The sequence below is a fragment of the Pseudomonas pharyngis genome, assembly GCF_021602345.1.
GTDB classification, from domain to species: Bacteria; Pseudomonadota; Gammaproteobacteria; order Pseudomonadales; family Pseudomonadaceae; genus Aquipseudomonas; species Aquipseudomonas pharyngis.
In genome coordinates this window covers 221841-337183 of the sequence record NZ_BQID01000005.1, presented here as the reverse complement: position 1 = coordinate 337183, position 115343 = coordinate 221841, and the positions used below count along the sequence as shown (strand labels likewise).

Genomic DNA, 115343 nt, shown 5'->3' with positions numbered 1-115343 from the left:
AGCGCCGGCGGTCAACCAGCGGGCACGCTGAAAGTCAGCATGGGCACGGTGTTCGGCCGCTTGTACATCGTGCCGTTGCTGGGGGAGTTCCTGAAAAGGTTTCCGGCGATCAACCCGGACTGGCACTTCGATAACCGCCAGGTCGATCTGATCGGCCAAGGATTCGACGCAGCGATTGGCGGTGGTTTCGAGCTGCCCCAAGGCGTGGTCGCCCGCAGGCTGACGCCGGCGCATCGGGTGTTGGTGGCCTCGAAGGATTATCTGGATCGATACGCGCCGATCAGCGAGCCGGACGAGCTCAAGCTGCACGACGGCATCCTGATCCGCTCACCGCAAACCGGTCGCGTGCGCTCCTGGCAGTTGACTCACCGCACGCAACAACACAGCCCACTGACGCTCAAGGCACGAATGACGATGAGTGATTCCGAAGCCGCCTGCGCCACGGCGGCGCAGGGGTTGGGGATTGCGCTGGTGAGCATGCCGTTTGCCGTCGGCTACCTTGAAGCGGGGACTTTGCAGCGGGTCCTGCCGGACTGGTACGTCGACGACGGCAACATCTCCATCTATTACGCCGAACACAAATTGCTGCCGGGCAAGACCCGAGCGTTCGTCGATTTTGTCATCAAGCAGTTTTCAACCCTGGGCCTCGCCGAACGTTTCAACGCGCAAAACGTGCTGGCCAGCCGATGATGGTTTTTGGCCGTGGCGTCGCATACGTGCGCACCTTGGAGGTCGACAAACCCAGCCGCACCAGCGATTCAGCGATGGTCACGGCTGCCGTGACGCCATCCACCACCGGCACCCCGGTGCGCTGGCGGATCTTCTCGTCGAGCCCGGCCATGCCGCCGCAACCCAGGCAGATCACTTCGGCTTTATCCTGAGTCACCGCCAGTTCCGCCTGATGGACGATCGCTTCCAGCGCCCGTTGCGGCTCGTGTTCCAGCTCCAGCACCGCGAGGCCACTGGCGCGCACCGAGGCGCAGCGATCCCACAGGCCAGACAGTTTCAGCCGATCCTCAATCAGCGGCACGGTGCGATCCAGCGTGGTCACCACCGAGTAGGCGTGGCCGAGGTACATCGCGGTGCTGGCCGCCGCGTCGGTGATGTCTACCACCGGCACGTTGAGCAACTCCTGCAAACCTTCGCGACCGTGCTCGCCGTAGCCAGCCTGGATCACCGCGTCGAACGGCTGGTCGTAGGACATCACCCGGTCCATCACGGCGATGGCCGCCAGATAACTTTCGAAATTGCCCTCGACTGAATCGGCGCCGAAGTATGGCGTCAGGCCGACAATCTCGGTGCCGGGGGAAGCGACAGCCTGCGCCGAACGAGCGATGGCCTGAGTGATGGATTCGGTGGTGTTCACGTTGACCACGAGAATGCGCATGGGAGGTCCTTATTGCGGTTGGTTCTGCGGCCCCGCGAAGGGCCGCCAAAAGATTCAGTGGCTGACGTTGTCGACGGCGATGGCTTCACCGTCGACGTCGGCGTAGTGCGGCTGGCGTTTGGCGATGATCAGGTAGAGCATTCCGGCAATCCCGGCACCGATCAGCCAAGAGAAGGGCGAGACGCTGTGGAAGCCCGGCACCAATGCCAGAACGATGGCGATCAACGCCGCCGGAATAAACGCCGCAACGGCCCGCAGATTGACCCCGCGGCTGTAGTAATACGCGCCGTTCGGGTGTTCGCTGTACAGCTGCGGCACGTGGATCCGGCCTTTGCGGATCAACCAGTAGTCGACCATGATCACGCCGTACAGCGGGCCGAGCAGGGCGCCGAGGCCGGACAGGAAGTACACGATCACCAGCGGGCTGTTGTAGAGGTTCCACGGCAGGATCAGCACAGCAATCGTTGCGCTGATCAGCCCGGCGCGGCGGAAGGTCAGGTATTTCGGCGCCAGGTTGCTGAGCACGAAGGCCGGGGCGACGAAATTGGCCATGATGTTCACCGCCACGGTGACGATCAGGAATGCCAGGCAGCCGAGCACCAGAAAGAACGTGTTGGGAATCGACGCGATGATTTCGGTCGGGCTTTCGATGATCCGCCCGTTGATCTGAAATTGCGCACCGCACAGCAGGACGGTGATCCCGGCGAACACCAGAATATTGACCGGCAGGCCCCAGAAATTTCCGACCTTGATGGTTTTGCGGCACGGTGAAGAGCGAGCGAAATCGCAGAAGTTGAGGATCAACGTGCCGTAGATCGCCAGCCACAAGGCGCCGCCGGCAAAGATGTTGCGCCACATCTCGGCGCCGGTCAGGGGGTCGCGGATCGACCAGGCAATGGTCGCGTTGGCCTGGGTGTACATCCACGCGGCGAGGCAGGCGACGGTCAGCAGAATCACCGGCCCGGCGAAGGCTTCGTAGCGGCGCACCATTTCCATGCCGTAGGCGAGGATCGCCAGTTGCACGAACCAGATCGCCACGAAACACACCCAGCCCAGGCTCGACAGGCCGAGGATCGAGTTGTGATCGTAGTCGGCGAAACCGGGATGGATCGCCGTGAGCAGCACGCGAAACACCACCGACGCCAGGTACGTCTGAATTCCGAACCAGGCGATGGCGATCACCGCCCGGATCAATGCAGGAATCTGTGCCCCGTGAATGCCGAAACTGATCCGGCTGATCACTGGAAACGGCACCCCGGTTTTCTGCCCCATATAGCCGGACAGGTTCATGAAGAAATACACCAGCGCCGCGCCGATCCCCAGCGACAGCAGAATCTGCCAGCCGCCCAGGCCCAGGGCGTACAGACCGATGGCAAACGAGTAATTGGCGATGTTGTGCACATCGTTGGTCCACAGGGCAAAGATGCTGTATTTGCCCCAACGCCGTCCTTCGACCTTGGTCGGTGCGAGGTCACTGTTGTGCAGACGCGGGCTCAATTGCAGCGGTTCGGCGATGCCATCACCGGGCACGCTGTGGTCGAGGGTTGAAGAGGCGGGCAGATTCAGCGCGATGTTGTTATTGGAGAGACTCGTACGCATTCCGGCAGGCTCCTGATGTCCGGGTCGCGATGACTGTGCATGAGCGCTCGGGCTCGGCAGATCTTCGTCGCGGCGGTGAAAACATCACTGGTTTCGGGGCATCTGCAGCCTGTACGGGATAGGGCGCTTCAGGCTTGCGGATCGAAAGTGTGGGTTCATGTTCTGCATTTTTGTATACAAAACATGTATGCACTCAAGCGAGATCTGTGCCAGCCAGCGATCTATGAAAACGGCCGTTGATTTCGAAAAGTTATTGAGGTGCGCTAAGTTGCTGAAATACAGGCGATATAAATTGACCGTTTGAACAGGTATTTATTTTTCAGGAGGGATTTTGGCGGGCGCCGGGAGAAAGTGTTTCTGGAGCTTGATGTAACTTTTCAGGGCGCAGAAACGAAAAGTGCACACATAAATGGCACCGATGGTGACAATCGTGTGTACACATTTTTCAAAACGGGTAGAAAACACTGTCGGAGCTGATTAGCTCCCACAGTGCATCAGGGACCTTATGCCTTGCTGATGATATTCCCGGCATGCAACCCGCATTCTTTCTGGGTCGCTTCTTCCCACCACCAACGGCCTTCGCGCTCGTGCTGGTTCGGCAGGACAGGGCGGGTGCACGGTTCGCAACCGATGCTGATGAAACCGCGTTCATGCAGGCTGTTGTACGGCAGCTCCAGCATGCGGATGTAGCCCCAGATTTCCTCGCTGGTCATCTGCGCCAGCGGGTTGAACTTGTACAGGGTGCGCTCCGGGGTGGAGAACGCTGTATCGATTTCCATCACCGCCACAGCGCTGCGGGTGCCAGGGCTTTGATCGCGGCGCTGGCCGGTGGCCCAGGCCTTCACGTCGGAGAGTTTGCGGCGCAGCGGCTCGATCTTGCGGATCCCGCAGCATTCGCCGTGACCGTCCTTGTAGAAGCTGAACAGGCCTTTTTCCTTCACGAACGGTTCGAGTTTCGTGTAGTCCGGCGAGACCAGTTCGATGTCGATCTTGTAGTGCTCGCGAACCTGATCGATGAAACGGTAGGTTTCCGGATGCAGGCGGCCGGTGTCGAGACTGAACACCTTGACGTTCTTGTTCAGCTTCCAGGCCATGTCCACCAGCACCACATCCTCGGCGCCGCTGAAAGATATCCACAGGTCATCGCCGAACTCGGCGAACGCGAGTTTGAGGATGTCCTGCGCGGATTTGTTGGCATAGGTCGTGGCGAGTTCCACGACGTCGAACGTTGGGCTCATCAGGGCGGCTTCCTACAGGTCGGTGGCGCTGGGCGCTCTATATGGCGGCGATGGTAACAAAAAGCAACGCGCGCCGGGGCGGCCTCTGCGTTGCGCGCTCCAGGTCGAGCCGCTAGAGTTCGGGCTCGCTCGGCTCAATAAACATTACAAATGGAGTGTCCTGTGGAAATTGCCTGTCTTGATCTTGAAGGGGTGCTGGTACCGGAAATCTGGATCGCCTTCGCCGAAAAAACCGGAATCGAATCGCTCAAGGCCACCACCCGGGACATTCCCGACTACGACGTGCTGATGAAGCAGCGCCTGCGTATCCTCGACGAGCATGGCCTGAAACTTTCGGACATTCAGGAAGTGATCGCCACGCTCAAGCCGCTGGACGGCGCGGTGGAGTTCGTTGACTGGCTGCGCGAGCGTTTCCAGGTGGTGATTCTGTCGGACACCTTCTACGAGTTTTCCCAGCCGCTGATGCGTCAGCTGGGCTTTCCGACCTTGCTCTGCCACCGACTGATTACCGATGACAGCGGTCGGGTGACGAGCTACCAGTTGCGTCAGAAAGATCCGAAACGTCAGTCGGTCCTGGCCTTCAAGAGCCTGTATTACCGGGTGATTGCGGCGGGGGATTCCTACAACGACACCAGCATGCTCGGCGAAGCGGATGCGGGAATTCTGTTCCACGCGCCGGACAACGTGATTCGCGAGTTTCCGCAGTTTCCGGCGGTGCATACGTTTGCCGAGTTGAAGCAGGAATTCCTCAAAGCCTCGAACCGCGACTTATCCCTTTAGCCACCTGATGATCGTTCCCACGCGGACGGTTCGACGTGGGAACGATCAACGGTTAAAGGTTTTGCAGGGTTTCGAGCAGGACTCTGACCTTGGTGATCGATTCCTGATACTCCGCCTGCCAGTCCGAATCGGCGACGATCCCGCCACCGCCCCAGCAGCACACCTGTCCATCCTTCACCAGCAGACTGCGGATCGCGATAGAGCTGTCCATTTCGCCGCGCACGTCCAGGTACAGCAACGAACCGCAATACAAGCCGCGTCGGGTCGGCTCCAGTTCGTCGATGATCTGCATCGCACGAATCTTCGGTGCGCCGGTGATCGAGCCGCCGGGGAAACTGCCGGCAATCAGGTCCAGGGCGTCGCGATCCGCCGCCAGTTCACCGGTTACGCTGCTGACCAGATGATGCACGTTCGGATAGCTTTCCAGGCTGAACAACTCCGGCACCCGCACCGAGCCGATGCGGCAGGTGCGGCCCAGGTCGTTGCGCAGCAGGTCGACAATCATCAGGTTTTCCGCACGATCCTTGGGGCTGGCCAGCAGTTCGGCGGCGTTCGCCGCGTCCTCGGTCGGGTTCGCGCCACGGGGACGGGTGCCCTTGATCGGGCGGGTTTCCACCTGACGCTGGCTGACTTTGACGAAACGCTCGGGCGACAGGCTCAGCACTGCATTGCCGTCGGGCAGGCTCAGGAACCCGGAAAACGGCGTCGGGCAGGCCTCGCGCAATTTGCAGTAGGCCAGCCATGGATCGCCCTGGCACGGCGCGCGGAAACGCTGGGCGAAATTGACCTGATAGCAGTCGCCGGCCTGGATGTAATGCTGGATGCGTTCGAACGCCTGACGGTATTCATCTGCCGAGAGATCGGCTGCCATCGGGCTGTTCAGCTTGAACGGCGTCAGTTCCGTGCCCACCGGTTGGCTGAATACATCGATCAACCGTTGTTTCTCGCTGGCGCTGACCGAGGGGTGAAACACCAGTTGGCTGGTGGCCGATTGGTGATCGCTGATCAGTGCCCAGTCGTACAGACCAAAACGCGCATCGGGCAATTGCAGGTCATCCCGGGCCTGGCTCGGCAGGTTTTCCAGATGTCGGCCGAAGTCGTAGCTCAGGTAACCGATCAGGCCACCGGCGAAAGGCAATTCGTACCCATCGGGCAATTGCGCGTCGCCCAACCGGGTCAGATTTTCCCGCAGGCGTTGCAGGAAATCGTCGCCGTGTTCGTCCGGCAACACCGCCAGTTGTGCCAACGGCCAGGCACTGAGCAGGTCATAACGGCCACGGTCAGCACTCGGGCGGCCGCTGTCGAGCAGCACGGCGCCGGGCGCATGGCGGATGGCCGCGAAATAGTCGGCGGGGTTGGCGCGGTAGGGCAGCGGGTGTACGGAACAGGTCAACATGGGCGGGGCAGATCGGCCATCGAGGCGGGGTGGGGATTGTAGTCCTCTCCGATGCCAGATCAAAGTCAAAAGCCTACCCCCTCACCCCAGCCCTCTCCCCCAAGGGGGCGAGGGGGAAAGGGAGCAGATCTCTATGCTTTTCAAAACTTAAGTTCGACTCGGTAATTCAGGTCGATGTAACTCGAATAATCCACACGGTCGGCTCCCTCTCCCTCCGGGCGGTCCGACGTTTCGGGAGGGCTGGGGTGAGGGTGCTTTTTGCTTCTGAGCTTCAGCCCTCGACCGCCGGAATATGCCCAAATAACTCCTGAGCAAACGCCACCCGCTCTTCAACCGTTTCAGTCACACCACGCGCCTTGAGCTCTTCCAGATGCGCTTCCACCGCATGGGTACGCAACGTCAGCCCGCAATCATTGGCAATCTGGATATTCAGCCCCGGCCGCGCATTCAGCTCCAGAATCAGCGGGCCTTTCTCCTGGTCCAGCACCATGTCCACGCCGATGTACCCCAGGCCACACAGCTCATAGCAACCGGCGGCGAGCTTCATAAAACCGTCCCAATAGGGCAGTTGCACGCCATCCACCGAGTTGGTGGTGTCCGGGTGTTTGGTGATGATGTTGTTCAGCCAGGTGCCGCGCAAAGTCAGGCCGGTGGCCAGGTCGACACCGACGCCGATGGCGCCCTGGTGCAGGTTGGCCTTGCCGCCGGACTGGCGGGTCGGCAAACGCAGCATCGCCATCACCGGGTAACCCATCAGCACGATGATGCGGATGTCCGGCACGCCTTCGTAGCTGATGCTCTTGAAGATCTGGTCCGGGGTCACCCGATATTCGATCAGCGCCCGGTCGCGGTGCCCGCCCAGCGAATACAGGCCGGTGAGGATGCTGGAGATATGATGCTCCAGCTCTTCGTGGGCAAGGATCTTGCCCGACACCGTGCGATAACGGCCCTCGAAACGGTCGGCGATGACGATGATGCCGTCACCGCCGGCGCCCTGGGCCGGCTTGATCACGAAGTCGTTGCGCCCGCCGATGATCTCGCCGAGCTTGTCGATTTCCTTCTCTGTGGAAATCACGCCATACAGTTCCGGCACGTGAATGCCGGCCTCGATCGCGCGTTCCTTGGTGATGATCTTGTCATCGACGATCGGGTACAGGCTGCGCTTGTTGTACTTGAGCACGTAGTCCGCGTTACGCCGATTGATGCCCATGATGCCCCGGGCTTCCAGGGCCTTCCAGGTCTTCCAGAAACCGAACATCAGGCGTCAGCCTTCTTCAGGAAAGCCTTGAAACGCACCAGTTCAGTCAGGCGATAACCGCGATAGCGACCCATGGCCAGCATGAAGCCCACCAGAATCAGCAGAATCGCCGGGAAGGTGAACACGAAGTACACCAGCTCCGGAACGGTCATGATCAGGTGCGCCAGGGACGCCGCGAACAGCGTGCCGATCGCCACTTTCATGGCATGGCTGGCGCCGCGTTCTTCCCAAGTGATCGACAGGCGTTCGATGGTCATGGTCAGAATCACCATCGGGAACAGCGCCACCGACAGACCGCGCTCCAGACCGAGTTTGTGACTGAACAGGCTGATCGCCGCGATCAGCACCACCACGAACGTCAGCACCACCGACAGGCGCGGCAGCATTTGCAGCTTCAAGTGTTCCAGATACGAGCGCAGTGATAACCCGAGCGCGGTGATCACGGTAAACAGCAGGATGCCGAAACCCAGTTGCGTCTCGCGGAAGGCCAGGGCGATCAGCACCGGCGTGAATGTACCGAGGGTCTGCAGGCCGATCAGGTTGCGCAGGATCAGGATCACCAGCACGCCGATCGGAATCATCACCATGATCATGAAGGTCTGCTGGGTTTGCAGCGGCAGGCCGTACAGCGAGTATTCGAGGAAGTTGGCGTCGGTGTTTTCGTCGGTCAGCTTGGCCAGACGAATCGCGTTCATCTCGCTGTTGTTCAGGCTGAAGGTCACGTTGGCTTTCTTGCCGCCGTCGACGGTGATCAGGTTTTCATCACCGCTCCACCACAGCAGGCGGTCGGTCGGCAGACCTTGCTCGCCGGTTTCCGGGTTGAAGTACAGCCAGTCGGTGCCGTTGAAGCTGCGCAGCCACAGTTCCGGGGTTTGCGGCTGATCGGCGACAAGGCGGATGGTGTGGACTTTCTCCACCGGCACGTGGGCGATGGACAGCAGCAGCTCGACGATCTTGGCTTTGTGCGGCGTCGACGGATCGCCGGCCAGCAGCAGTTTCACGTTGTCGTCGTTGACGTTGTTGACGCGTTTGATCGCCTCGCCAATGAAGGTCTCGACGTCGGCCGAGTGCTGGCGGATCGGCGCGAGCAGTGCTTCGGCGGCGATCTTTTCCGGGCCTTCGATGGCCATGCTGTCGCGGAACGTCGGGCCTTTGACCTTGGTTTTCTCGGCGGTGTAACGCTTGGTCAGCACCAGACGGTAATAAAGCGTCTGGTTGCCCTTGGCCCGGCGCGCCGACCAGGTGACCTTGCGGTTGCCGTCGACGCGGTTGACCGCCACCCCGTAGTTGTTGGAGATAAAGCTTTCATTGAGGCTGACGTAATCGCGGCTCAGGGGCGGCACGAACATCTGGATCTTCACCGGATCCTTGGTGCTGGCGACGAACTCGACCTTGGCGTCGATGTTCCACAAGTCGTCGGTGGCGTCTTCGGTCACCGGAATGCCGAGCACGAAAATCTGATAGGCCGTAACCGAAACGCCCAGCAACACCAGGATGGTGATCAGGACTTTCAGGTGGAAGGTTAGAGAACGCATGGAAATTACTCGGCGGTATGAGCGGCGATGGCGCAGGCGGGTTTGCCGGCAGCGTATTTAAGACTGGGATCGACCAGCGCATCGAAGCGTTTCAGCGCCTCGGAGCCGATCAAAAGCGGGTATTGGAACGCACTACGGTCGGTCAGGTTCACTTCGATGCTGCGCATTGCCGAACCCATGCAGATGTCCAGCTCGATCACCGGGCGGGCGGTGTACTTCTTGCCTTCTTCCGGGTCGTAGTCGCCGGCGCGGCGCTTGATCTTGCTGACCCGGGCCAGCGGCCGTTCGATCGGGTGGGAATGCGCGGCGTCGATGGCCAGGTAGAAACGTACCCAGGACTCGCCGTTGCGTTTGAAGCGTTTGATGTCGCGGGCGCTCAAGGAGGCGGTTTTCGCCCCGGTGTCGAGTTTCGCCGCCACTTCCAGGTTGATCCCGTCGAGGGCAGCGTATTCGTTGAGGCCGTACACGGTCTTTTCCCCCGCCGCGGCGAGGCCGGGCAGGCAAAACAGTGCAAAGAATGTGGGGAAGGGCTTGAGTCTCATAAATCCTGGCGAGCAGCGTTCCGTTCTCGGTTCAGGGCCATGGCATCAGGAAATCCTGTCTGCCCATGCGCCTTCGTGTGCCTATCAGCTTTTTATGACAAGCCGTGCAAATGACTCGCAAATGCGGGCGGCATTCTAGCACGGTGGTTTTATGGCGCCAGCGCCGGGGCCGGTCTATAACCCTTGGGGCTGACACGCAGGCTTATTAGACGATTGTCGACAATCTCTATTTATCCTTTGACTGATGCGGGTTGATTCGCTAGTTTTTGCCGCATTGGATTTGAAGGTGTCGACAATATGCTGGATCAACTCGATCCCCCGGTGATCAGCGGCGACGATTCCGAGACGCTCTCGGAAAACGTCTTCCGGCGCATCCAGGCGGCCATCGTCAAAGGCGAGATCGCCCCGGGCAGCAAGATCTCCGAGCCGGAACTGGCGCGCACCTACGGCATCAGCCGCGGGCCGCTGCGCGAGGCGATCCATCGTCTGGAAGGCCAGCGCCTGCTGGTGCGCGTACCGCACGTCGGTGCGCGGGTGGTGTCGCTGAGCCACGCCGAATTGCTCGAACTCTACGAAATCCGTGAATCCCTCGAAGGTATGGCCTGCCGTCTGGCGGCCGAACGCATGAGCGTCGAAGAAATCGACGAACTGCGCCGGGTGCTGGAAACCCACGAACGCGATGCAGCGTTCCAGGCCGGCGTCGGCTACTACCAGCAGGAAGGCGATTTCGACTTTCACTACCGGATCATCCAGGGCAGCGGCAACCGCACCCTTACGCAAATGCTCTGCGGCGAGCTCTATCAACTGGTGCGCATGTACCGCATCCAGTTTTCCACCACGCCCAATCGCCCGCGCCAGGCCTTTGCCGAACACCACCGGATTCTCGATGCCATCGCCGACCGTGACGGCGAGCTCGCGGAATTGTTGATGCGCCGTCACATCGGCGCCTCGAAACGCAACATTGCCCGTCACTACCAGGACGGCGCCGACAATAAGACAGCCACTGAACGAGGTGAGTCATGAGTTCCAACAAGAGCACTCCAGGCCAGCGTTTCCGCGATGCGGTCGCCAGCGAACATCCGCTGCAAGTGGTCGGGGCGATCAATGCCAACCACGCGCTGCTGGCCAAGCGCGCCGGTTTCAAGGCGATCTACCTGTCGGGTGGCGGGGTGGCTGCCGGCTCCCTCGGCGTGCCGGACCTGGGCATCACCGGCCTGGATGACGTGCTGACCGACGTGCGCCGCATCACCGACGTCTGCGACCTGCCGCTGCTGGTGGACGTGGACACCGGTTTCGGGGCCTCGGCGTTCAACGTGGCGCGCACCGTCAAGTCGATGATCAAGTTCGGCGCGGCGGCGATTCACATCGAAGACCAGGTCGGCGCCAAGCGCTGCGGCCATCGTCCGAACAAAGAGATCGTGACCCAGCAGGAAATGGTCGACCGCATCAAGGCTGCCGTCGATGCCCGCACCGACGACAGCTTCGTGATCATGGCGCGCACCGACGCGCTGGCTGTTGAAGGCCTGGAATCGGCACTGGATCGCGCCGCCGCGTGCATCGAGGCCGGCGCCGACATGATTTTCCCGGAAGCCATCACGGAACTGGAGATGTACAAACTGTTCGCCAGCCGCGTGAAGGCGCCGATCCTGGCCAACATCACCGAATTCGGCTCGACGCCGCTGTACACCACCGAGCAACTGGCCGGCGCCGACGTGTCGCTGGTGCTGTACCCGCTGTCGGCGTTCCGCGCGATGAACAAGGCTGCGGAAAACGTCTACACCGCGATCCGCCGCGACGGTACTCAGCAGAATGTCATCGACACCATGCAGACTCGCATGGAGCTTTACGATCGCATCGATTACCACACCTTCGAGCAGAAGCTCGACGCGTTGTTTGCGGCGAAGAAGTAAGCCGCAACCGTACTCCCTAATAAATTCAAGATTGGAGACAACAATGGCCGAAGCAAAAGTACTCAGTGGCGCCGGGCTCCGGGGCCAGGTCGCCGGGCAAACCGCACTGTCCACCGTGGGCCAGGCCGGTGCCGGGCTGACCTATCGCGGCTACGACGTGCGCGAACTGGCAGCCGACGCACAATTTGAAGAAGTGGCGTACCTGCTGCTCTACGGAGAACTGCCGACCAAGGCGCAACTCGCCGACTACCAGAGCAAACTCAGCAAGCTGCGCGACCTGCCACAAGCGCTGAAAGAAGTGCTGGAACGCATCCCCACCGACGCCCACCCGATGGACGTGATGCGCACCGGCTGCTCGTTCCTGGGCAATATCGAGCCGGAAAAAGACTTCTCCGAGCAACGCGACAAGACCGACCGTCTGCTGGCCGCCTTTCCGGCGATCATGTGCTACTGGTATCGCTTCAGCCACGACGGCAAACGCATCAATTGCGTGACGGACGAGCAGTCCATCGGCGGCCACTTCCTGCACCTGCTGCACGACAAGAAGCCGAGCGAACTGCACGTCAAGGTGATGAACGTGTCGCTGATCCTCTACGCCGAGCACGAATTCAACGCCTCGACCTTCACCGCTCGGGTGTGCGCTTCGACCCTGTCCGATCTGTATTCCTGCGTCACGGCGGCCATCGGTTCCTTGCGCGGCCCGCTGCACGGTGGCGCCAACGAAGCGGCGATGGAAATGATCGAGCGCTTCTCGTCACCGGAAGAGGCGATCAAGGGCACCCTCGGCATGCTCGAGCGCAAGGACAAGATCATGGGCTTCGGCCACGCGATCTATAAGGACAGCGATCCGCGCAACGAGGTGATCAAGGGCTGGTCGAAAAAACTCGCCGACGAAGTGGGCGACAAGGTGTTGTTCGCGGTTTCCGAAGCCATCGACAAGACCATGTGGGAGCAGAAAAAACTGTTCCCCAACGCCGACTTCTACCATGCCTCGGCGTACCACTTCATGGGCATCCCGACCAAGCTGTTCACCCCGATCTTCGTCTGCTCGCGCCTGACCGGCTGGGCGGCGCACGTATTCGAACAGCGCGCCAACAACCGCATCATCCGTCCAAGCGCCGAGTACACCGGCGTCGAACAGCGCAAGTTCGTGCCAATCGAACAGCGCTGACCGGGGAGGGCGCCGGCACAGGCGCCCCCTCTTTGAAACTACCGTGACCGAGTCCTGACCGATGAACACAGAATTTCGCAAGAACCTGCCCGGCACGCCGCTGGACTTTTTCGACGTCCGTGCGGCTGTCGATGGGATCCAGCCCGGCAGCTACGACACCCTGCCGTACACCTCTCGCGTGCTGGCGGAAAACCTCGTGCGTCGCTGCGACCCGGCCACGCTCACCGATTCCCTGAAACAACTGATCGAGCGCAAACGCGACCTCGACTTCCCGTGGTTCCCGGCCCGCGTGGTGTGCCACGACATTCTTGGCCAGACCGCACTGGTGGATCTGGCCGGCCTGCGCGACGCGATTGCCCAGCAGGGCGGCGACCCCGCGCAGGTCAACCCGGTGGTGCCGACGCAACTGATCGTCGACCACTCGCTGGCGGTGGAAGCGGGCGGTTTTGACAAGCAGGCCTTCGAGAAGAACCGCGCCATCGAAGACCGGCGCAACGAAGACCGCTTCCACTTCATCAACTGGACCAAGAAGGCCTTCAAGAACGTCGACGTGATCCCGCCGGGCAACGGCATCATGCACCAGATCAACCTGGAGAAAATGTCGCCGGTGATCCAGGTGCGCGACGGCGTGGCGTTCCCGGATACCTGCGTCGGCACCGACAGCCACACCCCGCACGTCGATGCGCTGGGCGTGATCGCCATCGGCGTCGGTGGTCTCGAAGCTGAAAGCGTGATGCTCGGCCGCGCGTCGTGGATGCGCCTGCCGGAAAGCGTCGGCGTGGAACTGACCGGCAAGCTGCAACCGGGCATCACCGCCACCGACATGGTGCTGGCGCTGACCGAATACCTGCGCAAACAGAAAGTGGTCGGCGCGTGGCTGGAGTTCTTCGGCGAAGGTGCTTCGGCGCTGACCCTCGGCGACCGCGCGACCATCTCCAACATGGCCCCGGAATACGGCGCCACGGCGGCGATGTTCTACATCGACCAGCAGACCATCGATTACCTGAAACTCACCGGTCGCGAAGACCAGCAAGTGCAGCTGGTCGAGCAATACGCCAAGCAGATCGGCCTGTGGGCCGACAGCCTGAAAGGCGCGCAATACGAGCGCGGCCTGACCTTCGATCTGTCCTCGGTGGTGCGCAACATGGCCGGCCCGAGCAACCCGCACGCCCGCGTGGCGGTGTCGGATCTGGCAGCCAAAGGCATCGCTGGCCAGTGGGAAGACGTGCCGGGGCAAATGCCTGACGGCGCGGTGATCATCGCCGCCATCACCAGTTGCACCAACACCAGCAACCCGCGCAACGTGATCGCCGCCGGCCTGCTGGCGCGCAACGCCAACAAGCTCGGGCTGACCCGCAAGCCGTGGGTCAAGTCGTCGCTGGCGCCGGGCTCGAAAACCGTGGCGCTGTACCTCGATGAAGCAGGGCTGACCACGGAGCTGGAGCAGCTCGGTTTCGGTGTCGTCGCGTTTGCCTGCACCACCTGCAACGGCATGTCCGGCGCGCTGGATCCGGTGATCCAGCAAGAGATCATCGACCGCGATCTGTACGCCACCGCTGTGCTGTCCGGTAACCGTAACTTCGACGGGCGGATTCACCCGTACGCCAAGCAGGCGTTCCTCGCTTCGCCGCCGCTGGTGGTGGCCTACGCGATTGCCGGCACCATCCGCTTTGATATCGAGAAAGATGTGCTGGGCGTGGTCGACGGCAAGGAAATCCGCCTGAAAGACATCTGGCCGAGCGACGAAGAAATCGACGCGGTGGTGAAATCCTCGGTCAAGCCCGAGCAGTTTCGTCAGGTCTACATCCCGATGTTCGCCATCCATGAAGACACCGGCCCCAAAGTTGCGCCGCTGTACGACTGGCGTGAGATGAGCACCTACATCCGCCGTCCGCCGTACTGGGAAGGCGCGCTGGCCGGGGCGCGCCCGCTGAAGGGCATGCGCCCGCTGGCGGTGCTGCCGGACAACATCACCACCGATCACCTGTCGCCGTCGAACGCGATCATGCTCGACAGCGCCGCCGGCGAATACCTGGCGAAAATGGGCCTGCCGGAAGAGGACTTCAACTCTTACGCGACCCACCGTGGCGACCACCTGACCGCGCAGCGCGCGACGTTTGCCAACCCGAAATTGTTCAACGAAATGGTCGTGGAAAACGGCAAGGTCAAGCAGGGCTCGCTGGCCCGCGTCGAGCCGGAGGGCCAAGTGATGCGCATGTGGGAAGCGATCGAAACCTACATGGAACGCAAGCAGCCGCTGATCATCATCGCCGGCGCCGACTACGGCCAGGGTTCGTCCCGCGATTGGGCGGCCAAAGGCGTGCGGCTGGCGGGTGTGGAAGCGATTGCCGCCGAAGGTTTCGAGCGCATTCACCGCACCAACCTGGTGGGCATGGGTGTGTTGCCGCTGGAGTTCAAACCGGGCACCGACCGCAAGACCCTGGGTATCGACGGCAGCGAAACCTACGACGTGATCGGCGAGCGCACGCCGCGTGCCGACCTGACGCTGGTGATCCATCGCAAGAACGGCGAACGCGTTGATGTGCCGGTGACCTGCCGTCTGGATACCGCTGAAGAAGTGTCGATCTACGAGGCCGGCGGCGTGTTGCAGCGCTTTGCCCAGGACTTCCTCGAAGAGTCGGCGGTTGCCGTTTAAATCAACTGATGTGGGCATGGGACTTCAAGTCCCATGTCTTCGTTAAGGAGCACCATGGCTCACGCACCGCAAATAAAAATCCCCGCCACCTACATGCGTGGTGGCACCAGCAAAGGCGTGTTTTTCAGCCTCAAGGATCTGCCCGAAGCCGCGCAGATTCCCGGCCCGGCCCGCGATGCGCTGCTGCTGCGGGTCATCGGCAGCCCCGACCCGTACGACAAGCAGATCGACGGCATGGGCGGCGCCACGTCCAGTACCAGCAAAACCGTGATCCTGTCGAAGAGCATCAAGGCCGATCACGACGTCGATTACCTGTTCGGTCAGGTGTCCATCGACAAGCCGTTCGTGGATTGGAGCGGCAACTGCGGCAACCTGTCGGCGGCGGTCGGTTCGTTCGCCATCAGCAATGGTCTGGTGGACGCCAGCCGCATTCCGCACAACGGCGTGGCGGTGGTTCGCGTGTGGCAGGCCAACATCGGTAAAACGATCATTGCCCACGTGCCGATCACCAATGGCGAAGTTCAGGAAACCGGTGATTTCGAACTCGACGGCGTGACCTTTCCGGCCGCCGAAGTTCAGGTCGAATTCATGGATCCGGCGGCGGAAGAAGAGGGCGGCGGTGGCTCGATGTTCCCCACCGGCAACCTGATCGACGAGCTGGAAGTGCCGGGCGTCGGTACGTTCAAGGCGACCATGATCAACGCGGGTATCCCGACGATCTTCGTCAACGCCGAAGACATCGGTTACACCGGCACCGAACTGCAGGGCGCGATCAACAGCGATCCGAAAGCGTTGCAGATGTTTGAGACCATTCGTGCTTATGGCGCGTTGCGCATGGGGCTGATTTCGAATCTGGATGAGGCGGCCAAGCGACAACACACGCCGAAGGTTGCGTTTGTCGCCAAGCCTGCGGATTACGTGGCATCGAGTGGCAAAGCCATTGGCGCCGGGGATGTGGATCTGCTGGTGCGGGCGTTGTCGATGGGCAAGCTGCACCACGCGATGATGGGGACGGCGGCGGTGGCGATCGGCACCGCAGCAGCTATCTCCGGCACTTTGGTGAATCTGGCGGCGGGTGGTGTTGAGCGCAATGCGGTGCGGTTCGGGCATCCTTCCGGGACGTTGCGCGTCGGCGCTGAGGCCAGTCTGGAGAACGGTGAGTGGGTCGTGAAGAAGGCGATCATGAGCCGTAGTGCACGCGTGCTGATGGAAGGTTACGTCCGCATACCTGGCGACTCTTTCTGATCCAGAATCGATGCCCTCACCCCAGCCCTCTCCCGGAGGGAGAGGGAGCTGACCGAGTTGTAATTAGATGTCCTGCGACCTGAAGCATCTTGGCGATTATGGATTCACAGAAAGACGTTCAGGTCGGCGTAACGCTTGAATATCCCCCATTCGGTCCCCTCTCCCCCCGGGAGAGGGCTAGGGTGAGGGCAGCAATCCAACTGAAGAAACACCCCAAAGCAGACACCCACGATCTGCTCTAAACAAAAAAAACCAACCAGCCCCTGAGGAAGACCCCACCACTCATCATTCCCCACCAGGAGAACCGCAATGAGCGCCAACGTCGACCTGAACAACCGCCCCGACTACGACCGTATCCTGCAGGACATCGCCGATTACGTCCTCACCTGCAAAATCGAATCCACCGAAGCCCTCGACACCGCCCGCAACTGCCTGATGGACACGCTGGGCTGCGGTCTGCTGGCCCTGCGTTTCCCCGAATGCACCAAGCATCTTGGCCCAATCGTCGAAGGCACCGTCGTCCCATTCGGCGCCCGAGTCCCTGGCACCTCCTATCGCCTCGACCCGGTGAAAGCCGCGTGGGACATCGGCTGCATCGTGCGCTGGCTCGATTACAACGACACTTGGCTCGCCGCTGAATGGGGCCATCCGTCGGATAACCTCGGCGGGATTCTCGCGGTGGCCGATCACCTGTCGCAAAAACGTCTGGCCAGCGGTGAAGCGCCGCTCACCGTGCGCGATGTACTCGAAGCCATGATCATGGCCCACGAGATTCAAGGCGTGATCGCCCTGGAAAACTCCTTCAATCGTGTAGGCCTCGATCACGTCATTCTGGTGAAAGTGGCCTCGACTGCCGTGACCGCCAAACTGATGGGCGCCAACCGCGAGCAGCTGTTATCGGCGTTGTCCCATGCGTTTGCCGACGGTCAGGCATTGCGCACTTACCGCCATGCGCCGAACGCCGGTTCGCGAAAATCCTGGGCGGCGGGGGATGCATCGAGCCGGGGCGTGCGGCTGGCGGATATCGCGATGCGCGGCGAAATGGGCATTCCCGGCGTCTTGAGTGCCAGACAGTGGGGCTTTTACGACGTTCTGTTCAGCCACACCAACAATGATCTGGCACTCAAGCCTGAAGACAAGCGCGCCTTCAGCTTTTCGCGACCGTTCGGCAGCTACGTGATGGAGAACGTGCTGTTCAAAATCAGCTTCCCCGCCGAGTTCCACGCGCAAACCGCCTGCGAAGCCGCTGTGACCTTGCATCCGCAGGTGCGCAATCGTCTGCATGAGATCGACCGGATTGTCATCACCACGCATGAGTCGGCGATTCGCATCATTTCCAAGGTCGGGCCGCTGGCCAACGCCGCCGACCGCGATCACTGCCTCCAGTACATGACCGCCGTGCCGCTGGCGTTCGGCAATCTGGTGGCTGAGCAGTACGAGGATGATTTCCACAAGGCCCATCCGGTCATCGATGTGCTGCGCGAAAAAATGGTCATCGTCGAAGATCCGCGTTTCACCCGCCAATACTTGGAGGCCGACAAACGCTCGATCGCCAATGCGGTGCAGGTGTTTTTCAAGGACGGTTCGAGCACGGAAAACGTGGTGGTGGAGTACCCGATCGGCCATCGCCGGCGTCGCGCCGAGGGCATTCCGTTGCTGGAGGACAAATTCCGGGCAAATCTGGCGACCCGCTTCACCGGACAGCGCAGCGGGGAGATTCTTGCGCTGTGCATGGATCAGGCGCGGCTTGAAGCCACGCCGGTGAACCGGTTTGTCGATTTGTTTGTGATCTGAGGGACCGCGTTATCGTTCTTCGCGGGCAAGCCCGGCTCCCACAGGGTTTTGTGTCGGATGCAGTTTTTGCAAACGCCACGACACCCGTGGGAGCCGGGCGTGCCCGCGAAGGCGTCAGATCAGACACCGCAGAGCTATTTGAAGCGCCGCTCCACGCCTTTTTCCACGAGAATCTTCGCGGAAATTTCTTCCACCGAAAAATGCGTGGAGTTGATGTTCGGGATGTTCTCGCGGCGGAACAGGTTTTCCACTTCGCGCACTTCGAACTCGCACTGGGCGTAGCTCGAATAACGGCTGTTGGGCTTGCGTTCGTTGCGGATCGCGGTGAGGCGGTCCGGGTCGATGGTCAGGCCGAACAGCTTGTGCTGGTGGGCGCGCAGGGCGGCCGGCAGTTGCAGGCGTTCCATGTCGTCTTCGGTCAGCGGGTAATTGGCCGCGCGGATGCCGAACTGCATCGCCATGTACAGGCACGTCGGCGTCTTACCACAACGCGACACGCCCACTAGTATCAGGTCGGCCTTGTCGTAATAGTGGGTGCGGGCGCCGTCGTCGTTGTCCAGAGCGAAGTTCACCGCTTCGATGCGCTCCATGTAATTGGAGTTGTGACCGATGGAGTGGGATTTGCCGACGGTGTAGGAAGAATGCTCGGTCAGTTCCTGTTCGAGCGGGGCGAGGAACGTCGAGAAAATGTCGATCATGAAACCATTGGAGGTTGCGAGAATCTCACGGATGTCCTGATTGACGATGGTGTCGAAGATGATCGGCCGGAAACCGTCGGTTTCAGCGGCTTTGTTGATTTGTTGTACCATGGCCCGCGCTTTTTCAACGCTGTCGATGTAGGGGCGCGTGAATTTGCTGAAGGTAATGTTTTCGAACTGCGCCAGAAGGCTTTGACCCAGGGTTTCGGCGGTGATGCCGGTGCCATCGGAGATAAAGAAAGCAGATCGTTTCATTTGCACCTTGGGCCTTAAGCTAATGAGCATTTCTGGATATGATAGGCGCGATTTGCCGGCCGCCATTGGCCCGCATTCTCACTTATTTTCCAGGTCCAGGCCATACAGCCGGCCAACGCTCCCCCGAGCCGCCGGTTTCTGAGCTTTTCCAACACAGTTAGTGGAGAGATCACCTTGGTAGAGTACGTAGTTTCCCTCGATAAGCTCGGCAAACACGATGTTGAGCATGTGGGGGGCAAGAACGCATCCCTGGGCGAGATGATCAGTAACCTGGCCGGTGCCGGTGTTTCGGTCCCCGGCGGCTTCGCCACCACGGCGCAAGCCTATCGCGACTTCCTGGAACTGAGCGGTCTGAACGATCAGATCCACAAGGCCCTCGATGCGCTGGACGTCGATGACGTCAATGCCCTGGCCAAGACCGGCGCCCAGATCCGCCAATGGATCATGGAAGCCGAATTCCCTGAAAAACTGAACACCGAGATCCGCACCGCGTTCGCCGCGCTGTCGGCCGGTAATCCTGACGTGGCCGTGGCCGTGCGTTCCTCCGCCACCGCCGAAGACTTGCCGGACGCTTCGTTCGCCGGTCAGCAGGAAACCTTCCTGAACATCCGTGGCGTGGAAAACGTCATTCGCGCGGCCAAGGAAGTGTTCGCTTCCCTGTTCAACGACCGTGCCATTTCCTACCGCGTGCACCAGGGCTTCGACCACAAGCTGGTCGCCCTGTCGGCTGGCGTGCAGCGCATGGTGCGTTCGGAAACCGGCACCGCCGGCGTGATGTTCACCCTCGATACCGAATCCGGTTTCCGTGACGTGGTGTTCATCACCGGCGCCTACGGTTTGGGCGAAACCGTTGTACAAGGCGCGGTGAACCCGGACGAATTCTATGTCCACAAGGGCACCCTGGAAGCCGGTCGCCCGGCGATCCTGCGGCGCAACCTGGGCAGCAAGGCCATCAAGATGATCTACGGCGACGAGGCCAAGGCCGGTCGTTCCGTGAAAACCGTTGATGTCGACAAGGCCGACCGCGCGCGTTTCTGCCTGACCGACGCTGAAGTCAGCGAGCTGGCCAAGCAGGCGATGATCATCGAGAAGCACTATGGCTGCCCGATGGACATCGAGTGGGCCAAGGACGGTGACGACGGCAAGCTGTACATCGTGCAGGCCCGTCCCGAAACCGTGAAGAGCCGCACCCAGGCCAACGTCATGGAACGTTACCTGCTGAAGGAAACCGGCACCGTGCTCGTGGAAGGTCGTGCCATCGGTCAGCGCATCGGCGCCGGCAAGGTGCGGATCATCAAGGACGTGTCCGAGATGGACAAGGTCCAGCCCGGCGACGTGCTGGTCTCCGACATGACCGACCCGGACTGGGAACCGGTGATGAAGCGCGCCAGCGCCATCGTTACCAACCGTGGTGGCCGTACCTGCCACGCGGCGATCATCGCCCGTGAGCTGGGTATCCCTGCGGTCGTCGGTTGCGGCAACGCCACCCAACTGCTGAAGGACGGCCAGGGCGTGACCGTGTCCTGCGCCGAAGGCGACACCGGTTACATCTTCGAAGGCGAACTGGGTTTCGACATCAAGAAGAACTCCGTCGACGCCATGCCGGAGCTGCCGTTCAAGATCATGATGAACGTCGGCAACCCGGACCGCGCCTTCGACTTCGCGCAGCTGCCGAACGCCGGTGTGGGCCTGGCCCGTCTGGAATTCATCATCAACCGCATGATCGGCGTGCACCCGAAAGCGCTGTTGAACTACGACGGCCTGCCGCAGGACATCAAGGAAAGCGTCGACAAACGCATCGCCGGTTACGACGATCCGGTCGGCTTCTATGTCGAGAAACTGGTTGAGGGCATCAGCACCCTGGCCGCTGCGTTCGCTCCGAAGAAAGTCATCGTGCGTCTGTCGGACTTCAAGTCCAACGAATACGCCAACCTGATCGGCGGCAAACTGTACGAGCCGGAAGAAGAAAACCCGATGCTGGGCTTCCGTGGCGCTTCGCGTTACATCAGCGAATCGTTCCGTGACTGCTTCGAACTCGAGTGCCGTGCGCTGAAGCGCGTGCGCAACGAGATGGGCCTGACCAACGTCGAAATCATGGTGCCGTTCGTCCGTACCCTCGGCGAAGCCAGCCAGGTGGTCGATCTGCTGGCCGAGAATGGCCTCAAGCGTGGCGACAACGGTCTGCGCGTGATCATGATGTGCGAACTGCCATCCAACGCGATCCTGGCTGAAGAATTCCTCGAATTCTTCGACGGTTTCTCGATCGGCTCCAACGACCTGACCCAGCTGACGCTGGGCCTGGACCGTGACTCCGGGATCATCGCGCACCTGTTCGACGAGCGTAATCCGGCGGTCAAGAAGCTGTTGGCCAACGCGATTGCCGCGTGCAACAAGGCCGGCAAATACATCGGCATCTGCGGTCAGGGTCCTTCGGACCACCCGGACCTGGCCAAGTGGCTGATGGAGCAGGGCATCGAAAGCGTGTCGCTGAACCCGGACACCGTGCTGGAAACCTGGTTCTTCCTTGCCGAAGGCCAGGCGGCGGAATAAGCCGTGAATGAAGCCCCGCCCGTTGAACCGGGTCGGGGCTTTAAGATTGAAGTAGGGCGAGCTCTCCGGATGCCGCCCTTTTTTGTGCAAGAGCATTATGCAAAGCAGCAGCAACCTATTTCCTGTCGCCCTGATCAGCGCCGAGCGACGCGGTGATCTGAGCGAAGACGTTTATCGTTTGAAACCGGGCAACAGCCCTGACTGGTCCGTGGAAATCGCGGTGACCCGCCTCGGCTTGGCCGATGAGCCGGCGTCGCGCGGCGTGCCAGTGATCTTGCTGCACGGCAGTTTTTCCAATCGGCGCTTCTGGTTCTCGCCGAAGGGCCTGGGCCTGGGCGCGTATCTGACGCGTCTGGGTTTCGATGTGTGGATCCCGGAAATGCGCGGTCACGGTCTGTCCCAGCGCAACGAGGACTACCGCCGCAACCGCGTCGCCGACTATGCCCGTTACGATCTGCCGGCGATTGCCGCGTTCGTCCGTGAGCAGAGCGGGCAGATTCCGCACTGGATCGGCCACTCGCTGGGTGGCATCACGTTGGCGGCCGCGCTGGGCGGCGAATACCTCGGTGAACCGGCGGTGGCGTCGGCGGCGTTTTTCGGCACGCAGGTCAGCCGCACGTACTGGCCGCTGAAGATTCCGCCGGTGGAGTGGAGTGGGCGCTTCATTCTCAAGCGTTTTGCCCAGTTGTCCGGCTCGCGACTCAAGCGCGGCCCCGAGGACGAGCCGATCGGCCTGGCGCTGGAAAGCATGCGCTGGTACGGACTGTTCGGGCGTTTCGGCGACAAGGACAAGGATTGGTGGGCAGGTCTTGCCGACGTGCAGGTCCCAGTGCTGGCGGTAAGCGCGGCGGGGGATCATCAGGATCCTGCCTGGGCCTGCAGGAAACTGTTCGAACAGATTGGCTCCGAGCACAAGCAGTTCATCAATCTGGGCCGTGAGCAGGGTTTCAACGATCAGTTCGGGCATGTCGAGATGCTGGTCAGCAAAGCGGCACAGGCCGAGGTCTGGCCGCTGGTGGCGCGCTGGCTGGCAGATCAGCACACGCCATTGCTTGGCGAGAAGCCGGATCTGGCGGCAGCGGTCTGAACGCGGCGCCCTGAAAAGGGCATTTCGTTCGCGTCGGCTTGCGGCTAAGATATGACGCATTGGACGGTTCTGGTCATATTTAGTGACTGTTTCGCTATTACGTTTCAGCCTGTGTTCAGGTTCGTTCAGCGACCATGACATGGTCTAAGGTAAACAGCGACCGCCGGAACTCGTTTCAAAAGAGTGCGACATCCTTGATCGTCTTCCTTGTTACAGGAGTTTTTCGATGAACCATTACCTTACGCCTGACCTGTGCGACGCCTATCCGGAGCTGGTTCAGGTGCTGGAACCGATGTTCAGCAATTTCGGCGGCCGTGATTCGTTCGGCGGCGAAATCGTGACCATCAAATGCTTCGAAGACAACTCGCTGGTCAAGGAGCAAGCCGAGCTCAAGGGCAACGGCAAGGTGCTGGTGGTCGATGGTGGTGGTTCCCTGCGCTGCGCGCTGCTGGGCGACATGATCGCCGAGAAAGCCGCGAAAAACGGTTGGGAAGGGCTGGTGATCTACGGTTGCATCCGTGATGTGGACGTCATCGCCCAGACCGATCTCGGCGTTCAGGCCTTGGCCAGCCATCCGAAAAAGACTGAAAAACGCGGTCTCGGCGACCTCAACGTGCCGGTGACCTTCGCGGGTGTGACCTTCCATCCCGGCCAGTACATCTATGCGGACAACAATGGCGTGATCATCTCGCCAAGCCCGCTGAAAATGCCTGAATAAATCGCGGTAACCACAGGGGTGAGGATGTTCGAGGAAGAAAACGCGCAATGGGGGCTGGTGCATGCCCTGGTGCTGGACGGTAAAGGCGGTGCGCGTTCGATAGCCCGGACTGATCTCGACGATCTGCAGCTGCAGGCTCATGAAAGCTTGTGGCTGCATTGGGATCGCAGTCACCCGCAGACCCAGACCTGGCTGCGCAAGTCCAGTGGGCTCAACGAGTTCACCTGCGATTTGCTGCTGGAAGAAAACACTCGCCCACGCCTGTTGCCGCTGCCGGACTCCGAGCTGCTGCTGTTTTTGCGCGGGGTCAATCTGAACCCGGGTGCCGAGCCGGAAGACATGGTGTCGGTGCGGATCTTTGCCTCCGCCCAGCGGGTGATTTCCCTGCGTTTGCGTCCATTGCGCGCCACCGACGAGTTGCTGGCGATGCTGGGCGAGGGCAAGGGGCCGAAAACCTCGTCCGAACTGATGCTGTATCTGGCGCAGTTCCTCACCAACAAGGTGCAGGATCTGGTGACTTGCCTCTCCGAAGTGGTCGATGAAGAGGAAGAAAAACTGGATGCCGACGAACGGTATACCCCTGAGCATGGCGCCATTTTGCACATCCGTCGCCGGGCCGCCGGACTGAAGCGTTTTCTGGCACCGCAGCGGGATATTTTCGGACAGCTGACGCGGATAAAACTGCCGTGGTTCGTCGATGACGATGCCGACTACTGGAACGAATTGAACAACAGCCTGACCCGTTATCTCGAAGAGCTCGAATTGACCCGAGAGCGCGTGGGGCTGGTGCTGGAGGCCGAAGACCGGCGCTTGAGCGTGCACATGAATCGCACGATGTATCGCTTCGGGATCATCACCTGCATCTTCTTGCCGATGAGTTTTATTACCGGTCTGTTGGGCATAAACGTTGGCGGAATACCGTTCGCCAGCAGCCCTTATGGCTTCCTCATCGCCTGCCTGACGGTGCTCGCCCTGGCGTTCGGCCAGTGGTGGTTGTTCCGCCGTTTGCGCTGGGTATGAAGATGCGCCATGTGACCCGACCAAATTTGCCCGCGTCTTTCACAGACATCACGAGAGGTGCGTATGCACGATCCGTTTGAACAGTCTTTGCGCGACATGCTCAACGCTTCGCCGTCCAGCCGCGACGACGATGCCTGCCTGGGTCGCGTGCTCAAAACCGCCAACCGCCAGGTTGGCGCCGGCGATCTGTTCAGCCTGCTGGGCCGCTGGCTGCCCGCGCTGATGATCGCCCTGAATAACGGCTCGGCCCATGTCGCGCCGGTGTCCCGTCTCCGTAAACCTACCGCTCGCACTGCTGATAAGGCTGATTGAATATGGAACTTGATCTCTGGACTCAGAGCCTCGTCACTGCAATGACTGCGTTGTGGACCAAAGTCGCTAACTTCATTCCTAACCTGTTCGGCGCACTGGTTGTGCTGCTCTTGGGTTTCGTCGTGGCCAAGCTGCTGGATACCTTGCTGTCCAAGTTGCTGGCCAAACTGGGGCTCGATCGCCTGATGGGCGGCACTGGCCTGACCAAATTGATGTCCCGCGCGGGGCTGCAAGTGCCGATCTCCACGTTGATCGGCAAAATCGTTTACTGGTTCGTTCTGCTGATTTTTCTGGTTTCGGCAGCAGAATCCCTTGGACTTGAGCGAGTTTCAGCTACGCTTGACATGCTGGCGCTGTATTTGCCGAAAGTATTCGGTGCCGCGCTGGTGTTGCTGGTGGGTGTCCTGCTTGCGCAATTGGCCAATGGCCTGGTTCGCGGGGCGGCAGAAGGCGTAGGCCTGGACTACGCTTCAGGACTTGGGCGAATTGCCCAGGGCCTGGTGATCATCATCAGCATTTCGGTCGCAATCAGTCAGTTGGAGGTCAAGACCGACCTGCTGAACCATGTGATCGTCATCGTATTGATTACCGTTGGTCTGGCGGTTGCGCTGGCCATGGGTTTGGGAAGCCGGGAAATTGCCGGTCAGATTCTTGCGGGAATCTATGTGCGAGAGTTGTATCAGGTTGGGCAACAAGTGCGTATTGGCGAGGTCGAAGGCCAGATCGAAGAGATCGGCACGGTTAAGACCACATTGCTGACCGATGAGGGTGAGCTAGTCTCTCTCTCCAATCGGATCCTGCTGGAACAGCATGTGAGTAGCCGCTAACCCGGCAAACCCTGCTAATGTATGCCGCCGCAAAATGCCAGCTGTCGCTGGCTGCGGTGGACATTGACCTGACTGTCGGCACGACTTGTTTTGAATAAAGCCCAAACGCTATCCACGCGCTACGATCCCCGCGAGCTCTCTGATGAGGAGTTGGTCGCGCGCTCGCATACCGAGCTTTTTCACGTGACGCGCGCCTACGAAGAACTGATGCGGCGTTACCAGCGGACATTATTTAACGTGTGCGCACGATATCTTGGGAACGATCGCGACGCAGACGATGTCTGTCAGGAAGTGATGTTGAAGGTGCTGTACGGCCTGAAGAACTTCGAGGGGAAATCGAAGTTCAAGACATGGCTATACAGCATCACCTACAACGAATGCATCACACAGTATCGGAAGGAACGGCGAAAGCGTCGCTTGATGGACGCACTGAGTCTTGACCCCCTCGAGGAAGCGTCCGAAGAAAAGGCGCCGAAACCCGAGGAGAAGGGCGGACTGGATCGCTGGCTGGTGTATGTGAACCCGATTGACCGGGAAATTCTGGTGCTACGATTTGTCGCAGAGCTGGAGTTTCAGGAGATCGCAGACATCATGCACATGGGTTTGAGTGCGACAAAAATGCGTTACAAACGCGCTCTTGATAAATTGCGTGAGAAATTTGCAGGCATTGCTGAAACTTAGTTCGGCGCAAATATCTCTTACGTGTAGGCAAGTTCTGATAGACTTGCCGCCGAGTTGTCCCCCGGTTTGCGGGACTGCTTCACAATCACCAGATGGGGATTTAACGGATGAAACTGAAAAACACCTTGGGCTTGGCCATTGGTTCTTTGATTGCCGCCACTTCTTTCGGCGCTCTGGCACAAGGCCAAGGCGCAGTTGAAATCGAAGGCTTCGCAAAGAAAGAACAATTCGACAGCGCTCGTAACTTCAAGAACAACGGCAACCTGTTCGGCGGTTCGATCGGTTACTTCCTGACCGACGACGTTGAACTGCGTCTGGGCTACGACGAAGTGCACAACGTGCGTGCCGACGATGGCAAGAACGTCAAGGGCGCCAACACCGCTCTGGACGCTCTGTACCACTTCAACAACCCAGGCGACATGCTGCGTCCATACGTTTCGGCCGGTTTCTCTGACCAGAGCATCGACCAGAACGGTTCGAACGGTCGTAACCGTTCCACCTTCGCCAACCTGGGCGCTGGTGCCAAGCTGTACTTCACCGACAATTTCTACGCCCGTGCTGGCGTTGAAGCTCAGTACAACATCGACCAGGGCGACACCGAGTGGGCTCCTAGCGTCGGTATCGGTGTGAACTTCGGTGGCGGCTCCAAGCCAGCTGCTGCTCCAGTTCCAGCACCAGCTGAAGTCTGCTCCGACAGCGACAACGACGGCGTTTGCGACAACGTTGACAAGTGCCCGGACACCCCAGCCAACGTAACTGTTGACGCTGATGGCTGCCCTGCAGTTGCTGAAGTTGTTCGTGTTGAGCTGGACGTGAAGTTCGACTTCGACAAGTCGGTTGTTAAGCCAAACAGCTACGGCGACATCAAGAACCTGGCTGACTTCATGAAGCAGTACCCATCCACCACCACTACTGTTGAAGGTCACACTGACTCCGTCGGTCCTGACGCTTACAACCAGAAACTGTCCGAGCGTCGTGCAAACGCCGTTAAGCAAGTTCTGACCAACCAGTACGGTGTTGAATCGTCCCGCGTTCAGTCGATCGGCTACGGCGAATCCCGCCCAGTTGCTGACAACAAAACTGAAGCTGGCCGCGCTGTTAACCGTCGCGTAGAAGCGCAGGTTGAAGCTCAAGCTAAGTAATTAGCTGCCGCTACGAGAAAAGCCCGGCTTAGGCCGGGCTTTTCTTTGCCTGCGATTTGGTGAAACCGGGGATTGTCAGGCCAATCGGTCGGCTGGCCAGTGAATCGAATTGACCTGGGTCGCAGCCGCTGCGACGGCGCCTATGACCAGAATCGCAGGGCTTTTGAGCCTGAAATCAAGGGCATCGTTCTCCATGGCTGTCAGGTCACTGCGGCATTCGCGTTGCTCTGGCAACGAGGCATTTTCGATCATCGCCACTGGTGTACCCGCCGCCATACCGCCCGCCAGCAGTTGCTCGCGAATCTCGCCGAGCTTCGCCACTCCCATGTAAATCACCAGCGTCGTGCCGCCCTGTGCCAAGGCCCGCCAGTTCAACTGGCTGTCGTCCTGAGTGTGGGCCGTGACCAGCGTCACACCCCGGGCCACGCCGCGCAACGTCAGCGGGATATCACACTGGGTCGCGCCGGCCAGTCCGGCGGTGATGCCATTGACCAGTTCCACCTCGACCCCGCGCTCACGCAACCACTGCGCTTCCTCACCCCCGCGCCCGAAAATGCACGGATCGCCGCCCTTGAGCCGCACCACGCATTTGCCCTGACGGGCGTAACGCAACATCAGCCGATGGATGAACGCCTGAGGCGTCGAACGACAGCCGCCGCGTTTACCGACGGCAATGATCCGGGCAGCAGGGCAGTGTTCAAGTACCGCCTCATTGACCAGATCGTCGATCAGCACCACCTCGGCTTCGCGCAAGGCCCGCACCGCTTTGAGCGTCAGCAATTCAGGATCACCGGGGCCCGCGCCCACCAGCCAGACTTTCGCGTTCATGGTGTTTTCCTCTTCAGATGACGGCGACCGGACGCACTTCGGCGGCCAGCAAGCGCTTGATTTCCGGGACGCAGGAACCGCATTGCGTGCCGCACCCCAATGTATTTTTCAAACCCTGCAGATCCAGACCTTCACGGATACCGGCGCAGACTGCGCTGTGGCTGACGTTCTTGCAGTTGCACAGGGTCTTGTCAGCCACAACCTGCGCGCCGGCATTGCCCGGCGGTGCACTCATCGGTGCCAGCAGCCAGCGGCGCAATTGTTCGTCGGCGCGGCCTTCCAGCCACAGACCTTGCAACCAGTGCTGGGCGAGGGTTTCACCGGCAAGGCGGATCGCGGTGATTCGCCCGTTTTCGATGCGTACCCGTTTGCCAATGGCGCGGCGAGGATCGTCATAAGCCAGTACCGGCCCCTCGATCAGAGCCAGGCACCGGTCGATTTCACGCAGCAATTGCGGTTCTGGCGCCACGACGCTGGCTGCGCGTATCAGCAGCGCAGGCCGTTCACGTCCGACAAGGCTGAAACTTGCGTAGGAAAACGCCTCGCAGAGCGGTCGAAGCGCCTCGAAATGCCGTTGAACATCGCCCTCGATCAGTGCGAACAGTTGCCATGGCAAGTCCACCGTTTCCAGCCGCACACCGCTGTGCTTGAGTTCCGGTTGTTTCGACAAAGGATCGAAGGCGGGCAGGGTCAGGCTGTTCACGCCGCCCTTGAGGAAACGATCGCCCCAGTGCATCGGCAGGAACGCCTGGCCCGGACGCACGCTGTCATCGCTGGCGACCGCCACGATCACTGAGCCCCGACGACTTTTCAGATTCACCAGATCCCCAGGCTGCAAGCGGTGACGGCGCAACTCGTCCGGATGCAGACTCAACACTGCTTCGCTGACATGACCGAATAACTGCGCCGCCGTGCCGGTGCGGCTCATACCGTGCCATTGATCACGCAGGCGGCCAGTGATCAGGGTCAGTGGAAAGCGCGCGTCGCGTTGTTCTTTGGCGGCGCGATAGGGATCGGCAACGAACTGTGCGCGCCCGTTCGGCGTAGGAAAGATACCGTCGCCATACAGCCGGGCTGTACCTTGGCGGGCGCCAGCGGGGAAGGGCCATTGCTGTGGCCCCAGCTCATCAATCAACCGATGGCTGATCCCGGACAAATCCAGATCGCGGCCACGGGTCAGTTGTTTGTACTCGTCAAACAGCTGCGCCGGTTGTTCGAACGCAAACAGCCCCGGCTGCTGCGGGCGCAGACGCTTCTCCAGGCGTTGTGCGAAATCTACGGTGATCGCCCAGTCCGGTCGTGCTTCACCCGGTGCGGCAATGGCCTGGCGGACGTGGGAAATCCGCCGCTCGGAGTTGGTCACCGAACCTTCTTTCTCGCCCCAACTGGCCGCCGGCAGCAGCAGATCGGCAAACGCTGCGGTTTCGGTGGTGCGAAACGCCTCCTGCAACACCACGAACGGACAGGCTTCCAGCGCGGCGCGGACGGCGTTCTGGTCCGGCATCGATTGTGCGGGGTTGGTGCAGGCGATCCAGAGGGCCTTGATCTTGCCGCTGCGCACTTGTTCAAACAGTTCGATGGCGCTGAGACCGGTATTTTCCGGCAGCTTATCCACACCCCAATACGCCGCGACTTCTGCGCGGTGCTCTGGATTGGCGACTTCACGATGGCCTGGCAACAGGTTGGAAAGGCTGCCGGTTTCGCGCCCGCCCATGGCATTCGGCTGACCGGTCAGGGAGAAAGGTCCTGCACCCGGCCGGCCGATTTGCCCGGTGGCCAGGTGCAGATTGATCAGCGCGCTGTTTTTCGCGCTACCGGCGGTGGACTGGTTCAGGCCCATGCACCACAGCGACAGAAAGCTTGGTGATGTGCCGATCCATTCGGCGCATTGCTGCAACTGTTCGACACTGATCCCGCACAACTGCGAAACCATCGCCGGCGTGTAATCACGCACCAGGCTTTTCAGCTCGGCGAGGCCTTCGGTGTGGGCTTTGATGAAGTCGCGGTCGATCCAGTCTTCCCACAACAGCAGATGCAAGATCCCATGGAACAACGCGACATCGGTGCCCGGCAGAATCGCCAGGTGCAGGTCCGCCAGATCGCAGGTGTCGGTGCGCCGTGGATCAATAACGACGACTTTCATCTGCGGGCGGTGGGATTTGGCTTCTTCGAGACGGCGAAAAAGTACCGGGTGGGCGTAGGCCATGTTACTGCCGACGATCACCACGCAATCGCTCAACTCCAGGTCTTCATAGCTGCACGGCGGTGCGTCGGCGCCGAGGCTGCGCTTGTAGCCGACCACCGCCGAAGACATGCACAGCCGTGAGTTGCTGTCGATGTTGTTGGTGCCGACCAGCGCCCGCGCCAGTTTGTTGAAGGCGTAGTAGTCCTCGGTCAGCAACTGCCCGGAGATATAGAACGCCACGCTGTCCGGGCCGTGTTCGGCGATGGTTTCGGCGAAGACCTGGGTGGCGTGATCCAGTGCGGTGTCCCAGTCGCAACGGCTGCGCGCCAGGCCTTTGCCCAGGCGCAGTTCCGGGTACAACGCCCGTGCCGCCAAGTCGCCGGTCAGGTGCAGGGTCGAGCCTTTGCTGCACAGTTTGCCGAAGTTGGCCGGATGCGCCGGATCACCGCTGACGCCGAGGATGCGCTCGCCGTCATGCTCGATCAGCACGCCGCAGCCGACCCCGCAATAACAGCAGGTCGAGGCGGTCGTCTGGCGGTTCATCAGACGGCGTCCCGCAGGGCCAGTTGCACGCGGCCGTTTTCCACTCGGGCCGGGTGATGGTGCGCGCAGCCGACGTCCGGGGCCTGGGCTTCGCCGGATTGCAGGTCGATCTGCCAGTTATGCAGCGGGCAGGCGACACGTTTGCCGTAGATCAGTCCTTGGGACAACGGGCCGCCCTTGTGCGGACAGCGGTCATCGAGTGCGAAAACTTCGTCGTCGCTTGTACGAAAGATCGCAATGTCACCTTTGGGCCCGGCGATGATCCGCGAACCGAGGGCGTTGATCTCTTCCAGGGCACAGATATCGAGCCAGTTCATGCCGGCACCTCCAGGTTTTTCACAGGGATCACGTCGAATTCTTTCTTCAGTTGCGGCTGGGCGAGGCGCTCTTTCCACGGATCCTGTTCGAACGACAGGGAGAATTGCAGGCGTTCGTTCAGGGCCTTGCGGCGTTCGGGATCTTCCAGCACGGCCTTCTTGATGTGCTCCATGCCGACCCGTTGCAGGTAGTGCACGGTGCGTTCGAGGTAGAAGGCTTCTTCGCGGTACAGCTGCAGGAACGCGCCGTTGTATTCGCGCACTTCCTCGGCGGTCTTGAGCTTGACGAAGAACTCGGCGACTTCGGTCTTGATCCCGCCGTTGCCGCCGATGTACATCTCCCAGCCGGAATCGACGCCGATGATGCCTACGTCCTTGATCCCCGCTTCCGAACAGTTGCGTGGGCATCCGGAGACCGCCAGCTTCACTTTGTGCGGCGACCACATGTTGAACAGGTCATGTTCGAGGTCGATGCCCAACTGGGTCGAGTTCTGCGTGCCGAAGCGGCAGAACTCGCTGCCGACGCAGGTTTTCACGGTGCGGATCGATTTGCCGTAGGCGTGGCCGGACGGCATGTCGAGGTCTTTCCACACACCGGGCAGATCTTGCTTCTTGATCCCCAGCAGGTCGATGCGCTGGCCGCCGGTGACCTTGACCATTGGCACCTGGTATTTGTCCGCCACGTCGGCGATCCGCCGCAGTTCCGACGGGTTGGTCACGCCGCCCCACATCCGTGGCACCACCGAATAGGTACCGTCCTTCTGGATGTTGGCGTGGGCTCGTTCGTTGATCAGGCGCGACTGCGGATCGTCCTTGGCTTCGCCGGGCCAGGTGGAAATCAGGTAGTAGTTGAGGGCCGGGCGGCAGGTGGCGCAGCCGTTCGGGGTGCGCCAGTTGAGGTAGTTCATGGTGCCGGCGATGGTCAGCAGATGTTGTTCGCGAATGGCCTGGCGAATCTGGCCATGATTGAGATCGCTGCAACCGCAGATGGCTTTTTCGCTTTTCGGTTTGACGTCCGCCGCGCCGCCGACGGTGTTGATCAGGATCTGTTCGACCAGCCCGGCGCAGGAGCCGCAGGAGCTGGCAGCCTTGGTGTGTTTCTTCACCTCGTCGACGCTGAACAGGCCGTGTTCCTGAATCGCCTTGACGATGGTGCCCTTGCACACGCCGTTGCAGCCGCAGACTTCGGCGTTGTCGGCCATGCTCATGGCCTTGTCCTGGCCCTGATGTCCTACGTCGCCCAAGGCGTTTTCACCAAACATCAGATGATCGCGGATCTCGCCGATGGCGTGATTCTCACGAATCTGCCGGAAATACCAACCGCCATCTGCCGTATCGCCGTACAGACAAGCGCCGACCAGCACGTCATCCTTGATCACCAGTTTTTTGTACACCCCGCCGATCGGGTCGGAGAGGGTGATGGTCTCGGTGCCTTCGCCGCCCATGAAGTCGCCGGCGGAAAACAGGTCGATGCCGGTGACCTTCAATTTGGTCGACGTCACCGAGCCCTGATAACGGGCGAAGCCCAGTTGGGCCAGGTGGTTGGCGCAGACTTTGGCCTGTTCGAACAACGGCGCCACCAGGCCGTAGGCAATGCCGCGATGGCTGGCGCATTCGCCGATGGCATAGATGCGCGGGTCGTAGGTTTGCAGGGTGTCGTTGACCAGAATCCCGCGATTGCACGGGATGCCGGCCTTTTCCGCGAGTTCGGTGTTGGGGCGAATGCCGGCGGCCATCACCACCAGATCGGCGGGGATGATGTCGCCGTTCTTGAATTGCACCGAGCCGACCCGACCATTGCCGGCGTCGTGCAGGGCCTGGGTCTGTTCGCACAGGCGAAAGTGCAGGCCACGGGATTCGAGGGCGGTTTGCAGGAGCTGGCCGCTGGTCTTGTCCAGTTGCCGCTCCAGCAGCCATTCACCGAGGTGCACCACGGTGACATGCATGCCACGCAGCATCAGGCCGTTGGCCGCTTCGAGGCCGAGCAGGCCGCCGCCGATCACCACGGCGTGCTTGTGAGTCTTGGCGGTGTCGATCATGGCCTGGGTATCGGCGATGTCGCGGTAACCGATCACGCCCTGCAGGGTGTTGCCGGGGATCGGCAGGATGAACGGGGTCGAGCCGGTGGCGATCAGCAGGCGATCGTATTCGGCCTCGGTGCCGTCTTCGGCGATCACCCGGCGTTTGACCCGGTCGATCTCTACCACTTTGCGGTTGAGCAGTAACTTGATGTTGTTTTCCAGGTACCAGTCGAGGTCGTTGAGCACGATCTCTTCGAAGGTCTGCTCGCCGGCCAATACCGGCGACAGCAGGATGCGGTTGTAGTTGGTGTGCGGTTCGGCGCCGAAGACCGTGATGTCGTACAGCTCGTTGCTCAGCTTGAGCAGTTCTTCCAGGGTGCGGACCCCGGCCATGCCATTGCCGATCATCACCAGTTTGAGTTTTTTCATCAGGTTCTCCGGGAGCATCGGGCTTGCCTCTTGTGGGCAGTCAGGCCTTGCTCGACAAAAATGGCGCAAACAAAAAAGGCGTCCCGCCAGTTACCTAGCGAGGACGCCTTTGTCCTTGTCCCGTTCTCTCGGGAAGCCTGGCCTTCGTCGTTGAAGGTCGGGCTTTATGTCAGTTGAAAACGTTAATGCAGTGGTTGTGCCAAGTCGCGCTGAGCCGCGAATTCACTGGGGTAATGCTGGAATTGGCCAGGTGTTCATTGTTTTTTTTGCACTGAATGGAAGCGGCACGCCCGTTAATGGAGCGCCGCATCAGCCATGAAACAACAGAAACAGCAGCACCAGATTGCCCAGCAGTGCCAGCAACGCCAATGTCCGCCAGACCTTCAGCGGCTCCCGTTCCAGCAAGGGGCGAGGGCGTACATTCAGGCTGCGGCGCTCACCTTGTTCCAGCGTCAGCAGCCATTCCTCGGCGGTTTCATACCGTTGCAGCGGATCGGCCGAGACCCCGCGCTCCAGACACTGCGCCAGCCACTCCGGCAGATCCGGGCGATAGCGACCGGCACTCACCGGCACCCCGAAACGCGGGCGCTGGAACGCTTCGATCTCACCGTAGGGAAAATGCCCGGTGAGCAAGAAATACAGAGTCACGCCCACCGCATACAGATCCTGTTGTGCGCCGGGTGCGGCGCCCTGAAAGGCTTCCGGTGCGATGTAGCTCGGGGTTCCGGGCAAGGTCGACGGTGCGTCCTGCGACAGACCGGGGCAATACGCCAGACCGAAATCCAGCAGCCGCAACTCGCTGTCATCCCCCAGATGCAAGTTTTCCGGTTTGATGTCGCGGTGCAGGATCAGCCGTCGATGCAGCAGGCCGACGGCCCGCAGCAGGCGTTCGGCCAGATCCTGCCAATGGGCCAGTGGCAGCGGGCCGCTTTGTTCGAACAACTGCGCCAGGGTGGTTCCCGAATATTCACGCATCACGTAGTACAAATGCTGACGCTGACCGGCGCTATGGACTTCAGGGAAATGCCGCCCAGCGACGCGTTTGAGAAACCATTCCTCCGCCAGCAAGGCCTGGCCGGCCTGGGCATCGTCTGCCAGTGGTGCAGGCAAGGTCTTCAACAGCCAGGCTTGGCCCTGACCATCGAGCACGCGATAAAGCAGTGATTGCTGGCTCTGACCGACAATCCCTTGCACCTGCCAGCCTTCGAATGCCTGACCCGGTTTCAACGACGTGGGCAGCGGCCATTGCTGCAAATGAATCAACGCATCGCCAAGGCTGGCCTCGCCAACCGCATCCACCCGCACCAACAGCGCACTGGCATTGTCCTGACTGCCGGCCAGATGCGCAGCGTTGACCAGCGTTTGCGCGGCACTGTGCAGGTCCGGTTGATCGCGCAGAATCCCGGCGATGGCGGTATCGCCAAGCGCGGCCCACACGCCGTCACTGAGCAGCACGAAACATTCGCCGTCACGCAGTTCGCCGTCGAGAAAGTCCAGCACCAGATGCTGATCCAGCCCCAGTGCGCGCTTGAGCACATGCTGCATGCCCGGTTGATCCCAGACGTGATCCTCGCTGATTCGCTGCAAGGTTTCGGCGTGCCAGCGATAAACCCGGCAATCGCCGACGTGCGCCAGGGTAAAGCGCCGGCCGCGCATGACCAGCGCACTGACCGTGGTGAGCAGCGGCTGACCGCCACCATTGGCCTGCAACCAGCGGTTTTGTGCGAGCAGCAGACGATCGAGGGCCTGGGCCACGCTCCAGGTTTCCGGGGTGGCGTAGTAGTCCAGCGCCAGCGCCTGCAAGGTCGAACGCGCGGCCAGACCACCGTCGGCGCACTGGCTGACGCCGTCGGCGATGGCGAACAGGAAACCCTTGCTGGCGGCCAGCGCCGGGGCCGGGGTCACCAGGCGCAAGGCGTCCTGGTTTTCCGCGCGGGGACCGGTGGCGCTGGCTTCGGCAAAGCTCAGTTGCAGAGCCATTCGGGCCTCAGACCCGGGCAGCGGTCACGGCCGCCGAACCCCAAGTGGTTCTCCAGCGCCGTTTCACCCCGTGCAAACCGAACCACGCCAGCACACCAAGGCTGGCGAACAACCACAGCGCCAGTTGATAGCTGCCGGTGCTCTGTTTGATCGCGCCCATGCCTGCCGCCAGGGCGAAACCGCCGATGCCGCCGGCCATGCCGATCAGCCCGGTCATCACACCGATCTCGCGGCGGAAACGTTGCGGCACCAGTTGGAACACTGCGCCATTACCCGCGCCGAGACCGAGCATGGTGCAGACGAAAAGTGCCAGCGCCGCGTAGGAACTTGGCAGGTTGAAGCCGACCGCTGCGATACAAACTGCGGCCACCGTGTACATCGCCAAAAGCGTGCGAATCCCACCGAAACGATCAGCCAGCGCGCCACCCAGCGGACGCATCAGGCTGCCGCCGAACACGCAGGCGGCGGTGTAGTAACCGGCGGTCACTGGGCTCAGGCCGTATTGATCGTTGAAGTAGCCGGGCAGGGCGCTGGCCAGGCCGATGAAGCCGCCGAAGGTGACGCTGTAGAAAAACATGAACCACCAGCTGTCGCGGTCGCCCAGGGCCTTGAAGTAGTCGGCCATGGATTTGGCTTTTGGCCGCTCCGGGGCGTTTTTTGCCAGCCAGGCGAACAGCACCAGGGTCAGGAGCAGCGGAATCAGGGCGAACCCGAACACATTGCTCCAGCCAAACGCCGCCGCCAGCACCGGGGCGATCAGCGCCGCGAACACGGTCCCGGAATTGCCGGCCCCGGCGATGCCCATCGCCTTGCCCTGATGCTCCGGCGGATACCACTGCGAGGCCAGCGGCAGGGCCACGGCGAATGAGGCGCCGGCCATGCCGAGGAACAGGCCGAGCAGCAGAGCCTGTTCGTAACTGTGGATGCCGAGTTTCCAGGCACCGAACAATGCGCAGATCACGATCACCTGGCCGATCAGCCCGGCAGTCTTGGGTGACAGGCGATCGGCAAGCATGCCCATCGCAAAGCGCAGCACCGCGCCGGCCAGAATCGGCGTGGCCACCACGAGGCCGCGCTGTTGAGTGGTCAGGTGCAGGTCGCCAGCAATCTGCACCGCCAGCGGGCCGAGCAGATACCAGACCATGAAGCTCAGGTCGAAATACAGGAAGGCCGCGAACAGGGTCGGGGTGTGGCCGGATTTCCAGAAGCTTTTATTCATCGCGCACCTCAGCTGTTAAGAATCTCGAGAAGGAGTCACAAGCCAGCAAGTGGAGCGCCGCCACGGCCGCACCACCGGCCCCGGGCTGTGGGGCCAAAACGCAAAAACGCCGCTACCCGGATCGCCGAAAGGGGCGAAGAAGGTGAGCGACGTCTTTGTCGTAGGTGGGGCAACCGCCGTTGGTTACCTGTAGGGATTACATAGCGAGATTTGTGCCAAGTCAAAATCAAAAGCCCCTCACCTTAACCCTCTCCCGGAGGGAGAGGGAACTGATCGGGGGATATTCGAGAGATACGCCGACGTGAGCGATCGGCTTTGAATCCATAATCGACTGGGTTTTTCAGGTCGATGTATGACGCAGGACACTGCGGTCGGTTCCCTCTCCCTCCGGGAGAGGGCTAGGGTGAGGGCGCTTTTGATTTTTCGCTGCAAAAGTAGCGCAGAATTTCAGCCAAGCAGCTCGCTCATGGCGATGATCTGCTCCGCCACCTGAATCAGTTTCTGCTGGCGGCTCATGGCCTGGCGGCGCATCAGGGTGTAGGCCTCTTCTTCGTTGCAGTCCTTCATTTTCATCAACAGGCCCTTGGCCAGTTCGATGCGTTTGCGCTCGGCCAGTTGCTGGTCGCGGGCCTGAAGCTGGGCGCGCAAGGCCTGATCGCTCTCGAAGCGGGCCATGGCCACGTCGAGAATCGGCTGCAAGCGTTGTGCGTGAATGCCCTCGACGATGTAGGCACTGACCCCGGACTTGATCGCCTGACGCATCACGCCGGGATCATGCTCGTCGGTGAACATCACGATCGGCCGGGGCTGGTCGCGGCTGACCAGCACCACTTGCTCCATCACATCGCGGCTCGGTGACTCGGTATCGATCAGGATCACGTCCGGACGCACCGTTTCGACGCGCGCCGGCAGGTCGATGGTCAGGCCCGACTCGTCGATCACTTCGAAACCGGCCTCGGTCAACGCGGCTTTCAGGCGCCCGACTTTTTTCGCGGTGTCGTTGATCAGCAGAATGCGCAGCATGTTCGCGGTCTCCTGTCAGCGGCGGGCGAGAAGGGGGGCGCTGTCGCTCAGCGCGTGGAGCTTGAAGCTTCGGGCGTAGGCTGCCGGTTCGCTACCGTCCCAGATTTTGCCGTCGATCAACTGGCTGCTGCGCATGTCCTTGCCCCAGGCCGCAACGCCCACAGCAGTCGCTGCGTCGCGATAGATCTCCAGTTGCTGCACCTGACGGGCGACGGCGAGGTAGTCCGGGTCATCGCGCAGCAAGCCCCAACGGCGAAACTGGGTCATGAACCACATGCCGTCCGACAGGTACGGCAGGTTCACCGCGCCATCGCCGTGAAAGCGCAGGGCGTGCGGGTCTTGCCAGCGATTGCCGAGGCCATCGTCGTAGTCGCCGAGAAAGCGTGGTTCGATGCAGGACACCGGGGCGTCGAGGTATTCCGGGGCGCTCAGCAACTGCGCGGTGCTGCGGCGGTTTTCCGGGCTCTCTTCGATGAAACGGCTGGCCTCGAGGATCGCCATCACCAGCGCGCGCGCGGTGTTGGGGTATTGCTCGACGAAGGCGCGGGTGCAGCCGAGGACTTTTTCCGGGTGATCGGGCCAGATGGTCTGGCTGGTGGCCAGCGTGAAGCCGAGATTCTGCTGCACGGCGCTGGCCGCCCAGGGCTCGCCGACGCATAAACCATCGATGCGACCGGCCTGAAGGTGCGCGACCATTTGCGGCGGCGGCACCACCACGCTGTCGACATCCTGCAACGGATGAATGCCCTGGCTCGCCAGCCAGTAATACAGCCACATGGCATGGGTGCCGGTCGGGAAGGTCTGGGCGAAGGTCAGTTTTGCGCGGGTTTGGTGCACATGATGGTGCAGCGCTTCAGGACCGGTCACGCCCAGGCCCTGCAAACCGTGGGACAGGTTGAGGCTCTGGCCGTTCTGGTTCAGGCCCATCAGCACCGCCATGTCGGTTGACGCGACGCCGCCGATGCCCAGATGCACCGCGTAGATCAGGCCGTAAAGGCTGTGGGCGGCATCGAGTTCGCCGCTGACCAGATTGTCCCGCAGGTTGGCCCAGGAACTCTGGCGCTTGAGGTTCAGGGTCAGGCCGTAAGGCTGGGCAAAGCCCTGAGTAGCCGCGACCACCAGCGAGGCGCAGTCGCTCAGGGCCATGAAGCCGAGGTTGATCGCGCTTTTTTCCGGGGCATCGCTGCCGTTGAGCCAGGCCAGCGGCCCGGCGGAGGTTTGAGTCATGAAAGCCACCCTCAAAAAAAACGTCGTCCCAGGCTTTGCCCGCGCAAAACCGAGAGACGACGCCGTTGTCCTTGCCTGCACGCCACCATTGGCCTGCCGGCTGATGCCGTGGAAGGTGCAAGGCATATGCCATGCGCACGGATTTACCCGTGCGCCTCGCGCGGCGGGGGGATGCCCGGCTATAATCGCCGCCTCTTTTCGCCGCCCGAGTCATAGCCGCCCATGTACACCCTGGCCCGTCAGCTGTTGTTCAAACTTTCCCCGGAAACCTCCCACGATCTGTCGCTGGATCTGATCGGCGCGGGCGGGCGTTTGGGCCTCAACGGCGTGCTGTGCAAGGCGCCGGCGTCGCTGCCGGTGAATGTCATGGGCCTGACGTTTCCGAACCCTGTGGGTCTGGCGGCCGGTCTGGACAAGAACGGCGCGGCCATCGACGGCTTCGCCCAGCTGGGTTTCGGGTTTGTCGAAATCGGCACCGTGACCCCGCGTCCGCAGCCGGGCAACCCGAAACCACGGATTTTCCGTCTGCCGGAAGCCGAGGCGATCATCAACCGCATGGGGTTCAACAACCTCGGTGTGGATAACCTGCTGGCGCGGGTGGCGGCGGCCAAATACAAAGGCGTGCTGGGGATCAACATCGGCAAGAACTTCGACACCCCGGTCGAGCGCGCAGTAGACGACTACCTGATCTGCCTGGACAAGGTCTACGCTCACGCCAGTTACGTCACGGTCAACGTCAGTTCGCCGAACACCCCGGGCCTGCGCAGCCTGCAATTCGGTGATTCGCTCAAGCAATTGCTGGCGGACCTGGCCACGCGTCGCGCCGAACTGGCCCTGCGCCACGGCAAGCATGTACCGCTGGCGATCAAGATCGCGCCGGACATGACCGACGAAGAAACCGCGCAAGTCGCCCAAGCACTGATCGAAACCGGGATGGACGCGGTGATCGCCACCAACACCACCCTCAGCCGCGTGGGCGTCGAAGGCATGGAACACGGGGACGAGGCGGGCGGTCTGTCCGGCGCGCCGGTTCGCGAGAAGAGCACCCATACCGTGAAAGTGCTGGCGTCCGAGCTGGGCGGCAAGCTGCCGATCATCGCGGCGGGCGGCATCACCGAAGGCAAGCATGCGGCCGAGAAGATCGCGGCTGGCGCGAGTCTGGTGCAGATCTACTCCGGCTTCATCTATAAGGGCCCGGCGCTGATCCGCGAGTCCGTGGACGCAATCGCCGCCAAACGCTGATTTGCGGATTTAAAAGGCAGGCATAAAAAAGGGCTCCTCGAAGGAGCCCCTGGGCCGTAGCCCGCCGTCCGGGAAGGACGTGCATGGTGATCAGGTTGTTACGAAATCAGATTGTCGTGTCGGAATAAGTGCCCTGTGTCAGCCGACGGCGTGAAGTTCGTTGAGTCTGTGGATTCCCGCAGTGCCGGTCATACCGTCCCAGTTGTCGCCGCGTCCTTCTCGCCAGCCGTTGATCCAGGCTTGACGTACCGACGGTAGAGTAAATGGGCAAAGCTCACGGGATTTACCACCAACGCCATATTGATATCCGCGCAAAAATGCTCTTTCCAACGGATCACGCTTAAGTCTTCTCATAGGGTGTTTCCCTCACTTGTTGACTGTTTTTGTCGCGTCGACCTCAATTGAGGTCTGGCAGAAAAACTCTGCCGTTGGCGGCTCGCTGCCGGCGTGGCGAGCCAAGGTGTTGACGCCGTTGCGACGTCAACCTGTGTTCAGTTCTAACCAATGAGTCACATCGATGGAATGACCGTTTTGTCATAAGGACGTAACGAAAAAGATGCTATGGCCATAAGTAACCGCGTATTTATCCAGCGTCCATTGGCCAAACCCCGGTATGATCGGCCCCGCGCTGGATGATGAGGTTAATCCTTTAGTGAGAATGACCCACGTTTACGCTGGGCTACTATTCGACGAAGGGTTGCTTTGAGTCATTTTGTTGCTTCAACTTTTTTATCTGTCCCGGCATCTAAGCTCCTTTAACCCGAGCAGCGGGGATGGAACGGCACACCTTCGTGCCACGCGGGCGCTCTTGTAGAAAAGCGCCTGATTGAAAACCGGACCGGCAATGCGTTGCCGGTTCATCAGCCAAAGGCTCTGGAAAAACCATGTCCGACCGTTTCGAACTCTTCCTCACTTGCCCCAAAGGCCTTGAAGGCCTGCTCATCGAGGAAGCCGTCGGGCTTGGCCTTGAAGAGGCCCGCGAACACACCTCCGCCGTGCGTGGCATGGCGACCATGGAAACCGCTTATCGCCTGTGCCTCTGGTCGCGTCTGGCCAACCGGGTGCTACTTGTCCTTAAGCGCTTCCCGATGAAAAACGCCGAAGACCTGTACCACGGTGTACTCGACGTCGACTGGCAGGATCACATGCTGGCCGACGGCACCCTGGCCGTGGAATTCAGCGGTCATGGCTCGGGCATCGACAACACCCACTTTGGCGCCCTGAAGGTCAAGGACGCCATCGTCGACAAACTGCGCACCCCGCAGGGTGACCGTCCAAGCATCGACAAGCTCAACCCGGATCTGCGCATTCACCTGCGCCTGGATCGCGGCGAAGCGATTCTGTCCCTCGACCTCTCCGGCCACAGCCTGCACCAGCGCGGCTATCGCTTGCAGCAGGGCGCCGCGCCGCTGAAGGAAAACCTCGCAGCCGCCATCCTGATCCGTTCCGGCTGGCCGCGCATCGCCGCCGAAGGTGGCGCGCTGGCGGACCCGATGTGCGGTGTCGGTACGTTCCTGGTCGAAGCCGGCATGATCGCCGCCGATATGGCGCCGAACCTGCGTCGCGAACAGTGGGGCTTTACCGCCTGGCTCGGTCACGTGCCGGCGCTGTGGAAAAAACTGCATGAAGAAGCCGTCGAGCGTGCTGCTGCCGGTCTGGCCAAGCCGCCGCTGTGGATCCGTGGTTATGAAGCCGACCCCCGGCTGATTCAGCCGGGCCGCAACAACGTCGAACGCGCCGGCCTGAGCGAGTGGATCAAGATCTATCAGGGCGAAGTCGCGACGTTCGAACCGCGTCCGGACCAGAACCAGAAAGGTCTGGTCATCTGCAACCCGCCGTACGGCGAGCGTCTGGGTGATGAAGCCAGCCTGTTGTACCTCTACCAAAACCTCGGCGAGCGTCTGCGTCAGGCCTGCCTGAACTGGGAAGCGGCGGTGTTCACCGGCGCGCCGGACCTGGGCAAGCGCATGGGCATCCGCAGCCACAAACAGTATTCGTTCTGGAACGGCGCGCTGCCGTGCAAGCTGCTGTTGATCAAAGTCCTGCCGGATCAGTTCGTCACCGGCGAGCGCCGCACCCCGGAACAGCGTCAGGCCGAGCGTGAGCAAGCCGCTTACGACCAGACGCCGAACGAGCCGCAAGAGCGCAAGTTCAACAAGAACGGTAACCCGATCAAACCGACGCCGGCCCCGGCGCCAGTGGTCGAGCAGCCGCGCCTGAGCGAAGGCGGGCAGATGTTTGCCAACCGCCTGCAGAAGAACCTCAAGGCCATGGGCAAGTGGGTCAAGCGCGAAGGCATCGACTGCTACCGCGTCTACGATGCGGACATGCCGGAATACGCCATGGCCATCGACTTGTACCACGACTGGGTACACGTTCAGGAATATGCCGCGCCGAAGTCTATCGACCCGGAAAAAGCCTCGATCCGCATGTTCGACGCGCTGGCGGCCATCCCGCAGGCGCTGAACATCGACAAGAGCCGCGTGGTGGTCAAGCGCCGCGAGCGTCAGAGCGGCACCAAGCAGTACGAGCGTCAGGCGGCTCAGGGCAAGTTCAATGAAGTGACCGAGGGCGGCGTGAAGTTGCTGGTCAACCTCACCGATTACCTCGACACCGGGCTGTTCCTCGATCACCGGCCGATGCGCATGCGGATTCAGAAAGAGGCGGCCGGCAAGCGCTTCCTCAACCTGTTCTGCTACACCGCGACCGCCAGTGTGCACGCTGCCAAGGGTGGCGCGCGCAGCACCACCAGCGTCGACCTGTCGAAAACCTACCTCGACTGGGCGCGCCGCAACCTGTCGCTCAACGGTTTCTCCGACAAGAACCGTCTGGAGCAGGGCGATGTGATGGCGTGGCTGGAAAATTGCCGCGAAGAGTACGACCTGATCTTCATCGATCCGCCGACCTTCTCCAACTCCAAGCGCATGGAAGGCATCTTCGACGTGCAGCGTGATCAGGTGCAGTTGATCGACCTGGCCATGGCGCGTCTGGCAGCGGGCGGGGTGTTGTATTTCTCCAACAACTTCCGCAAGTTCCAGCTCGAAGACAACCTGGCCGAGCGTTACGCGGTCGAGGAAATCACCGCCAGCACCATCGACCCGGATTTCGCCCGCAACGGCAAGATCCACCGCGCCTGGAAAATCACGGCTCGTTGACACTCTGCAACATTGGATCCACAGAGCCTTGATTTTTAAAGGCTCTTGGATCCGTTCAGAACTAGCCAAATTAGTGGCTAATAGCTATAACTCACACACGGCCGATGGGGTTTTTCCCGCAGATGCTGACGTAGTGAGTGGCTTTTATGTCGTTGCACCCCGTGCGCCCGAAGATATTGGGTTTTATCAGCGAAGAAGTCTCGGCCTGGCTGGTCGCGGTGCTGGTATTGCTCGCCGGCGGGATTCTCACGGGGCTGCTCGCCTGGGGCACCCTCAATCAGTTTCATAGCCAGTTGCGCCAACGCTTTCAGCTACTGGCCAACGAGCGCTACAGCCGCATCGAAGAACGTTTTCAGGATCAGGAGCAACGCCTCGACGGGCTGCGCCGGTTCTTCGCCAACTCCGAATCGGTGTCCCGCGCCGAATTCGACGGCTACACCCGCCCTTTATTACTGCGTACCCAGGCCTACTCGTTTGCCCTGCGGGTGAGGGGTGCCGAGCGTGCAGCTTTCGAACAGAGGACGCGAGATGAAGGCCTGAGCACCTTCAGCGTGCGCGAACTCAATGCGCGTGGCGAACTGCAACTGGCCTCGGCCCGCGATGAATACGTAGTGGTGTTGTACAGCCAGACCCAGAGCCGGCTTGGCGCGCCGCTGGGTTACGACTTGCTGGCCCAGCCATTGCGCCGCTCGACCCTTGAACGTGCCGACCAGCTACGCGGTCTGGCGGTGTCGCAGCCGATGCATCTGGTCGGTATCGAGCCGGCTTACGCACGCGGCGTCTTGTTGGTGGCACCGCTGCTGCGCAAAGGGGAGTCCAGATCATATGGCTATGTGATGGCTGTCATCAGCATGCGTCAGCTGCTGGCAGACGGCTTGCCGGATGCACTTCATGACTATCTGTCGGTGCGCATCCTCGATCTGTCCACCAACGATCAGCATGAAGTGTTGTTCGAGTCGACCAATGAACCGGTGCCGAGCGATCTGTCGGCTACGCGGTTGGTGCGCATGGCCGATCACGACTATCAGGTGGATATTCTGCCCAGCGAAGCGTTCATGCAGGCCAACCATTCGGCGGTGGGCAGCGTGGTGGTGCTGGGCGGATTGCTCAGCCTGCTGTTGAGCGCGCTGCTTTATGTGCTGGTGAGTCAGCGCCAGCGCGCGTTGCGCATGGTCGAGTTGCGCACTCAGGAATTGCATGAACGCGAACAGGAACTGCGCGGCACCCACGGCCAGTTGCGCGGGGTACTCAACGCGGCGACCCAAGTGGCAATCATCGCCACCGATCTGCGCGGGGTGATCAACACGTTCAACCCCGGTGCCGAGCAGATGCTCGGTTATCTCAGCAGCGAAGTGGTCGGCCACATGACCCTGGAAAACCTGCACTTTCCCCGGGAGCTGGTGGCTCGCGCGGCGGAGCTCAGCGCCCGCTATGGCAAAACCATTCCGACCTGCCAGGCGATGCTGGTGGAGGGTGGCGAAGTCGGCGGGCACGAGGCGCGCGAGTGGACGCTGGTGCGCAAGGACGGCAGCCACATTCCAGTGAACATGCTGGCCACACCGGTGCTGGACGAGCAGGGGCTGTGGGTCGGGCACCTGGCGATCTGCATCGACATCACCGAGCGCAAGCGCGTGCACGAAGCGCTGGCCGCACGGGACGTGCTGTTGAAGAAGCTCAGCGCCCACGTGCCCGGCGGGATCTATCAATTCAAAATGGAGTTCGACGGGCGCTTCAGCGTGATCTACGCCAGCGACGGCATCCGCGAGATCTACGAGCTGGAGCCGGATGTGCTGCTGCTCAACGCCGAAGCGATCTTCACCCGTATCCACCCGCAGGACGTCAGCCGCGTGCGCAAGTCGATCCGCGCTTCGGCGGACAATCTCAGCCCGTGGCGCGAGGAATACCGCGTGCAATTACCCGGGCGCGGCCTGCGCTGGGTTCGCGGCGAGGCGACGCCGGAGGAACTGCCGGGTGGCGGCGTGCTGTGGCACGGTTATATTTCGGATATTTCCGACCTGAAACGGGTGGAAGAAGAATTGCGCGCGCTGTCGGTGACCGATTCCCTGACCGGCATTCACAACCGGCGCTATTTCCAGGAACGCCTGACCACCGAGATGGCGCGGGTCGAGCGTGGCGGTGGCGAGTTGTCGGTGATCATGCTCGACATCGACCACTTCAAACGGATCAACGATCAGTACGGTCACGCGGTGGGCGACCGCGTGTTGCAGGCGGTTTGCGAGCGCATCGGTCATCGTCTGCGGCGTACCGACGTGTTCTGCCGGTTGGGCGGCGAAGAGTTCATGGTGCTGTGCCCGGACATCGACGGCGATCACGCCCACATGCTGGCCGAGGAGTTATGGCACAGCCTGCGCAGTGCGCCGATCGACGTGGTGGGGGTGGTGACGGCCAGTTTCGGGATTGCCAGCTGGCGACCGGGGGAGGGCGCGGATGCGCTGTTGCTGCGGGCGGATTCCGGGGTGTATGCGGCGAAGCAGGGCGGACGGGATCGGGTTGAGCGGCAGATGAACTAGGCACTAAACGTGTGGGAGCCAGCCTGCTGGCTCCCACAGTGTTTTGTGGCGTGCTTACAGAACCGAAGCAGTCTGCGGCGTCCGCGGCTGTTTATAGAGATCCAGCAGCACCTGATCCAGCACCGACGACGCGCCGAACGGGGCCTTGTCGTTGAGGATCGCCACCACCGCCCAAGTGTTGCCGTTGACGTCGCGGCTGAAGCCGGCGATTGCCCGTACGGTGTTCAGGGTGCCGGTCTTGACGTGGGCTTCGCCGCGCATCGCGGTGGTCTTCAGGCGTTTGCGCATGGTGCCGTCGGTGCCGGCAATCGGCAGCGAGCTGATGTACTCGGCGGCGTAAGGGCTGTGCCAGGCCGCTTGCAGCATGTTGGCCATTTCCCGGGCGCTGACCCGCTCGGAGCGCGACAGACCTGAACCGTTTTCCATCACCAGATGCGGCGCGGTGATGCCTTTCTTCGCCAACCACTGCCGCACCACACGTTGCGCGGCTTTGGCGTCATCGCCGTCGGCGTCGTTGCGGAATTTCTGGCCCAGGCTCAGGAACAGTTGCTGAGCCATGGTGTTGTTACTGTATTTGTTGATGTCGCGGATGATTTCCGCCAGATCCGGCGAGAACGCACGGGCCAGTACTTTGGCGCTGCTCGGGGTCGGGGCCAGACGATCCTTGCCCTGGATGCTGCCGCCCAGTTCCTTCCAGATCGCCCGCACGGCGCCAGCGGTGTAGGTCGCGTGGTCGAGCAGCGACAGATAAGTCTGCGAGCTGCAGCCTTCGCCCAACTGGCCGGCCACGGTCACGGTCACGCTGCCATCGGCCTGCGGCACCGGGTTGTAGCGCACGCCGCCGGTGCATTGTTTGGAGTTGAGCGCTTTGACGGTGTTTTCGATGTTGATGCTGGCAATCGGCGGCTCGACCGAGATCAATACCCGGCCGTTGTCATTGCGAGCCACGAAACGCAGGGCCTTGAGGTTGACCAGCAGCGAATCCGGCTTGACCAGGAACGGCTTGTTCTCGTCGTTGCCGTCATCGTTGAATTCCGGCAGTTGCGGCTGCACGAAGAAGCTGCGATCGAGCACCAGATCACCGGTGACCTGGGTCACGCCGTTGGCACGCAGGTCGCGCATCAGCAGCCAGAGTTTTTCCATGTTCAGCTTCGGATCGCCACCACCCTTGAGGTAGAGGTTGCCGTTGAGGATCCCGCCGTTCAGGTCGCCGTCGGTGTAAAACTCGGTTTTCCACTGATGGTTGGGGCCGAGCATTTCCAGTGCCGCGTAAGTGGTGACCAGCTTCATGGTCGAAGCCGGGTTGACCGACACGTCGGCGTTGTACACGGTCGGCGTGCCCGGACCGTCCAGCGGCACCATCACCAGCGACAGGGCGGTGGGCTGCAGCTTGCTGGCCTTGAGGGCTTTTTCGACGTTGGGGGTCAGGGCGGTGTTGATGGTGGCAGCGGAGACGGGCAAGGCCAGCGGCAGAAGAAGACCGGCCAGGAGCAGAGGACGCAACGATTTGATCATATGAAATAAAACCCTACAGCCGAGGGGAAAAAAGACGAGGACATGGATGAAAAGGCCCTCAGTGGTCATGAAAGTGTCGGCATTATGCCCCAAGCTGTTACAGCTTGTGCCTTTCGCAAGGGCGCCAATTCGTTATTTTTTTACAGGCGTTCGCACGCACGTCCCAGAGAGTCGGGCAATCGCCGGCTTAAACTGGTAAAGTGCCGGCCGTTATTACTTAAGAGGATTGTTCCAATGGCGACTAACCGTTCCCAGCGTCTGCGCAAAAAACTGTGCGTTGATGAATTTCAAGAGCTGGGTTTCGAACTGAACCTGGGCTTCAAAGAAGACCTGTCCGAAGAAGCCATTGACGCTTTCCTCGAAGCATTCATCAAAGAAGCCATGGAAGCCAACGGTCTGGGCTATGTCGGCGGCGACGACTTCGGTCTGGTTTGCCTGCAGAAGCGTGGTTCGGTCACCGAAGAGCAGCGCGCTGCTGTTGAAGCTTGGCTGAAAACCCGCTCCGAGCTGACCAGCACTGAAATCAGCCCGCTGCTGGACGTCTGGTATCCGGAAAAGCCGATCAACGCGGCCAAGTGATACTGAAAAAAACGGCGACCTGAGGGTCGCCGTTTTTTTATGCCTGCTTTTTACTCAGGCCTTGCGCCAGTTGAGGATCAGCAAGGTCAACACCCCCGCGACAATCCCCCAGAACGCCGAACCGATGGAAAACAGCGTCAGCCCCGACGCCGTGACCATGAAGGTGATCAGCGCGGCTTCCCGTTCCTTCACCTCGGTCATGGCGATGCTCAAGCCGTTGATGATCGAACCGAACAGCGCCAGTGCGGCAATCGACAGCACCAGTTCCTTCGGCAGCGCGGCAAACAGCGCTGCCAGCGTGGCGCCGAACACTCCGGCAATCCCGTAGAAAATCCCGCACCACACCGCAGCGGTGTAGCGTTTGTTGCGATCTTCATGGGCATGCGGCCCGGTGCAGATCGCCGCGCTGATGGCCGCCAGATTGATGCCGTGGGAACCAAACGGCGCCAGCAGCAACGACGCGATGCCGGTGGCGGTGATCAGCGGCGAGGCCGGGACGTTGTAACCATCGGCCCGCAGCACGGCGATGCCGGGCATGTTTTGCGAGGTCATCGCTACGACAAACAGCGGAATGCCGATGCTGATGGTCGCCGCGAGGGAAAAGTGCGGCGTGGTCCAGACCGGTGTCGCCACTTCCATATGAAAGCCGCTGAAGTCCAGTAACCCCATGAAGCCCGACAGCGCGGTGCCGATCAGCAGCGCGGCGAGCACCGCATAACGCGGCGACAGGCGTTTGACGATGAGATACGTGAAGAACATCCCCAGCACCAGGCCGGTGCGGTGCTGTGCGGCGACGAAGATTTCACTGCCGATCTTGAACAGAATTCCCGCCAGCAGCGCGGCGGCGAGGGAGGCTGGGATCTTTTTCACCAGCCGTTCGAAGCTGCCGGTCAGGCCGCAGATCGTCACCAGTACCGCGCAGGTGATGTAGGCGCCGATGGCTTCGCCGTAGGTGACGCCGCCGAGGCTGGTGATCAACAGCGCCGCGCCGGGCGTTGACCAGGCAATCGTGATCGGCGTGCGATAGCGCAACGACAGGCCGATCGAACACACCGCCATGCCGATGGAGATCGCCCAGATCCACGAGGAAATCTGCCCGCTGGTCAGGCCCGCCGCCTGCCCGGCCTGGAACATCAGCACCAGCGAACTGGTGTAGCCGGTCATCATCGCGATGAACCCGGCGACGATGGCGGAGGGCGATGTGTCCGCCAGCGGGCGCAGTCGGGTGTGGGTAATTTCGTTCATGACAGCGGCGTTCCTTGTTCAAGCCACGGATTTCGGGTTTAAGCCTAAACTCAAACGTAACGGAGCGTTGCAATACAGCCGAAGTCGCAAACAGCCGTACAGTCGTGTTGCCACCTTCCATTGTGTACAATCGCGCTGTTTTTTACGCGATACTTGCCAGCGACCCACTGTGCCGTATTACAGTCACGGTCAATTCGCCGCCGTTCTTCCCGACTCGAGTGCCCATGAACGAACAGTTGCAACCCCTCAAGAAACAACCGCGAGCAGGCAAAGCCGGCCGCAGCGGAACCCAGGACGATATTGTCTATGCGCATATCTTCGAGGCCATCCTCGAACAGCGCCTGGCGCCCGGCACCAAGTTGAGCGAAGAAGCGCTGGGGGAAATTTTCGGGGTCAGCCGCACCATCATTCGCCGCGCGCTCTCGCGTCTGGCCCATGAAGGCGTGGTGCTGCTGCGGCCGAACCGTGGCGCGGTCGTCGCCAGCCCGAGCGTTGAAGAAGCGCGTCAGGTGTTCCTCGCCCGACGTCTGGTGGAGCGCGCGATCACCGAGCTGGCGGTGCAGCACGCCACCGCCGAGCAGATCGCCGAACTGCGCCAGATGGTCAACGACGAACGCGACAGCTTCTCTCGCGGCGATCGCGGCGCCGGCATCCGTCTCTCCGGCGAATTCCACCTGAAACTGGCGGAAGCGGCGAAGAACGCGCCATTGATCAGCTTCCAGCGCAGCCTGGTTTCGCAAACGTCGCTGATCATTGCCCAGTATGAAAGCGGCAACCGCTCGCACTGCTCCTACGACGAGCACACCCAGTTGATCGACGCCATCGAAGCGCGCAATGGCGAGCTGGCGGTGGATCTGATGATGCATCACATGGATCACATCGACAGCAAGCTCAACCTCGACGAGGAAAGCGCGTCTGACGATCTGCATGCAGTGTTCTCGCATCTGTTGCAGACCAAGAAGCCGGGGCGGCCGGCGGTCAAGCTCTGAGCTGACACCGTGTCTCGCCTATCGCGAGCAGGCTCGCTCCCACAGGGGAATGCATTGCAAATGTGGGAGCGAGCCTGCTCGCGATAGCTGTCCGATAGGCAACAAAAAATCCCCCGGGGTGAACACCACCGGGGGATTTTTTATGCCTTGAGAAAACTCAGCGCTGGTGTACCAGCGCACCCGCCGCATAGGTCTGGGCCACGGTGCGGTCATCGCCCAGGGTCATCAGTACGAACAGCGTCTCGGCAATATTGTTGGCCTGCTTCAGGCGGTAGCTCAGCAGCGGCGTAGCGTTGTAGTCCAGCACCAGGAAGTCGGCGTCGGAGCCCGGTTGCAGGTTGCCGATCCTGTCTTCCAGACGCAGCGCCCGCGCTCCGCCGAGGGTGGCGAGGTACAGCGACTTGAACGGGCTCAGGCGCGCACCTTGCAGCTGCATCACCTTGTAGGCTTCGTTCAGGGTTTGCAGCAGCGAGAAACTGGTACCACCACCGACGTCAGTACCGAGGCCGACGTTCAGCTTGTGCTTCTCGGCCATCGGCAGGTTGAACAGGCCGCTGCCGAGGAAGAAGTTCGAGGTCGGGCAGAACGCGACCGCCGAACCGGTCTGCGCCAGGCGCGCGCATTCGTCGTCGCACAGGTGCACGCCATGGGCGAACACCGAACGCTCGCCGAGCAATTGATAGTGGTCGTAGACGTCCAGATAGCCCTTGCGCTCCGGGAACAGCTCCTTGACCCACTCGACTTCCTTGAGGTTTTCGCTGATGTGGGTCTGCATGTACAGATCCGGGTATTCGCTGAGCAACTGGCCGGCGAGGGTCAGTTGTTCCGGGGTGCTGGTCGGGGCGAAGCGCGGGGTTACGGCGTAATGCAAACGACCCTTGCCGTGCCAGCGCTCGATCAGCGCCTTGCTGTCGACGTAGCTCGATTCCGGGGTGTCGGTCAGGTAGTCCGGTGCGTTGCGGTCCATCATCACCTTGCCGGCGATCATCCGCAGGTCCAGCTTCTCGGCGGCTTCGAAGAACGAGTTCACCGATTGCGGGTGCACGCTGCCGAACACCAGCGCGGTGGTGGTGCCGTTGCGCAACAGTTCCTTGATGAAAATATCCGCCACTTCATCGGCGTGGGCCTTGTCGGCGAACTGGCTCTCGCACGGGAAGGTGTAGGTGTTCAGCCAGTCCAGCAGTTGCTCGCCATAGGCGCCGACCATGCCGGTCTGCGGCAGGTGGATGTGGGTGTCGATGAAGCCCGGAGTGATCAGCGCATCCTTGTGATGGGTGATCTCGATGTCCGCCGGCAGCGTCGGCAGCAGTTCACTGGCGTGGCCGAGGGCGCTGATCTTGCCGTCATCGACCACCAGCAGGCCGTCCTCGAAATACTCGTAGGAAGCTTCGATGCCGACCTCGGCAGGGTCGGCGATGCTGTGCAGGATGGCGGCGCGGTAGGCTTTGCGAGTCAGAGGCATGAGGGTTCTCTAATCAGTTTGAGGCTTTGAGTGTGGCGGCCTGACTGCGGCGCGAAACCGGCAGCAGTTTGGCAATCGGTTCGGCACTGGCGGTGTGCTGGCCGAAATTGGCGTTATAGGTGGCGATGATTTCGCCGGCGATGGAGATGGCGATTTCCACAGGCAACTTGCCTTTGACTTCGCCGATGCCCATCGGGCAGCGCATGCGTTGCACGACGCTGGCGTCGAAGCCACGGTCACGCAGGCGGTGTTCGAACTTGGCGCGTTTGGTCTTCGAGCCGATCAGGCCGAACCAGGTGAAGTCGTTGCGCTTGAGGATCGCGGCGGTGAGCTCCAGATCCAGCTGATGGTTGTGGGTCATGACGATGCAGTAGCTGCCGGCGGGCAGGTCGTCGATTTCATCCACCGGTTCCTCGGCGACGATCTTGCGCACGCCGTGGGGAATCTGTTCGGGAAATTCCTCTTCCCGGGAATCGATCCAGCGCACCCGGCAGGGCAGGCTGGCGAGCAGCGGCACCAGCGCGCGACCGACATGGCCGGCGCCGAACACGGCGATCTGCGCCTGCACCTGGCCCATTGGCTCGAACAACAGCACTGTCGCGCCGCCGCAGCACTGGCCGAGGCTGGCACCGAGACTGAAGCGCTCCAGATGGGTGTCCTGCCTGCCGCTGGCGAGCATCTCGCGGGCGATCTGCATGGCTTTGTATTCCAGGTGCCCGCCACCAATGGTGTCGAAGGTCTGGCGGGCGCTGACGACCATCTTCGAGCCGGCATTGCGCGGCGTCGAGCCGAGCTCTTCGATGATCGTCACCAGAACGCAGGGTTCGCCCTGGTTCTGCAGGTCGGCGAGGGCGTCGATCCAGTTGTACATGTTCACCTCGACATCTTCGTTGTCTGTTCGGGCCTCTTCGCGAGCAAGCTCGCTCCCACAAGGGAATGCATTCCAAATGTGGGAGCGAGCCTGCTCGCGATGGCCGCACCTCGGTCCTAGAGCGGAGCCAGCTCGGTTTCAGCTTCGACGGCTTTCACCGCTTTGAGCTGGCGCATCTGCTCGCAGCCCCACAACACCCGCTCCGGGGTCGCCGGTGCGTCGATCTTCGGTTGATGCTTGTAGTCGCCGAGGCTGGCCACCGCGTCCTTGATCGCGCACCACGCGGCGATGCCGAGCATGAACGGCGGTTCACCCACAGCCTTGGAGTGGAACACCGTGTCTTCCGGGTTCTTGCGGTTTTCCACCAGCTTCACCCGCAGGTCCAGCGGCATGTCCGCCACGGCAGGGATCTTGTAACTGGCCGGGCCGTTGGTCATCAGCTTGCCCTTGTTGTTCCACACCAGTTCTTCCATGGTCAGCCAGCCCATGCCCTGGACGAAGCCGCCCTCGACCTGGCCGATGTCGATGGCCGGGTTCAGCGAGGCGCCGACGTCGTGGAGGATGTCGGTACGGAGCATCTTGTACTCGCCGGTCAGGGTGTCGACGATCACTTCGCAGCACGCCGCGCCGAAGGCGAAGTAGTAGAACGGCCGGCCACGGGCCTGGCTGCGGTCGTAGTAGATTTTCGGGGTCTTGTAGAACCCGGTGCTCGACAGCGACACCTGATTGAAATACGCCAGCTGGATCAGCGCTTCGAAGGTCAGGATGTGGTCACGCACTCGTACGTGGCCGTTGTGGAATTCCACGTCTTCTTCGCTGACCTTGTAGTGCCGCGCGGCGAATTCGACCAGCCGCCGCTTGATTGTCTCGGCAGCGTTCTGCGCCGCTTTGCCGTTCAGGTCGGCGCCACTGGAGGCCGCGGTCGGCGAGGTGTTCGGCACTTTGTCGGTGTTGGTCGCGGTGATCTGCACGCGGTCCATTTCCACCTGGAACACTTCGGCCACGACCTGCGCGACTTTGGTGTTCAGGCCCTGGCCCATTTCCGTGCCGCCGTGGTTCAGGTGGATGCTGCCGTCGGTGTAGACGTGCACCAGCGCACCGGCCTGATTGAGGAAGCTGGCAGTGAAGGAAATGCCGAATTTCACCGGGGTCAGCGCCAGGCCTTTTTTAAGGATCGGGCTGTTGGCGTTGTAGCGACGGATCGCTTCGCGGCGCTCGGCGTACTGGCTGCTTTCTTCCAGCTCGGCGGTCATTTCTTCGAGCATGTTGTGCTCGACGGTCTGGTAGTAATGGGTGACGTTGCGCTCGGTCTTGCCGTAGTAGTTGGCCTTGCGCACGGCCAGCGGATCGAGGTTCAGGTGACGGGCGATGGCGTCCATCACTTCTTCGATCGCGACCATCCCTTGCGGGCCGCCGAAACCACGGTACGCGGTGTTCGACGCGGTGTTGGTCTTGCAGCGGTGACCGTTGATGGTCGCATCGCCGAGGTAGTACGAGTTGTCCGAGTGGAACATCGCCCGGTCAACGATCGAGGCCGACAGGTCAGGCGAGCAGCCGCAGTTACCGGCCAGATCCATCGCGATGCCGTGCAGGCGCCCGGTGCTGTCGAAGCCGACGTCGTACTCGACGTAGAACGGGTGACGCTTGCCGGTCATCAGCATGTCTTCGACACGCGGCAGGCGCATCTTGGTCGGTTGGCCGGTGAGGTGCGCGATCACTGCGCACAGACACGCCGGGCTGGCGGCCTGGGTTTCCTTGCCGCCGAAACCACCGCCCATGCGGCGCATGTCGACCACGATCTTGTTCATCGAAACGTCGAGGACTTCGGCCACCAGTTTCTGCACTTCGGTGGGGTTCTGCGTCGAGCAGTAAACGATCATGCCGCCGTCTTCGGTCGGCATCACCGAGGAGATCTGGGTCTCCAGATAGAAGTGTTCCTGGCCGCCGATGTGCAGCGTGCCTTGAATGCGATGTTCGGCCGTGGCCAGCGCCGTGGTCGAGTCGCCGCGCTGATGGGTGTGGCTGTCGAGCACGAAGTGGCGTTTGCGCAGGGCTTCGACCACGTCCAGCACCGGCTCCAGATCTTCGTATTCGATGATCGCGGCCATGGCGGCCTTGCGTGCGGTTTCCAGATCCTTGGCGGCCACGGCCAGCACCGGCTGACCGACGAACTGCACGTCATCGATGGCCAGCAGCGGATCACCCGGCAGCAGCGGGCCGATGTCTTTCAGGCCCGGCACGTCTTCATGGGTGATGGCGATGCGCACACCTTCGAAGGCGTAGCAGGGCTGGGTGTCGATGCTGATGATTTTCGCGTGGGCGCGATCCGACAGCCGTGCGTAAACGTGCAACTGGTTGGGGAATTCCAGACGGTCATCGATGTATTGCGCTTCACCGGACACATGCTTGGCGGCGCTGTCGTGTTTGACGCTGCGGCCGACGCCGGTGGTCAGGTCTTTGGCGAACAGTTCAGCCAGTTCAGCTTGCGTTTTCTCTACGCCGTGATGGTTAGACATAAGCGGTCACCCGAGTCTCGATGTGCGGTGTTTGCAGTTCGATGAAGTATTTGCGCAGCAGGTTCTGCGCGCTGAGCAGGCGGTATTCCTTGCTGGCGCGGAAGTCCGAGAGCGGGGTGAAATCCTCGCCCAGCGCGGTGCAGGCGCGTTCGAACACCGCGTTGTTGAACGGCTGGCCGAGCAGCACGGCTTCGCAATGAGCGGCGCGTTTCGGGATCGCGGCCATGCCGCCGAAGGCGACGCGGGCGTCGGTGATCACGCCGTTCTCGACCTGCAGGTTGAATGCGGCGCAGACGGCAGAAATGTCGTCGTCCAGACGCTTGGAGACTTTGTAGGCACGGAAGCGCTGCTCAGCGGTGGCGCGAGGGACGATGATCTTCTCGATGAACTCGCTTTCCTGACGCGCAGTGACCCGGTAATCGATGAAGTAATCCTCGAGCGCCAGTGTGCGGCGGGTCTCGCCCTTGCACAGCACGATCTGCGCGCCGAGGGCGATCAGCAGCGGTGGCGAGTCGCCGATCGGCGAGGCGTTGCCGATGTTGCCGCCGAGGGTGCCCTGGTTGCGGATCTGCAGGGAGGCGAAGCGGTGCAGCAGTTCGCCGAAGTCCGGGTACTCGGCGTTCAACGCTTCGTAGCAGTCGGAGAGGGCGGTGGCGGCGCCGATTTCGATGCGATCCTCGAAGTGCTCGATGCGTTTCATTTCGGCGACGTTGCCGACGTAGATCATCACCGGCAACGTGCGGTGGAACTGAGTGACTTCCAGCGCCAGATCGGTGCCGCCGGCCAGCAGGCGGGCCTGTGGATAAGCGTCGTAGAGATCGGCCAGATCGGCCACGGTCAGCGGCACCAGGCAGCGTTTGTCGCCGCTGTTGAGTTCGCCGATCGACGTCGGGGCAATGGCTTTGAGGCGGGCGATGGTTTCCGCTTCGCGGGCGTCGAACTGGTCCGGTTGCTTGCCGCAGCAGGATTGTTCGGCGGCGGCCAGGATCGGCCGGTAGCCGGTGCAGCGGCAGAGGTTGCCGGCCAGCGCTTCGTGGGCCTTGGCCTGATCCGGTGCATCGCTGTTCTTTTGCAGGGCGAACAGCGACATCACGAAACCGGGGGTGCAGAAACCGCACTGCGAACCGTGGCACTCGACCATGGCTTTCTGCACGCTGTGCAGTTCGCCCTTGTGCTTGAGGTCTTCGACGCTGATCAATTGCTTGCCGTGCAGCGACGAAACGAACGTCAGGCACGAGTTGAGGCTGCGATAGCGAATGTGCTCGCGGCCATCGTCATCCGTCTGCAACTCGCCGACCACCACCGTACAGGCGCCGCAGTCACCGCTGGCGCAGCCTTCTTTGGTGCCGGATTTACCCACTTGTTCGCGCAGGTAGTTGAGCACAGTCAGGTTCGGGTCCAGGGCGTGCTCGCTACGGAGTTCCTGGTTAAGTAAAAACTGGATCACGGAAGGCCTCGCAGACTCATTATTGTTGTTGAGCGACTTGAGCCGAATTTAGCAGGTCTGACTTTTCGGTCAATGGTTTTCTGACTTAAAGGTCAGGAAAAACCGTTTTGTCGCTCAACCTCGTGTCTCTTCAGTATTGACCCTCATTGGATCAAGCGCTTTTTTGCGGGATTCGTGCCAAAAACCGCTGTGCGGGCACTCCGCCATGACCGCGCATTGCGCTACACTGCGCCGCTTGTGCAGATCGAAGAGTTTGAAGGACAACCATGACGTTCAAGGCGCCGGACAGCCTCGCCGAGCAAATCGCTCACCACCTCGCCGAACGGATCATTCGTGGCGAAATGAAGCCGGGAGAGCGCATCCAGGAACAGAAGGTCACGCTGGCGCTGAACGTCAGCCGCGGTTCGGTCCGCGAAGCCTTGCTGATCCTCGAGCGCCGTCACCTGATCGCGATCCTGCCGCGCCGTGGCGCCCACGTCACCGAGCTTACGGCGCACAAGGTGCAGAGCCTGTGCACGCTGATGAGCGAGCTGTACATCCTGCTCGGCAACGCAGTGGCCAATGGCTGGCAGACCCAGGCCGACATGGCGCCGTTCGTGCAGATCCAGCAGCGCCTGACCGCCAGCTACGAGCGTCAGGACATCCGCACCTTCGTCGACGACAGCTTCAACGTGATGCGCGCCGCGTACCCGTTCGCCAACAACCCGTACCTGCAGGAAACCGTCGAGAACCTGCAACCGGCCATGAGCCGTGCGTACTTCCTCGCGCTGGAGCAGCGCAAGGCCGAGATGAGCGAGTTCCTCGACCTGTTCGAACGCCTGCTCGCCGCCGTCCTCGCCCGTGACCTGCCGCAGATCCGCATCGTGCTGACGGCTTACGCCCAGCGCAGCTGCGATCTGGTGGTGTCCGCCCTGACGGTTGCCTGACCTTGCGGCTCAAGTGCATCAAGCTGGCGGGGTTCAAATCCTTCGTCGACCCGACCACGGTGAACTTCCCCAGCAACATGGCGGCGGTCGTCGGGCCGAACGGTTGCGGCAAGTCGAACATCATCGACGCCGTGCGCTGGGTGATGGGCGAAAGCTCGGCCAAGAACCTGCGCGGCGAGTCGATGACCGACGTCATCTTCAATGGCTCGACCAGCCGCAAACCGGTGAGCCAGGCGAGCATCGAGCTGGTGTTCGACAACTCCGACGGCACGCTGCTGGGCGAGTGGGCGGCCTACGCGGAGATTTCGATCCGCCGCAAAGTGACCCGCGACAGCCAGACGACTTATTACCTCAACGGCGCCAAATGCCGTCGTCGCGACATCACCGACATTTTCCTCGGCACCGGCCTCGGCCCGCGCAGTTACTCGATCATCGAACAGGGGATGATCTCCAAGCTGATCGAGTCCAAACCGGAAGACCTGCGTAACTTCATCGAAGAAGCCGCCGGCATCTCCAAGTACAAGGAGCGCCGACGCGAGACCGAAAACCGCATCCGCCGCACCCACGAAAACCTGGCCCGTCTGACCGACCTGCGCGAAGAGCTCGAGCGCCAGCTCGAACGCTTGCACCGTCAGGCCGAGGCCGCCAAGAAGTATCAGGAATACAAGGCTGAAGAGCGCCAGCTCAAGGCCCAACTGTCGGCCCTGCGCTGGCAGGATCTGAACGATCAGGTCAGCCAGCGTGAATCGATCATCGGCAACCAGGAAATCAGCTTCGAAGCGCTGGTTGCCGAGCAGCGCAACGCCGACGCCGCCATTGAACGCCTGCGCGACGGTCACCATGACCTGTCCGAGCGCTTCAATCTGGTGCAGGGGCGCTTCTATTCGGTCGGCGGCGACATCGCCCGGGTCGAGCAGAGCATCCAGCACGGCCAGCAGCGCTTGCGCCAATTGCAGGACGATCTGAAAGAAGCCGAGCGCGCACGCCTCGAAACCGAATCGCACCTGGGCCACGACCGCACCTTGCTGCTGACCCTTGGCGAAGAACTTGATCAACTGACTCCCGAGCAGGAAATCACCAACGCCGCCGCCGAAGAAGCCGCCGCTGCGCTGGAAGATTCCGAAGCCGTGATGCACGGCTGGCAGGAGCAGTGGGACGCCTTCAACCTGACCGCCGCTGAACCGCGCCGTCAGGCCGAAGTGCAGCAGTCGCGCATCCAGCAGCTGGAAACCAGCATGGAGCGTCTGGCCGATCGGCAAAAGCGTCTCGGCGAAGAGCGGGCGTTGCTGTCGGCCGATCCGGAAGACGCGGCGATCATGGAACTCAGCGAACAGCTCGCCGAGTCCGAAGCCACCCTTGAAGATTTGCAGACCAGCGAAGCAGCCCAGGTCGAAAAACTCGAGCAACTGCGCCAGGAACTGCAGCAGGCGTTGACCGCGCAGCAACAGGCGCAGGGCGATTTGCAGCGCCTCAACGGTCGCCTCGCGTCTCTCGAAGCCTTGCAGCAGGCCGCGCTCGATCCGGGTACCGGCGCCGCTGAATGGCTGAAAGAACACAACCTCGCCGAACGCCCGCGTCTGGCCGAAGGCCTGAAGGTCGAGGCCGGTTGGGAGCTGGCGGTGGAGACCTTGCTCGGTGCCGACCTGCAAGCGGTGCTGGTGGATGATTTCGACGGCTTTGATCTGTCCGGTTTTGCCCAGGGCGATCTGCGTTTGCTCAGCCCTGGCAATGACGGCGTGCGCGTGGCCGGCAGCCTGCTGGACAAGGTCGAGGCGCAGGTCGATTTGTCGCCCTGGCTCGCTCAGGTCAAACCGGTCGACAGCCTTGAACAGGCGCTGGCACTGCGTGGCCAACTGGCTGCCGGACAGAGCCTGATCAGCCGCGACGGGTACTGGGTCGGCCGGCATTTCCTGCGGGTGCGCCGCGCCAGCGAAGCCGAAAGCGGCATGCTCGCACGCGGCCAGGAAATCGAATCGCTGCATGCGGAACGCGAAGAGCGCGAAGCCACGGTCGAGGCCATGGAGACTCGCTTGCAGACCCTGCGCGCACAACAGCGGCAGCAGGAAAACGGCCGCGAGCATTTGCGTCGCCTGCTGCAGGACGAAGCCCGTCAGCAAGGCGAACTGAAGGCCCAGTTGTCCGCCGGCAAAGCCAAGGCCGAGCAGTTGAACCTGCGTCGCACCCGCCTCGACGAAGAGCTGGTCGAGCTCGCCGAGCAGCGCGAGCTGGAACACGAAAACATCGGCGAAGCGCGGATCCAGTTGCAGGACGCCCTCGACGCCATGGCCCTCGACACCGAGCAGCGCGAATTGCTGCTGGCCCAGCGCGACAGTCTGCGCGAACGTCTGGATCGGGTGCGTCAGGAAGCCCGTCAGCACAAGGATCACGCGCATCAATTGGCCGTGCGCCTCGGCTCGCTGCGGGCCCAGCATGATTCGACTCGCCAGGCCCTTGAGCGTCTGGAAATGCAGGCCGAGCGCCTCACTGAAAAACGTGAACAGCTCAGCCTGAATCTGGAGGAGGGCGAAGCGCCCCTGGAAGAACTGCGCCTCAAACTCGAAGAGTTGCTCGACAAGCGCATGAGCGTCGACGACGAACTCAAGACTGCCCAGATCGCTCTGGAAGACGCTGACCGCGAACTGCGCGACGCGGAAAAACGCCGGACCCAGGCCGAGCAGCAATCGCAATTGATCCGTGGCCAGCTCGAACAGCAACGCATGGAATGGCAGGCCCTGACCGTGCGCCGCAAGGCCCTGCAGGATCAACTGCTGGAAGACGGCTACGATCTGCACGGCGTGCTCAATACTCTGACCGCCGAGGCCAGCGAGAAGGCTGCCGAAGAAGAACTTGAACGCATCGCCGCGCGGATTCAGCGCCTGGGCGCGATCAACCTCGCGGCGATCGACGAATACCAGCAACAATCCGAGCGTAAACGTTATCTGGATGCCCAGGACGCCGATCTGGTCGAGGCCCTCGAGACTCTGGAAAACGTCATCCGCAAGATCGACAAGGAAACCCGTAACCGTTTCAAAGATACCTTTGATCAGATCAATGGCGGTTTACAGGCACTTTTCCCAAAAGTTTTCGGTGGCGGGCGGGCGTATTTGGAACTGACGGGCGAAGATCTACTCGATACAGGGGTGACGATCATGGCGCAACCGCCCGGGAAGAAGAACAGCACCATCCATTTGCTCTCCGGTGGCGAAAAAGCCCTGACCGCACTGGCACTGGTTTTTGCGATCTTCAAATTGAATCCGGCGCCGTTCTGCATGCTCGATGAAGTTGACGCACCACTGGATGACGCTAACGTTGGACGCTACGCACGATTGGTCAAAGAGATGTCGCAGACCGTGCAGTTCATCTATATCACCCACAACAAGATCGCCATGGAAATGGCTGACCAGTTGATGGGTGTGACGATGCACGAGCCGGGTTGTTCGCGACTGGTAGCCGTGGATGTCGAGGAGGCGATGGCGATGGTGGATGCCTGAGCCGGCGCTGTCGGAAAGGGTATCTGTAGTCTGTAGGACATATTTACCGGCTTCGACTTGCTGGCCAATCGACATAATCGCGCAAGCCAATGAGACAGACGGTGTAAAGTTGTCTTTGGTCGTGCTAGTTTAATGTCAATTTTTCGTATACGTGGGCAAAACGCCTGTCAGAACATAGAGTTGGCGCCACGTTTTAAAGCGGTTTGCACAGTGTAAACCCCTTATTTTTCAGCATTTTTTATAGAGGCACGGGATTACATGGAAATCGGTCTGCGCGAGTGGCTGATCGTCATCGGCATCATTGTGATAGCCGGTATTCTTTTCGATGGCTGGCGCCGTATGCGCGGCGGCAAGGGAAAACTGAAATTCCGTCTTGACCGAAGTCTGTCCAACCTGCCGGACGAGGACACCAGCGCCGAACTGCTGGGCCCGGCCCGCGTGCTGGATACCCATAAAGAGCCACAACTGGACGAACACGATCTGCCATCGGTGAGCATGCCGGCCCGCGAAGCACGCGAGCCTCGCGAATCCGGTTCCAAGCGCGGCAAGCGTGGCAGCAACGGTCCGGCCCAGGGCGACCTGAACCTCGATCTGGATCTGGACGGCGGCCCGAGCTTCAGCAGCCGTGACGATGATTTCGTCGAGCCTGCTACCAAGTCCTCGCCGGCAGTGGCCGACAAGGATCAGCCGCAAGCCGAAGAAGTGCTGGTGATCAGCGTGATCTGCCGCGACCCGGCCGGCTTCAAAGGCCCGGCACTGCTGCAGAACATTCTGGAAAGCGGTCTGCGTTTCGGCGAGATGGATATTTTCCACCGTCACGAAAGCATGGCCGGCAACGGTGAAGTGCTGTTCTCCATGGCCAACGCGGTCAAGCCGGGCATTTTCGATCTGGACGACATCGACCATTTCAGCACGCCGGCGGTGAGCTTCTTCCTCGGCCTGCCAGGCCCACGTCATCCGAAGCAGGCCTTCGACGTGATGGTCGCGGCAGCGCGCAAGCTGTCCCAGGAACTGAACGGCGAATTAAAAGATGACCAGCGCAGCGTCCTGACCGCGCAGACCATCGAGCACTACCGTCAGCGCATCGTTGAATTCGAACGTCGCGCCCTGACCCAGAAGCGTTGATTGAAAAGGTTGCCTCGCGATAAAGAGGCAATCGGCAAAATAGATTGAGCAGCCTCGGCTGCTCTTTTGCTTTATGAGAGAACACCCATGACTGCCGCCAAAGACCGCATTCTAGAGCTGCGCGCTGAACTCGATCAGCACAACTACCGTTACCACGTCCTCGATGAGCCGAGCATTCCGGATGCCGAGTACGACCGGTTGTTCCACGAGCTCAAGGCGCTGGAAGCGGCCAATCCGGAACTGATCACCAGCGACTCGCCGACCCAGCGTGTGGGCAGCGTCGCGCTGACCGCGTTCACCCAGGTGCGTCACGAAGTGCCGATGCTCAGCCTCGGCAACGCCTTCGAAGAAACCGACATGCGCGAGTTCGACCGTCGGGTGACCGAGGGTCTGGACCTGCCGGCCGGCGATCTGTTTGGCGGTGGCGCGGCGGTGGAATACAGCTGCGAGCCGAAACTCGATGGTCTGGCGGTCAGTCTGCTGTATCAGGATGGCGTGCTGGTGCGCGGCGCCACCCGCGGCGATGGCACCACCGGCGAAGACATCAGCGTCAACGTGCGCACGGTGCGCAACATCCCCCTGAAACTGCACGGCACGGGCTGGCCGGCGACCCTGGAAGTGCGCGGCGAAGTGTTCATGTCCAAGGCCGGTTTCGAACGCCTCAACGCTTCGCAACTGGAGGTCGGCGGCAAGACTTTCGCCAACCCGCGCAACGCCGCCGCCGGCAGCCTGCGTCAGCTGGATTCGAAGATCACCGCCAACCGCCCGCTGGAATTCTGCTGCTACGGCATCGGTCAGGTCTCTCACGATATTTCCGACACCCATATCGGCAACCTCAAGCAACTGCAAGCCTGGGGCATGCCGATCAGCCACGAATTGAAACTGGCCAAGGGCATTGGCGAATGCCTGGATTACTACCGCGATATCGGCGAACGCCGTAATTCGCTGGCCTATGAAATCGACGGTGTGGTGTTCAAGGTCAACAGCATTGCCGATCAGCGCGAACTGGGTTTCCGCGCCCGTGAACCGCGCTGGGCCATCGCCCACAAGTTTCCGGCCATGGAAGAACTCACCGAACTGCTCGACGTGGAATTCCAGGTCGGCCGCACCGGTGCCGTCACACCCGTGGCGCGCTTGAAGCCGGTCAAGGTTGCTGGCGTCACCGTGGCCAATGCCACGCTGCACAACATGGACGAAGTCGCTCGGCTGGGCCTCATGATCGGCGACACGGTGATCATTCGCCGCGCCGGTGACGTGATCCCGCAAGTGGTGCAGGTCGTCACCGAGCGTCGTCCCGAAGACGCGCGGCCGGTGCAGATTCCCGAGAGCTGCCCGGTTTGTGGTTCCCATGTCGAGCGCACGCAACTGGTCAAACGCAGCAAGGGCAAGGAAACCATCAGCGAAGGTGCGGTGTATCGCTGCGTCGGCCGACTGGCGTGCGGTGCGCAACTCAAGCAGGCGATCATTCACTTCGTCTCCCGTCGCGCGATGGACATCGAAGGCCTCGGCGACAAGAGTGTCGAGCAACTGGTGGACGAAGGCCTGGTCAGTTCGCCGGCTGATCTCTACGCGCTGAAGTTCGAGGACATCGTCGACCTCGAAGGCTTTGCCGAGGTGTCGAGCAACAAGTTGCTGGCTGCGATTGAAGACAGCAAGAAACCGGGGCTGGCGCGCTTCATCTATGCGCTGGGCATCCCGGATGTTGGCGAGGAGACGGCCAAGGTGCTGGCCCGCTCGCTGGGGTCGCTGGAGCGCGTCCAGCAAGCCTTGCCGCAGGTGCTGACGTACCTGCCGGACATCGGTCTGGAAGTGGCGCACGAGATTCACAGCTTCTTCGAAGATGCGCACAACCAGCAGGTGATTACCGAGTTGCTGGGCCATGGTCTGGAGATTCAGGATCAGGGCGAGCTGGGTGCCGAGTTTGCTGCGAGCACCACGCTGGGCGGCTTCCTCGACAAGCTGCACATTCCTTCGGTCGGGCCGGGCGGGGCGCAGAAGCTGGCTGACAAGTTCGAAACGCTGGAAGGGGTGATGACCGCTGACTGGTTGGACATGCGCCAGGCATTGCCGGAGAAGCAGGCCAATTCGGTACGCGAGTTTTTTGCCTTGCCCGAGCATCGTCAACTGGCTGAAGACGCCGAAAAGCAACTGCGCGATTTCGGCATGCACTGGCAGAGTGAGAAGAAAGTCGTCGAAGGCTTGCCGCTGGCTGGCGAAACCTGGGTGCTGACCGGCAAGGTCGAGCTGATGAGCCGCGATGTCGCCAAAGAACACCTGGAAAGCCTAGGCGCCAAGGTCGCCGGCTCCGTGTCGGCCAAGACCCATTGCGTGGTCGCCGGGCCGGGCGCCGGGTCGAAACTGACCAAGGCCAACGAACTGGGCGTGAGGGTCATGGATGAGGAGGCGTTTATCGCGTTCCTGAAAGGACACGGTATTTCCGCCTGACGCAACGCGCGGGAACGATCAGCTCGCGGGAATGATCTAGTCTTGGCAAGCCCAAGGGAGAGATCGCCATGTACCGCTTTTTCGAGCAGCTCAGTTCTCGCATCGTCGCGCCGTTCATGGGCGAATCCTCGCGCAACAGCAAAGTCTGGCCGTGTCGCTGCGGCCAGTCGCTGTTCTTTCGCAACAGCCAGTGCCTGGCCTGCAACGCGGCGCTGGGTTATCAACCGGAACACAGTCGACTGACCTCGTTGCAGCCGGGGCCGCAAAAGGGCACCTGGACGCTGGACGTCGATCCCGACGCCGGGCTGTTCCGGCGTTGCGCCAATCTCGATACCCCGGCGGCCTGCAACTGGCTGCTGCCCGCCAACGATCACGACACCCTGTGCGCGGCCTGCGCTCTGAATCGCACCATCCCCGATCTGTCCGTCCCGGAAAACCCCGAACGCTGGCGCAAGGTGGAAATCGCCAAGCGGCGACTGGTCGCGCAACTGATCAGCCTCGGCCTGCCGGTCGTCCCGAAAACCGTCGACGAAGCCACCGGCCTGGCCTTCGATTTCATCGGCGTCGATCTGCAAGGCAATGCACCCATGACCGGCCACGCCAACGGCCTGATCACCCTCGACATCGAAGAAGCCGACGACGCCCACCGCGAACGGGTCCGGGCGCAGATGCACGAACCCTATCGCACGTTGCTCGGGCACTTTCGCCATGAGGTCGGGCATTACTACTGGGATCGGTTGATCGCCAACGGCCCTTGGCTGGGTTCATTCCGCAACCTGTTCGGCGACGAACGCGCCAGTTATGCCGAGGCGCTTGAACGGCATTATCAACAGGGCGCGCCGGCGGACTGGTCGCAGCACTACGTCAGCGCCTACGCCACCATGCACCCGTGGGAAGACTGGGCGGAAACCTGGGCGCATTACCTGCACATGATGGACGCGGTGGATACGGCGCTGGGTTTCGGCATGAGTGCCCGGGAGATGGACCTGGATTATCAGCCGTTTCCTTCGAGCACGCTGTACGACCCCGAACATCCCGGCGGCGCGGCGTTCCTGTCGTTCGTCAACGCGTGGATCGAACTGGCCGGCATGCTCAACGAACTGTCGCGCAGCATGGGCCAGCCGGATTTCTATCCGTTCGTCCTGCCGCCAGCGGCGATTGCCAAGCTGCACTTCATTCATCTGGTGATCCAGCAAGAGGGCGGCCGCGCGGACGAGGTGCTTCAGGCGCAATAGCAAGTGCTTGAAGCCCTTCATATTTTTAATCTGCAACCAGCGGTTGTAACTTCGTCTCAGATAGGTACAATGGCGCGGCTCGCCGACAGGTGAGTGTCGTTATGGTGACCCTATCGGTCCCCCCGCAACGATTACCCGTGAACCTGGTCAGAGCCGGAAGGCAGCAGCCACAGCGGGAACATTGTGTGCCGGGGTGTGGCTGGTAGGGTTACCACCTTAACGAACATCGAACGAATCAGACAGAACTGCATGGGTTTCGCCCACTGCGGTTTTTTTATGCCTGCAATTTGGCGGTTCGTACCCAAACCTCTTGCTCGCGAGGGCGCCGACACGGGGTAATCATTTGCTCTTCAATCCCGCATACTCGCAGCCACCGAAATAAATGAAGAGTCTGGCCAGGATCGACCCAGCAAGGTCTGCGCCCTGGCCGCGAGGTTTTATGCTCCCGGAACATTCCGATCTATCCAGCCCTGTGTTCTTGCCCGTCACGGATGAAACCTGCGCGAACCTGTTGCAGGCGGGTGGCGCAAAAGCGCTCGAAAGCCTGACCGATCCCGAATTGGCGGCAGTGCTGGTCATCCAGAATCTGGTGCAGACGAAAGAGCAGGATCTCGGCGCCGTGGCGGCAGAGAAAATTCTGGCCAAGCTCTTGTCCTGGGCTGCTGAAACTCGGCAATCAACCACGGCGAGCCTGCTGTTGGAAGCGCAGCGACTGTTCGACCCGCGCAAACTGTATTTCGGCCTGAAGGTCCTGAATCCTCTGAACCTGCGTTTTCTGTCGGCCGAAGAAGTATCCGCACGCGACTACTTGTTGCCCGACGGCCAGTGGGACTTCGAATACAAGGTGCGGCGCCATCGCAGCCATGACCCGTTCAGCCAGCCGATCGTGACGCCCCGACAGCGCGAGCGCTGGTTGAGCCCGGCACAGGACAAACTGGTCAGAACCTTCCGCGCCAATCTGGACGAAGACCTGCACGTTCAAGGCTACGCAGGAATCGGCAAAAGCCATCTGCTGGTGGCGTTGCTGGAGCACCTGCGCCCGGAAAAGACTCTGTTGCTGGCGCGCACCCCGGCCAAGCTCGAAGTTCTTCGTCAGCGCATGGTGGGGCCGAGCGAGAAGAAGGCTGGCAAGACCTTCCTGGCGTTTGCGCAGTCGCTGATGCTCGGGCGCAGGCCTCAGGCTGAAGGGGCGACTCGGATCCTCAGTCGCCAGGCGCTGGCGCAGGAACTGAATATCTTCGGCTTTCGCCACCACGACGGGCAGGCGACCCTTGAACTCTGCCTCAAGGTGATCGAGCGCTACTGCCGCTTTCGCGATCACACTTTTTCGGCGAAGCATCTGCCGCATTTCAACCAGCCGCTCTCCAGCGTCGACGCTCAGGTGTTGCTGGAGTATTCGAGCCGGGTGTGGGGCTATCTCGAACTCAACCCGGCGTGGGGCAGCCAGACTGGCTTCGAAGCGCTGCTGATGATCAAGCGGGCCTGCATTGCTGGTTGCGTGGTGCCGGCGCGCTACACGCACGTGCTGATCGACGAGAGCCAGGATATTCCCGGGTCGCTGTTGCAGATCATCGAACGTGGCCGCCAAGTGCTGATCACCCTCGGCGACGAGTACCAGCAGGCCAGCGGCGTGCCGGTCAAACGGCACCGTGAGGTTCGCCAGAGCGATATCAGCTATTCCGTGCGTTCGGGTCGCAACGTCGAGCGGCTGGTCAATCCGCTGATCGCCCGGCACTCGCAGAAGGGCAAGATTCCGTTCGAAGGCGCCAGTGATGCTGACGTCCAGATCAAGGAATATCCGGAAGGTTTTGTGCCGCCCGAAGGCTGCGTGGTGCTGACGGCATCGCCGTGGGACACGATGATCTGGGCCATCCACCTGCACGATGCCAACTGCAAGTTCAGATTCCCGGACAAGCGCACCCAGGATGAACTCAAGCATTTCATGGCCACCGCCATCGAACTGTTCAAACCTGATTTCTACCGCTCCGAATTCAGCGAAAACGGCGTGCATCCGTACTTCAGCGACCTGCCCGACTGGCAGGCCGTGTGCGACGCCAACCAGTTCGACGAGTCGTTTCTGCGGGTCAAGGCCAAGCTGGAAAACGGTTTCATGATTGCCGACCTGACACGCCTTACCCGAATGATCGACAACGCCGGCAACGGCTGCCTGCTGATGCTCGCGGAAGAGGCGGGTGGCATGGAGTTCGACAAGGTGCTGCTGACACCGGGGCTGCTGACCAACGAGAAATTCAAGGATGCCTACGCGTTCGATCAGCGGATCTGCGCCGTGTACATCGCCATCTCCCGCGCCAGGCTGAAGCTATACGTGCCGTACGATGTCGTGGCGTGGGTCGAGTATCACGAGTACCAGCGGTTTCGTGATACGGCGGGGCATTGAGGGTCTGGCTTACGGTTCGCCGCCCGCGCTGCCGGTGTACAGCCGGATAATGTCATCAATCTCCCCCGACATTTTCATCCGCAGCAACGTCCTCAATATCTGCTGCACCGGCACGTTCGGATCGTTGCGCACATAGCAACCGACCTTCTGTTCCTGCAACACCGCCACCGCTTGCAGTTGTTGCCCCGGCAGCAGGCGCTGGTTGAACCAGTCCAGGGTCCATTGATTGCTGACGGCGTAGCGATAGCGGCCGGCCAGCAGTTTGTCGAGCACCTGCTCCTGATTGCGCGCGTCTTCGCGCGAGAGTCGGTCGGCGTCGAATATTGGTTGCAGCGTGGGGTAGCTGTAGCCGAGCACGGTGCCGATCGACTGGCGGGGCAGGTGGGCCGGATCGGCGCGGGGTGGTTGGTCCTGACGGCTGATCAGCAGGTCGCGCTGGAAGAACAGCGGCAGACTCCAGATATAGTCCCCGGACAGGTTCGGCAGCCAGGATTGTGCGGCATAGCAGCGCACGTCGACTTCGCCGTGTTCCATGGCGTTCTGCACCCGGGCGCGGGGCAGGACGTGAAATTGCGCCGGCACGCCGACCTGGGTCGCCAGGCTGAGCATCATGTCGTAGAGAATGCCCTGGGTCGGGCGGCCGCGTTCGATCTGCACCATCGGCATCGCCCAGCTGTCGGCAACGGCGAAGCGCAGTGGCGGTTGCGACGCCATCGCGCTCAGGCTGATTCCCAGTATTGCCCCCACGGCCCACCGCATAAACGCTCCGGTAATTCCCGATCCCGAACCGATAAAAGCCCCTGCCCATGCAGCTTAGCCAGAATAGACGAGCACACCGGATGCAATTTTGCCCTTGCTCCGCTAGCATTAGCCGCTTCTGCTTCCTTTGCCGCGACGGTTTTCGATGAGTTATCAGGTTCTTGCACGTAAATGGCGTCCGCGCTCGTTCCGCGAAATGGTCGGCCAGACCCATGTGCTCAAGGCTCTGATCAATGCCTTGGACAGCCAGCGCCTGCACCACGCCTACCTCTTCACGGGTACGCGGGGCGTCGGCAAGACCACGATTGCGCGGATCATCGCCAAATGCCTGAACTGTGAAACAGGTATCACTTCAAGCCCGTGTGGCGAGTGTTCGGTGTGCCGCGAGATCGATGAAGGCCGTTTCGTCGACCTGATCGAGATCGACGCCGCGAGCCGGACCAAGGTCGAGGACACCCGCGAGCTGCTCGACAACGTGCAGTACGCCCCGAGCCGCGGGCGCTTCAAGGTCTACCTGATCGACGAAGTGCACATGCTCTCCAGCCATTCCTTCAATGCGCTGCTGAAAACCCTCGAAGAGCCGCCGCCCTACGTCAAGTTCATCCTGGCGACCACCGACCCGCAGAAACTTCCGGCAACGATTTTGTCGCGATGCCTGCAGTTCTCCCTGAAGAACATGACGCCTGAGCGGGTGGTCGAGCATCTGACCCACGTTCTGGGCGCCGAAAACGTCCCGTTCGAAGACGACGCCCTGTGGCTGCTCGGCCGCGCGGCGGACGGTTCGATGCGTGACGCCATGAGCCTGACCGACCAGGCCATCGCCTTCGGTGAAGGCAAGGTATTGGCCGCCGATGTGCGGGCGATGCTCGGTACGCTGGATCACGGTCAGGTCTACGACGTGTTGCACGCGCTGATTGAAGGCGACGCCAAGGCGTTGCTCGAAGCCGTGCGCCATCTGGCCGAACAGGGGCCGGACTGGAACGGCGTGCTCTCGGAAATTCTCAATGTGCTGCACCGTGTCGCCATCGCCCAGGCCTTGCCGGAAGGTGTCGACAACGGTCATGGCGACCGTGACCGGGTGCTGGCACTGGCCCAGGCGTTGCCGGCTGAAGACGTGCAGTTCTATTACCAGATGGGCCTGATCGGCCGCCGCGACTTGCCGCTGGCGCCGGACCCGCGAGGCGGTTTCGAAATGGTGCTGTTGCGGATGCTGGCCTTCCGGCCGGCGGACACGGCAGACGCCCCGAGGCAACCGCTAAAGCCAGTGGGGATCAGCCAGGCCACAGTTGATTCCGCAAACTCAGTGGCTGCCGCGCCGAAACCTGCGCCGGTAGTTGCTGCGGCTGTTGCACCCACACCCGCGCCAGCACCGGTGGTTACGCCTGCTCCCGAGCCTGCACCGGTTGCCCAGGTGATTGCGCCGGAACCCGTTCCTGAGCCAGAGCCAGAGCCGGTTGCCGTTGAGGAAGTTGTCGATCTGCCGTGGAATGACCCGGTAGAACCGGCGCCTGTCCAGCAGCCAGCGGTCGAGCCGGTGCTGGAAACCATTGCCGAACAACCCGATTTGCCGCCAATGCCGCTGCCGACTCCGGACAGCGTCGTGCCGGACGCCCCGGAGTGGGCCGCCGCGCCAATCCCCGAACCGTCAGTAGCCGACGTCGATGCCGCCACACCGGGCATGGACATGGACGACGAGCCGCCGCTGGACGAGGACTACATCGAGCCGGACATGGATTCGGCCTACAGTTACCTCGACGATCTGGCCAGCGAACACGCCGCAGAACCGACCCCCGAGCCCGAGCCGGAACCTGCCGCCGCGCCGGCCACCGGTCTGGCCCTGCAATGGCTGGAGCTGTTCCCGCAACTGCCGATTTCCGGCATGACCGGCAGCATCGCCGCCAACTGCACGCTGATCGCGGTCGATGGCGACAACTGGCTGATGCACCTGGACCCGGCCCACAGCGCCTTGTTCAACGCCACCCAGCAGCGTCGCCTGAACGATGCGCTGAACCAGTTCCACGGACGCACGCTGACCCTGACCATCGAGCTGATCAAGCCCGAACAGGAAACCCCGGCCCAGGCCGCGTCCCGGCGCCGTGCCAACCGTCAGCGCGAGGCTGAAGAATCGATCCACGGCGATCCGTTCATCCAGCAGATGGTGCAGCAGTTCGGCGCGGTCGTGCGACACGATACTATTGAACCTGTCGACGCCCTGGTCAGTCAGGGCTAATAACTGAGGGCGTCCGGCCTGTATGGCCGGGCGCTGTTTTGATCCAAGTACTTTTGAGGTGATTCCCATGATGAAAGGTGGCATGGCCGGCCTGATGAAGCAGGCGCAGCAGATGCAGGAAAAAATGGCCAAGATGCAGGAAGAACTGGCCAACGCCGAAGTCACTGGCAAGGCCGGTGGCGATCTGGTTACCGTGGTGATGACCGGTCGTCATGACGTGAAAAAAGTCAGCATCGACCCGAGCGTACTGCCGGGCCTGGACGAAGACGACCGTGAAGTGGTCGAGGATCTGGTGGCCGCAGCCGTCAACGCCGCTGTGCGTCAGATCGAAGCCAACAGCCAGGCGAAAATGGGCAGCATGACCGCTGGCATGAACCTGCCGGCCGGTATGAAACTGCCGTTCTGATTCGCCATCCGGCGACAGATGAGCTACACAAAATGCCAGGCAGTGCGCCTGGCATTTTTGTTTCTGGCCGGTAGAGATGTGTTGGCTGTAATGACGCCTTCGCGAGCAAGCCCGCTCTCACATGGGATTGCATTTCAAATGTGGGAGCGGGCTTGCTCGCGAAAGCGTCAACACGATTTGCCGGAATAAACATCGAACACCCCACCGCCCCAAGGGTCTGCTTCCTATACCCCCGAATTCATCATTCAAAGGAGACGCTGACATGTCCGACCCTCTGACCCTCAATCAACGCTTCGTGCTGGCCTCGCGTCCGGTGGGCGCGCCGACGCCCGAGAATTTCCGTCTGGAGCGCGAGGCGCTGCCGGACCTTGAGGACGGCCAGGTGTTGCTCAAGACCCTGTACCTGTCGCTCGATCCCTACATGCGCGGACGCATGAGTGACGCGCCGTCCTACGCGGCGCCGGTACAAATCGGCGAAGTGATGACCGGTGGCGCTGTCAGCCGGGTCGAGCAGTCGCGTCATCCGAAATTCCACCCTGGCGATCTAGTCGTCGGTGCCACCGGTTGGCAAAGCCACAGCATCAGCGATGGCCGCAACATCATCCCGATTCCGTCGGGCCTGCCGAGCCCGTCGATGGCGCTTGGCGTGCTGGGCATGCCGGGCATGACCGCCTACATGGGATTGATGGACATCGGGCAGCCTAAAGAAGGGGAGACCCTGGTGGTCGCCGCCGCTTCCGGCGCAGTGGGCTCGGTGGTCGGCCAGGTTGCGAAGATCAAAGGTCTGCGCGCCGTCGGCGTGGCTGGTGGTGCCGAGAAGTGCAAATACGTGGTCGAGGAACTGGGCTTCGACGCCTGTATCGATCACAAGGCACCGGACTTCGCCGAGCAACTGGCCAAGGCCTGCCCCAATGGCATCGACATCTATTATGAAAACGTCGGCGGTCACGTCTTCGATGCCGTCGTGCCGCTCCTCAATCCCAAGGCGCGGGTCCCGTTGTGTGGCCTGATTGCCGGCTACAACGCCTCGGAAGCGCCGAAAGGCCCGGATCGCCTGCCCATGTTGCAACGCACCTTGCTGACCAAACGGGTACGGATTCAGGGTTTCATCGTGTTCGACGACTACGGTGACCGTCAGCCGGAATTCATCAGTGCCATGGTGCCGTGGGTGCGCGACGGCAAGGTGAAATTCCGCGAGGACGTGGTCGAGGGCCTGGAGCAGGCGCCTGAGGCGTTTATCGGACTGCTGGAGGGGCGCAACTTCGGCAAACTGGTGGTGAAGGTCGCCCAGGACTGAGGATTTGACGCTGGCCGGAGGCGCGGGTATAAACCGCGTCTCGTTGTTTTGTCGGACTTTTTCCCCATGAGCTTCAGCCCTTTGATTCGCCAACTGATCGACGCCCTGCGAACCTTGCCGGGCGTGGGTCAGAAAACTGCCCAGCGCATGGCGTTGCAGTTGCTCGAACGTGACCGCAGTGGCGGCACGCGCCTGGCCCAGGCCTTGAGCCAAGCCATGGAAGGGGTCGGACACTGCCGCCAGTGCCGCACGCTGACCGAAGACGATCTGTGCCCGCAATGCGCCGACACCCGCCGCGATGACACGCTGCTGTGCGTGGTGGAAGGGCCGATGGACGTCTACGCGGTCGAGCAGACCGGCTTCCGTGGTCGCTACTTCGTGCTCAAGGGGCACCTTTCGCCGCTGGACGGCCTGGGCCCGGAAGCCATCGGCATTCCGCAACTGATGGCGCGGATCGAAGAGGCGGGCACCTTCACCGAAGTCATCCTCGCCACCAACCCGACCGTGGAAGGCGAAGCGACGGCCCACTACATCGCTCAGTTGCTGCAGAACAAAGGCCTGATCGCTTCGCGCATCGCTCACGGCGTACCGCTGGGTGGCGAACTGGAGCTGGTGGACGGCGGCACGCTGGCTCACTCGTTTGCCGGGCGCAAGCCGATTTCCCTCTGAGTCACACAATCCTGTTGAAAACCAAGCAAGCGCTCGGTTAAGTTCGGCGAACCCTTCCATGGAGTTCGCCGATGCCCGCCTTCCAGGAATACTTCGACCCCAACCACCAAATGGTCCGCGACAGCGTCAGACGTTTCGTCAAGCGCGAGATCCTGCCGGACATCGATGCGTGGGAAGAAGCCGAAAGCTTTCCCCGTGAGCTGTACCTGAAGGCCGGTGCGGCCGGCATTCTCGGCATCGGTTACCCCGAAGCGCTGGGCGGCAGTCACGAAGGTGATCTGTTCGCCAAGATCGCCGCCAGCGAAGAACTGATGCGCTGCGGCTCCGGCGGGCTGGTCGCCGGGCTCGGCTCGCTCGACATCGGTTTGCCGCCGATCGTCAAATGGGCCCGGCCCGAAGTGCGTAACCGCGTCGTGCCCCAAGTGCTCAGCGGCGAGAAAATCAGCGCGCTGGCCGTCACCGAACCGGGCGGCGGCTCGGATGTCGCCAACCTGCAGACCCGCGCCGTACGCGATGGCGACCACTATCGAGTCAGCGGCAGCAAAACTTTCATTACCAGTGGCGTGCGCGCCGACTACTACACCGTCGCAGTGCGTACCGGCGCGCCGGGTTTTGGTGGCATCAGCCTGCTGCTGATCGAGAAGGGTACGCCGGGTTTCACCGTCGGCCGACAACTAAAGAAAATGGGCTGGTGGGCGTCGGACACGGCTGAATTGTTCTTCGATGATTGCCGGGTGCCCGTAGGAAACCTGATTGGCGCGGAGAACATGGGCTTTGCCTGCATCATGGGCAACTTCCAGAGCGAACGTCTGGCGCTGGCGCTGATGGCCAACATGACCGCGCAACTGGCGCTGGAAGAAAGCCTGAAGTGGGCGAAGGAGCGTGAAGCGTTCGGCAAACCCATCGGCAAGTTCCAGGTGATCAAGCATCGCCTCGCGGAAATGGCCACGGCGCTGGAAGTCTCGCGGGAGTTCACCTACCGGCAGGCGGCGAAGATGGCGGCAGGGCAGAGCGTGATCAAGGAAATCTCCATGGCCAAGAACTTTGCCACGGACACTTCGGACCGGATTACCAATGAGGCGGTGCAGATTCTTGGTGGGCTGGGTTATATGCGCGAAAGCCTGGTGGAGCGGCTGTATCGGGATAACCGGATTCTGTCGATTGGCGGCGGGACGCGGGAAGTGATGAACGAGATCATCAGCAAACAGATGGGACTTTAGATTTTGCAGTGAGGCTGCCGGCCCATTCGCGAGCAAGCCCGCTCCCACATTCGACCATGTTCCATCCGGGGAATGCGGTCGAATGTGGGAGCGGGCTTGCTCGCGAAGGCGTAATGGCAGGCGCCGCTTATTTATCAGTCAACGCAAACTGCGTCAGGCAGAACGTAGGAATACCCATGTCCTCCAGACGCTGCGAACCACCCAGTTCCGGCAGATCGATGATCGCCGCCGCTTCATGAACGCGGGCGCCCATGCGGCGGATCAGGTTGGCCGCTGCGATCAGCGTGCCGCCGGTGGCGATCAGGTCATCGAACATCACCACCGAGTCGCCTTCGCACAGGCTGTCGGCATGCACTTCCAGAAACGCTTCGCCGTATTCGGTCGCGTAACCTTCGGCCAGCACGTCCGCCGGCAGCTTGCCCTGCTTGCGGAACAACACCAGCGGCTTGTTCAACTGATAGGCCAGTACCGAACCGATCAGGAAACCACGCGCATCCATCGCACCGATGTGGGTAAAGTCGGCTTCGACATAGCGGTGGGCGAAGCTGTCCATCACCAGGCGCAGGGCCTTGGGCGACTGGAACAGCGGGGTGATGTCGCGAAAGATCACACCCGGTTTCGGGAAGTCGATCACGGGGCGGATCAGGGATTTGATGTCGAAGGAGTCGAAGACCATCGTCGAGGTGTCCTGGCAGGGCTGCAAACGGCGCAGTATACCCGCGGCTGAAACGATTCGCTCGGCCGCGGGTCGAGATCAGACTTCGAGTGAGCCGCCAGCCAGGGCGCAGAGCTGGATCGGGTCGAGGATGTGGATTTCCTTGCCCTCGGCGGCGATCAGTTCGTTCTGCTGGAAGCGGGTGAAGACCCGGGACACGGTTTCCACCGCCAGCCCCAGGTAGTTGCCGATTTCATTGCGCGACATGCTCAGGCGGAACTGGTTGGCCGAGAAGCCGCGAGCGCGGAAACGCGCCGACAGGTTGACCAGGAACGTGGCGATGCGCTCGTCGGCGGTTTTCTTCGACAGCAGCAACATCATCTGTTGGTCGTCGCGGATTTCGCGGCTCATCACGCGCATCAGCTGACGGCGTAGCTGCGGCAGTTGCAGGGCCAGTTCATCGAGGCGTTCGAAGGGGATCTCGCAGACCGAAGTGGTTTCCAGGGCCTGGGCGGACACCGGGTGTTTCTCGGTGTCCATGCCGGACAGGCCGACCAGCTCGCTCGGCAGGTGGAAACCGGTCAGTTGCTCTTCGCCGGTATCGCTCAGGCTAAAGGTCTTCAGAGCGCCGGAGCGTACTGCATAAACGGAATCGAAGGTGTCGCCCTGGCGGAACAGGAACTCACCCTTTTTCAACGGGCGACCCCGTTTAACGATTTCGTCCAGCGCTTCCATGTCTTCCAGATTCAGCGAAAGTGGCAGGCAGAGAGGGGCCAGGCTGCAATCCTTGCAATTAGCCTGGTTGTGAGCGCGCAGTTTAACTGGCTCGGACATTTCTTAAATCCTTGTGGGAAAACACACATAAGGCGTAAGGGTAACCCACTGGAAGACATTCAGGCCAGCCTGTGGCGAGATTGCCCCACCGGCAAAACGCCGCAGGGATGACGGCCGATAAACGTGTCTCGGACGGCGTGCAAGGCACCGTTTCGATGACCGCTATGGATACGCAGCCCCCTGCGTTGTTGATGAAAAGTCAGATCACCCGGGAAAAGCGCTGGCGATTCTGCTGTTCCAGATACGCATCGAACACCATGCACACCGAACGCACCAGCAGTCGCCCGGCCGGCAGCACGGTGATGCGTTCGCGATCCAGTTCGATCAACCCGTCTTGCGCCATGCCCTGCAATTGTGGCCAGAGCGCGCCGAAGTAGCCCTGAAAATCGATATTGAAGCTGCGCTCGATCTCGGCGAAATCCAGGCTGAAGTTGCAGATCAGTTGCTGGATCACCGCGCGGCGCAGGCGATCGTCAGCGTTGCAAACCAAGCCTCGGCTGGTAGCCAGTTGCGCGCCGGCGAGGGTGTTCTGGTAGTGATTGAGGTCGCTGCTGTTCTGGCAGTACAGATCGCCGATCTGGCTGATGGCCGACACGCCCAGGCCGATCAGGTCGCAGTGACCGTGGGTGGTGTAGCCCTGGAAATTGCGTTGCAGGGTCGATTCTTCCTGGGCAATCGCCAGTTCATCGTCGGGCAGGGCGAAGTGGTCCATGCCGATGTAGCGATAGCCGGCGGCGGTCAGTTGTTCGATGGTGCGTTGCAGCATTTCCAGTTTCTGCGCCGGGCTCGGCAGTTCGTTGCCGTTGATCCGCCGCTGCGGCATGAAGCGTTCCGGCAGGTGCGCGTAGTTGAACACCGAGAGCCGGTCTGGTTGCAGGCTGATGACTTCCTCGACGGTGCGGGCGAAGTTGTCCGGGGTCTGCTTGGGCAGGCCGTAGATCAAATCGATGTTGATCGAGCGAAATTGCAGGGTGCGCGCCGCGTCGATCACCGCGCGGGTTTCCTCCAGGCTTTGCAGGCGATTGACCGCCCGTTGTACCGCCGGGTCGAGATCCTGCAGGCCGATACTGACCCGGTTGAAGCCCAGTTCCCGCAGCAGGCCCATGGTCGACCAGTCGGCTTCGCGTGGGTCGATCTCGATGCCGTAATCGCCAGAGTCATCGTCCAGCAGATTGAAATGTTTGCGCAGGTGCGCCATCAACTGGCGCAGTTCGTCGTGGCTGAGAAAGGTCGGCGTGCCGCCGCCGAAATGCAGTTGTTCGACTTTCTGCGCCGGGTCGAGGTGGCAGGCGATCAGCTGGATTTCCTGCTCGAGCCGTTGCAGATAGGGCAGCGCGCGGCCGCGATCCTTGGTGATGACCTTGTTGCAGGCGCAGTAGTAGCAAATGTTCGCGCAGAACGGCACGTGCACGTACAGCGACAGCGGGCGCAGGGCCTTGCGGCTATCGCGCAGGGCGTGGAACAGGTCGAAGGTGCCGACCTGACTGTGAAATTGCACGGCCGTCGGGTACGAGGTGTAGCGCGGCCCCGCCAGGTCGTAGCGGCGGATCAAATCGGTGTCCCAACGAATGGCGTCGAGCATGCGGGCATTCCCCCGGATAGGCTGGCAGTGTGCCGAGTCTAGGGGAGGGCGCGAAAAGGCATCTTGATTTGCATCAACGGCATCAACGGCATCAACGGCATCAGTGGCCCATCAGCCAGTGCTGGTGCGGCCCCGGCAGGGTCCAGATGCCGAACAGGATCACCAGCAGACCGCCGGCCATACGCACACTGCGTTTGCGCAGCAGCGACGTCACCCGCTCGGCGGCGAGGCCGGTCGCGAGCAAAACCGGCCAGGTGCCGAGCCCGAAGGCGAGCATCAGCAAGGCGCTGTCGAGTGCATTGCCCTGACTGGCCGACCACAGCAACGTGCTGTAAACCAGCCCGCACGGCAGCCAGCCCCACAGCGCGCCGAGCAGCAAGGCCCGCGGCAGGCTCGACACCGGCAGCAGACGATTGGCGACGGGTTGAATGTAACGCCACAGTCCGCGCCCAAGGCTTTCGATACGGGTCAGGCCGCTCCACCAGCCCGCCAGATACAGGCCCATGGCGATCAGCAGCAACCCGGCCAAAACCCGCATGAACAGCGCGGCGGGACTGTTGGCCACCGCCCAACCGGCCAGCCCGATCAGCAGACCGGCCGTGGCATAGCTGAGGATTCGCCCGAGGTTATAGGCCAGCAGCAATCGAAAACGTCGGCTGCGTTGTTCCTTGGGGATCGCCAGGGTCAGCGCGCCCATCAGACCGCCACACATGCCCAGGCAGTGCCCGCCGCCGAGCAGGCCGAGAATCAACGCAGACACCAGCAGCGGCGCCAGTTCAAGCATGGGGTGGCGCCTTGTCGTCCGCTTTTGTAGGGTTGGCTTCGTCCACCGCAGCGGTGTGGTTCGGGTCCTGATCGTCGAACAGGATGCTGTGGGCCGGGCCGTCGAGGTCGTCGTATTGGCCGCTGTCCACCGCCCAGAAGAAGATGTAGACGGCGATGGCCACGATCAGCAGCGCGGCCGGAATCATCACGTAGAGAGCTGGCATCTGTACTCCATGCCCGCGCGGCTCAGGCCGGCAGCGGGCGGGTTTCTGACGAGGCGCTGACGGCCGGCGCACTCGGCAGGCGAGTCAGGCGCAGGGCGTTGAGCACCACGGTCAGGGAACTGATCGACATGCCGACGGCGGCCCACACCGGAGTGATCCAGCCGAGGGCGGCGAACGGCAACATGAGGCCATTGTACAGCGCGGCCCACAACAGGTTCTCGATGATCACCCGGCGTGTGCGGCGCGCCAGCGTGAAGGCTTGTACCAAGGCGTCGAGGCGGTTGGACAGCAGCACCGCGTCGGCACTGGTTTTCGCCAGATCAGTGGCCGAGCCCATGGCCACGCTGATGTCCGCAGCGGCCAGCACCGGCACGTCGTTGACCCCGTCGCCGAGCATCAACACCTTGCGGCCTTCCTCGTGCAGTTGTTGCAGCACTTGCAGCTTGTCGTCCGGGCGCAGACCGCCCCGGGCCTCGTCGATGCCCAGTTCGGCGGCGACACTGGCGACCATCGGCGAACTGTCGCCCGAAAGCAGCAGCGTGCGCCAGCCGCGCGCCTTGCACGCCACGAGCAGGGCCGGGGCGTCATCGCGCAGACGGTCGTCGAGGGCGAACCAGGCCAGCGGCCCCTGACGGTCACCGAGCAGCAGCCATTGCCCCGGCTCTTTCGGCATCGATGGCACCGGCGTGCCGCTGAGATCACAGACAAAATCCGCCTGACCGATGCGCAAACGCTGTTCGCCAACCAGCCCTTCAAGCCCTAGGCCCGGCGTGCTGTGGACATCTTCGGCGGCCAGTGGCGCGCGACCGAAGGCGCGGGCGATCGGGTGTTCGGAACGGTTTTCCAGAGCGGCGGCCAGACTCAGGCATTGATCGCTGTCGAGGGCGCCGAGCGGTCGAATCGAGCGCAGCACCAGTCGGCCTTCGGTGAGGGTGCCGGTCTTGTCGAAGATCACCGTGTCGATCTGGTTCAGACCTTCCAGCACATGGCCGCGCGTCAGCAGCAGGCCGAGTTTGTGCAGAGTGCCGGTGGCGGCGGTTAGCGCGGTCGGCGTCGCCAGTGACAGCGCGCACGGGCAGGTCGCCACCAGCATCGCGAGGACGATCCAGAAGGCGCGCGAAGAATCCAGTTCCCACCACAACAGGCCGATGGCGGCTGCGGCAATCAACGACAGCAACAGAAACCATTGCGCGGCGCGGTCGGCGATTTCCGCCAGCCGTGGTTTTTCCGCCTGGGCGCGATCCAGCAGGCGGACGATTGCCGACAGCCGCGTGTCCTGGCCGAGCGCCTGCACCTCGACGGTCAGCGCACCTTCCACGTTCAGCGTGCCGGCGGTGACGGCATCGCCCTTGGTGCGCGGTTGCGGCAGGTATTCGCCGGTCAGCACCGATTCGTCGATGCTCGACTGGCCATCGAGAATCTTGCCGTCCGCCGGCAGCACCGAACCGGGCTGCACCAGCACCCGGTCACCGAGGCGCAGTTCGCTGAGCAGGATCCGCTCGCTCTGGCCGGCATCGTCGAGGCGCAGGCACGAGGCCGGCAGCAGATTGACCAGTTGCGCGGTGGCAGCGGCGGTGCGCTCGCGGGCGCGGCGTTCAAGGTAGCGTCCGGCGAGCAGGAACAGCGCGAACATGCCCACCGCGTCGAAATACAGCTCGCCGACCCCGGTGATCGAAGTCCAGATCCCGGCAACATACGCCGCGCCGATCGCCAGTGACACCGAAACGTCCATCGTCAGGTGACGGGTGCGCAAGTCGCGCATGGCCCCTTTGAAAAACGGCGCGCAGCTGTAGAACACGATCGGCGTGGTGAGGAACAGCGCGACCCAGCGCAGGATGGTGTGCAACTCGGGACTGAGGTCGATGTTGAATTCCGGCCAGGTTGCCATGGTTGCCATCATCGCCTGAAACCACAGCAGCCCGGCGACCCCGAGTTGGCGCAGGGCAAGGCGGTTTTCGCTGGCCAGTTGTTCGCTGGCGCGGTCGGCCTGATACGGGTGCGCGGCATAGCCGATGTGGCGCAGTTCGCCGAGGATCTGGCTCAGCGGCAACTGAGTGTCAGCCCAGCGCACATGCAGGCGATGGTTGGACAGGTTCAGCCGCGCCTCGGCCACGGCGGGCAGGGTGCGCAGGTGTTTCTCGATCAGCCAGCCGCACGCGGCGCAGCTGATGCCTTCCATCAGCAGCGTGGTTTCGGCCAGTTCGCCTTCGTGGCGCACGAAGGGTTGCTGCACGTCGGCGCGGTCGTACAGCTCAAGCTCATCGACCAGTTGCACCGGCAGCGCTTCGGGGTTGGCCGAAGCTTCGCTGCGATGCTGGTAATAGCTTTCCAGCCCGCCGGCGACGATGGCTTCGGCCACGGCCTGGCAGCCGGGGCAGCAGAACTCGCGGGACTCCCCGAGCACGACGGCGGTGAAGCGGCTGCCGGAGGGGGCGGGCAGGGCGCAGTGGTAGCAGGGGAGTGGGGTGGTCATCAGCTAAATTGTCGTCCGGGAGGGCCTCATCGCGAGCAGGCTCGCTCCCACATTGGGTTTGCGGCGTTCACAAAACCTGTGGGAGCGAGCCTGCTCGCGATGCGCGAAGCTCGGCTTTATTTCTTCAGGTCTTCAGCGCCTTGAAGCGGCTCATCACCCAGCAACAGATCCTTGTCATGGTTGACCAGCTCTTCCTCGAACATCCGCCACACGTGATCGTCCTGAGTACCCAGCAACTCCACAAAACGCCGGCCTTCGATCTTGTCGCTCAACTGGCCGATGTAACGACCCGTTTCAGTCTCGCTGCGCGCCAGGACGATCTTGCGATCCTTCTCCGGCTGGGTCGGCGAGATCAGGTTCAGTTCCAGGGTTTTTGGCTGGCTGTCGCCGCTCAGGCGCAGGTCAACTTCGCCGGTGACGTCATCCAGGTGCACGGCGGCGCGCATCTTCAGGGTCTGCGCCAGCAATTCACGGTCCAGCGAACGGTTGATGCCTTTGCCGGCCTCGTAGTAGTTGTCGTTGACCAGGTTATCCGGGTTGTTCACCGCGATGGTCACCATGGACAGCGTCAGGGTCACCGAACAGGCCAGAATCCCGATGATGATCCATGGCCAAAGGTGCTTGTACCAGGGACTTGCGGCGTTTGCTGCGGGCATGTTCAGTTCTCTCAACGATTTTGTGGGCCGATGAATCGGCTCTTGGCTTCTACGTGGACGCTGTCGTCATCGGCATCCCTGAGGATGAATTTCACCTCGTTGGTGCTCGATGGCAATTGTTCAGGCGCGCTCGACAGCTCGACCGGCATGCTGAAGATTTCCCCGGCCGGCACTTTGATCTCGCGTTTGCCTTGCAGGCGCAGATCCGGCAAACCGGCGGCTTCCAGCACGTAGGTGTGGTCGCGCTGATCCTTGTTCATGATCTTCAGGCTGTAGACGTTTTCGATCCGGCCTTCGGCGTTTTCGCGATACAGCACGCGGTCCTTGCTGACGTCGAAACCCACCAGCGAACGCATGAAGAAGGCCGTCACCAGCAGGCTGATCATCGCCAGCAGGACCACGGCATAACCGATCAGGCGTGGCCGCAGTTTATGGGTTTTCTGCCCGGACAAGTTGTGTTCGGTGGTGTAGCTGATCAGCCCGCGCGGGTAATCCATCTTGTCCATGATGCTGTCGCAGGCGTCGATGCACGCGGCGCAGCCGATGCATTCGATCTGCAGGCCGTCGCGGATGTCGATGCCGGTCGGGCAGACCTGGACGCACATGGTGCAGTCGATGCAGTCGCCCAGGCCCTGAGCCTTGTAGTCGATGCCTTTCTTGCGCGGACCACGGCTTTCACCGCGACGCGGGTCGTAGGAAACGATCAGCGTGTCCTTGTCGAACATCACGCTCTGGAAGCGTGCATACGGACACATGTAGATGCACACCTGCTCACGCAGCCAGCCGGCATTGCCGTACGTGGCCAGGGTGAAGAAACCGACCCAGAAATACGACCAGCCATCGGCTTGGCCGGTGAAGAATTCGATTACCAGTTCGCGGATCGGCGAGAAGTAACCGACGAAGGTCATGCCGGTGACGAAACCGATCAGCAGCCACAGCGCATGCTTGGCGAATTTACGCAGGAACTTGTTGGCGCTCATCGGCGCCTTGTCGAGCTTGATTCGCTGGTTGCGGTCGCCTTCGGTAACCTTCTCGCACCACATGAAAATCCAGGTCCACACGCTTTGCGGGCAGGTATAGCCGCACCAGACCCGGCCGGCATACACGGTGATGAAGAACAGACCGAAGGCGGCAATGATCAACAGCCCGGAAAGCAGAATGAAATCCTGCGGCCAGAAGGTGGCACCGAAAATGAAGAACTTGCGCTCCGGCAGGTTCCACCACACGGCCTGGTGGCCGCCCCAATTCAACCACACCGTACCGAAATACAGCAGGAACAGCGCCGCGCCGCCCATCATCCGCAGATTGCGGAACAGGCCGGTGAAAGCACGGGTGTAGATTTTTTCTCGAGAGGCGTAAAGGTCGACGCTGTTGTTTGCGTTCTTGCTGGGTGGCGTGACGTCGTGTACCGGAATCTGGTTGCTCATCATTGCATCCCACGGCAGTGGAAAAATGCCTCGGTCGATGCGTGCCGGCCGGGGTCAAAAAGGGGTGTTGCGGTGGCGCAATGATACGCCTGTACTACCGACGAACGGGTGCGACCTTTGGTCGCGTTGGGGAAATATCATGAATGGTGTAGCGAATGTAACAAAGCATGATGCAGATCAATTGACTATAGACGATCCTTGGTCCCGTTCTCCCGAACGAGCCCCCGGAATGCGCTGACATGCCTGTCTGGAGCGGCATCAAACCAGTTTTCCACCTCCGAGACTGTCCAGCCCGTTGCCTTTACTCTTCTCGGCGCGTTCGACTGTTTTTGTTTTGTCGCTGGCAGGGGCTTCGGTAGGTGTGGCTTGAATTTCCGAATAGGCGTAAAGGAAATCGTCACGGGGTTGAACGCAGTCGTGATCAGATTCTCGCATTGGTTTTCTTCCTTGAGGTCAATGTGTCGAACGACAAGCTACAGGGCACCTCATTAAGCGTCCATCGAGCATTCGTCTCAAATCATGAAAGGTGCCGGAATGCAAAACGGCCCCGCCAATTCTCATTGGCGGGGCCGTTTTGTTTGCTTCAGGCGTTGGCCTTACTGGGCCTCGGCTTCCGCTGGTTTTTCACCGTGGGACAGGCTGTAAACGTAAGCCGCCAGCAGGTGAACCTTGTCGTTGCCTTGCAGTTGTTCCTGGGCAGGCATCTGGCCCTGACGGCCGTAACGGATGGTCTGCTGCAGTTGTGCAAAGCTCGAACCGTAGATGAACGCCGCCGGGTGAGTCAGGTCGGGTGCGCCCATGGCTGGCGTACCCTTGCCCGCCGGGCCGTGGCAGGCCACGCAGTTGGCAGCGAACAGTTTCTGGCCGTTGGCCGGGTCTGCCTTGGTGCCTTCCGGCAGCTTGCGGCCATCCAGATTGGTCAGCACGAACGCGGCCACGTCGGCCACGCCTTGCTCACCGATCACTTCAGCCCAGGCCGGCATCACCGCGTGACGACCGCCCATGATGGTGGTCTTGATGGTTTCCGGCTCGCCGCCCCAGCGCCAGTCGGCGTCGGTCAGGTTGGGGAAACCATAAGCGCCCTTGGCGTCGGAACCGTGGCAGACCGAGCAGTTGGAGGCGAACAGGCGGCCACCCATCTTCAGGGCTTGTGGATCCTTCGCTACTTCTTCGATCGGCATGGCGGCGAACTTGGCGAAGATTGGACCGAACTTGGCGTCCGAACGGGCCATTTCCTTTTCCCACTCGTGAACGCCGGTCCAGCCGGTCTGGCCGTTGGCGAACGCGGTCTGCTTCTCGGTATCGAGGTAGTTGTAGCCCGGCAGCAGGCCTTTCCAGTTGCCCAGGCCCGGGTACAGCACTAGGTAACCCAACGCAAACACGATGGTGCCCACGAACAGCATGAACCACCATTTCGGCAGCGGGTTGTCGTACTCCTCGATCCCGTCGAAGGAGTGGCCGACCGTCTCGTCCGTCTGTTCGCTGCGCTGGCCCTTGCGGGTCGACAGCAACAGCCAGGTCAGGGAAAAGATCGTACCGAGACTGAGGACTGTGACGTACAGACTCCAGAATGTAGTCATTCTTTGTTACTCCTAGAAGCTTGCTCGACGTGCTTGATGGCTTCGGGATCATCCGCGAAGGGCAGCAAGGTCGCGTCTTCAAACTCCGACTTTCGCTTGGGGCTGAACACCCACAACGCCAGGCCGATGAAGGCAACCATCACGACAACGGTGCCCAGGCCTCGAATCATCCCGATATCCATCAGAATCACCGTTTGCTTTTGATGATGGTGCCCAGGCCTTGCAGATAGGCCACCAGCGCGTCCATTTCGGTTTTGCCCTTCACGGCATCTCTTGCACCGGCGATGTCTTCGTCGGTGTAAGGGACGCCGAGCGTGCGCAACACTTCCATTTTCTTGGCCGTGTCTTTGCCATCGAGCTTGTTTTCTACGAGGAACGGGTAGGCCGGCATTTTCGACTCGGGGACGACGTTGCGCGGGTTGTACAAGTGCGCACGCTGCCAGTCATCGGAGTAACGACCGCCGACGCGGGCCAGGTCCGGGCCGGTACGTTTGGAACCCCACAGGAACGGGTGATCCCAGACGCTTTCACCGGCGACCGAGTAGTGGCCATAGCGTTCGGTTTCGGCACGGAACGGACGGATCATCTGCGAGTGGCAGCCGACACAGCCGTTGGCGATGTAAACGTCGCGGCCTTCCAGTTCAAGGGCGGAGCGCGGCTTCATGCCTTCGACCGGCTTGTTGGTGACGTCCTGGAAAAACAGCGGAACGATTTGGGTCAGGCCACCGACGCTGACGGCGATGACCATGAAGAAGGCCAGCAGACCAATATTCTTCTCGACAGCTTCATGCTTCATCAGTGAGCTCCAACTACGGCGATCTTGGCGGCGGCTTCGGCTTCAGCCGGGTTCGAGGCGCGAACGGTGCGCCATACGTTGTAAGCCATCAGCAGCATGCCGCTGGCGAAGAACGCACCGCCCAGAGCTCGGACGATGAAGCCAGGGTGGCTGGCCTGCAGCGCTTCGACGAACGAGTAGGTGAGGGTGCCGTCGTCGTTGATTGCACGCCACATCAGGCCTTGAGTGATGCCGTTGACCCACATCGAAGCGATGTACAGCACGGTACCGATGGTCGCGAGCCAGAAGTGCGCGTTGATCAGGCCGGTGCTGTGCATCTGCGCGCGGCCGAACAGTTTCGGGATCATGTGGTAGATCGCGCCGATCGAGATCATCGCTACCCAGCCGAGAGCGCCGGCGTGTACGTGGCCGATGGTCCAGTCGGTGTAGTGCGAGAGCGAGTTGACGGTCTTGATCGCCATCATCGGACCTTCGAAGGTCGACATGCCGTAGAACGCCAGCGATACCACCAGGAAGCGCAGGATCGGGTCGGTGCGCAGCTTATGCCAGGCGCCCGACAGGGTCATCATGCCGTTGATCATGCCGCCCCAGCTCGGCGCCAGCAGGATGATCGACATCGCCATGCCCAGCGATTGTGCCCAGTCCGGCAGTGCGGTGTAGTGCAGGTGGTGCGGGCCGGCCCAGATGTACAGGGTGATCAGCGCCCAGAAGTGCACGATCGACAGACGATAGGAGTAGATCGGACGTTCGGCCTGTTTCGGCACGAAGTAGTACATCATCCCCAGGAAACCGGTGGTCAGGAAGAAGCCCACTGCGTTGTGGCCGTACCACCACTGGATCATCGCGTCGGTGGCGCCCGAGTAGGCCGAATAGGACTTGAACAGGCTGACCGGCAGCGACATGTGGTTGACGATGTGCAGCATCGCGGTCACCACGATGAACGCACCGTAGAACCAGTTACCGACATAGATGTGCTTGGTCTTGCGCTTGGTGATGGTGCCGAAGAACACCAGTCCGTAGGAAATCCAGACAATGGCCAGCAAAATGGCGATCGGCCATTCCAGTTCCGCGTATTCCTTGGTGGTGGTGTAACCCAGCGGCAAGGTAATGATCGCGCCGACGATCACCGCTTGCCATCCCCAGAAGGTGAAGGCCGCGAGGCTGTCGGAAATCAGTCGCGTCTGGCAGGTTCGCTGCACGACATAGTAGGAAGTGGCAAACAGTGCACAACCACCGAAGGCGAAAATCACCAGGTTTGTGTGCAACGGGCGCAGGCGTCCAAAGCTCGTCCACGGCAGACCGAAGTTCAACTCCGGCCAGACCAGTTGCGAGGCGATGAAGACACCGAGCCCCATGCCAAGGATCCCCCAGACCACCGTCATGATGGCGAACTGGCGGACTACCTTATAGTTATAAGCAGTCGGACTGATTGCTGTGCTCATTCTAAGGTTCCACGGTTTGGGTGTTTTATTAGGATTAAAATCGGCCGCAAGTATGTAGAAAGCAGGGGGTCAATGCAACGCGCCATGACCTGGGTCAATGCTTTCCAACGCTGATTCTGCGGCCTTTCCATGCGCCGCGTAAGGACAAAATTGCCCTCGGGCAAAATGTCGCAGCGGACGAAAAAAGCGAGGGGCCCGGTCGGATGTAACGGGGTGTGTTCGAACGCTCGGTTCGGGTGACGGACGGTAATCGGCACGACAGCCGGTATCTACCGGCCTTTGCGGCCATGTCAGTCAGCCGATTCGTTCAACGCCTCGCTCAGGGTCGACCTGGAACCGGCACGGGCCAGTCCGCATCGAGCAAGCGTAGACCCGAATCCGGGTAACCGAAAGGAGAGGGGGTGAAGGGGTGCGACAATGCGTCGCAAAGAGGCTGGAAACTGCCGCACTGGAAACGTGCGGCAGTCTTGTACGCAATGATTACTTTTTAATGTCTTCAGTAATCAGTTTTTCTGTATTCAATCCGTTGCTAAGGCTGTACACATAAGCCGCCAGCAATTGCACTTTATCGTTGCCCAGCAGCTCGTTCTGAGCTGGCATGTGGCCTTGACGGCCATGGCGGATGGTTTGCTCGAGCTGCGTCAGGCTGGTGCCATAGATGAAACCGGCCGGATGCGTCAGGTTCGGTGCGCCCATGGCTTCGGTGCCCTGGCCGTTTGCCCCGTGACAGGCGGTGCAGGTTGTGCTGAACGCCTGCTGACCCGCTTGAAGATCAGCCTTGTTATCCGCCGGCAGTGGCAGCCCCGCCAGTTCATGACGCACATAGGCGGCGACGTTTTTCACGCCAGTCTCGCCCAGCACTTCACCCCACGCCGGCATCGCCGCCATCCGGCCACCCATGATGGTGGTCTTGATGGTTTCCGCACTGCCGCCCCAGCGCCAGTCCTTGTCGGCGAGGTTAGGGAAACCGAACGCGCCTTTGGCGTCCGAGCCGTGGCACACCGAGCAGTTGGAGGCGAACAGACGGCCGCCCATTTTCAGTGCTTGTGGGTCCTTTGCCACTTCTTCCACCGGCATCGCGGCGAATTTGGCGAAGATCGGCCCGAACCTGGCGTCAGCCTTGCTCATTTCCTTTTCCCACTCGTGAACGCCGGTCCAGCCGTCCTCGTAGCCGGGCAGGATGCCTTTCCAGTTGCCCAGGCCCGGATAAAGAATCAGATAGCCCACGGAAAACACCAGCGTGCCGGCGAACAGCATGAACCACCACTGCGGCAGCGGGTTGTCGTACTCCTCGATGCCGTCGAAGCTGTGGCCCATGGTCTGGTCGACGCTGCCCTTGGTTTCGCCCCGACGGGTGCCGACCAGCAGCCAGGTCAGGCCGATCAGGCTGCCGATGGTCAGTACGCAGATCCACGTACTCCAGAAGGTGGTCATGGCCGGGTACTCCTTGTTTCATTAACTTGGGTAGTGTCGGGTTGTGGTTCGTCGGCAAACGGCAGCAGGCGCGCTTCGGCGAATTCCGGCGTGCGCTTGCGGTTGAACACCCACAGGGTCAGGCCGACGAAGGCCACGAACACCACGACCGTGCCGAGGCCGCGAATCAGCCCCGCGCTCAATTCAAAGACCATGGCTCACCTCTTGCTCTTGATCGCAGTGCCGAGCACTTGCAGGTAGGAGACGAGGGCGTCCATTTCGGTCTTGCCCTTAAGGCTGGCCACCGCGCCGCTGATGTCGTCGTCGTTGTACGGCACGCCGAGGGTGCGCATGGTCTTGAGCTTGGTTTCGGTGTGGCTGCTGTCGACCGGTTGGGTCACCAGCCATGGGTAGGCCGGCATTTTCGATTCCGGTACGACGTTGCGCGGGTTGTACAAATGCGCGCGGTGCCAGTCATCCGAGTAACGCGCGCCAACCCGGGCCAGGTCCGGACCGGTACGTTTCGAGCCCCACAGGAACGGGTGATCCCACACGCTTTCCCCGGCCACCGAGTAGTGCCCGTAGCGTTCGGTTTCGGCGCGGAACGGCCGGATCATCTGCGAGTGGCAACCGACGCAGCCTTCGCGGATGTAGATGTCGCGACCTTCCAGCTGCAGCGCGGTGTAGGGCTTCATGCCTTCCACCGGTTTGTTGGTCACGTCCTGGAAGAACAGCGGGACGATCTGGGTCAGGCCGCCGATGCTCACGGCGAACACCATCAGCAACATCAGCAGGCCGACGTTCTTTTCAATCGTTTCGTGTTTCATGGCGGACTCCTCAGGCCATCTGCGCGGCAGCAACGACGTCAGCAGGCTGCGAGGCCCGCACGGTGCGCCAGGTGTTGTAAGCCATCAGGAACATGCCGCTGAGGAAGATCGCCCCGCCAATCAGCCGCACGACGAAGCCTGGGTGGCTGGCCACCAGGGTTTCGACGAAGGAGTAGGTCAGCGTGCCGTCCTCGTTCACCGCACGCCACATCAGGCCCTGGGCGATGCCGTTGACCCACATCGACGCGATGTACAAAACGGTGCCGATGGTCGCGAGCCAGAAGTGCGCGTTGATCAGGCCGACGCTGTGCATCTGCTCTTTGCCGAAGACTTTCGGGATCATGTGGTACAGCGCGCCGATGGAAATCATCGCCACCCAGCCGAGTGCGCCGGCGTGTACGTGGCCGATGGTCCAGTCGGTGTAGTGGGAGAGGGCGTTGACGGTTTTGATCGCCATCATCGGACCTTCGAAGGTCGACATGCCGTAGAACGCCAGCGACACCACCAGGAAGCGCAGAATCGGGTCGCTGCGCAACTTATGCCAGGCGCCCGAGAGGGTCATCATGCCGTTGATCATCCCGCCCCAGCTCGGTGCCAGCAGCACCAGCGACATCACCATGCCCAGCGACTGAGCCCAGTCCGGCAGCGCGGTGTAGTGCAAGTGGTGCGGACCGGCCCAGATGTACAGGGTGATCAGCGCCCAGAAGTGCACGATCGACAGGCGATACGAATACACCGGGCGTTCGGCCTGTTTCGGCACGAAGTAGTACATCATCCCGAGGAAACCGGCGGTGAGGAAAAAGCCTACGGCGTTGTGGCCGTACCACCATTGCACCATCGCGTCGGTTGCACCGGCGTACAGCGAGTAGGACTTGGTGAAACTCACCGGCAGCTCAAGGTTGTTGACGATGTGCAGGATCGCCACGGTGATGATGAACGCGCCGAAGAACCAGTTGCCCACATAAATGTGCTTGGTCTTGCGCTGCATGATCGTGCCGAAGAACACGATGGCGTAGGCGACCCAGACGATGGTGATCAGGATGTCGATCGGCCATTCCAGCTCGGCGTATTCCTTGGAACTGGTGTAACCCAGTGGCAGGCTGATGGCCGCCAATAGAATCACAAGCTGCCAGCCCCAGAAGCAGAAGGCGGCGATTTTCGGCGCAAACAATTGCGTCTGGCAGGTGCGCTGTACCGAGTAGAACGAACTGGCGAACAAGGCACAGCCGCCGAACGCGAAGATCACCGCGTTGGTGTGCAGCGGGCGCAGGCGTCCGAAGCTGGTCCACGGCAGGTTGAAGTTGAGTTCGGGCCAGACCAATTGAGCCGCGAGAAAAACCCCGAGCCCCATGCCGACGATGCCCCACACCACCGTCATAATGGCGAATTGGCGGACCACCTTGTAGTTGTAGGCGGTACTGATAGAAGTGTTCATGGTTCCCCATCCACGGTTCAGCCGAAGGGAGCGCGCGCAGAAAACGCCGCGAATCCTTCGCCTGGAGTTATAGGCAGACTAAAAGCGAGGCAAGCATGGACAAACAGCACAAGGCCAGTATTGACGGGGATCAATGGGCGCAGTGCCTGCGGGATCACGGGTGGCTTTGGGATGCCGCTGTTGGTGAGGCTTCGGCGACCCTTATCCTCGCCCATGGTGCTGGAGCGCCGATGGATAGCGAGTGGATGACGGATATGGCTGGGCGCCTTGCCGGGCTGGGGGTGAACGTGTTGCGGTTTGAGTTTCCTTATATGGCGCAGCGGCGGGTTGATGGCAGCAAACGTCCGCCGAATCCGGCGCCGAAGTTGCTGGAATGTTGGCGTGAGGTTTATGGCTTGGTGCGACTTCATGTCGCTGGGGTTTTGGCGGTTGGCGGGAAATCGATGGGGGGGCGGATGGCCAGTCTGCTTGCCGATGAGCTTGGCGCTGATGCGTTGGTTTGCCTGGGTTATCCGTTTTATGCGGTTGGGAAGCCGGAGAAGCCACGGGTCGAACATCTGGCTTCTTTGCAGACTCGGATGTTGATTGTTCAGGGGGAGCGGGATGCGCTTGGCAATCGGGACGCTGTTGAAGGGTATTCCTTATCGCCGAGTATTGAAGTGTTTTGGCTGGCTGCGGGGGATCATGATTTGAAGCCGCTCAAGGTTTCCGGGTTTACGCATGAGCAGCATTTGGCTTCGGCTGCGGAGAAGGTGGCTGGGTTTCTTCAGATGTAGCCCTGACCGGTAAAGTCCGGGCACATCCTTTATGTCGGAAACCGTGGACGCTATTCACTGATCACCAGGTTAAAGCGTCCGATGGGCTGTGTCCGATAGCCATGACTTTTGAACTTTGCTTCAAAAGTACCTACTGCGATTCCCTTGGCAGGATCGAGGTCTATGGTCAGGGTGGCTTCATCGGCATCGACCACACTCCATCCATCAAAGCCATCCGGCGCGGGAATTGAATGACTGTGTCTGAAGCTCAATTTGTCCTTAAGCGTGTAGGTGGCTTTGAGAGGGGCGTCATTGATGTACGGGAAACTCATGCTGTAGGCGAAGTAGTCTCCGCCAGAAATTGATCCGGTCGATCCTGAGATTGACCAAGACAACTCCCCCGTTGGCGGATACTCATGTAGATAAAACAGGGATCTTTCAGCTGCCACTTCGGGATTGCTTCCAAATTTCCAGTGGAACTGATTTGCAAGGATCGTAGGGCTATGGGATCGAGGGACAAAAACAGTAAGGCTGCTCATCTGGAGTTCCTTTTTTCATGAAGGGTGATTGGCGTTCTTTTAATAGATCGCCAAACACTTGATATGCCTTCCTCAAGATGAGCGTCTACTGTCAAACCTGACAGCTAGGCGGATGGCTTCATATGTGCTTGTAGTGGTCAGCTAATAAAATTGCCTTGATGGGGTGTATATCCGTTGCTGCGGTGATGGCTGCTTAGGGTTCCGCCCTTACGGCGGGTCACTTTTGGCAAACGCCCCAAAAGTAACCAAAAGGTCTTGCTCCTACGTTCGGCCCGCTCGCTAAGGCTCGGGGTTCCTTCGCTCCGGGATTCATCCGGGGGGGCATCGCCTACGGTTTGCTTCGCTGCACCTCCTCTCGATGTGTTTGGCTTCGCCAAACGGTCGCTGCGCTCCCACCCCCGGATAAATCCCTCCACTCAGCCTTCCGACGTCGCCCGAAGATCAGAAGCGGTACTCGAGCTAACGCTCATCGTTTTGAGTGGTGAGAAGCGGATACGAACTGCTTTCGTTTTCTGTGGGAGCCAGCCTGCTGGCGATGGCGGCCTACGAGCCGACCAGTTTCCTGCAGACTGCATGCGATCTCTGTGGGAGCGAGCTTGGTCCGGGCGGCGATCCGACGAAAGCGGTCTGCCAGAGCACAGCAAAGGAACAGTCAAACATCCGGCTTTTTGGCGCATAAACGTAATTCTGCAAGCGCGTTTAAAGTACACGAACCGTTACGCCATAAGGGCTACGACTCCTTGCGTCGTTGCCTACGCGTACGCCAGAATCCGCCGGCTTACGCAGCTTGGAGAGGGCTATATCGTTTCCCTGTCACTCAAAAGTGACTGGGTTTGGTAGCCCGATTCGAGTTGTGGTTATTGCGACACCTTCAATGCTGTCTCTTTTCTGAGGTGCAGCTTTGTATGGTGGGCATGCGTGGGGCTCATTCGTGAGCGCCGGGTTTCCCAATTCGACCGGTCTACCAACCCGCGCATGGCCGCCACCCGCCGTTTGGTAGCGAGGGTGATGGCTCCCATTTTTTCGAATTGGAGTTTTATCCATGTTCAAAGCCACACCAAATCCACCAATAACCGATCCAACCTCCAACGACCCCGAGCTCGAGTCCAAAAAGACAAAAGAAGCCGCCGATCGCGCACTCGACTATTACCTCGGCCCCGAAATCCCGAAGTACTTCCCGCCCAAGTCCCGCCCCATCTACATGGTCGATCCCACACTCGATGACGAAACACTGCTCGTCGAAGCCAGCGAGTCATTGTCGTCAGCCAACGCCATGGCCGGGAATATCGCCAACTCGGTAAAAGGCCCGGAACGCAAACCGCTGCTGGCGCTGCAACAGCTGATCATGTTGAACGAGCTGTTGGTGAATCGACTGCTGGATAGGCTGAAATTGCCTCAGTAATTCGCTCGCTGTTATGGCCTCTTCGCGGGCAAGCCCGCTCCCACAATGGGTGGTGGTGTTGCGAGATTTTGTGGCCAATGCGAAACCCTGTGGGAGTGGGCTTGCCCATGAAGAGGGCGGTGCTGCTCACATCCATTTCAGACAGGCAATAAAAAACCCGGAAGCTCTCGCTATCCGGGTTTTTTGTATTGCCAGAACAATCAGCGGTTAAACCGCTCCACCAACGAATATTGCGTGTTGGCAGTCTTGGTCAGCTCTTCACTCAGCAACGCCGAGTTGTGCGCCTGTTCCGAGGTCTGGTCCGCCAGTTCCGAGATGTTGCTGATGTTGCGGCTGATTTCTTCAGCCACTGCACTTTGCTCCTCGGTCGCGGCGGCGATCTGGGTGGTCATGTCGGTGATGTTGGCCACCGCTTCGCTGATGCCGACCAAGGCCTGGTCCGCTTCCAGAACCCGCGCTACACCTTCTTCCGCCTGGCGATGCCCGGCTTCCATGGTTTGTACGGCGCTCGAAGCGGTTTGTTGCAGCTTGGCGATCAGGGCATGGATCTGGCCGGTGGATTCGCTGGTGCGTTGTGCCAGTTGGCGGACTTCGTCGGCGACCACGGCAAAACCACGGCCCATTTCGCCGGCACGCGCGGCTTCAATCGCAGCGTTGAGCGCGAGCAGGTTGGTCTGGTCGGCGATGCCTTTGATCACGTCGACCACGCCGCCGATTTCGTCGCTGTCCTTGGCCAGTTGGGTGACGGTCAGGCCGGTTTCACCGACCACGACCGACAGGCGCTGGATGGCTTCGCGGGTTTCGCCGGCGATGTCGCGGCCGCGGCCGGTCAGGCGATTGGCTTCCTGGGTGGCGTCGGCGGTGCGCTGGACGTGGCTCGCCACTTCCTGGGTGGTGGCGGCCATCTGGTTGACGGCGGTGGCGACCTGTTCAGTTTCCACGCGTTGACGTTCCAGACCGCTGGAGCTGTTGTGCGCCAGGGCGTCGGACTGTTTGGCCTGATCGGTCAGGTGCTCGGCGGTGTCCTGCAGACGGGTCAGGCAGGTTTTCAGGCGCGCTTCCTGGCTGAGGATCGACATTTCCAGACGCGCCTGGGCGCCACGGCTGTCGGTGTACATCTGCGCGATCAACGGGTCGGAGGTAGTCTGCTCGGCCAGACGCAGCAGGCGCTTGAGCCCGCGCTGTTGCCATTGCAGGCCCAGCAGGCCCAGCGGCACCGACAGACCGGCGGCGAGGGCGAAGCCCCACTGCGAGTTCAGGGTGGCGCCGATCATGAAGCTCAGCTGGCTGACCAGAATGAACGGCAGCCAGTCCTGCACAATCGGCAGCCATTTGTCGCTCGATGGAATCGCCGACTTGCCCTGGTTGATGCGTTGGTAGAGCGCTTCGGCACGGCGGATCTGTTCGGCGGTGGGTTTGACCCGCACCGACTCGTAACCGACCACCTGATTGCCATCGAACACCGGCGTTACATAGGCGTTCACCCAGTAATGATCACCGGTCTTGCAGCGATTCTTGACAATGCCCATCCATGGCAAGCCTTGTTTCAGTGTGCCCCACATGTGCGAAAACACCGCCGCCGGCACATCGGGGTGACGAACCAGGTTGTGCGGCGCACGGATCAGTTCCTCACGCGAGAACCCGCTGATTTCGACGAAAGCGTCGTTGCAGTAGGTGATCACGCCTTTGGCGTCGGTTGTGGAAATCAACCGTTGCTGAGCCGGGAAAGTCCGTTCGCGTTGTGTAATGGGCTGGTTGTTACGCATGGTTTTTCAATCCGCAAGGCTTTGAAAGGTTGTCGGCGGTATCGGTCATTTATTGAAATTTTTTTTCATTTATATGTACGGCGTCGCAAAACCGACCTTGCTTCAACCCGCGAGCATCGGATAGGTGAACAGGCCGAAATGCAGCAGGTTCAGACCAAAATGTGTGGCGATCGCTGCACCGAGCCCGCCAAAACGGTAGGCCAGACCATAGCCGACACCCGCCAGACTCGCCAGCAACACCCATTGCCAGCCGGCGCCCACATGCACCAGGCCGAACAGCAGGGATGCCAGCAGCAGCGCGAGGTTTTCGCCGTAGGGCAGGTGTTTGAAACGCCGGCTGAGGCCGCCCTGTATATAGCCGCGAAACAGCGCTTCTTCGACCAGCGTCACCAGCAGCAGATTGTTCAGCACCCACAGCCACGCCTGATCCGGCCACTTCGGCGCCCAGGTGATCATGCCCAGCAACACGGCGCCGCCGAGGGCCAGAATCACGCTCAGCGTCAGTGCCAGCGCGGTGGCGTACACCGTCAGGCGCAACGAACGCCGCGCGACGATCCACGGGCAGACCAGTAGCAGCCAGAAGCCAATCAGCGGTTTGTCGAGATTCAGGTACATCGAGAACGGCACGGCGTTGTTGGTGAAGCGCTGCGGCTCGATGGCCCGGCCGTTGTAGAAACCCGGCAGCCAGTGCAAGGCCAGCGCCAGGGCCAGCACGATAAACAGGCCATGGCCGAGATAACGCCCGACCGGCACGGTTTGCTGGCGCACGGCATAACCGGCGAAAACCAGCAGTGCAATGGAGATCAGCGCCAGCCAGCCGAGCTGGCCGAAACTCAGCGCCAATCCGTAACCAAGGCTGAGAAGCCCGAGATAGAGCCATGGCAGAGCTGTCATGGAAAGTCCTTGTGCACGATTTGTGGACAGGCTTTCTACACGGCTGGGGGCGAGGGGACAAGTGAAGGTGTGGGGGAAATCAGGGACAGCGCCAATCCGTGGTGAAGGAGGGCAAGTAACCCATGTGGGAGCGAGCCTGCTCGCGATGGCGGTGGGTCAGTTGCACAAAAATTAACTGACATGCCTTCATCGCGAGCAGGCTCGCTCCCACATGGCTTTGTGTTTGGCTGAGGGATCAGCGCAGGTTCAATTTTGCCGCCGCACGCTCGGTGATTTCCGTGCGCAACTTCAGCGAAGGTGCCGCACGCTTGCGCGCCTCATCGACAACCGCACTCGGCGCCATCTCCGGGCTGCCCGAATCAAACGGCGGCGCCGGTGCATATTCCAGCTGCAACTGCACCAGTTGTGCCGTATCGACACCCACCAGTTCCTGCGCCAGGGTCAGGGCAAAATCGATCCCGGCCGTGATGCCGCCCCCGGTAAACAGATTGCCGTCACGCACCACCCGATCCTTCACCGCAATCGCGCCCAGTGTCGGCAGCAGATCGTGATAAGCCCAATGCGTGGTCGCCCGTTTACCCTGCAACAGACCCGCCGCGCCGAGCACCAGCGAACCGGTGCACACCGACGTCACGTACCGCGCCTGCGCCGCTTGCGCCTTGATAAAGGCCAGCGTCTGCTCATCCTCCATCAATGGCCCGACGCCTGCGCCGCCGGGTACGCAGATTACGTCCAGAGCCGGGCAATCCTCGAAGGTGGTGGTCGGTTTCAGCACCAGCCCAGTGCTGGCGGTGACCGGCACCAGATCCTTCCAGACCAGATGCACTTGCACGTCCGGCAACGACGCCAGCACGTCGTACGGGCCGGTCAGGTCGAGTTGCTGCACCTGGGGAAACAACAGAAAACCGATCTGCAACGCCATGGTTCTTCTCCGTGAAAAGGGGTGGACGGCTTTACTGTAGGCGCGTAGGTTTTGGCGCATACGCCAATCAGCCCACGAATTACGCCAAATGCCGAAAACCATCCACGTACTCGCGTTCGCCAATGTGCAATTGCTCGATGTCACCGGGCCGTTGCAGGTCTTCGCCTCGGCCAACGACATCGCCCGTCAGCAGGGTTTGCCTGCGCCGTACGCGCCAACGGTGATTGCCAGCGGTGGCGGGGCGGTGAACTCGTCTGCCGGGTTGGCGATGCTGGCCGAGCCGCTGCCGAAGCAGCCCAGCGATACGCTGATTATCGCCGGCGGCTGGGGCGTTTATGCCGCTGCCGAAGACACTGAGTTAGTGAGTTGGGTGCGTGAACACGCCAATGGATGCCAGCGCGTGGCTTCGGTTTGTACGGGAGCATTCCTGCTGGCGGCCAGCGGCTGGCTCGACGGTCGTCGGGTCGTCACCCACTGGACTCGCTGCGAACAACTGGCGCAGCAGCACCCGCGTTTGCAGGTCGAGCCAAATCCAATCTTCATCAATGACGGCCCGGTCTGGACCTCGGCGGGCGTCACCGCCGGCATCGACCTGGCGCTGGCCATGGTCGAAGACGACCTCGGTCGCGACATGGCCCTGGACGTCGCCCGGCAACTGGTGGTGTTCCTCAAGCGCCCGGGCGGGCAGTCGCAATTCAGCGTGACGCTGTCACTGCAAAAACAGGGCAACCGATTTGATGATTTACATGCGTGGATCGCCGAACACCTGACCTGCGACCTGGGCATCCCGACCCTCGCTGAACAGGCCGGCATGAGCGAACGCAGCTTCGTGCGCCACTACCGCGCCGACACCGGCCAGACCCCGGCCCGGGCCATCGAACTGATCCGCGTCGAAACCGCCCGCCGGTTGCTGAGCGATACCGGTTTGCCGATCAAACGGGTCGCGGCGAATTGTGGATTTGGCAGTGAAGAAACCTTGAGACGCAGTTTCCTGCGGGCCATGGGTGTGACGCCGCAGGCGTATCGTGAGCGGTTTTCGGTCAGCGCTGCAGCAGATCCAGTAATGCCTTGAGCGTTTCGCCTGGCGCTTCCTCGGGAATGTTATGCCCGACACCCGCCAGCACCCGCCGCTCGTAAATCCCGGTGAAGTGGTGGGCATCTTCATCGTCTTCCGGCGCCGGGCCAACACCATCATCCGCACCGCACAGCGAAATCGTCGGCACGCCGATCGCCGGCTGTTTCTCCAGCGCCTGCTCCATCCCTTCCAGCGCCGGATCGCCCGGCGCATACATGAAGCGATGGCGATAAGAGTGAATCACCACCTCGACGAAGTCCGGGTTATCGAACGCCGACGCACTCAGCGGATAACGCTCGGCGTTCCGCGTCCAAGTCGGTGACCACAACTGCCAGAGCAGCCCGCACAGTTCCCGACGATTCTGCGTCAGCCCTACAACGCCACGGGGCGTGTGGAAGTAATACTGATACCAGAGGCGATGCTCGCTCTGCGGATCCAGCGGCTGGACCGAATTCGGAATGTCTTGCAGGTTGTAGCCGTCGCCCGTCACCAAACCGCGCACACGCTCGGGAAACAGCGCCGCCACAATGCACGCCGCCCGACCGCCCCAGTCGTAACCACACAATGTCGCTTGCTCGATTCCCAGCGCATCCATCAACTCCAGCAGATCCTGCGCCAGCGCCGCTTGCTGGCCGGAACGCAGCGTGTCCGGGTTGTTGAAACGGGTCGGGCCGTAACCGCGCAGGTAGGGCACGATCACCCGATAACCCTGGGCGGCGAGCGGCGGGGCGATTTCGTCGTAGGCGCGGGGGGAGTAGGGAAAACCGTGGAGGAGGATGACCGGCGTGCCGTTTTCCGGGCCGTGATGTTCATAGCCGATGGTCAGGCTTTCAGTCTTGCAAAACTGCATCACAGCTTGGGTCATCTCTCTCTCCCGTTATCCGAATAACACCTTCTGCCAATGGTCTTCGCTGATGATGGCAATCGGCACGCCGCTGTCGCGAAGCTCAACTGCTTTCTTGATCTTGGTGCCATAGCTGCTGTGAAGCCATTGATCATTACCGATGCTGCCTACCACCAGATAATGAATCTTTTTGCTGACAGAACCACCGATCAATCCACCTCGCTCGACAATCAACGCCTCACAGTCCTTGCGGGGGCCGTAGGCCATGACACCGGTGAAGAGAAAGACACGATCAGCACAGCTCAATGCCGGAGCAGGGTTGTCCAGAGGCAGAGAGGTTGAGGCAACGAAGGGTTGCTGTGCGCCGACTGGAAGACCTGCGAACTGGTGAAGCATTTCCAGCAACTCGACCGACTCTTCTGCATCAAGAACGCCGTCACTCAGCATGTCGGCGAGACGCTTATAAAGGATGTTGACGACCGGATCATTCAGATGGATCAAGTGCGATTCGATCCAGTTCTTGAGAAATTCGGCTTCCTGCTGATTGATCTTGCCGTCTGCTGCAAGCCCGGCGGCGATTCCAGTCAGTGCGTCGACGGAGCGACGGTCGATTCGGGCTTGATGAAAGAAACTGCTGTTCTGAAACTCCTGATGCAGATCGACCATTGCGCTCCTCCTTAAGCTTCGGCTTCCGCCACCTGATTAAAATACTTGCTCCGATCCGGCGTAAACGTCACCACCATTTTCGTCCGCGAGCAGGTCATGACGCGCTCGGTACCCAGATCAATATCCAGATCCTCCCCGCGCAAACCCTGCCACTGGGCGAGGTATTTCAGCGATCCGTATTTTTCGTTTTTCTTCAGGCTGCGGCTCACGCCGCCTTTCCAGCCGAGTACCGGTAATTCGTCGGCACGACAGCGTTGGGCGAGGTCGGGGAAGCGGGTGGCGCGCTGGCGGCCGATTTCCCAGCATTTGATCAGGCCTTTGTCGGCGGCTTCCCACAGTTCGTCGCGCTTGAGGCCGGTGCGCAGAGGGGTATCGATCTGGCGATGGATGCGTTGGCTCATTCTGGTTCCTTGAGTCGGGTTTTTATTGGACAGCTCCGCTGTGCCCGTTGCGGTGGATGGTAGGGGGGGATGTAACAGCTGGCAACAAGGTATTTCGGGGTGTAAGTGCGAGTTGCGGGCCAAGCGTTACACGGGGTTGGCAGGTTTCTGTAGGCCGTGCCATCAACAAGTTGTATCGAAAGGAATCGATTGTGTGGGCCAGCCCTTCAACCACAAGGCTCGGGGGTGTTTGCCGTTCGTAGGTGGTCATCCTACAAACGGCGATTGGAGTTGAGATCTTTCTTACAGGCTCTGGCGAAGAAGGATGACTACGGCTGCCAGTAATTTTTCTCCCCACTCAACTTGCGATCGAGAAAACTCGCCGCGCTGATCAGCGCCAGATGGGTCAACGCCTGGGGCGTGTTGCCCAGATGCCGGCCGCGGTTGTCGAATTCCTCGGCGTACAACCCCAGCGGATTGGCGTAGCGCAGCAGTTGCTCGAATTCCAGGTGGGCCTTTTCCACTTGCCCGGCGCGGGCCAGGCATTCGACGTACCAGAACGAGCACGCTGCGAAGGCGCCTTCAGTGCCGGACAAACCGTCGATGCCGGCATCGTCGTTGCGATAGCGATAAACCATGCCGTCACGCACCAGATGTTTCTCGATGGCTTCCAGCGTCGCCAGCCATTTCGGATCCTTGGCGCTGACGAAGCGCACCAGCGGCATCAGCAGCATCGAGCCATCCAGTGTGGTGCCGCCCTGGTATTGCACGAAGTGTCCGCGCTCTTCGTTCCAGAAGTTGTCCCAGATGTCGGCATGGATGGCCTGACGGGTCTGGTCCCAGCGGGCGAACGGCGCCGGCAGCGAGCGTTTCGAGGCCAGGCGGATCGCCCGGTCCAGCGCCACCCAGCACATCAGCCGTGAGTGCAGGAAGTGATGTTGCTCACCGCGCATTTCCCAGATGCCCACATCCTTGGTCTGCCAGGTCTCACAGACCTGATCGACCACTTCCGTCACGTGTTGCCAGCCTTCGTGGGAAATCGCGTCGCCGTACTTGTTGACCAGATAAACGGCGTCCATCAGTTCGCCAAAGATATCCAGTTGAATCTGGTCGTACGCGCCATTGCCGATCCGCACCGGTTTGGCACCGCCATGCCCGGCCAAATGCGTGAGTTCGGTTTCCGGCAGTTCCTGGCGGCCGTCGATGGCGTAGAGGATGTTCAGCTTCATCGATGACTGGCCGCAGCAGTCGCTGACCCGCCCGCGAAGCCAGCGCATGTAGGCGTTGGCTTCGTCGACAAACCCCAGGCGCATGAAGGCGTAAACAGTGAACGAGGCGTCGCGGATCCAGGTGTAGCGATAGTCCCAGTTGCGTTCGCCGCCGGGTGTTTCCGGCAGGCCGAAAGTGGCGGCAGCGAGGATTGCGCCGTGCTGGCGTGAGGTCAGCAGCTTCAGGGCCAGGGCCGAGCGGTTGACCATTTCTCGCCAGCGACCGCGATAGTTGGACTGGCCGATCCAGTCGCGCCAGAACTTCAGCGTGCGTTCGATGCACAGCTGCGCGGCGCCTTCGGCAAAGCGCGGATCGTCGCTGGCGCCGAGCATGAACGCCGCCGTCTGATCCTGCTTGAGGGTGAATTGCCCGACCGCTGCTTCCTGATCGACGCTCAAGGCTTGATCCGAGGCCAGCCGCAGTGTCGGCTGCCCGCTGGCGCTGAACAGCACATCCTGTTTATCGATGACGGCGCGGGTCTCAGCGCGGGCGTAGTCATGCCGTACCGCGCAGCGCAGGTGAAACGTCGCCTGCCCGCTGACCACCCGCACCCGGCGTATCAACAGCGGCAGGGCATCGTCGTTGTCGCCAATCGGCAGCAGATCGGTGATTTCCACCACGGCGTGGTCGCTGAGCCAGCGGGTTTGCAGGACGTTGGTGTCCGGCAGGTAGATCTGCTCGCGCCGGGCATCGGGCAGGTCCGGGGCGAGCTGGAAAATCCCCGCGTCGGGGGTATCGAGCAGCGAACAGAAGATCGACGGGCTGTCGAACGCCGGCCAGCAGAAAAAATCCACGCTGCCCTTGTCATTGACCAGCGCGGCGCTGCGCAGGTCGCCAATGATGCCGTGGGCGTCGATGGGGCTTTGTCGTTCGGATTGATGCTCAGCCATTGCCACGGAACTCCGGATAGAGGCTCATGCCGCCGTCGATGAACAGGGTGGTGCCGACGATGTAGTCGGAGGCATCGGAGGCGAGAAACACCACCGCGTTGGCCACGTCCTCGACATCGCCGATGCGACCGTAGGGGATGAGTTTGAGCAGGTCCTGCACGGCGTCGCCTTCGGTGGCGTCTTTATTGATGGCCGTGCGAATCGCCCCCGGCGCGATGCTGTTGATGCGGATGCGCTGGTGGCTGACTTCCTGGGCCAGGGTCTGCATCAACTGATCGACGCCGCCCTTGGACGCTGCGTAGTTAACGTGCCCGGCCCAGGGAACGCGCTGGTGCACCGAGCTCATGTGGATGATTTTTCCGGCAGCCCGGGACACGCCTTCGCGCACACCCTGGCGGTTGAAGATCCGCAGCGCGGCACGGGCGCAGAGGAACTGGCCGGTGAGGTTGACGCCGATCACCGCGTTCCAGTCGGCCAGCGACATATCCACAGCCGCCGCGTCTTTTTGCAGGCCGGAATTGGCCACCAGAATGTCCAGTGTGCCGAAGGCGTCGAGGGTCTGCTGGAACAGCCGCTCAACGTCTTCCTCCTTCGAAACGTCGGCGCCAATGGCGATGGCCTGGCCACCGTCGGCGACGATCTGCCGGGCCAGCGCTTCGGCGGGCTCGGCCTGACGGTTGTAGTTGATGACCACGGCAGCACCGGCAGCGGCCAGGGCTTTGGCGGCACCGTGGCCGATGCCGGAACTGGCGCCGGTGACAAGAGCCACTTGGCGGGCGAGGGAAATCTGCATGCAGGGTCGCGCCTTGTGCGGGGATCTGAACAGCTGACCGACGTCCTCGGGTCAGAGTTCAGCGCAAATGCGAAGGGCCGGGCAATCACATCGAATCCCCAAAAGGTGCGCGGGTTCAGACATGGTAGCGCGCACTGGTTTTATGCCATTCCAGATTGCCGCCAATCCATGTCCTCAATCCTGTGAGATAGCGCCGCAATATCGGTGAGCGCGTGCCTTTCATCAGCGTTGCGTGCAGGCGTTCGTATTCTTCCATCGCTGCGTCGTGGATATCGGCCGCCCGGTCGATGGCCTCCTGAAGCGAACAGTTGTGCCTGGCTGCCAGCAGGTAAGGCAGCTTGAAGTCGCCGGTTTCGTTGAGGTGCTCCTTGTAGGCGGAATACAGATCATTGACCAGAGTGGTCGCCAGCGAGGCCAGTGCGGTGATGCGGTGAATCTCTGGACGGGAATACGTGTTGGCCGGGACTTCGTAGCCGCCGATCGGGTCGATCAGTACCAGGCAAGGCCAGAAGCTGTTGACCTGCCGACTGGCCAGGTATTCAGCGACAGTGGGTTGGGTGCCATAGAGGCGCCAGGGACCTTCCGCCGCCATGGTGACGAACATGGAGATGGTGATCTGGCGTACCCGGGCGACTTGCGAGGGCGTGCAGAATTGGGCGACCCGTTTCATGTAAGCCAGCAATCCTCTGATCACTGGGTCGCGCATTTGCTGCCGTGCGAGTTCTTCGTCGAACGGTGCAGGTAAATAGACCGGGTCGATTGTGGTGCTCATCGACGCGGTTCCTGGGCAGGGGTGACAGGTCCATGTAAAACCTTTGGCAGAATTTGCGAAGCCAAAACCCTGAACCTTTCGCGGGAGCACTCCCTTCACACTCCACCAACAATTCCTCGCTTCCCCGCCCGTCTGGCTTTGTGGCAACTTGGCCACGAGTTCACATTGAAACTTGAAGAGATCTCCAACGACGTTGCTAAATCTATTCAACTTCACCGGGATGGATTTAACAGTGCTTCCAGTCTGGCTTTGGCCTCGGGTTGCAGACCATACCGGGCAGTCACGTAGGCATCGAGCAACTCAGTGAAGTCCGTTGCGATGTTGCTACCCTTGAGTGTCATTACCCGCTCGCCGTCCATGTACACCGGTGCCGATGGATGCTCTCCTGCTCCAGGCAGGGAAATGCCGATGTCCGCCAGACGGCTTTCGCCCGGGCCATTGACGACGCAGCCCATGACCGCGACATGCATATTTTCGACGCCGGGAAATTGCATTTTCCACTCGGGCATTCGGGCCTGGAGAAAACCTTCAATCTGCTGCGCCAGTTCCTGAAAAAAGCTGCTGGTGGTGCGCCCGCACCCGGGACAGGCCACCACGGTGGGGGTAAATGCACGCAAGCCCATGACCTGCAGAATCTGCTGCGCCACGAGCACTTCACGGGTGCGGTCACCGTTGGGTTCCGGAGTCAGGGAAATGCGCAGCGTGTCACCGATGCCCTCCTGCAAAAGCACCGCCAGCGCGGAAGAGGAGGCGACGATACCTTTGGAGCCCATGCCGGCCTCGGTCAACCCCAGATGCAGCGGAAAAGCGCAACGTGCGGCGAGATTGCGGTACACCGCGATCAAATCCTGCACATGGCTGACTTTTGCCGACAGCACAATCCGGTCTGCCGGCAAGCCGACGTCGATGGCCCGTTGCGCATTCTCCAGCGCCGATACCACTAGCGCCTCACGCATCACCGCATCGGACTCCAGCGGCAGGGCTGATGCCGCGTTTGCGTCCATCATCCGAGCCAGCAAATCCGAGTCCAGGCTGCCCCAGTTAACGCCGATTCTCACCGGCTTGCCGTAGCGGCAGGCGGCTTCGATCATGCTGCAGAACTGCTCGTCACGCTTGGCGCCCTTGCCGACATTGCCGGGGTTGATGCGGTACTTGCCCAGTGCCTCGGCGCATTCGGGATATGCCGCTAATAAACGATGGCCGTTGAAATGAAAGTCACCCACCAGCGGCACCTTGATGTTGCGCCGATCCAGAAGCTCGCGAATGTGCGCCACTTGCGCTGCGGCATCGTGGCTGTTGACCGTGATCCGCACCAGCTCGGCACCTGCCAGCGCCAGACTTTCGATCTGACGGGCTGTGACTTGGGCGTCGGTGGTGTCGGTGTTGGTCATGGCCTGCACAACAACAGGCCCTTCGCTGCCTATGGTGACGGGACCGATGATTACTTGCCGGGTGGTGCGTCGAGCGATGGGGTTGTCCATGGATTTGACTCCAGTGGGGTGCTGCTTACTGACGGGTGATCAACCCGTCGGGAAGGCGGAAGTGAACATGTTCTTCGCGCCCCGGCAGGTTCTCGATCTGGAGCGGGGCGATCCTGCTCAGGGCGTTGAGAACATCGCTGACCATTGCCTCAGGCGTTGAAGCCCCGGCGGTTATTCCGACAGTCGAATAACCGTCAAACCATTCGCTGCGAACTGCGTTGCCGTCGGCGATCAGATAACTGGTTGTTCCGTTTTGCGCAGCGATATCACGCAACGTTATGGAGTTGGCACTTTGTGGGCTGCCAATCACCAGTACCACATCGACGCATAGGCTCAGTTCACGTACGGCGGTTTGCCGATTTTGTACGGCGTAGCAAATGTCACGGGTGTCTGGCCCGATAATCTGTGGGTAGCGTTGCTTGAGGGCGTCGACCACTGCGCGAGTGTCGTCGACGCTGAGGGTGGTTTGGGTGATGTAAGCCAGCGGTGTATTTCGCACAAACTCAAGAGCGGCGATTTCGGTTTCGGTTTGCACGACCACAACGGGGGCGGGAATTTGCCCGAGCGTGCCGATCACTTCCGGATGGTTCGGTTCGCCAATCAGGATCACCTGATAACCTCGGGCAGCGTATTGACGACCCTGGTTGTGCACTTTGGTGACCAGCGGGCAGGTGGCGTCCAGTACCTGTAAACCCCGTTGGTGGGCCTGCGCTTGCACTTCTTTGCCAACACCGTGAGCGCTGAAGATCGTGACGGCATTGGTTGGCACTTCATTCAACGCTTCGACGAACCGTGCTCCCTTGGCCCGCAGGTCATCGACCACGTGCTGGTTATGGACGATTTCGTGACGCACGTAGACTGGTGTGCCGAATTGCTCGAGAGCTTGTTCGACGGTATCGATAGCGCGAACGACACCGGCGCAGAAGCCTCGGGGCTGGGCGAGGATGATTTTCATGGTGATTCCTCACGGTACTCCGGGTTTCTCTATCAATGGGCACGAAGCGTCTGAACAGGCCTCGCCAAAATATCTGTCCCTACAGGTTTGCGAATGGCTTTTACGTTTGTTTGATGCTGCTTAAATGGCGATCTCTGGTTCCTTGACACTTCAAATGTGTATGTCGTGGGTAGAAGCAATGAGTGTTTCCATTTCAGCGGGCGATTCATGCTCGTGTCTGCAACAGTACGTCGACCGATGCGCAGCGGTTGTCAGAAAGCTTCATGTCATGCGTACTTAGAAACGCCTCGATTGAACGTGTTATTCCGGCCGTATCGAGCCCGCTCATACTCAGCAACTTCTCGGGTGAGCCATGCTCGATGAAGTGATCGCTGAACCCCAGTTGCAGCACCCACGGTGAGTGACCGTGTATTGCCAATTGCTCCAGACACGCCGAGCCGCCCCCTCCCATTACGCTACCTTCCTCGAGGGTCACCAGCAGGTCATGGTCCCGGGCCAATTGCTGAATGAGGGCCTCATCGAGTGGTTTGATAAAGCGCATATTGGCAACAGTGGCGTCGAATGCTTCGGCGGCTTCAAGGGCAGAGCGCAGCATCGAGCCGAACGCCAGGATAGCGATGCGCAAGCCGATGGGCTGCGCCGAGTATCGGCGGATTTCACCTTTGCCCACCGGTAGGGCACGCAACGCCCGCGATGTGACGATGCCGTTACCTGATCCGCGGGGATAACGCACAGCACTCGGGCCTTTGAGGAGAAGGGCGGTGTGCAACATCTGCCGGCATTCGTCTTCATCTGCCGGGGCCATGACAGTAAGGTTCGGTATACAGCGCAGATAAGCGATGTCGAAAGCGCCCGTATGAGTGGCGCCGTCGGCACCGACGATACCAGCCCGGTCTATGGCGAAAACCACAGGCAGATTCTGGATAGCGATATCGTGAATCAACTGGTCGTAAGCTCGTTGCAAAAAGGTCGAGTAGATCGCCACCACCGGTTTCAAACCCTCGGCTGCCAATCCTGCAGCGAAGGTCAGCGCGTGTTGTTCGGAAATTCCGACATCGAAAAAACGGTCGGGGAAGCGTCGTTCGAACTCCACCAGACCTGATCCTTCGCACATCGCTGGGGTGATTGCCACGACGTTTGGATCACGTTCAGCTTCATCACATATCCACCTGCCAAATACTTGGGTGTAAGTGGCCTTGCTGGTCACAGGGGGATCTATACCGTGTGCGGGGTCGAATTTTCCCGGTCCGTGATAAAGCACTGGGTTGGATGCGGCCGGTGAGTAACCGTGCCCCTTTTCCGTGACAATGTGCAGCAGTTGCGGGCCGCGCAGTTTTTTCAGGGCACGCAGTGCAGGGAGCAACTCGTCGAGATGATGGCCGTTGATGGGACCTGTGTAGCCAAAGCCCAAGGCTTCGAAAAAAGTCGCCTCTGTTCCTGACTCTTTTACCTGCTTCAATTTCCCGAAGTATTCGCGCAAGGCCCCGACCGGTGGCGAGATCGACATGTCGTTGTCGTTGAGAATCACCAGAAACGGCAATTCCTTATATAAGCCGGCATTGTTCATCGCTTCGTATGCCATGCCGCCGGTTACCGCGCCGTCGCCGATTACTGCTACGCAATGGCGGGGTTGCGATTGATTGCGAGCGGCCAATGCCATGCCCAGTGCCGCCGAGATGGAAGTGCTCGAGTGCGCCGTGCCAAAGGTGTCGAATTCAGATTCGCAACGGCGGGGAAATCCGGAAATTCCACCGAATTGGCGAATACTCTCCATCGCTTCACGTCGACCGGTAAGGATTTTGTGGGCGTATGCCTGATGGCCGACATCCCACACGATTCTGTCGTTGGGGGTGTTGAACACGTAATGCAGCGCAACAATCAATTCCACGGTGCCAAGGTTGGCCGAGAGGTGACCGCCGGTTCTAGCGACACTATGCAAAATGAACGCCCGCAGTTCATCCACGAGTGGGCCCAGGGCGGCGACATGCAGCGCACGCAAATCAACCGGGCTATCGATGGTCTTGAGTAATTCGAACATGCTGGATTCCTTTCTAGTGGCTCGTTTTTGCGAGTTCTTTCCAGGCGCTTATCCTGGCAACTCCGGTGGTCTCGACGATCCGACGGAACCAAACGGTGAAGGTCTCGGGGGCAGCTGCGATGCGTGCGGGGAGTTGTGAAAGCTTGAGCCACTGCCATGCATGGGCTTCTTCGGGATTGGCGATGGGGTCACAGTGACTGACACCGACGAACACGTGGTCGAACTCGTGCTCTATCAATTGGTTCGAGACTTCTTCGCGGTAGAGCAGCGTGGAAACCTTGCGCAAGGAACAGGTTATGCCCATCTCTTCCTGCAAACGGCGTTTTGCGGCTGAAAGCGTCCGCTCGCCAAGCCGGGGATGCCCGCAGCAAGTGTTGGTCCACAGGCCTTGAGAATGGTATTTGCCGAAGGCGCGTTGTTGTAACAGGACACGGCCAGTGTTATCGAAAATGAAGATCGAGAACGCACGGTGCAAAAGCCCGAATTGATGGGCCTGCAACTTGGGCGCACAGCCTTTTTTACGATCTCGCCGATCGACCAGAATAAGTAACTCTTCCATAGCTAGACTCCAATACGTCTTCGCTACTGGGCGTTCCTACGCTGGCCAGACTTCTTAGGGAAAAACAGACGGGTGTTGTGGTTGGAAGTTAGTTGTTTATTGTTCAAGGGGCAAATTCTGATTAGATCTTTTTCTTATTCCGGGTGCTTTTTTCTGGTTGTGTAGTTCTATGGTGTGTGCGGCATTTTGCGAATGAATATTCAGGTTTGTATTGATGCTTATAGCAAACGTTCATAGAGATAGCACTTGTGTTACGTAGCTTTGTAGCTATTGTCAGGCAGAACTTCTCTGTGTTTTGTGATGGTGAATGACGCAGGTCGTGGGAGTTTTTTGATTCTGGGTGATTTCGATTTTGTGTATATCGAAGTTTTAATGTCTGGTTTTGAGGGGTCAGGGTATTCAAATGTTACAGCGCCTATGTGTTCTCGGTTCTACCGGGTCTATTGGCGACAGTGTTTTAGATGTAGTCGCACGTAACTCTGACAAGTATGTTGTGTATGCATTAAGTGCGCATTGCAATATAAAAAAGCTTTTTAAACAGTGCCTTGAGTTTAACCCGATAGTGGCTATCGTAAGTGAACCGCACCACGCGATAGAGCTTCAGGCACATCTACAGGCAGTACAGTCACGTACCGAAGTATGTTGCGGTATCGAGGCTTTGTGCGAGGTCGTTTGTGCCGCAGAGTGCGATACCGTCGTTGCTGCCATTGTCGGTGCGGCAGGGCTCCTGCCAACTTTGAGCGCAGCCCGGGCCGGAAAAAAAATACTCTTGGCCAACAAGGAAGCCTTAGTCATGTCTGGTGCGTTGTTCATGCGCACAGCCAGAGAGTCCGGTGCAGTTATTTTGCCGCTGGATAGCGAACACAATGCGATCTTTCAATGCTTGCAAGGTTGTGATCCCGAATTATCCGGCGTTGAACGGTTGATTCTGACCGCTTCGGGCGGGCCGTTCAGGACGCGTTCGCTGGCATCACTAAGAGACGTTACGCCCAAAGAGGCCTGTGCTCATCCCAACTGGGTGATGGGCCGAAAAATATCCGTCGACTCAGCAACGATGATTAACAAAGGCCTGGAGATCATTGAGGCCAGCTGGTTGTTCAATACGGCGCCGTCGCGTATCGAGGCGCTGATACACCCTCAGAGCATTGTTCATTCGATGGTGGTTTTTCGGGATCAGTCCGTACTGGCCCAGATGGGCAATCCCGATATGCGCATGTCCATTGCCCATGCGTTGGCCTATCCGCAACGTATAACTTCAGGCGTCGCGCCATTGGATCTCAGCCAGTTGTCGGCATTGACCTTCGAGAAACCTGATCTTGTTCGTTTCCCGTGCCTTGAGTTGGCCATGGAGGTGATCAATCAGCCGCCGGCGGCAAGTATTGTCCTGAACGCGTCAAATGAAGTGGCGGTCGACGCCTTCTTGTCCATGCGAATTTCTTTCACTGACATCGTGCGAGTCATTGATCGAACCCTGCAACGCATCGACTCAGCGCCGGTTAATACGATTGACGACATTCTGGCAATAGATGACCAGGCACGTAGAGTCAGTCGTGAGTCAATCGCACGCTTGTAGTCTTCACACTCCACCAACAATTCCTCGCTTCCCCGCCCGTCAGGCTTTGTGGCAACTTGGCCGCCCCTGATGAGGCTGCATCCGATGGCAAACCCTTACCGCGAGTTGTTCAACGCCCCCGGCGCCCGGGCCTTTGTGATGGCCGCGATGATCGCGCGCATGCCGATTTCCATGACCGGTATCGGTGTGATTACCATGCTCTCGCAATTGACCGGCGGCTACGCATTGGCGGGTGGGGTGGCGGCGACGTTTGCGCTGGCCACGGCGTTTTGCGCGCCGCAGGTGTCACGGTTGGTGGACCGTTTCGGCCAGGGGCGGGTGCTGCCGGTGGCGGCGCTGATCGGCGGGGGCGCGCTGTTGATGTTGCTATTGTGTACCCGTTTGCAGGCGCCGACCTGGACGCTGTTTGTCTGCGCAGCATTGGCCGGTTGCATGCCGAGCATGTCGGCGATGGCGCGGGCGCGCTGGACCGAAATCTATCGCGGCCAGCCGCAATTGCAGACCGCGTATGCGCTGGAGTCGGTGCTCGACGAAGTCTGCTTCATCGTCGGCCCGCCGTTGTCGGTGGGCTTGTGCGTCGGTGTGTTTCCCGAAGCCGGGCCGCTGGCAGCGTTGTTGATGTTGGCGATCGGCGTGACGGCGTTCGTCGCCCAGCGCAGCACCGAGCCGCCGGTGCATCCTCACGAATCAGAGCATCAGGGTTCGATCATTCGTTCGACCGACGTGCAATGGCTGCTGGCGTTGATGCTGGCCATGGGCGTGATCGTCGGCGTGGTGGATGTGGTCAGCGTCGCGTTCGCCCAGCAGCAGGGCCAGCCGGCGGCGGCCAGCATCGTGCTGTCGGTGTATGCCATCGGTTCCTGTCTGGCCGGTATCGCCTTCGGTGCGATGCGCTCGAAACTGCCGTTGCCCAGGTTGTTTCTGTATGGCGGGATCGCGACGGCGGTGACCACTTTGCCGTTGTTGCTGGCGAACAACATTTTCGGGTTGGCTGTCGCGGTGTTCATCGCCGGGCTGTTCTTCTCGCCGACCCTGATCGTGGCGATGGCGTTGATCGAGCGCATCGTGCCGCCGGCCAAACTCACCGAAGGCCTGACCTGGCTGGTGACCGGTTTGAGCATCGGCGTGGCCATCGGCGCCGCCGGTTCCGGCGCATTGGTGGATGCGTTCGGTGCGCGCAGCGGCTTCTGGCTGGCGATTGCCGCCGGGGCGGTGGTACTGGGCTCGGCGGTGCAGAGTTTCCGCCACTTGAAATGACTGGATAGACGCGCGCGGGCTAATTTCTGCAGGGCCGCCTTCGTTCTTTTATACAGACAACTTTTCGAGGTAAGCCGGGTGACTCAGCTGACATTGCTGTGCCTTCCTTATTCGGGCGCCAGTGCCATGGTCTACAGCCGCTGGCGCCGCAAATTGCCGCAGTGGCTGACGCTGCAGCCGGTAGAGCTACCGGGTCGCGGCGCACGTTTTGGCGAAGCGCTGCAAACCGACATGCGGGCGCTGGCCCGTCAGTTGGCCAGCGAACTGCAAACGACCCTGCGTGCGCCTTATGCGATTTTCGGCCACAGCCTCGGCGCGCTGCTGGCCTGCGAACTGGCCCATGCCTTGCGCGCTCTGGGGTTGCCGGAGCCGGTTGCGCTGTTCGCCTCCGGCACGGCGGCGCCGACGCTGCGCAGTGAATATGACCGCGGCTTTGCCGAACCGAAGAGCGATGCCGAACTGATCGAGCAGTTACGCACCTTGAATGGCACCAGCGAGGAAATTCTCGCCAATGCCGAATTGATGAGCCTGACCCTGCCGGTGCTGCGTGCCGACTTTCTGTTGTGCGGACGTTTTCAGCCGATCCAGCGTCCGCTGCTCAAATGCCCGGTGCATGTGCTGGGTGGTACGACCGACCGCGCGACCACCGAGCAATTGATCGGCTGGAGCAAGGAAACCCTCGGCAGTTTCTCCGTGGACATGCTTGCTGGCGGTCATTTCTTCATCCATGAACACGAGGCCAAGGTGCTGAAGGTCATCAAGGATCAGCTCGACGTACACCATCGCCGGCACTCAATACCCGCCATTTCCTGAGCAACGGGAAACCCTGTGTGAGCGAGCTGATCGCGCCCACAGGGTTTCCTGCCCGTCTGAAAATTCCCGCCTGCTTCCCTCCTGATAGTTCTTCTCATTCGCTAATTTTTCCGATGTGCATTCGTTTTATAGGGACGACGTGCCTTTGTGCTTCCTGCCTACTGATCCGGATGCTAAGAAATGAATGCTGAAGACTCCTTGAAACTTGCTCGCCGGTTTATCGGGTTGCCCCTGGAAAAGCGCCAGATGTTCCTCGCGGCCCTGCAAAAGGAGGGCGTGGATTTCGCCCGTTTCCCGATTCCCGCCGGGATCGAGGCCGACGATCGCCAGGCGTTGTCTTACGCGCAGCAACGGATGTGGTTTCTCTGGCAACTGGATCCGCACAGCGGCGCATACAACTTGCCGGGCGCGGTACGCCTGACCGGGCGGCTGAATCTGTCAGCGCTGGAGCAGGCCTTTGCTGCGCTGGTGGCGCGACATGAAACCTTGCGCACGGTGTTCCAGCGCCAGGCGGATGACAGCCTGCTGCAAGTGCCGGCCCCGGCGACCTTGAACATCCATCATGAAGATTTCACTGCGCTGCCGGCCACCGAACGCGAGGAAGCGGTTGTTCGTGCCGCCGAGCAGCAATCGGTGTTGCCGTTCGATCTGGCGGTCGGGCCGTTGCTGCGAGTCACCTTGCTCAAGCTCGCCGAGCAGGAGCACGTCTTGCTGCTGACCCTGCACCACATCGTTTCCGATGGCTGGTCGATGAACGTGCTGATCGACGAATTCATCCGGTGCTATGACGCCTTTGACGCCGGCCAGCCACCGGCGCTGGCAGCCCTGCCGGTTCAGTACAGCGATTACGCCCTGTGGCAACGTCGCTGGCTGGAGGCCGGCGAGCAGGCACGGCAACTGGAGTACTGGCAGGCGCAGTTGGGTGACGAGCATCCCGTGCTGGAACTGCCGCTGGACCATTCGCGTCCGGCCATGCCGAGCTATCGCGGCACACGCTATGAGTTTGCCGTCGACGGCCAGTTGGCCGACCAGTTGCGCGCCACCGCGCAACAGCATCAGGTCACGTTGTTCATGTTGTTGCTTGGCGCGTTCAATGCGCTGCTGCACCGTTACACCGGGCAGACCGATATCCGTGTCGGCGTGCCGATTGCCAACCGCAATCGCGCCGAGATCGAAGGTCTGATCGGTTTCTTCGTCAACACCCAGGTGCTGCGCACAAAAGTCGATGGCCAGACGCGCGTCGATGCGTTGCTGCAGGCGGTCAAAGAGACGGCGCTCGGCGCCCAGGCGCATCAGGATCTGCCGTTCGAGCAACTGGTCGAAGCACTGAAACTGGAGCGCAGCCTCAGTCACACGCCGCTGTTCCAGGTGATGTACAACCATCAGCCGCAGGTGGCCGATATCGCCGCCCTGGGCACAGCCTCGGGCCTGGTGCTCGAAAGCCTCGACTGGCAAAGCCGCACCACTCAGTTTGACTTGACACTCGACACCTACGAGAAGGGCGGCAAGCTGCACGCCGCACTGACTTACGCCAGCGACCTGTTCGACGCGCCGACCATCGAACGCATGGCGCGCCACTGGTTGCGTCTGCTCAAGGCCATGGTCGCTGATCCTGCGCAACGCATTGGCGAGCTGCCGTTGCTGGACGCGGATGAGCAGTACACGCTGGTGCATGCGTGGAACGGTGCAACAGCGGTTTATCCCACCGAGCAACCCATTCATCAATTGATCGAAGCCCAGGTGACCCGCACCCCGGATGCACCGGCGCTGGTGTTCGGCGAACAAACCCTGAGCTACGCGCAACTCGACGCGCGGGCCAACCAACTGGCCCATCTGCTGCGTGAGCAAGGCGTGCGGGCCGACAGCCTGGTGGGGATCTGTGTCGAGCGTTCGCTGGAAATGGTCATTGGCCTTTTGGCGATTCTCAAGGCCGGCGGCGCCTATGTGCCGCTGGATCCGGAGTACCCGCAAGAGCGCCTGGCCTACATGATCGAGGACAGCGGCATTACCTTGCTGCTGACCCAGAGCGCGTTGCTGGCGTCGCTGCCAACGGCCGGGGTGAACGTCATTACGCTTGATCAGGAAGCCGAATGGCTGGATCGCTACAGCGAAGGCCGTGTCGAGGCGGTCATCGATCCGCAAAACCTCGCGTACGTGATTTACACCTCCGGCTCCACCGGTAAACCGAAAGGCGCCGGCAACAGTCATGCGGCGCTGGTCAACCGTTTGTGCTGGATGCAGGAGGCTTACCGGCTCGATGCCAGC

At 61.0% G+C, this 115343-nt stretch carries 94 protein-coding genes and 1 other RNA gene (2 of these 95 cut by a window edge); 40 read left to right on the top strand and 55 right to left on the bottom strand.

Annotation, left to right across the window (positions count from 1 at the left end):
• On the top strand, window positions 1-690 hold the 3' portion of the coding sequence (locus L6D74_RS13395) for a LysR family transcriptional regulator (RefSeq protein WP_236189532.1). Its footprint begins 252 nt before the window's first position; only the last 690 of its 942 coding nucleotides appear in the window; the start codon falls outside the window, past its left edge; the stop codon is at window positions 688-690.
• On the opposite strand, the gene L6D74_RS13390 is transcribed toward L6D74_RS13395, so the two are convergent.
• The 3 genes from L6D74_RS13390 to L6D74_RS13380 form a co-directional block, all read right to left on the bottom strand.
• The gene (locus L6D74_RS13390) at window positions 659-1387 is read right to left on the bottom strand and encodes an aspartate/glutamate racemase family protein (protein ID WP_039769968.1); all 729 of its coding nucleotides are present in this window, start codon (window positions 1385-1387) and stop codon (window positions 659-661) included. The genes L6D74_RS13395 and L6D74_RS13390 overlap by 32 nt on opposite strands.
• A gap of 54 nt (window positions 1388-1441) precedes the next feature.
• Window positions 1442-2986: an NCS1 family nucleobase:cation symporter-1 gene (locus tag L6D74_RS13385; RefSeq protein WP_236189470.1), complete on the bottom strand. Its 1545-nt coding sequence runs from the start codon at window positions 2984-2986 to the stop codon at window positions 1442-1444.
• Between the two features lie 503 nt (window positions 2987-3489).
• Window positions 3490-4224: a phosphoadenylyl-sulfate reductase gene (locus tag L6D74_RS13380; RefSeq protein ID WP_039769972.1), complete on the bottom strand. Its 735-nt coding sequence runs from the start codon at window positions 4222-4224 to the stop codon at window positions 3490-3492.
• Between the two features lie 162 nt (window positions 4225-4386).
• Here L6D74_RS13380 and thrH point away from each other — a divergent pair, with 162 nt between their 5' ends.
• A complete protein-coding gene (thrH, locus tag L6D74_RS13375) occupies window positions 4387-5004 on the top strand; it encodes a bifunctional phosphoserine phosphatase/homoserine phosphotransferase ThrH (RefSeq protein WP_041067615.1) in 618 nt (205 codons plus the stop codon).
• A gap of 52 nt (window positions 5005-5056) precedes the next feature.
• Here the strand turns inward: thrH and pabB are convergent, their stop codons facing one another.
• The 4 genes from pabB to rloA all read right to left on the bottom strand — a co-directional run bounded on the left by pabB (window position 5057) and on the right by rloA (window position 9735).
• Window positions 5057-6400: an aminodeoxychorismate synthase component I gene (pabB, locus tag L6D74_RS13370; protein ID WP_236189469.1), complete on the bottom strand. Its 1344-nt coding sequence runs from the start codon at window positions 6398-6400 to the stop codon at window positions 5057-5059.
• Between the two features lie 271 nt (window positions 6401-6671).
• Window positions 6672-7658 carry an alpha-L-glutamate ligase-like protein gene (locus tag L6D74_RS13365; protein ID WP_236189468.1) on the bottom strand — a complete coding sequence of 329 codons (987 nt, stop codon included), beginning with the start codon at window positions 7656-7658 and terminating at the stop codon, window positions 6672-6674.
• Window positions 7658-9193, bottom strand: coding sequence for an osmotic stress tolerance membrane protein RloB (gene rloB, locus L6D74_RS13360; protein WP_039769978.1), 1536 nt, complete (start codon window positions 9191-9193; stop codon window positions 7658-7660). The genes L6D74_RS13365 and rloB overlap by 1 nt, the downstream gene beginning before the upstream one ends.
• Window positions 9194-9198: 5 nt before the next feature.
• Window positions 9199-9735, bottom strand: a complete 537-nt coding sequence (gene rloA, locus L6D74_RS13355; protein WP_011333239.1) for a retropepsin-like aspartic peptidase RloA — start codon at window positions 9733-9735, stop codon at window positions 9199-9201.
• Between the two features lie 300 nt (window positions 9736-10035).
• Between rloA and L6D74_RS13350 the strand changes: the two genes are divergently transcribed.
• The 6 genes from L6D74_RS13350 (at window position 10036) to prpD (ending at window position 18511) form a co-directional block, all read left to right on the top strand.
• Window positions 10036-10758, top strand: a complete 723-nt coding sequence (locus tag L6D74_RS13350) for a GntR family transcriptional regulator (protein ID WP_169432611.1) — start codon at window positions 10036-10038, stop codon at window positions 10756-10758.
• Complete coding sequence (gene prpB / locus L6D74_RS13345; RefSeq protein ID WP_007951973.1) at window positions 10755-11645, top strand: methylisocitrate lyase; 891 nt, start codon at window positions 10755-10757, stop codon at window positions 11643-11645. The genes L6D74_RS13350 and prpB overlap by 4 nt, the downstream gene beginning before the upstream one ends.
• 43 nt (window positions 11646-11688) lie before the next feature.
• Window positions 11689-12816, top strand: a complete 1128-nt coding sequence (prpC, locus tag L6D74_RS13340; protein WP_236189467.1) for a bifunctional 2-methylcitrate synthase/citrate synthase — start codon at window positions 11689-11691, stop codon at window positions 12814-12816.
• A gap of 61 nt (window positions 12817-12877) precedes the next feature.
• Complete coding sequence (gene acnD / locus L6D74_RS13335; RefSeq protein ID WP_236189466.1) at window positions 12878-15472, top strand: Fe/S-dependent 2-methylisocitrate dehydratase AcnD; 2595 nt, start codon at window positions 12878-12880, stop codon at window positions 15470-15472.
• A 54-nt stretch (window positions 15473-15526) separates the two neighbouring features.
• Complete coding sequence (gene prpF, locus L6D74_RS13330; protein ID WP_236189465.1) at window positions 15527-16717, top strand: 2-methylaconitate cis-trans isomerase PrpF; 1191 nt, start codon at window positions 15527-15529, stop codon at window positions 16715-16717.
• Between the two features lie 309 nt (window positions 16718-17026).
• Window positions 17027-18511, top strand: coding sequence for a 2-methylcitrate dehydratase (gene prpD, locus L6D74_RS13325; protein WP_236189464.1), 1485 nt, complete (start codon window positions 17027-17029; stop codon window positions 18509-18511).
• Between the two features lie 134 nt (window positions 18512-18645).
• Here the strand turns inward: prpD and ppsR are convergent, their stop codons facing one another.
• On the bottom strand, window positions 18646-19464 hold the full coding sequence (gene ppsR, locus L6D74_RS13320; protein WP_007951980.1) for a posphoenolpyruvate synthetase regulatory kinase/phosphorylase PpsR: 819 nt from the start codon (window positions 19462-19464) through the stop codon (window positions 18646-18648).
• A 174-nt stretch (window positions 19465-19638) separates the two neighbouring features.
• Here ppsR and ppsA point away from each other — a divergent pair, with 174 nt between their 5' ends.
• From ppsA to L6D74_RS13280, 8 genes are all read left to right on the top strand, one after another.
• Window positions 19639-22014, top strand: a complete 2376-nt coding sequence (gene ppsA / locus L6D74_RS13315) for a phosphoenolpyruvate synthase (protein ID WP_085649398.1) — start codon at window positions 19639-19641, stop codon at window positions 22012-22014.
• Window positions 22015-22111: 97 nt separating this feature from the next.
• Window positions 22112-23101 carry an alpha/beta fold hydrolase gene (locus L6D74_RS13310; RefSeq protein ID WP_085649399.1) on the top strand — a complete coding sequence of 330 codons (990 nt, stop codon included), beginning with the start codon at window positions 22112-22114 and terminating at the stop codon, window positions 23099-23101.
• Between the two features lie 226 nt (window positions 23102-23327).
• The gene (rraA, locus tag L6D74_RS13305; protein WP_011333248.1) at window positions 23328-23819 is read left to right on the top strand and encodes a ribonuclease E activity regulator RraA; all 492 of its coding nucleotides are present in this window, start codon (window positions 23328-23330) and stop codon (window positions 23817-23819) included.
• A gap of 24 nt (window positions 23820-23843) precedes the next feature.
• Window positions 23844-24839, top strand: a complete 996-nt coding sequence (locus L6D74_RS13300; RefSeq protein ID WP_064594680.1) for a zinc transporter ZntB — start codon at window positions 23844-23846, stop codon at window positions 24837-24839.
• Window positions 24840-24902: 63 nt separating this feature from the next.
• On the top strand, window positions 24903-25151 hold the full coding sequence (locus L6D74_RS13295; protein WP_007951986.1) for a hypothetical protein: 249 nt from the start codon (window positions 24903-24905) through the stop codon (window positions 25149-25151).
• Window positions 25152-25153: 2 nt separating this feature from the next.
• Window positions 25154-25978 carry a mechanosensitive ion channel family protein gene (locus tag L6D74_RS13290; RefSeq protein WP_007951987.1) on the top strand — a complete coding sequence of 275 codons (825 nt, stop codon included), beginning with the start codon at window positions 25154-25156 and terminating at the stop codon, window positions 25976-25978.
• Window positions 25979-26068: 90 nt separating this feature from the next.
• On the top strand, window positions 26069-26659 hold the full coding sequence (sigX, locus tag L6D74_RS13285) for an RNA polymerase sigma factor SigX (protein ID WP_011333251.1): 591 nt from the start codon (window positions 26069-26071) through the stop codon (window positions 26657-26659).
• A gap of 107 nt (window positions 26660-26766) precedes the next feature.
• Window positions 26767-27801 carry an OmpA family protein gene (locus tag L6D74_RS13280; protein WP_011333252.1) on the top strand — a complete coding sequence of 345 codons (1035 nt, stop codon included), beginning with the start codon at window positions 26767-26769 and terminating at the stop codon, window positions 27799-27801.
• Between the two features lie 75 nt (window positions 27802-27876).
• On the opposite strand, the gene cobA is transcribed toward L6D74_RS13280, so the two are convergent.
• The 8 genes from cobA to L6D74_RS13240 all read right to left on the bottom strand — a co-directional run bounded on the left by cobA (window position 27877) and on the right by L6D74_RS13240 (window position 39573).
• Window positions 27877-28629: a uroporphyrinogen-III C-methyltransferase gene (cobA, locus tag L6D74_RS13275; protein ID WP_236189463.1), complete on the bottom strand. Its 753-nt coding sequence runs from the start codon at window positions 28627-28629 to the stop codon at window positions 27877-27879.
• A 13-nt stretch (window positions 28630-28642) separates the two neighbouring features.
• Window positions 28643-31357 carry a nitrate reductase gene (locus L6D74_RS13270; protein ID WP_236189462.1) on the bottom strand — a complete coding sequence of 905 codons (2715 nt, stop codon included), beginning with the start codon at window positions 31355-31357 and terminating at the stop codon, window positions 28643-28645.
• Window positions 31357-31674, bottom strand: a complete 318-nt coding sequence (gene nirD / locus L6D74_RS13265) for a nitrite reductase small subunit NirD (protein WP_007951992.1) — start codon at window positions 31672-31674, stop codon at window positions 31357-31359. Before nirD ends, L6D74_RS13270 begins: the two co-directional genes overlap by 1 nt.
• Window positions 31671-34124: a nitrite reductase large subunit NirB gene (nirB, locus tag L6D74_RS13260; protein ID WP_236189461.1), complete on the bottom strand. Its 2454-nt coding sequence runs from the start codon at window positions 34122-34124 to the stop codon at window positions 31671-31673. Before nirB ends, nirD begins: the two co-directional genes overlap by 4 nt.
• A gap of 309 nt (window positions 34125-34433) precedes the next feature.
• A complete protein-coding gene (locus tag L6D74_RS13255) occupies window positions 34434-36104 on the bottom strand; it encodes a bifunctional protein-serine/threonine kinase/phosphatase (protein ID WP_236189459.1) in 1671 nt (556 codons plus the stop codon).
• Between the two features lie 7 nt (window positions 36105-36111).
• The gene (locus tag L6D74_RS13250; RefSeq protein WP_236189457.1) at window positions 36112-37323 is read right to left on the bottom strand and encodes a nitrate/nitrite transporter; all 1212 of its coding nucleotides are present in this window, start codon (window positions 37321-37323) and stop codon (window positions 36112-36114) included.
• Window positions 37324-37770: 447 nt separating this feature from the next.
• Window positions 37771-38346 carry an ANTAR domain-containing response regulator gene (locus L6D74_RS13245; protein ID WP_007916390.1) on the bottom strand — a complete coding sequence of 192 codons (576 nt, stop codon included), beginning with the start codon at window positions 38344-38346 and terminating at the stop codon, window positions 37771-37773.
• Window positions 38347-38361: 15 nt separating this feature from the next.
• A complete protein-coding gene (locus tag L6D74_RS13240; RefSeq protein WP_236189456.1) occupies window positions 38362-39573 on the bottom strand; it encodes a CmpA/NrtA family ABC transporter substrate-binding protein in 1212 nt (403 codons plus the stop codon).
• A 222-nt stretch (window positions 39574-39795) separates the two neighbouring features.
• Here L6D74_RS13240 and L6D74_RS13235 point away from each other — a divergent pair, with 222 nt between their 5' ends.
• Entirely contained in the window at window positions 39796-40815 is a 1020-nt protein-coding gene (locus L6D74_RS13235; protein WP_236189455.1) for a quinone-dependent dihydroorotate dehydrogenase, read from the top strand.
• A gap of 138 nt (window positions 40816-40953) precedes the next feature.
• On the opposite strand, the gene rmf is transcribed toward L6D74_RS13235, so the two are convergent.
• A complete protein-coding gene (gene rmf / locus L6D74_RS13230) occupies window positions 40954-41169 on the bottom strand; it encodes a ribosome modulation factor (protein ID WP_003223300.1) in 216 nt (71 codons plus the stop codon).
• A 530-nt stretch (window positions 41170-41699) separates the two neighbouring features.
• Here rmf and rlmKL point away from each other — a divergent pair.
• The gene (gene rlmKL / locus L6D74_RS13225) at window positions 41700-43970 is read left to right on the top strand and encodes a bifunctional 23S rRNA (guanine(2069)-N(7))-methyltransferase RlmK/23S rRNA (guanine(2445)-N(2))-methyltransferase RlmL (protein ID WP_064594693.1); all 2271 of its coding nucleotides are present in this window, start codon (window positions 41700-41702) and stop codon (window positions 43968-43970) included.
• A 146-nt stretch (window positions 43971-44116) separates the two neighbouring features.
• Window positions 44117-46501: a sensor domain-containing diguanylate cyclase gene (locus tag L6D74_RS13220; RefSeq protein ID WP_236189454.1), complete on the top strand. Its 2385-nt coding sequence runs from the start codon at window positions 44117-44119 to the stop codon at window positions 46499-46501.
• A 54-nt stretch (window positions 46502-46555) separates the two neighbouring features.
• Here L6D74_RS13220 and dacB read toward each other — a convergent pair whose 3' ends face one another.
• Window positions 46556-48016, bottom strand: coding sequence for a D-alanyl-D-alanine carboxypeptidase/D-alanyl-D-alanine endopeptidase (dacB, locus tag L6D74_RS13215; RefSeq protein WP_039770010.1), 1461 nt, complete (start codon window positions 48014-48016; stop codon window positions 46556-46558).
• 234 nt (window positions 48017-48250) lie between these two features.
• Between dacB and L6D74_RS13210 the strand changes: the two genes are divergently transcribed.
• Complete coding sequence (locus L6D74_RS13210; RefSeq protein ID WP_039770011.1) at window positions 48251-48595, top strand: YggL family protein; 345 nt, start codon at window positions 48251-48253, stop codon at window positions 48593-48595.
• A gap of 54 nt (window positions 48596-48649) precedes the next feature.
• Here L6D74_RS13210 and L6D74_RS13205 read toward each other — a convergent pair whose 3' ends face one another.
• Window positions 48650-49840, bottom strand: coding sequence for a benzoate/H(+) symporter BenE family transporter (locus tag L6D74_RS13205; RefSeq protein WP_236189453.1), 1191 nt, complete (start codon window positions 49838-49840; stop codon window positions 48650-48652).
• Between the two features lie 224 nt (window positions 49841-50064).
• Between L6D74_RS13205 and L6D74_RS13200 the strand changes: the two genes are divergently transcribed.
• Window positions 50065-50829 (top strand): GntR family transcriptional regulator, encoded by a 765-nt coding sequence (locus L6D74_RS13200; protein ID WP_007952027.1) that lies wholly within the window; start codon window positions 50065-50067, stop codon window positions 50827-50829.
• A 157-nt stretch (window positions 50830-50986) separates the two neighbouring features.
• Here the strand turns inward: L6D74_RS13200 and guaD are convergent, their stop codons facing one another.
• The 4 genes from guaD to xdhA all read right to left on the bottom strand — a co-directional run bounded on the left by guaD (window position 50987) and on the right by xdhA (window position 57125).
• Entirely contained in the window at window positions 50987-52291 is a 1305-nt protein-coding gene (gene guaD, locus L6D74_RS13195; protein ID WP_127797412.1) for a guanine deaminase, read from the bottom strand.
• 13 nt (window positions 52292-52304) lie between these two features.
• A complete protein-coding gene (gene xdhC, locus L6D74_RS13190) occupies window positions 52305-53162 on the bottom strand; it encodes a xanthine dehydrogenase accessory protein XdhC (RefSeq protein ID WP_039770016.1) in 858 nt (285 codons plus the stop codon).
• Between the two features lie 116 nt (window positions 53163-53278).
• Entirely contained in the window at window positions 53279-55678 is a 2400-nt protein-coding gene (gene xdhB / locus L6D74_RS13185) for a xanthine dehydrogenase molybdopterin binding subunit (protein WP_236189452.1), read from the bottom strand.
• Window positions 55671-57125 (bottom strand): xanthine dehydrogenase small subunit, encoded by a 1455-nt coding sequence (gene xdhA / locus L6D74_RS13180; RefSeq protein ID WP_236189451.1) that lies wholly within the window; start codon window positions 57123-57125, stop codon window positions 55671-55673. Before xdhA ends, xdhB begins: the two co-directional genes overlap by 8 nt.
• Window positions 57126-57391: 266 nt before the next feature.
• Here xdhA and L6D74_RS13175 point away from each other — a divergent pair, with 266 nt between their 5' ends.
• The 7 genes from L6D74_RS13175 to L6D74_RS13145 all read left to right on the top strand — a co-directional run bounded on the left by L6D74_RS13175 (window position 57392) and on the right by L6D74_RS13145 (window position 68745).
• Complete coding sequence (locus tag L6D74_RS13175) at window positions 57392-58051, top strand: GntR family transcriptional regulator (protein WP_039770022.1); 660 nt, start codon at window positions 57392-57394, stop codon at window positions 58049-58051.
• A 2-nt stretch (window positions 58052-58053) separates the two neighbouring features.
• Complete coding sequence (gene smc / locus L6D74_RS13170; protein ID WP_236189450.1) at window positions 58054-61542, top strand: chromosome segregation protein SMC; 3489 nt, start codon at window positions 58054-58056, stop codon at window positions 61540-61542.
• 258 nt (window positions 61543-61800) lie between these two features.
• Complete coding sequence (gene zipA / locus L6D74_RS13165) at window positions 61801-62667, top strand: cell division protein ZipA (protein WP_236189449.1); 867 nt, start codon at window positions 61801-61803, stop codon at window positions 62665-62667.
• Window positions 62668-62754: 87 nt separating this feature from the next.
• Window positions 62755-65112: an NAD-dependent DNA ligase LigA gene (gene ligA / locus L6D74_RS13160; RefSeq protein ID WP_236189447.1), complete on the top strand. Its 2358-nt coding sequence runs from the start codon at window positions 62755-62757 to the stop codon at window positions 65110-65112.
• Between the two features lie 68 nt (window positions 65113-65180).
• A complete protein-coding gene (locus tag L6D74_RS13155) occupies window positions 65181-66347 on the top strand; it encodes a zinc-binding metallopeptidase family protein (RefSeq protein ID WP_236189446.1) in 1167 nt (388 codons plus the stop codon).
• A gap of 111 nt (window positions 66348-66458) precedes the next feature.
• Window positions 66459-66555, top strand: an RNA gene (gene ffs / locus L6D74_RS13150) — signal recognition particle sRNA small type.
• A 231-nt stretch (window positions 66556-66786) separates the two neighbouring features.
• Complete coding sequence (locus tag L6D74_RS13145) at window positions 66787-68745, top strand: hypothetical protein (RefSeq protein ID WP_236189445.1); 1959 nt, start codon at window positions 66787-66789, stop codon at window positions 68743-68745.
• A gap of 9 nt (window positions 68746-68754) precedes the next feature.
• On the opposite strand, the gene L6D74_RS13140 is transcribed toward L6D74_RS13145, so the two are convergent.
• Window positions 68755-69504 (bottom strand): substrate-binding periplasmic protein, encoded by a 750-nt coding sequence (locus L6D74_RS13140; RefSeq protein ID WP_236189444.1) that lies wholly within the window; start codon window positions 69502-69504, stop codon window positions 68755-68757.
• A gap of 145 nt (window positions 69505-69649) precedes the next feature.
• On the opposite strand from L6D74_RS13140, the gene dnaX reads away from it, so the two are divergent.
• The 5 genes from dnaX to L6D74_RS13115 all read left to right on the top strand — a co-directional run bounded on the left by dnaX (window position 69650) and on the right by L6D74_RS13115 (window position 75326).
• Window positions 69650-71734 (top strand): DNA polymerase III subunit gamma/tau, encoded by a 2085-nt coding sequence (dnaX, locus tag L6D74_RS13135; protein ID WP_236189443.1) that lies wholly within the window; start codon window positions 69650-69652, stop codon window positions 71732-71734.
• Between the two features lie 67 nt (window positions 71735-71801).
• The gene (locus L6D74_RS13130) at window positions 71802-72140 is read left to right on the top strand and encodes a YbaB/EbfC family nucleoid-associated protein (RefSeq protein WP_007951650.1); all 339 of its coding nucleotides are present in this window, start codon (window positions 71802-71804) and stop codon (window positions 72138-72140) included.
• 262 nt (window positions 72141-72402) lie between these two features.
• Window positions 72403-73437: an NADP-dependent oxidoreductase gene (locus L6D74_RS13125; protein WP_074687639.1), complete on the top strand. Its 1035-nt coding sequence runs from the start codon at window positions 72403-72405 to the stop codon at window positions 73435-73437.
• A gap of 66 nt (window positions 73438-73503) precedes the next feature.
• Window positions 73504-74106, top strand: coding sequence for a recombination mediator RecR (gene recR, locus L6D74_RS13120; protein WP_007951652.1), 603 nt, complete (start codon window positions 73504-73506; stop codon window positions 74104-74106).
• A gap of 71 nt (window positions 74107-74177) precedes the next feature.
• Complete coding sequence (locus L6D74_RS13115; RefSeq protein ID WP_236189442.1) at window positions 74178-75326, top strand: acyl-CoA dehydrogenase family protein; 1149 nt, start codon at window positions 74178-74180, stop codon at window positions 75324-75326.
• Between the two features lie 127 nt (window positions 75327-75453).
• Here L6D74_RS13115 and L6D74_RS13110 read toward each other — a convergent pair whose 3' ends face one another.
• The 17 genes from L6D74_RS13110 to ccoN (L6D74_RS13030) all read right to left on the bottom strand — a co-directional run bounded on the left by L6D74_RS13110 (window position 75454) and on the right by ccoN (L6D74_RS13030) (window position 91435).
• Window positions 75454-76002, bottom strand: coding sequence for an adenine phosphoribosyltransferase (locus tag L6D74_RS13110; RefSeq protein WP_003223345.1), 549 nt, complete (start codon window positions 76000-76002; stop codon window positions 75454-75456).
• Window positions 76003-76080: 78 nt separating this feature from the next.
• Window positions 76081-76815, bottom strand: a complete 735-nt coding sequence (gene fnr / locus L6D74_RS13105; RefSeq protein WP_039770035.1) for a fumarate/nitrate reduction transcriptional regulator Fnr — start codon at window positions 76813-76815, stop codon at window positions 76081-76083.
• Between the two features lie 199 nt (window positions 76816-77014).
• A complete protein-coding gene (gene hemN, locus L6D74_RS13100; protein WP_011333280.1) occupies window positions 77015-78397 on the bottom strand; it encodes an oxygen-independent coproporphyrinogen III oxidase in 1383 nt (460 codons plus the stop codon).
• Window positions 78398-78497: 100 nt separating this feature from the next.
• Window positions 78498-79181 carry a sulfite exporter TauE/SafE family protein gene (locus L6D74_RS13095; RefSeq protein ID WP_236189441.1) on the bottom strand — a complete coding sequence of 228 codons (684 nt, stop codon included), beginning with the start codon at window positions 79179-79181 and terminating at the stop codon, window positions 78498-78500.
• Window positions 79174-79386 carry a cbb3-type cytochrome oxidase assembly protein CcoS gene (gene ccoS, locus L6D74_RS13090; RefSeq protein WP_064594725.1) on the bottom strand — a complete coding sequence of 71 codons (213 nt, stop codon included), beginning with the start codon at window positions 79384-79386 and terminating at the stop codon, window positions 79174-79176. Before ccoS ends, L6D74_RS13095 begins: the two co-directional genes overlap by 8 nt.
• A 22-nt stretch (window positions 79387-79408) precedes the next feature.
• The gene (locus L6D74_RS13085; protein WP_236189440.1) at window positions 79409-81859 is read right to left on the bottom strand and encodes a heavy metal translocating P-type ATPase; all 2451 of its coding nucleotides are present in this window, start codon (window positions 81857-81859) and stop codon (window positions 79409-79411) included.
• Between the two features lie 116 nt (window positions 81860-81975).
• Window positions 81976-82515: a FixH family protein gene (locus tag L6D74_RS13080; protein ID WP_236189439.1), complete on the bottom strand. Its 540-nt coding sequence runs from the start codon at window positions 82513-82515 to the stop codon at window positions 81976-81978.
• Between the two features lie 11 nt (window positions 82516-82526).
• Window positions 82527-83942 (bottom strand): cytochrome c oxidase accessory protein CcoG, encoded by a 1416-nt coding sequence (ccoG, locus tag L6D74_RS13075; RefSeq protein WP_085649031.1) that lies wholly within the window; start codon window positions 83940-83942, stop codon window positions 82527-82529.
• Between the two features lie 258 nt (window positions 83943-84200).
• Entirely contained in the window at window positions 84201-84377 is a 177-nt protein-coding gene (locus L6D74_RS13070; RefSeq protein WP_236189438.1) for a hypothetical protein, read from the bottom strand.
• Between the two features lie 161 nt (window positions 84378-84538).
• On the bottom strand, window positions 84539-85522 hold the full coding sequence (ccoP, locus tag L6D74_RS13065) for a cytochrome-c oxidase, cbb3-type subunit III (protein ID WP_039770046.1): 984 nt from the start codon (window positions 85520-85522) through the stop codon (window positions 84539-84541).
• Complete coding sequence (locus L6D74_RS13060) at window positions 85519-85704, bottom strand: CcoQ/FixQ family Cbb3-type cytochrome c oxidase assembly chaperone (protein WP_003175465.1); 186 nt, start codon at window positions 85702-85704, stop codon at window positions 85519-85521. The genes ccoP (L6D74_RS13065) and L6D74_RS13060 overlap by 4 nt, the downstream gene beginning before the upstream one ends.
• Window positions 85705-85709: 5 nt before the next feature.
• Window positions 85710-86318 (bottom strand): cytochrome-c oxidase, cbb3-type subunit II, encoded by a 609-nt coding sequence (ccoO, locus tag L6D74_RS13055; protein ID WP_064594732.1) that lies wholly within the window; start codon window positions 86316-86318, stop codon window positions 85710-85712.
• Window positions 86318-87760, bottom strand: coding sequence for a cytochrome-c oxidase, cbb3-type subunit I (gene ccoN / locus L6D74_RS13050; protein WP_039770049.1), 1443 nt, complete (start codon window positions 87758-87760; stop codon window positions 86318-86320). The genes ccoO (L6D74_RS13055) and ccoN (L6D74_RS13050) overlap by 1 nt, the downstream gene beginning before the upstream one ends.
• Before the next feature lie 480 nt (window positions 87761-88240).
• Window positions 88241-89194 (bottom strand): cytochrome-c oxidase, cbb3-type subunit III, encoded by a 954-nt coding sequence (ccoP, locus tag L6D74_RS13045; protein ID WP_236189435.1) that lies wholly within the window; start codon window positions 89192-89194, stop codon window positions 88241-88243.
• Window positions 89191-89388 carry a cbb3-type cytochrome oxidase subunit 3 gene (locus L6D74_RS13040; RefSeq protein WP_039770054.1) on the bottom strand — a complete coding sequence of 66 codons (198 nt, stop codon included), beginning with the start codon at window positions 89386-89388 and terminating at the stop codon, window positions 89191-89193. Before L6D74_RS13040 ends, ccoP (L6D74_RS13045) begins: the two co-directional genes overlap by 4 nt.
• A 3-nt stretch (window positions 89389-89391) precedes the next feature.
• On the bottom strand, window positions 89392-90000 hold the full coding sequence (gene ccoO / locus L6D74_RS13035; protein WP_103386395.1) for a cytochrome-c oxidase, cbb3-type subunit II: 609 nt from the start codon (window positions 89998-90000) through the stop codon (window positions 89392-89394).
• Between the two features lie 10 nt (window positions 90001-90010).
• A complete protein-coding gene (gene ccoN / locus L6D74_RS13030) occupies window positions 90011-91435 on the bottom strand; it encodes a cytochrome-c oxidase, cbb3-type subunit I (protein ID WP_236189433.1) in 1425 nt (474 codons plus the stop codon).
• 95 nt (window positions 91436-91530) lie between these two features.
• On the opposite strand from ccoN (L6D74_RS13030), the gene L6D74_RS13025 reads away from it, so the two are divergent.
• Entirely contained in the window at window positions 91531-92211 is a 681-nt protein-coding gene (locus L6D74_RS13025) for an alpha/beta family hydrolase (protein ID WP_236189432.1), read from the top strand.
• 50 nt (window positions 92212-92261) lie between these two features.
• Here the strand turns inward: L6D74_RS13025 and L6D74_RS13020 are convergent, their stop codons facing one another.
• Entirely contained in the window at window positions 92262-92729 is a 468-nt protein-coding gene (locus tag L6D74_RS13020; protein ID WP_064594741.1) for a hypothetical protein, read from the bottom strand.
• Between the two features lie 1042 nt (window positions 92730-93771).
• Between L6D74_RS13020 and L6D74_RS13015 the strand changes: the two genes are divergently transcribed.
• Window positions 93772-94131 carry a DUF6124 family protein gene (locus tag L6D74_RS13015; RefSeq protein WP_236189431.1) on the top strand — a complete coding sequence of 120 codons (360 nt, stop codon included), beginning with the start codon at window positions 93772-93774 and terminating at the stop codon, window positions 94129-94131.
• Window positions 94132-94331: 200 nt separating this feature from the next.
• Here the strand turns inward: L6D74_RS13015 and L6D74_RS13010 are convergent, their stop codons facing one another.
• From L6D74_RS13010 to inhA, 3 genes are all read right to left on the bottom strand, one after another.
• The gene (locus tag L6D74_RS13010) at window positions 94332-95897 is read right to left on the bottom strand and encodes a methyl-accepting chemotaxis protein (protein ID WP_064594745.1); all 1566 of its coding nucleotides are present in this window, start codon (window positions 95895-95897) and stop codon (window positions 94332-94334) included.
• Window positions 95898-95999: 102 nt separating this feature from the next.
• Entirely contained in the window at window positions 96000-96791 is a 792-nt protein-coding gene (locus tag L6D74_RS13005; protein ID WP_236189430.1) for a CPBP family intramembrane glutamic endopeptidase, read from the bottom strand.
• Window positions 96792-97026: 235 nt separating this feature from the next.
• Window positions 97027-97713 (bottom strand): isonitrile hydratase, encoded by a 687-nt coding sequence (gene inhA, locus L6D74_RS13000; protein WP_236189429.1) that lies wholly within the window; start codon window positions 97711-97713, stop codon window positions 97027-97029.
• Between the two features lie 88 nt (window positions 97714-97801).
• Here inhA and L6D74_RS12995 point away from each other — a divergent pair, with 88 nt between their 5' ends.
• The gene (locus L6D74_RS12995; protein WP_236189428.1) at window positions 97802-98785 is read left to right on the top strand and encodes a GlxA family transcriptional regulator; all 984 of its coding nucleotides are present in this window, start codon (window positions 97802-97804) and stop codon (window positions 98783-98785) included.
• Here L6D74_RS12995 and L6D74_RS12990 read toward each other — a convergent pair.
• The 10 genes from L6D74_RS12990 to idi form a co-directional block, all read right to left on the bottom strand.
• Window positions 98754-99653 (bottom strand): alpha/beta fold hydrolase, encoded by a 900-nt coding sequence (locus tag L6D74_RS12990; protein WP_236189427.1) that lies wholly within the window; start codon window positions 99651-99653, stop codon window positions 98754-98756. The two genes, L6D74_RS12995 and L6D74_RS12990, sit on opposite strands and share 32 nt — an antisense overlap.
• Before the next feature lie 12 nt (window positions 99654-99665).
• Entirely contained in the window at window positions 99666-100298 is a 633-nt protein-coding gene (locus L6D74_RS12985) for a BRCT domain-containing protein (RefSeq protein WP_236189426.1), read from the bottom strand.
• Window positions 100299-100309: 11 nt separating this feature from the next.
• Window positions 100310-100699: a hypothetical protein gene (locus tag L6D74_RS12980; protein WP_236189425.1), complete on the bottom strand. Its 390-nt coding sequence runs from the start codon at window positions 100697-100699 to the stop codon at window positions 100310-100312.
• Between the two features lie 308 nt (window positions 100700-101007).
• Window positions 101008-102837, bottom strand: a complete 1830-nt coding sequence (locus tag L6D74_RS12975) for a glycoside hydrolase family 15 protein (protein ID WP_236189424.1) — start codon at window positions 102835-102837, stop codon at window positions 101008-101010.
• Window positions 102830-103630: a glucose 1-dehydrogenase gene (locus L6D74_RS12970; RefSeq protein WP_236189423.1), complete on the bottom strand. Its 801-nt coding sequence runs from the start codon at window positions 103628-103630 to the stop codon at window positions 102830-102832. Before L6D74_RS12970 ends, L6D74_RS12975 begins: the two co-directional genes overlap by 8 nt.
• 115 nt (window positions 103631-103745) lie before the next feature.
• Complete coding sequence (locus L6D74_RS12965; protein WP_236189422.1) at window positions 103746-104402, bottom strand: terpene synthase family protein; 657 nt, start codon at window positions 104400-104402, stop codon at window positions 103746-103748.
• A 212-nt stretch (window positions 104403-104614) separates the two neighbouring features.
• Window positions 104615-105883 (bottom strand): flavodoxin-dependent (E)-4-hydroxy-3-methylbut-2-enyl-diphosphate synthase, encoded by a 1269-nt coding sequence (ispG, locus tag L6D74_RS12960; protein WP_236189421.1) that lies wholly within the window; start codon window positions 105881-105883, stop codon window positions 104615-104617.
• A gap of 25 nt (window positions 105884-105908) precedes the next feature.
• Window positions 105909-106838, bottom strand: coding sequence for a 4-hydroxy-3-methylbut-2-enyl diphosphate reductase (gene ispH / locus L6D74_RS12955; protein ID WP_134334389.1), 930 nt, complete (start codon window positions 106836-106838; stop codon window positions 105909-105911).
• 205 nt (window positions 106839-107043) lie between these two features.
• Window positions 107044-108876, bottom strand: coding sequence for a 1-deoxy-D-xylulose-5-phosphate synthase (dxs, locus tag L6D74_RS12950; protein WP_236189420.1), 1833 nt, complete (start codon window positions 108874-108876; stop codon window positions 107044-107046).
• Window positions 108877-108889: 13 nt separating this feature from the next.
• Window positions 108890-109435 (bottom strand): isopentenyl-diphosphate Delta-isomerase, encoded by a 546-nt coding sequence (idi, locus tag L6D74_RS12945; RefSeq protein WP_236189419.1) that lies wholly within the window; start codon window positions 109433-109435, stop codon window positions 108890-108892.
• 397 nt (window positions 109436-109832) lie between these two features.
• Between idi and ispC the strand changes: the two genes are divergently transcribed.
• The 4 genes from ispC to L6D74_RS12925 form a co-directional block, all read left to right on the top strand.
• Window positions 109833-111008: a 1-deoxy-D-xylulose-5-phosphate reductoisomerase gene (ispC, locus tag L6D74_RS12940; RefSeq protein ID WP_236189531.1), complete on the top strand. Its 1176-nt coding sequence runs from the start codon at window positions 109833-109835 to the stop codon at window positions 111006-111008.
• 84 nt (window positions 111009-111092) lie between these two features.
• Window positions 111093-112265, top strand: coding sequence for an MFS transporter (locus tag L6D74_RS12935; RefSeq protein ID WP_236189418.1), 1173 nt, complete (start codon window positions 111093-111095; stop codon window positions 112263-112265).
• Window positions 112266-112343: 78 nt separating this feature from the next.
• On the top strand, window positions 112344-113078 hold the full coding sequence (locus L6D74_RS12930; protein WP_236189417.1) for a thioesterase II family protein: 735 nt from the start codon (window positions 112344-112346) through the stop codon (window positions 113076-113078).
• Window positions 113079-113258: 180 nt separating this feature from the next.
• A protein-coding gene (locus L6D74_RS12925; protein ID WP_236189415.1) for a non-ribosomal peptide synthetase crosses the window boundary here: on the top strand, window positions 113259-115343 show its beginning. It continues 13476 nt past the right edge of the window; the window shows 2085 of its 15561 coding nt (coding positions 1-2085); it begins with the start codon at window positions 113259-113261; the stop codon falls past the right edge of the window.

What these genes read in the sequence shown, in the direction of transcription:
- L6D74_RS13125 (WP_074687639.1), top strand. Translation starts at nt 72,403, where the DNA reads ATGTCCGACCCTCTGACCCTCAATCAACGCTTCGTGCTGGCCTCGCGT.
- inhA (WP_236189429.1), bottom strand. Translation starts at nt 97,713, where the DNA reads ATGGCGTTGCAGATCGGTTTTCTGTTGTTTCCCCAGGTGCAGCAACTC.
- L6D74_RS13200 (WP_007952027.1), top strand. Translation starts at nt 50,065, where the DNA reads ATGAACGAACAGTTGCAACCCCTCAAGAAACAACCGCGAGCAGGCAAA.
- acnD (WP_236189466.1), top strand. Translation starts at nt 12,878, where the DNA reads ATGAACACAGAATTTCGCAAGAACCTGCCCGGCACGCCGCTGGACTTT.
- L6D74_RS13250 (WP_236189457.1), bottom strand. Translation starts at nt 37,323, where the DNA reads ATGAATAAAAGCTTCTGGAAATCCGGCCACACCCCGACCCTGTTCGCG.
- L6D74_RS13025 (WP_236189432.1), top strand. Translation starts at nt 91,531, where the DNA reads ATGGACAAACAGCACAAGGCCAGTATTGACGGGGATCAATGGGCGCAG.
- L6D74_RS13140 (WP_236189444.1), bottom strand. Translation starts at nt 69,504, where the DNA reads ATGCGGTGGGCCGTGGGGGCAATACTGGGAATCAGCCTGAGCGCGATG.
- L6D74_RS12985 (WP_236189426.1), bottom strand. Translation starts at nt 100,298, where the DNA reads ATGGTCGATCTGCATCAGGAGTTTCAGAACAGCAGTTTCTTTCATCAA.
- prpD (WP_236189464.1), top strand. Translation starts at nt 17,027, where the DNA reads ATGAGCGCCAACGTCGACCTGAACAACCGCCCCGACTACGACCGTATC.
- guaD (WP_127797412.1), bottom strand. Translation starts at nt 52,291, where the DNA reads ATGCCTCTGACTCGCAAAGCCTACCGCGCCGCCATCCTGCACAGCATC.
- xdhC (WP_039770016.1), bottom strand. Translation starts at nt 53,162, where the DNA reads ATGTACAACTGGATCGACGCCCTCGCCGACCTGCAGAACCAGGGCGAA.
- L6D74_RS13130 (WP_007951650.1), top strand. Translation starts at nt 71,802, where the DNA reads ATGATGAAAGGTGGCATGGCCGGCCTGATGAAGCAGGCGCAGCAGATG.
- L6D74_RS13060 (WP_003175465.1), bottom strand. Translation starts at nt 85,704, where the DNA reads ATGGATATCGGGATGATTCGAGGCCTGGGCACCGTTGTCGTGATGGTT.
- L6D74_RS13220 (WP_236189454.1), top strand. Translation starts at nt 44,117, where the DNA reads ATGTCGTTGCACCCCGTGCGCCCGAAGATATTGGGTTTTATCAGCGAA.
- L6D74_RS13110 (WP_003223345.1), bottom strand. Translation starts at nt 76,002, where the DNA reads ATGGTCTTCGACTCCTTCGACATCAAATCCCTGATCCGCCCCGTGATC.
- L6D74_RS13020 (WP_064594741.1), bottom strand. Translation starts at nt 92,729, where the DNA reads ATGAGCAGCCTTACTGTTTTTGTCCCTCGATCCCATAGCCCTACGATC.
- zipA (WP_236189449.1), top strand. Translation starts at nt 61,801, where the DNA reads ATGGAAATCGGTCTGCGCGAGTGGCTGATCGTCATCGGCATCATTGTG.
- L6D74_RS13255 (WP_236189459.1), bottom strand. Translation starts at nt 36,104, where the DNA reads ATGGCTCTGCAACTGAGCTTTGCCGAAGCCAGCGCCACCGGTCCCCGC.
- rloA (WP_011333239.1), bottom strand. Translation starts at nt 9,735, where the DNA reads ATGAGACTCAAGCCCTTCCCCACATTCTTTGCACTGTTTTGCCTGCCC.
- prpC (WP_236189467.1), top strand. Translation starts at nt 11,689, where the DNA reads ATGGCCGAAGCAAAAGTACTCAGTGGCGCCGGGCTCCGGGGCCAGGTC.
- L6D74_RS13080 (WP_236189439.1), bottom strand. Translation starts at nt 82,515, where the DNA reads ATGCCCGCAGCAAACGCCGCAAGTCCCTGGTACAAGCACCTTTGGCCA.
- L6D74_RS13070 (WP_236189438.1), bottom strand. Translation starts at nt 84,377, where the DNA reads ATGCGAGAATCTGATCACGACTGCGTTCAACCCCGTGACGATTTCCTT.
- L6D74_RS12995 (WP_236189428.1), top strand. Translation starts at nt 97,802, where the DNA reads ATGCCGAAAACCATCCACGTACTCGCGTTCGCCAATGTGCAATTGCTC.
- L6D74_RS12980 (WP_236189425.1), bottom strand. Translation starts at nt 100,699, where the DNA reads ATGAGCCAACGCATCCATCGCCAGATCGATACCCCTCTGCGCACCGGC.
- ispG (WP_236189421.1), bottom strand. Translation starts at nt 105,883, where the DNA reads ATGGACAACCCCATCGCTCGACGCACCACCCGGCAAGTAATCATCGGT.
- rlmKL (WP_064594693.1), top strand. Translation starts at nt 41,700, where the DNA reads ATGTCCGACCGTTTCGAACTCTTCCTCACTTGCCCCAAAGGCCTTGAA.
- L6D74_RS13380 (WP_039769972.1), bottom strand. Translation starts at nt 4,224, where the DNA reads ATGAGCCCAACGTTCGACGTCGTGGAACTCGCCACGACCTATGCCAAC.
- L6D74_RS13205 (WP_236189453.1), bottom strand. Translation starts at nt 49,840, where the DNA reads ATGAACGAAATTACCCACACCCGACTGCGCCCGCTGGCGGACACATCG.
- ccoN (WP_039770049.1), bottom strand. Translation starts at nt 87,760, where the DNA reads ATGAGCACAGCAATCAGTCCGACTGCTTATAACTATAAGGTAGTCCGC.
- L6D74_RS13210 (WP_039770011.1), top strand. Translation starts at nt 48,251, where the DNA reads ATGGCGACTAACCGTTCCCAGCGTCTGCGCAAAAAACTGTGCGTTGAT.
- ccoN (WP_236189433.1), bottom strand. Translation starts at nt 91,435, where the DNA reads ATGAACACTTCTATCAGTACCGCCTACAACTACAAGGTGGTCCGCCAA.
- L6D74_RS12965 (WP_236189422.1), bottom strand. Translation starts at nt 104,402, where the DNA reads ATGAGCACCACAATCGACCCGGTCTATTTACCTGCACCGTTCGACGAA.
- rmf (WP_003223300.1), bottom strand. Translation starts at nt 41,169, where the DNA reads ATGAGAAGACTTAAGCGTGATCCGTTGGAAAGAGCATTTTTGCGCGGA.
- prpB (WP_007951973.1), top strand. Translation starts at nt 10,755, where the DNA reads ATGAGTTCCAACAAGAGCACTCCAGGCCAGCGTTTCCGCGATGCGGTC.
- L6D74_RS13390 (WP_039769968.1), bottom strand. Translation starts at nt 1,387, where the DNA reads ATGCGCATTCTCGTGGTCAACGTGAACACCACCGAATCCATCACTCAG.
- L6D74_RS13385 (WP_236189470.1), bottom strand. Translation starts at nt 2,986, where the DNA reads ATGCGTACGAGTCTCTCCAATAACAACATCGCGCTGAATCTGCCCGCC.
- pabB (WP_236189469.1), bottom strand. Translation starts at nt 6,400, where the DNA reads ATGTTGACCTGTTCCGTACACCCGCTGCCCTACCGCGCCAACCCCGCC.
- dacB (WP_039770010.1), bottom strand. Translation starts at nt 48,016, where the DNA reads ATGATCAAATCGTTGCGTCCTCTGCTCCTGGCCGGTCTTCTTCTGCCG.
- L6D74_RS13280 (WP_011333252.1), top strand. Translation starts at nt 26,767, where the DNA reads ATGAAACTGAAAAACACCTTGGGCTTGGCCATTGGTTCTTTGATTGCC.
- L6D74_RS13365 (WP_236189468.1), bottom strand. Translation starts at nt 7,658, where the DNA reads ATGTTCGGTTTCTGGAAGACCTGGAAGGCCCTGGAAGCCCGGGGCATC.
- L6D74_RS13235 (WP_236189455.1), top strand. Translation starts at nt 39,796, where the DNA reads ATGTACACCCTGGCCCGTCAGCTGTTGTTCAAACTTTCCCCGGAAACC.
- rraA (WP_011333248.1), top strand. Translation starts at nt 23,328, where the DNA reads ATGAACCATTACCTTACGCCTGACCTGTGCGACGCCTATCCGGAGCTG.
- L6D74_RS13310 (WP_085649399.1), top strand. Translation starts at nt 22,112, where the DNA reads ATGCAAAGCAGCAGCAACCTATTTCCTGTCGCCCTGATCAGCGCCGAG.
- hemN (WP_011333280.1), bottom strand. Translation starts at nt 78,397, where the DNA reads ATGCTCGACGCCATTCGTTGGGACACCGATTTGATCCGCCGCTACGAC.
- fnr (WP_039770035.1), bottom strand. Translation starts at nt 76,815, where the DNA reads ATGTCCGAGCCAGTTAAACTGCGCGCTCACAACCAGGCTAATTGCAAG.
- L6D74_RS12990 (WP_236189427.1), bottom strand. Translation starts at nt 99,653, where the DNA reads ATGACCCAAGCTGTGATGCAGTTTTGCAAGACTGAAAGCCTGACCATC.
- idi (WP_236189419.1), bottom strand. Translation starts at nt 109,435, where the DNA reads ATGGAAGAGTTACTTATTCTGGTCGATCGGCGAGATCGTAAAAAAGGC.
- ligA (WP_236189447.1), top strand. Translation starts at nt 62,755, where the DNA reads ATGACTGCCGCCAAAGACCGCATTCTAGAGCTGCGCGCTGAACTCGAT.
- rloB (WP_039769978.1), bottom strand. Translation starts at nt 9,193, where the DNA reads ATGCGTTCTCTAACCTTCCACCTGAAAGTCCTGATCACCATCCTGGTG.
- cobA (WP_236189463.1), bottom strand. Translation starts at nt 28,629, where the DNA reads ATGAACGCGAAAGTCTGGCTGGTGGGCGCGGGCCCCGGTGATCCTGAA.
- ccoP (WP_236189435.1), bottom strand. Translation starts at nt 89,194, where the DNA reads ATGACCACCTTCTGGAGTACGTGGATCTGCGTACTGACCATCGGCAGC.
- L6D74_RS13015 (WP_236189431.1), top strand. Translation starts at nt 93,772, where the DNA reads ATGTTCAAAGCCACACCAAATCCACCAATAACCGATCCAACCTCCAAC.
- L6D74_RS13245 (WP_007916390.1), bottom strand. Translation starts at nt 38,346, where the DNA reads ATGCTGCGCATTCTGCTGATCAACGACACCGCGAAAAAAGTCGGGCGC.
- L6D74_RS13115 (WP_236189442.1), top strand. Translation starts at nt 74,178, where the DNA reads ATGCCCGCCTTCCAGGAATACTTCGACCCCAACCACCAAATGGTCCGC.
- L6D74_RS13175 (WP_039770022.1), top strand. Translation starts at nt 57,392, where the DNA reads ATGACGTTCAAGGCGCCGGACAGCCTCGCCGAGCAAATCGCTCACCAC.
- L6D74_RS12935 (WP_236189418.1), top strand. Translation starts at nt 111,093, where the DNA reads ATGGCAAACCCTTACCGCGAGTTGTTCAACGCCCCCGGCGCCCGGGCC.
- L6D74_RS13085 (WP_236189440.1), bottom strand. Translation starts at nt 81,859, where the DNA reads ATGACCACCCCACTCCCCTGCTACCACTGCGCCCTGCCCGCCCCCTCC.
- L6D74_RS13290 (WP_007951987.1), top strand. Translation starts at nt 25,154, where the DNA reads ATGGAACTTGATCTCTGGACTCAGAGCCTCGTCACTGCAATGACTGCG.
- ccoO (WP_103386395.1), bottom strand. Translation starts at nt 90,000, where the DNA reads ATGAAACACGAAACGATTGAAAAGAACGTCGGCCTGCTGATGTTGCTG.
- ispH (WP_134334389.1), bottom strand. Translation starts at nt 106,838, where the DNA reads ATGAAAATCATCCTCGCCCAGCCCCGAGGCTTCTGCGCCGGTGTCGTT.
- L6D74_RS13270 (WP_236189462.1), bottom strand. Translation starts at nt 31,357, where the DNA reads ATGAACCGCCAGACGACCGCCTCGACCTGCTGTTATTGCGGGGTCGGC.
- L6D74_RS13155 (WP_236189446.1), top strand. Translation starts at nt 65,181, where the DNA reads ATGTACCGCTTTTTCGAGCAGCTCAGTTCTCGCATCGTCGCGCCGTTC.
- L6D74_RS13300 (WP_064594680.1), top strand. Translation starts at nt 23,844, where the DNA reads ATGTTCGAGGAAGAAAACGCGCAATGGGGGCTGGTGCATGCCCTGGTG.
- L6D74_RS13005 (WP_236189430.1), bottom strand. Translation starts at nt 96,791, where the DNA reads ATGACAGCTCTGCCATGGCTCTATCTCGGGCTTCTCAGCCTTGGTTAC.
- ccoS (WP_064594725.1), bottom strand. Translation starts at nt 79,386, where the DNA reads ATGCCAGCTCTCTACGTGATGATTCCGGCCGCGCTGCTGATCGTGGCC.
- ccoP (WP_039770046.1), bottom strand. Translation starts at nt 85,522, where the DNA reads ATGACTACATTCTGGAGTCTGTACGTCACAGTCCTCAGTCTCGGTACG.
- xdhB (WP_236189452.1), bottom strand. Translation starts at nt 55,678, where the DNA reads ATGTCTAACCATCACGGCGTAGAGAAAACGCAAGCTGAACTGGCTGAA.
- L6D74_RS13040 (WP_039770054.1), bottom strand. Translation starts at nt 89,388, where the DNA reads ATGGTCTTTGAATTGAGCGCGGGGCTGATTCGCGGCCTCGGCACGGTC.
- L6D74_RS13095 (WP_236189441.1), bottom strand. Translation starts at nt 79,181, where the DNA reads ATGCTTGAACTGGCGCCGCTGCTGGTGTCTGCGTTGATTCTCGGCCTG.
- nirD (WP_007951992.1), bottom strand. Translation starts at nt 31,674, where the DNA reads ATGAACTGGCTCGATATCTGTGCCCTGGAAGAGATCAACGCCCTCGGT.
- ccoG (WP_085649031.1), bottom strand. Translation starts at nt 83,942, where the DNA reads ATGAGCAACCAGATTCCGGTACACGACGTCACGCCACCCAGCAAGAAC.
- L6D74_RS13240 (WP_236189456.1), bottom strand. Translation starts at nt 39,573, where the DNA reads ATGACTCAAACCTCCGCCGGGCCGCTGGCCTGGCTCAACGGCAGCGAT.
- dnaX (WP_236189443.1), top strand. Translation starts at nt 69,650, where the DNA reads ATGAGTTATCAGGTTCTTGCACGTAAATGGCGTCCGCGCTCGTTCCGC.
- L6D74_RS12970 (WP_236189423.1), bottom strand. Translation starts at nt 103,630, where the DNA reads ATGCAGATTTCCCTCGCCCGCCAAGTGGCTCTTGTCACCGGCGCCAGT.
- dxs (WP_236189420.1), bottom strand. Translation starts at nt 108,876, where the DNA reads ATGTTCGAATTACTCAAGACCATCGATAGCCCGGTTGATTTGCGTGCG.
- L6D74_RS13295 (WP_007951986.1), top strand. Translation starts at nt 24,903, where the DNA reads ATGCACGATCCGTTTGAACAGTCTTTGCGCGACATGCTCAACGCTTCG.
- L6D74_RS13145 (WP_236189445.1), top strand. Translation starts at nt 66,787, where the DNA reads ATGCTCCCGGAACATTCCGATCTATCCAGCCCTGTGTTCTTGCCCGTC.
- prpF (WP_236189465.1), top strand. Translation starts at nt 15,527, where the DNA reads ATGGCTCACGCACCGCAAATAAAAATCCCCGCCACCTACATGCGTGGT.
- L6D74_RS12975 (WP_236189424.1), bottom strand. Translation starts at nt 102,837, where the DNA reads ATGGCTGAGCATCAATCCGAACGACAAAGCCCCATCGACGCCCACGGC.
- ccoO (WP_064594732.1), bottom strand. Translation starts at nt 86,318, where the DNA reads ATGAAGCATGAAGCTGTCGAGAAGAATATTGGTCTGCTGGCCTTCTTC.
- nirB (WP_236189461.1), bottom strand. Translation starts at nt 34,124, where the DNA reads ATGAAAAAACTCAAACTGGTGATGATCGGCAATGGCATGGCCGGGGTC.
- recR (WP_007951652.1), top strand. Translation starts at nt 73,504, where the DNA reads ATGAGCTTCAGCCCTTTGATTCGCCAACTGATCGACGCCCTGCGAACC.
- ppsR (WP_007951980.1), bottom strand. Translation starts at nt 19,464, where the DNA reads ATGAAACGATCTGCTTTCTTTATCTCCGATGGCACCGGCATCACCGCC.
- L6D74_RS13010 (WP_064594745.1), bottom strand. Translation starts at nt 95,897, where the DNA reads ATGCGTAACAACCAGCCCATTACACAACGCGAACGGACTTTCCCGGCT.